Annotated in this window: 98 protein-coding genes and 1 riboswitch; of the genes, 49 read left to right on the top strand and 49 right to left on the bottom strand. The window is 58.0% G+C overall.

The features are described from left to right. Positions 1-33: 33 nt before the first annotated feature. The 5 genes from MGEO_RS10830 to MGEO_RS10810 form a co-directional block, all read right to left on the bottom strand. Entirely contained in the window at positions 34-1,059 is a 1,026-nt protein-coding gene (locus MGEO_RS10830; RefSeq protein WP_085637103.1) for an extracellular solute-binding protein, read from the bottom strand. A 211-nt stretch (positions 1,060-1,270) separates the two neighbouring features. Further along, on the bottom strand, positions 1,271-3,538 hold the full coding sequence (locus tag MGEO_RS10825) for a DUF4214 domain-containing protein (protein ID WP_085637100.1): 2,268 nt from the start codon (positions 3,536-3,538) through the stop codon (positions 1,271-1,273). 172 nt (positions 3,539-3,710) lie between these two features. Continuing rightward, positions 3,711-4,130: a universal stress protein gene (locus tag MGEO_RS10820; RefSeq protein WP_085637096.1), complete on the bottom strand. Its 420-nt coding sequence runs from the start codon at positions 4,128-4,130 to the stop codon at positions 3,711-3,713. A gap of 11 nt (positions 4,131-4,141) precedes the next feature. Then, positions 4,142-6,760: a TRAP transporter permease gene (locus MGEO_RS10815; protein ID WP_085637093.1), complete on the bottom strand. Its 2,619-nt coding sequence runs from the start codon at positions 6,758-6,760 to the stop codon at positions 4,142-4,144. A 99-nt stretch (positions 6,761-6,859) separates the two neighbouring features. Continuing rightward, on the bottom strand, positions 6,860-7,831 hold the full coding sequence (locus MGEO_RS10810; protein ID WP_085637091.1) for a TAXI family TRAP transporter solute-binding subunit: 972 nt from the start codon (positions 7,829-7,831) through the stop codon (positions 6,860-6,862). Positions 7,832-8,153: 322 nt separating this feature from the next. On the opposite strand from MGEO_RS10810, the gene MGEO_RS10805 reads away from it, so the two are divergent. The 3 genes from MGEO_RS10805 to MGEO_RS10795 all read left to right on the top strand — a co-directional run bounded on the left by MGEO_RS10805 (position 8,154) and on the right by MGEO_RS10795 (position 12,547). Next, the gene (locus tag MGEO_RS10805; protein ID WP_085637088.1) at positions 8,154-9,476 is read left to right on the top strand and encodes an aspartate aminotransferase family protein; all 1,323 of its coding nucleotides are present in this window, start codon (positions 8,154-8,156) and stop codon (positions 9,474-9,476) included. Between the two features lie 80 nt (positions 9,477-9,556). Further along, positions 9,557-9,762: riboswitch (cobalamin riboswitch) on the top strand. 131 nt (positions 9,763-9,893) lie between these two features. Beyond that, the gene (locus tag MGEO_RS10800; protein WP_158091008.1) at positions 9,894-11,726 is read left to right on the top strand and encodes a TonB-dependent receptor plug domain-containing protein; all 1,833 of its coding nucleotides are present in this window, start codon (positions 9,894-9,896) and stop codon (positions 11,724-11,726) included. Between the two features lie 2 nt (positions 11,727-11,728). Next, a complete protein-coding gene (locus MGEO_RS10795) occupies positions 11,729-12,547 on the top strand; it encodes an ABC transporter substrate-binding protein (RefSeq protein ID WP_106299177.1) in 819 nt (272 codons plus the stop codon). 7 nt (positions 12,548-12,554) lie between these two features. Here MGEO_RS10795 and nagA read toward each other — a convergent pair whose 3' ends face one another. Together nagA and MGEO_RS10785 are read right to left on the bottom strand one after the other, a co-directional pair. Continuing rightward, entirely contained in the window at positions 12,555-13,712 is a 1,158-nt protein-coding gene (gene nagA / locus MGEO_RS10790) for an N-acetylglucosamine-6-phosphate deacetylase (RefSeq protein ID WP_233139837.1), read from the bottom strand. Next, on the bottom strand, positions 13,694-14,584 hold the full coding sequence (locus MGEO_RS10785) for a BadF/BadG/BcrA/BcrD ATPase family protein (protein WP_085637082.1): 891 nt from the start codon (positions 14,582-14,584) through the stop codon (positions 13,694-13,696). The genes nagA and MGEO_RS10785 overlap by 19 nt, the downstream gene beginning before the upstream one ends. Positions 14,585-14,771: 187 nt before the next feature. On the opposite strand from MGEO_RS10785, the gene MGEO_RS10780 reads away from it, so the two are divergent. Continuing rightward, positions 14,772-16,535 carry a sugar phosphorylase gene (locus MGEO_RS10780; RefSeq protein ID WP_085637079.1) on the top strand — a complete coding sequence of 588 codons (1,764 nt, stop codon included), beginning with the start codon at positions 14,772-14,774 and terminating at the stop codon, positions 16,533-16,535. Here the strand turns inward: MGEO_RS10780 and MGEO_RS10775 are convergent. The 3 genes from MGEO_RS10775 to MGEO_RS10765 form a co-directional block, all read right to left on the bottom strand. Further along, on the bottom strand, positions 16,529-17,749 hold the full coding sequence (locus MGEO_RS10775; RefSeq protein WP_085637076.1) for a glycosyltransferase family protein: 1,221 nt from the start codon (positions 17,747-17,749) through the stop codon (positions 16,529-16,531). The two genes, MGEO_RS10780 and MGEO_RS10775, sit on opposite strands and share 7 nt — an antisense overlap. Further along, positions 17,742-18,542, bottom strand: coding sequence for an HAD-IIB family hydrolase (locus MGEO_RS10770; protein WP_085637073.1), 801 nt, complete (start codon positions 18,540-18,542; stop codon positions 17,742-17,744). Before MGEO_RS10770 ends, MGEO_RS10775 begins: the two co-directional genes overlap by 8 nt. A 265-nt stretch (positions 18,543-18,807) precedes the next feature. Beyond that, the gene (locus MGEO_RS10765) at positions 18,808-20,181 is read right to left on the bottom strand and encodes an aspartate aminotransferase family protein (protein WP_085637071.1); all 1,374 of its coding nucleotides are present in this window, start codon (positions 20,179-20,181) and stop codon (positions 18,808-18,810) included. 155 nt (positions 20,182-20,336) lie between these two features. Between MGEO_RS10765 and MGEO_RS10760 the strand changes: the two genes are divergently transcribed. The 3 genes from MGEO_RS10760 to MGEO_RS10750 are packed head-to-tail and all read left to right on the top strand — an operon-like array spanning position 20,337 to position 23,364. Then, positions 20,337-21,521, top strand: a complete 1,185-nt coding sequence (locus tag MGEO_RS10760) for a M24 family metallopeptidase (protein ID WP_085637068.1) — start codon at positions 20,337-20,339, stop codon at positions 21,519-21,521. Positions 21,522-21,532: 11 nt separating this feature from the next. Continuing rightward, on the top strand, positions 21,533-22,684 hold the full coding sequence (gene argE / locus MGEO_RS10755; protein ID WP_085637148.1) for an acetylornithine deacetylase: 1,152 nt from the start codon (positions 21,533-21,535) through the stop codon (positions 22,682-22,684). Then, complete coding sequence (locus MGEO_RS10750) at positions 22,642-23,364, top strand: GntR family transcriptional regulator (protein WP_233139828.1); 723 nt, start codon at positions 22,642-22,644, stop codon at positions 23,362-23,364. Before argE ends, MGEO_RS10750 begins: the two co-directional genes overlap by 43 nt. 41 nt (positions 23,365-23,405) lie before the next feature. On the opposite strand, the gene MGEO_RS10745 is transcribed toward MGEO_RS10750, so the two are convergent. The 7 genes from MGEO_RS10745 to MGEO_RS10715 form a co-directional block, all read right to left on the bottom strand. Then, complete coding sequence (locus MGEO_RS10745; protein ID WP_085637062.1) at positions 23,406-23,909, bottom strand: anthrone oxygenase family protein; 504 nt, start codon at positions 23,907-23,909, stop codon at positions 23,406-23,408. 60 nt (positions 23,910-23,969) lie between these two features. Further along, on the bottom strand, positions 23,970-25,019 hold the full coding sequence (locus tag MGEO_RS10740) for an MBL fold metallo-hydrolase (RefSeq protein WP_085637058.1): 1,050 nt from the start codon (positions 25,017-25,019) through the stop codon (positions 23,970-23,972). A gap of 107 nt (positions 25,020-25,126) precedes the next feature. Continuing rightward, on the bottom strand, positions 25,127-26,134 hold the full coding sequence (locus MGEO_RS10735; protein ID WP_085637055.1) for an AraC family transcriptional regulator: 1,008 nt from the start codon (positions 26,132-26,134) through the stop codon (positions 25,127-25,129). A gap of 100 nt (positions 26,135-26,234) precedes the next feature. After that, positions 26,235-26,957: an alpha/beta fold hydrolase gene (locus MGEO_RS10730; protein ID WP_085637052.1), complete on the bottom strand. Its 723-nt coding sequence runs from the start codon at positions 26,955-26,957 to the stop codon at positions 26,235-26,237. After that, complete coding sequence (locus MGEO_RS10725) at positions 26,954-28,495, bottom strand: ABC transporter permease (protein ID WP_085637049.1); 1,542 nt, start codon at positions 28,493-28,495, stop codon at positions 26,954-26,956. Before MGEO_RS10725 ends, MGEO_RS10730 begins: the two co-directional genes overlap by 4 nt. Beyond that, complete coding sequence (locus MGEO_RS10720; RefSeq protein ID WP_085637046.1) at positions 28,492-29,547, bottom strand: quaternary amine ABC transporter ATP-binding protein; 1,056 nt, start codon at positions 29,545-29,547, stop codon at positions 28,492-28,494. The genes MGEO_RS10725 and MGEO_RS10720 overlap by 4 nt, the downstream gene beginning before the upstream one ends. A gap of 74 nt (positions 29,548-29,621) precedes the next feature. Continuing rightward, positions 29,622-30,587 carry an ABC transporter substrate-binding protein gene (locus MGEO_RS10715; protein ID WP_085637043.1) on the bottom strand — a complete coding sequence of 322 codons (966 nt, stop codon included), beginning with the start codon at positions 30,585-30,587 and terminating at the stop codon, positions 29,622-29,624. A 270-nt stretch (positions 30,588-30,857) separates the two neighbouring features. On the opposite strand from MGEO_RS10715, the gene MGEO_RS10710 reads away from it, so the two are divergent. Beyond that, entirely contained in the window at positions 30,858-31,742 is an 885-nt protein-coding gene (locus MGEO_RS10710) for a LysR family transcriptional regulator (protein ID WP_085637040.1), read from the top strand. A 19-nt stretch (positions 31,743-31,761) separates the two neighbouring features. On the opposite strand, the gene MGEO_RS10705 is transcribed toward MGEO_RS10710, so the two are convergent. The 6 genes from MGEO_RS10705 to ppsA form a co-directional block, all read right to left on the bottom strand. Then, positions 31,762-32,691: a dihydrodipicolinate synthase family protein gene (locus MGEO_RS10705; RefSeq protein WP_085637037.1), complete on the bottom strand. Its 930-nt coding sequence runs from the start codon at positions 32,689-32,691 to the stop codon at positions 31,762-31,764. Then, the gene (locus MGEO_RS10700) at positions 32,681-33,364 is read right to left on the bottom strand and encodes an aspartate/glutamate racemase family protein (RefSeq protein WP_085637035.1); all 684 of its coding nucleotides are present in this window, start codon (positions 33,362-33,364) and stop codon (positions 32,681-32,683) included. Before MGEO_RS10700 ends, MGEO_RS10705 begins: the two co-directional genes overlap by 11 nt. Continuing rightward, positions 33,361-33,750: a VOC family protein gene (locus MGEO_RS10695; RefSeq protein WP_085637032.1), complete on the bottom strand. Its 390-nt coding sequence runs from the start codon at positions 33,748-33,750 to the stop codon at positions 33,361-33,363. Before MGEO_RS10695 ends, MGEO_RS10700 begins: the two co-directional genes overlap by 4 nt. After that, complete coding sequence (hydA, locus tag MGEO_RS10690; protein ID WP_085637146.1) at positions 33,747-35,180, bottom strand: dihydropyrimidinase; 1,434 nt, start codon at positions 35,178-35,180, stop codon at positions 33,747-33,749. Before hydA ends, MGEO_RS10695 begins: the two co-directional genes overlap by 4 nt. A 96-nt stretch (positions 35,181-35,276) precedes the next feature. Then, positions 35,277-37,913: a cation-translocating P-type ATPase gene (locus tag MGEO_RS10685; RefSeq protein ID WP_085637030.1), complete on the bottom strand. Its 2,637-nt coding sequence runs from the start codon at positions 37,911-37,913 to the stop codon at positions 35,277-35,279. A gap of 30 nt (positions 37,914-37,943) precedes the next feature. Next, complete coding sequence (gene ppsA / locus MGEO_RS10680; RefSeq protein ID WP_085637027.1) at positions 37,944-40,328, bottom strand: phosphoenolpyruvate synthase; 2,385 nt, start codon at positions 40,326-40,328, stop codon at positions 37,944-37,946. A 128-nt stretch (positions 40,329-40,456) separates the two neighbouring features. Between ppsA and MGEO_RS10675 the strand changes: the two genes are divergently transcribed. Next, on the top strand, positions 40,457-40,807 hold the full coding sequence (locus MGEO_RS10675) for a hypothetical protein (RefSeq protein ID WP_085637024.1): 351 nt from the start codon (positions 40,457-40,459) through the stop codon (positions 40,805-40,807). 66 nt (positions 40,808-40,873) lie between these two features. Further along, positions 40,874-41,827 carry a 1-phosphofructokinase family hexose kinase gene (locus MGEO_RS10670; protein ID WP_085637020.1) on the top strand — a complete coding sequence of 318 codons (954 nt, stop codon included), beginning with the start codon at positions 40,874-40,876 and terminating at the stop codon, positions 41,825-41,827. Between the two features lie 43 nt (positions 41,828-41,870). Here MGEO_RS10670 and MGEO_RS10665 read toward each other — a convergent pair whose 3' ends face one another. Both MGEO_RS10665 and MGEO_RS10660 read right to left on the bottom strand, forming a co-directional pair. Then, positions 41,871-42,146, bottom strand: coding sequence for a hypothetical protein (locus tag MGEO_RS10665; RefSeq protein WP_085637017.1), 276 nt, complete (start codon positions 42,144-42,146; stop codon positions 41,871-41,873). 36 nt (positions 42,147-42,182) lie between these two features. After that, positions 42,183-44,024: a Na/Pi cotransporter family protein gene (locus tag MGEO_RS10660; RefSeq protein ID WP_085637014.1), complete on the bottom strand. Its 1,842-nt coding sequence runs from the start codon at positions 44,022-44,024 to the stop codon at positions 42,183-42,185. Positions 44,025-44,248: 224 nt separating this feature from the next. Between MGEO_RS10660 and MGEO_RS10655 the strand changes: the two genes are divergently transcribed. After that, positions 44,249-45,814: an inorganic phosphate transporter gene (locus MGEO_RS10655; protein WP_233139823.1), complete on the top strand. Its 1,566-nt coding sequence runs from the start codon at positions 44,249-44,251 to the stop codon at positions 45,812-45,814. Positions 45,815-45,844: 30 nt separating this feature from the next. Here MGEO_RS10655 and MGEO_RS10650 read toward each other — a convergent pair whose 3' ends face one another. The 5 genes from MGEO_RS10650 to MGEO_RS10630 are packed head-to-tail and all read right to left on the bottom strand — an operon-like array spanning position 45,845 to position 50,352. Further along, on the bottom strand, positions 45,845-46,531 hold the full coding sequence (locus tag MGEO_RS10650) for an ABC transporter ATP-binding protein (protein WP_085637011.1): 687 nt from the start codon (positions 46,529-46,531) through the stop codon (positions 45,845-45,847). Then, positions 46,528-47,277 carry an ABC transporter ATP-binding protein gene (locus MGEO_RS10645; protein ID WP_085637008.1) on the bottom strand — a complete coding sequence of 250 codons (750 nt, stop codon included), beginning with the start codon at positions 47,275-47,277 and terminating at the stop codon, positions 46,528-46,530. The genes MGEO_RS10650 and MGEO_RS10645 overlap by 4 nt, the downstream gene beginning before the upstream one ends. Further along, positions 47,270-48,253: a branched-chain amino acid ABC transporter permease gene (locus tag MGEO_RS10640; RefSeq protein WP_085637005.1), complete on the bottom strand. Its 984-nt coding sequence runs from the start codon at positions 48,251-48,253 to the stop codon at positions 47,270-47,272. Before MGEO_RS10640 ends, MGEO_RS10645 begins: the two co-directional genes overlap by 8 nt. Continuing rightward, on the bottom strand, positions 48,250-49,170 hold the full coding sequence (locus MGEO_RS10635; protein ID WP_085637002.1) for a branched-chain amino acid ABC transporter permease: 921 nt from the start codon (positions 49,168-49,170) through the stop codon (positions 48,250-48,252). Before MGEO_RS10635 ends, MGEO_RS10640 begins: the two co-directional genes overlap by 4 nt. Before the next feature lie 51 nt (positions 49,171-49,221). Next, on the bottom strand, positions 49,222-50,352 hold the full coding sequence (locus MGEO_RS10630) for an ABC transporter substrate-binding protein (RefSeq protein WP_085637000.1): 1,131 nt from the start codon (positions 50,350-50,352) through the stop codon (positions 49,222-49,224). Between the two features lie 244 nt (positions 50,353-50,596). Here MGEO_RS10630 and MGEO_RS10625 point away from each other — a divergent pair, with 244 nt between their 5' ends. Continuing rightward, entirely contained in the window at positions 50,597-51,010 is a 414-nt protein-coding gene (locus MGEO_RS10625) for a c-type cytochrome (protein ID WP_085636997.1), read from the top strand. A 48-nt stretch (positions 51,011-51,058) separates the two neighbouring features. On the opposite strand, the gene MGEO_RS10620 is transcribed toward MGEO_RS10625, so the two are convergent. Further along, on the bottom strand, positions 51,059-51,802 hold the full coding sequence (locus MGEO_RS10620) for a sulfite exporter TauE/SafE family protein (RefSeq protein WP_085636994.1): 744 nt from the start codon (positions 51,800-51,802) through the stop codon (positions 51,059-51,061). Positions 51,803-52,128: 326 nt separating this feature from the next. Between MGEO_RS10620 and MGEO_RS10615 the strand changes: the two genes are divergently transcribed. Then, complete coding sequence (locus tag MGEO_RS10615; protein ID WP_085636991.1) at positions 52,129-53,271, top strand: NADH:flavin oxidoreductase/NADH oxidase; 1,143 nt, start codon at positions 52,129-52,131, stop codon at positions 53,269-53,271. Positions 53,272-53,313: 42 nt separating this feature from the next. Here MGEO_RS10615 and MGEO_RS10610 read toward each other — a convergent pair whose 3' ends face one another. The 3 genes from MGEO_RS10610 to MGEO_RS10600 form a co-directional block, all read right to left on the bottom strand. Beyond that, positions 53,314-56,526, bottom strand: a complete 3,213-nt coding sequence (locus MGEO_RS10610; RefSeq protein WP_085636987.1) for an efflux RND transporter permease subunit — start codon at positions 56,524-56,526, stop codon at positions 53,314-53,316. Beyond that, complete coding sequence (locus tag MGEO_RS10605; RefSeq protein WP_233139821.1) at positions 56,519-57,532, bottom strand: efflux RND transporter periplasmic adaptor subunit; 1,014 nt, start codon at positions 57,530-57,532, stop codon at positions 56,519-56,521. Before MGEO_RS10605 ends, MGEO_RS10610 begins: the two co-directional genes overlap by 8 nt. Positions 57,533-57,732: 200 nt before the next feature. Next, positions 57,733-58,389: a GntR family transcriptional regulator gene (locus MGEO_RS10600; protein WP_085637137.1), complete on the bottom strand. Its 657-nt coding sequence runs from the start codon at positions 58,387-58,389 to the stop codon at positions 57,733-57,735. 138 nt (positions 58,390-58,527) lie between these two features. Between MGEO_RS10600 and dctP the strand changes: the two genes are divergently transcribed. The 6 genes from dctP to MGEO_RS10570 all read left to right on the top strand — a co-directional run bounded on the left by dctP (position 58,528) and on the right by MGEO_RS10570 (position 66,077). Beyond that, positions 58,528-59,511: a TRAP transporter substrate-binding protein DctP gene (dctP, locus tag MGEO_RS10595; protein ID WP_085636984.1), complete on the top strand. Its 984-nt coding sequence runs from the start codon at positions 58,528-58,530 to the stop codon at positions 59,509-59,511. A gap of 68 nt (positions 59,512-59,579) precedes the next feature. Beyond that, positions 59,580-60,164: a TRAP transporter small permease subunit gene (locus MGEO_RS10590; RefSeq protein ID WP_085636980.1), complete on the top strand. Its 585-nt coding sequence runs from the start codon at positions 59,580-59,582 to the stop codon at positions 60,162-60,164. Continuing rightward, positions 60,164-61,480 (top strand): TRAP transporter large permease, encoded by a 1,317-nt coding sequence (locus tag MGEO_RS10585; protein WP_085636977.1) that lies wholly within the window; start codon positions 60,164-60,166, stop codon positions 61,478-61,480. The genes MGEO_RS10590 and MGEO_RS10585 overlap by 1 nt, the downstream gene beginning before the upstream one ends. Then, on the top strand, positions 61,477-62,718 hold the full coding sequence (locus tag MGEO_RS10580) for a malonyl-CoA decarboxylase (protein WP_085636974.1): 1,242 nt from the start codon (positions 61,477-61,479) through the stop codon (positions 62,716-62,718). The genes MGEO_RS10585 and MGEO_RS10580 overlap by 4 nt, the downstream gene beginning before the upstream one ends. Before the next feature lie 8 nt (positions 62,719-62,726). Further along, on the top strand, positions 62,727-64,247 hold the full coding sequence (locus tag MGEO_RS10575) for a malonate--CoA ligase (protein ID WP_085636971.1): 1,521 nt from the start codon (positions 62,727-62,729) through the stop codon (positions 64,245-64,247). Positions 64,248-64,388: 141 nt separating this feature from the next. After that, positions 64,389-66,077, top strand: coding sequence for an alpha/beta hydrolase (locus MGEO_RS10570; RefSeq protein ID WP_085636968.1), 1,689 nt, complete (start codon positions 64,389-64,391; stop codon positions 66,075-66,077). A 37-nt stretch (positions 66,078-66,114) separates the two neighbouring features. On the opposite strand, the gene MGEO_RS10565 is transcribed toward MGEO_RS10570, so the two are convergent. From MGEO_RS10565 to MGEO_RS10515, 11 genes are all read right to left on the bottom strand, one after another. Further along, positions 66,115-66,897 carry a YbaY family lipoprotein gene (locus tag MGEO_RS10565; protein ID WP_085636965.1) on the bottom strand — a complete coding sequence of 261 codons (783 nt, stop codon included), beginning with the start codon at positions 66,895-66,897 and terminating at the stop codon, positions 66,115-66,117. Positions 66,898-66,988: 91 nt separating this feature from the next. Continuing rightward, on the bottom strand, positions 66,989-67,498 hold the full coding sequence (locus tag MGEO_RS10560; protein WP_085636962.1) for a hypothetical protein: 510 nt from the start codon (positions 67,496-67,498) through the stop codon (positions 66,989-66,991). An 80-nt stretch (positions 67,499-67,578) separates the two neighbouring features. Next, the gene (locus MGEO_RS10555) at positions 67,579-69,057 is read right to left on the bottom strand and encodes an alginate export family protein (RefSeq protein ID WP_233139819.1); all 1,479 of its coding nucleotides are present in this window, start codon (positions 69,055-69,057) and stop codon (positions 67,579-67,581) included. 275 nt (positions 69,058-69,332) lie between these two features. Further along, on the bottom strand, positions 69,333-70,430 hold the full coding sequence (locus MGEO_RS10550; protein ID WP_085636955.1) for an NAD(P)/FAD-dependent oxidoreductase: 1,098 nt from the start codon (positions 70,428-70,430) through the stop codon (positions 69,333-69,335). Further along, complete coding sequence (locus MGEO_RS10545; RefSeq protein WP_085636952.1) at positions 70,430-71,452, bottom strand: histone deacetylase family protein; 1,023 nt, start codon at positions 71,450-71,452, stop codon at positions 70,430-70,432. Before MGEO_RS10545 ends, MGEO_RS10550 begins: the two co-directional genes overlap by 1 nt. A 206-nt stretch (positions 71,453-71,658) precedes the next feature. Next, positions 71,659-72,579 carry an endonuclease/exonuclease/phosphatase family protein gene (locus MGEO_RS10540; RefSeq protein WP_085636949.1) on the bottom strand — a complete coding sequence of 307 codons (921 nt, stop codon included), beginning with the start codon at positions 72,577-72,579 and terminating at the stop codon, positions 71,659-71,661. 135 nt (positions 72,580-72,714) lie between these two features. Further along, a complete protein-coding gene (locus MGEO_RS10535) occupies positions 72,715-73,467 on the bottom strand; it encodes an ABC transporter permease (protein ID WP_085636946.1) in 753 nt (250 codons plus the stop codon). A 3-nt stretch (positions 73,468-73,470) separates the two neighbouring features. After that, positions 73,471-74,262 (bottom strand): ABC transporter ATP-binding protein, encoded by a 792-nt coding sequence (locus tag MGEO_RS10530; protein WP_233139817.1) that lies wholly within the window; start codon positions 74,260-74,262, stop codon positions 73,471-73,473. Continuing rightward, a complete protein-coding gene (locus MGEO_RS10525) occupies positions 74,249-75,010 on the bottom strand; it encodes an ABC transporter permease (protein ID WP_085636940.1) in 762 nt (253 codons plus the stop codon). The genes MGEO_RS10530 and MGEO_RS10525 overlap by 14 nt, the downstream gene beginning before the upstream one ends. A gap of 68 nt (positions 75,011-75,078) precedes the next feature. Further along, a complete protein-coding gene (locus MGEO_RS10520; protein WP_085636937.1) occupies positions 75,079-76,056 on the bottom strand; it encodes an ABC transporter substrate-binding protein in 978 nt (325 codons plus the stop codon). 61 nt (positions 76,057-76,117) lie between these two features. Continuing rightward, positions 76,118-76,819: a FadR/GntR family transcriptional regulator gene (locus tag MGEO_RS10515; protein WP_233139815.1), complete on the bottom strand. Its 702-nt coding sequence runs from the start codon at positions 76,817-76,819 to the stop codon at positions 76,118-76,120. A 140-nt stretch (positions 76,820-76,959) separates the two neighbouring features. On the opposite strand from MGEO_RS10515, the gene MGEO_RS10510 reads away from it, so the two are divergent. The 14 genes from MGEO_RS10510 to MGEO_RS10445 all read left to right on the top strand — a co-directional run bounded on the left by MGEO_RS10510 (position 76,960) and on the right by MGEO_RS10445 (position 92,848). Next, positions 76,960-77,658, top strand: a complete 699-nt coding sequence (locus tag MGEO_RS10510; protein ID WP_085636934.1) for a fumarylacetoacetate hydrolase family protein — start codon at positions 76,960-76,962, stop codon at positions 77,656-77,658. Positions 77,659-77,664: 6 nt separating this feature from the next. Further along, a complete protein-coding gene (locus MGEO_RS10505; protein ID WP_085636931.1) occupies positions 77,665-78,705 on the top strand; it encodes a substrate-binding domain-containing protein in 1,041 nt (346 codons plus the stop codon). A 106-nt stretch (positions 78,706-78,811) separates the two neighbouring features. Beyond that, entirely contained in the window at positions 78,812-79,807 is a 996-nt protein-coding gene (locus MGEO_RS10500) for a Bug family tripartite tricarboxylate transporter substrate binding protein (protein WP_085636928.1), read from the top strand. A gap of 64 nt (positions 79,808-79,871) precedes the next feature. Beyond that, a complete protein-coding gene (locus MGEO_RS10495; protein ID WP_085636925.1) occupies positions 79,872-80,384 on the top strand; it encodes a tripartite tricarboxylate transporter TctB family protein in 513 nt (170 codons plus the stop codon). After that, a complete protein-coding gene (locus MGEO_RS10490; RefSeq protein WP_085636921.1) occupies positions 80,377-81,891 on the top strand; it encodes a tripartite tricarboxylate transporter permease in 1,515 nt (504 codons plus the stop codon). The genes MGEO_RS10495 and MGEO_RS10490 overlap by 8 nt, the downstream gene beginning before the upstream one ends. Then, on the top strand, positions 81,888-83,147 hold the full coding sequence (locus MGEO_RS10485; protein ID WP_085636918.1) for an LVIVD repeat-containing protein: 1,260 nt from the start codon (positions 81,888-81,890) through the stop codon (positions 83,145-83,147). The genes MGEO_RS10490 and MGEO_RS10485 overlap by 4 nt, the downstream gene beginning before the upstream one ends. Beyond that, positions 83,144-83,620, top strand: a complete 477-nt coding sequence (locus tag MGEO_RS10480; protein WP_085636915.1) for an OsmC family protein — start codon at positions 83,144-83,146, stop codon at positions 83,618-83,620. The genes MGEO_RS10485 and MGEO_RS10480 overlap by 4 nt, the downstream gene beginning before the upstream one ends. After that, on the top strand, positions 83,617-84,075 hold the full coding sequence (locus tag MGEO_RS10475) for a (2Fe-2S)-binding protein (RefSeq protein WP_085636912.1): 459 nt from the start codon (positions 83,617-83,619) through the stop codon (positions 84,073-84,075). The genes MGEO_RS10480 and MGEO_RS10475 overlap by 4 nt, the downstream gene beginning before the upstream one ends. After that, a complete protein-coding gene (locus MGEO_RS10470) occupies positions 84,072-86,183 on the top strand; it encodes a molybdopterin cofactor-binding domain-containing protein (protein ID WP_085636909.1) in 2,112 nt (703 codons plus the stop codon). Before MGEO_RS10475 ends, MGEO_RS10470 begins: the two co-directional genes overlap by 4 nt. A 339-nt stretch (positions 86,184-86,522) precedes the next feature. Continuing rightward, positions 86,523-87,476: an NAD(P)-dependent alcohol dehydrogenase gene (locus MGEO_RS10465; RefSeq protein ID WP_085636906.1), complete on the top strand. Its 954-nt coding sequence runs from the start codon at positions 86,523-86,525 to the stop codon at positions 87,474-87,476. 207 nt (positions 87,477-87,683) lie between these two features. Beyond that, on the top strand, positions 87,684-89,432 hold the full coding sequence (gene acsA / locus MGEO_RS10460; protein ID WP_085636903.1) for an acetate--CoA ligase: 1,749 nt from the start codon (positions 87,684-87,686) through the stop codon (positions 89,430-89,432). Next, on the top strand, positions 89,429-91,423 hold the full coding sequence (gene pdhA, locus MGEO_RS10455; protein WP_085636900.1) for a pyruvate dehydrogenase (acetyl-transferring) E1 component subunit alpha: 1,995 nt from the start codon (positions 89,429-89,431) through the stop codon (positions 91,421-91,423). The genes acsA and pdhA overlap by 4 nt, the downstream gene beginning before the upstream one ends. A gap of 1 nt (position 91,424) precedes the next feature. After that, positions 91,425-92,609 (top strand): dihydrolipoamide acetyltransferase family protein, encoded by a 1,185-nt coding sequence (locus MGEO_RS10450; RefSeq protein ID WP_085636896.1) that lies wholly within the window; start codon positions 91,425-91,427, stop codon positions 92,607-92,609. Then, entirely contained in the window at positions 92,606-92,848 is a 243-nt protein-coding gene (locus MGEO_RS10445) for an acyl carrier protein (RefSeq protein ID WP_085636893.1), read from the top strand. Before MGEO_RS10450 ends, MGEO_RS10445 begins: the two co-directional genes overlap by 4 nt. Positions 92,849-93,017: 169 nt before the next feature. Here the strand turns inward: MGEO_RS10445 and MGEO_RS10440 are convergent, their stop codons facing one another. Further along, the gene (locus MGEO_RS10440) at positions 93,018-93,911 is read right to left on the bottom strand and encodes a DNA-binding response regulator (RefSeq protein WP_085636890.1); all 894 of its coding nucleotides are present in this window, start codon (positions 93,909-93,911) and stop codon (positions 93,018-93,020) included. Beyond that, complete coding sequence (locus tag MGEO_RS10435) at positions 93,898-97,242, bottom strand: hybrid sensor histidine kinase/response regulator (RefSeq protein WP_085636887.1); 3,345 nt, start codon at positions 97,240-97,242, stop codon at positions 93,898-93,900. Before MGEO_RS10435 ends, MGEO_RS10440 begins: the two co-directional genes overlap by 14 nt. 212 nt (positions 97,243-97,454) lie before the next feature. Here MGEO_RS10435 and urtA point away from each other — a divergent pair, with 212 nt between their 5' ends. From urtA to MGEO_RS10350, 16 genes are all read left to right on the top strand, one after another. Next, complete coding sequence (gene urtA / locus MGEO_RS10430; RefSeq protein WP_085636884.1) at positions 97,455-98,726, top strand: urea ABC transporter substrate-binding protein; 1,272 nt, start codon at positions 97,455-97,457, stop codon at positions 98,724-98,726. A gap of 75 nt (positions 98,727-98,801) precedes the next feature. Continuing rightward, a complete protein-coding gene (gene urtB, locus MGEO_RS10425; protein WP_085636881.1) occupies positions 98,802-99,728 on the top strand; it encodes an urea ABC transporter permease subunit UrtB in 927 nt (308 codons plus the stop codon). 12 nt (positions 99,729-99,740) lie between these two features. Further along, entirely contained in the window at positions 99,741-100,865 is a 1,125-nt protein-coding gene (gene urtC, locus MGEO_RS10420) for an urea ABC transporter permease subunit UrtC (RefSeq protein ID WP_085636878.1), read from the top strand. A gap of 5 nt (positions 100,866-100,870) precedes the next feature. Then, positions 100,871-101,611, top strand: coding sequence for an urea ABC transporter ATP-binding protein UrtD (gene urtD / locus MGEO_RS10415; RefSeq protein ID WP_085636874.1), 741 nt, complete (start codon positions 100,871-100,873; stop codon positions 101,609-101,611). A gap of 12 nt (positions 101,612-101,623) precedes the next feature. Further along, the gene (urtE, locus tag MGEO_RS10410; protein WP_085636871.1) at positions 101,624-102,313 is read left to right on the top strand and encodes an urea ABC transporter ATP-binding subunit UrtE; all 690 of its coding nucleotides are present in this window, start codon (positions 101,624-101,626) and stop codon (positions 102,311-102,313) included. 21 nt (positions 102,314-102,334) lie between these two features. After that, the gene (fmdA, locus tag MGEO_RS10405) at positions 102,335-103,564 is read left to right on the top strand and encodes a formamidase (protein WP_085636868.1); all 1,230 of its coding nucleotides are present in this window, start codon (positions 102,335-102,337) and stop codon (positions 103,562-103,564) included. Positions 103,565-103,622: 58 nt separating this feature from the next. Next, positions 103,623-103,955, top strand: coding sequence for an FmdB family zinc ribbon protein (locus MGEO_RS10400; protein ID WP_085636865.1), 333 nt, complete (start codon positions 103,623-103,625; stop codon positions 103,953-103,955). Between the two features lie 291 nt (positions 103,956-104,246). Further along, positions 104,247-105,065 carry a DUF2189 domain-containing protein gene (locus MGEO_RS10395; RefSeq protein WP_085636862.1) on the top strand — a complete coding sequence of 273 codons (819 nt, stop codon included), beginning with the start codon at positions 104,247-104,249 and terminating at the stop codon, positions 105,063-105,065. 404 nt (positions 105,066-105,469) lie between these two features. Further along, positions 105,470-106,603, top strand: a complete 1,134-nt coding sequence (locus tag MGEO_RS10390) for an MHYT domain-containing protein (protein ID WP_085636859.1) — start codon at positions 105,470-105,472, stop codon at positions 106,601-106,603. 134 nt (positions 106,604-106,737) lie between these two features. Next, positions 106,738-107,592, top strand: coding sequence for an FAD binding domain-containing protein (locus MGEO_RS10385; RefSeq protein ID WP_085636856.1), 855 nt, complete (start codon positions 106,738-106,740; stop codon positions 107,590-107,592). A 14-nt stretch (positions 107,593-107,606) separates the two neighbouring features. Then, the gene (locus tag MGEO_RS10380) at positions 107,607-108,101 is read left to right on the top strand and encodes a (2Fe-2S)-binding protein (RefSeq protein ID WP_085636853.1); all 495 of its coding nucleotides are present in this window, start codon (positions 107,607-107,609) and stop codon (positions 108,099-108,101) included. Next, positions 108,098-110,524, top strand: coding sequence for an aerobic carbon-monoxide dehydrogenase large subunit (locus MGEO_RS10375; protein WP_085636850.1), 2,427 nt, complete (start codon positions 108,098-108,100; stop codon positions 110,522-110,524). Before MGEO_RS10380 ends, MGEO_RS10375 begins: the two co-directional genes overlap by 4 nt. A 66-nt stretch (positions 110,525-110,590) precedes the next feature. Continuing rightward, entirely contained in the window at positions 110,591-111,466 is an 876-nt protein-coding gene (locus tag MGEO_RS10370) for an AAA family ATPase (protein ID WP_085636847.1), read from the top strand. Next, entirely contained in the window at positions 111,463-112,650 is a 1,188-nt protein-coding gene (locus tag MGEO_RS10365) for a vWA domain-containing protein (RefSeq protein ID WP_085636844.1), read from the top strand. The genes MGEO_RS10370 and MGEO_RS10365 overlap by 4 nt, the downstream gene beginning before the upstream one ends. Next, on the top strand, positions 112,647-113,432 hold the full coding sequence (locus tag MGEO_RS10360; RefSeq protein ID WP_085636841.1) for an XdhC family protein: 786 nt from the start codon (positions 112,647-112,649) through the stop codon (positions 113,430-113,432). The genes MGEO_RS10365 and MGEO_RS10360 overlap by 4 nt, the downstream gene beginning before the upstream one ends. A gap of 235 nt (positions 113,433-113,667) precedes the next feature. Next, positions 113,668-114,120, top strand: a complete 453-nt coding sequence (locus MGEO_RS10350) for a CoxG family protein (RefSeq protein WP_085636836.1) — start codon at positions 113,668-113,670, stop codon at positions 114,118-114,120. Positions 114,121-114,335: 215 nt separating this feature from the next. Here MGEO_RS10350 and MGEO_RS10345 read toward each other — a convergent pair whose 3' ends face one another. Together MGEO_RS10345 and MGEO_RS10340 are read right to left on the bottom strand one after the other, a co-directional pair. Beyond that, entirely contained in the window at positions 114,336-114,725 is a 390-nt protein-coding gene (locus tag MGEO_RS10345; protein ID WP_085636833.1) for a hypothetical protein, read from the bottom strand. Positions 114,726-114,865: 140 nt separating this feature from the next. After that, positions 114,866-115,343: DUF6639 family protein (locus MGEO_RS10340; RefSeq protein WP_085636830.1), on the bottom strand; the 478-nt coding region annotated here is incomplete at its 5' end.

The raw sequence follows: 115,343 nt of genomic DNA, 5'->3' as shown, positions 1-115,343 counted from the left end.
GCGCCCTCTGAGTGTCACGTTCGGATCCGAACTTTACTTCCAGCCAACCTCGTTGAAGATGCGTTGCGCTGTCGGCACGTTCTGTGCAACCTCGGACAGGTCTACATCGTCGGGGCGGAACATGCCCAATGCCGCAACTGACGGCGAGAGCCCCACGCCGGGAACCGCCGGGTACTCGTCGTTGCCAGCCGAGAAATACTGCTGCGCCTGATCGGACGACAGGTACTCGAGGAACTTGATCGCATTTTCACGGTTCGGCGCGTGTGCCGCAACACCACCGCCTGAGAGGTTCATATGGGCGCCTTCTGCGTTCTGCGCGGGGAAGACCCATCCGATATTCGCGCGATCTGCTTCGGTCAGCCCTTCGACCTCGGTGCGCAGCGCGCGGGCATAATAGTAGGTGTTGGAGATCGAGATATCGCATTCGCCTGAAACCAGGCCACGAAGCTGATCCGTGTCCCCACCCTGCGGAGCTCGGGCGAAGTTGTCGACCACCCCCTGCGCCCAGGCACGGGCCGCGTCTTCGCCATGGTTTTCGATGACGGCACTCAGCAGAGTCTGCGAGTACACGTTTGTCGACGAGCGGTGGCAGACCATGCCCTTGTATTGAGGGTCGGCGAGTGCGACGTAATCCAACGGCGGGTTTTCCACATCGTTCTTGTCGTAGAAAATGATCCGCGCACGCTGGCTGAAGCCAAACCATTGATTGTCGTCATCCTGCAGGCTGTCCGGGATGCGGGCCTCAAGAACGTCACTTTCAATGGATTGAAGCACCCCGGCAGCTTTTGCGCGTTCAAGGCGTGACGTGTCCACGGTCAACAGAATGTCTGCCGGAGAGTTGGCGCCTTCGGCCTGCATCCGGGCAATAAGTTCATCCGCATTGCCTTCGATGCGGTTGATGGTGATCCCGGTTGCATCGGTGAAGTCGGAATAGAGGCGCTCATCGGTATCGTAATGGCGCGACGAGTAGAGATTCACCTCGCCTTCGGCCAGTGCAACGGAGCTGAGTGCAGTGCTGGCGACAAGCGCCAGTGTCGAAGTTGTCCATAGGACACGCATGGGAGTCATTCCTCTTGGTTAAATCTTACAAAAAAAGTCAGTTACACGATTCCGAGGGGCGTTCAATACATTCTGACAAATTTTGTCGGAAATCATTTCGAAAAGTTGATTTTTCATTAGATCTTTTCCAGTAGAACCGAAAAACGCCAGCCGGAGTGATCGGCTGGCGTTTGGGATGTGGTCTGAGCCGGGGGTCTGGCCCGTGGGGGTGTCAGACGGCGAAGGGGTTGTCGAGCACACCCACCAGCGGCATCAGGAAGTCGCCGTTGATCGGGTCCGTGGCCGCCGTGTAGAGCGTCTCGATGGCTTCGACCGCCGTGTCCAGGCTGGCCGCGCTGCCGTCGAACAGCGCCAGCACCTGCGCCGCGTCATCGACATTCGACATGCCGCGATGCACCGCAAAGAGCGCGCCCAGATCGGTCTTCTGTTCGAGGTACAGCTGATCGGCCAGCTGACGGTCGATGAAGGCCTGCGAGGCGTCCGCCGGAGCCGGCGCCTTCACCCCGCGCAGCACTTCGAGGATGAACTCGCCCCGGGTCACCGCACCGTCGTCCAGCGCGTTGGTCCAGAACCGCAGCCCGTCGATGTCCGGCGACCGGCCCAGCACGTTCTCGTAGACATCGGCGGCGAAGCGGATGTTGCTGGTATCCGCCGGATAGGTCGCCAGTGTCTCGGGCTGGGTGGCGAACTCGTTCGCGATCTGCTCCAGCGACATGCCGTTGGCATAGGCGGTGGCCCAGAAGGACAGGCCGATGGCATCGGGCGCGCGGTTGAAATAGGCGATATACATCTCGACGAAGCTTTCGAACGCCGCCTCGTCCAGACCGGTCTGGCCCCCGAAGAGGCGCAGATCCATCGGGCCGCCGAACTGCGGCAGGTCGGTGCCGAAGTCGATCAGCTCCACATTGTCGAGCGCAATCGTGCCAAGCCCGCCCTCGGTGCGGTCCGTCACGCTGACGCCGCTCGGGCCGAAAGTCACGGTAAAGTCAGACTGGTCGCCCGCGAACACTGCCGTGTCCACACCGCCCAGACCGTCGATCCGCTCCAGTGCCGCCGTCGCAACAAGGTTCCCGTCGTCCCCGGCCGTCCCCTGCAAAAGACCACCCGTGCGATTACCCCCAATCAGTTCCGGTGGGTTGTTTGGTTCACCTTGCTCGGAAACCGGATCGACCAAGACAGGAGGGGCGTTCTCTTCGTTGGCGGGCGTTTCGGCATCCTTTGACACGGTATCGCTTTGAACGAGTTTGAAATGCGCTGCCGTGAGCGGTGAACCGGACTGGGGGCTGTGGAAGACGTCAATACTTGTGCCGTCGAACAGCGTCACGCGTGAGACGTTGCTGAACGGCTTTGTGACCGCACTGGCGGCGTCGGCCTCGGATCGAAAACCGCTGTCGACGAGCATGAAGGTCTCAGAGGTCAAATCGAAATCGGAAATCGTGTTCAGACCGTCGCCCGGTCCAATGACAAACACATCGGTTCCGTCCTGACCGAAATACCTGTCCGCGCCTGCGCCGCCGCGCAGTTCGTCATTGCCGCTTCCGCCATCGAGATAATCATCGCCATCGCCCCCGATGAGGGTGTCATGGCCGGACTGTCCAAAAAGATCATCGTCACCCGTGTTGCCGAGCAAGGTGTCATCACCACTGTCGCCCTGCAGCGTATCGTTTCCGGCCAGACCGTCGATGTTGTCAGCGACCTCGCGTCCGAAGACACGTTCTGATCCATTCGTTGCAAGCGGAGGAGTGACGCCCTGTTTCGTAAAGCCGTCAATCTCGTATCCGATGTCGGCGAGAATGGCGGCGTCGTAGTCGCTGATCAAAACCCGCGTGCCTGTCACCAGCGTCGGGTCGAGTGCAACGCTGTCGCCGGCGAAGCCGTCTTCGACGTGAGAAAGATCATGGTCGATGGGGACCGGGCGACCACCATTCACGGCGATGGCATTCGGCCCGGTAAACCAATAATCGACAATCCAGCTGTCGAACGCCCCGGAGGTGCCAATGCCCAGGACATGCCCAAGTTCGTGCACCGCAACTGAAAGAAAATCGTTCTGACCGGTCGGTGGTGCATCGGTCCCGAAATACCAGTTTTCAGAGCTGTTAAAGGATATACTGCCTGCCCAGGGGTCAAAATCCGTCACTGGCCCGGCCCCACGGAAATCCGGACTGATGCGGGCCGTAAACGCATCTCCAGGCGCATTGCCGCCATCCGGACCTGCAATGGCCAGAGTTGACGCCGGAAGGGTCCGCGCCCCGACAAAAATGATCAGGTCGTCTACCGAATGGGAAAGAGTAACGGTCTCGGTCGCTTGGGTCGTGGGGTTTCTGATCTCGAATGACGTGCCTTCCGGCACTTCGTCAAAGTCATCGAGAATGATCGCTTCCCATTGCGCCGCGGCCAACTCAAGCGCGGATCGGCGTTCTGGGTCGTTAAAGAACCCGCTACTGTCGAAGCGGTAGTCAAAAGTGATCGAAAATGCCACGTGCCAGTTCCCCTGCGCGTGCAGGGGAAAGGCGCTCCAATCCTCACACGCGATTACGCTACTCGGTCGAGCGCAATCTCATGTGCAAATGCGGCACCAGCGTGGTCGGGATGGGGCCGAACACTCGGGGAATAGTTGGGATTTATGTCGTTTTTTCTGGATCGAGAGTGCGTCAGTCACGCAGGACCAGCACCGATTTTGCAGAATGGCGCACGAGCCTCGCGGCATTTGAACCGAGCAGATAATCCTTGAGGTCCGGCTGGTGCGCACCGATCAGGATCAGATCGACACCAAGCGAGTTCGCGAGGGCGATAACCCGGTCATACACTGTCCCGACAAGAACGTGGCGGCCCCCGTGAAGGTCCGCAATTTCCATCTGACGCGCCAACTCTGCTTCGGTCTCGGACTTTGCCGACTTTTCGAAGTCTTCAGTCATGTATGAACCGACAATCGGCATTCCGACGGTCGGTATCACGGACACCACATCCACTTCGCTACCCCACTGTTCGGCAAGGGTTTTGGCATGATGCAATAGTTTTTGCGTGTCGGTGGTCAGCGAAACATCGACCGGTACGAGGATCTTCTTGAACATGGCGCTTCTCCTCAGAACGCGGGTTGGGTCATGCGACGGCTTTGCAGGCCAATGATGATGAGCAGAAGAATGAAGGCGGGGATGAAGAAGATCTCCTTTGGCATGCGGTCATTTTCAATCTGCACGGCCTCGATCTGTGCCGGCGCATCACCGTAGAAGTCGTATTCGTTGGCCAGCGTTTCGAAGAACGGAGTTCCCGGGAACGGTTCCTCCAAAAGAAGCATGTCGCCCTCTTCCATGACGGTCAGCCCGACGGCTTGCAGCCGATCGATACCGGAACCTTCGGCATCCGGCGTGACGACAATTGTGGTTGATCCGACGATCCCGGTGTCGAAGTCGGGAGCCGAGACCGTGACGCGCGCATCGGTGCCGACGGGAATGTTCCCCATCGCCTCTATCGCCGCCGGGCCTGAATAGCTGGTGTACGGTTCCTGCCAGCGATCCAGGAAAAAACCGGGCCGGAACAACAGGAAAACGACCAGCATCATCACCACCGCTTCCCATGCCCGGTTCTTCGCAAAGAAGTAACCCTGCGTGACCGCGGCAAACACCAGCATCGCGACCAGAGACACGAAGAACACAAACACGGCTTTCAGAGGACCGACATCGATCAGGAGAAGGTCCGTGTTGAAGATGAACATGAAAGGCAGAAGCGCCGTGCGGATGTCATAAGCAAAACCCTGCACACCGGTCTTGATCGGATCGCCTCGCGAAATCGCAGCGGCGGCATAGGCCGCAAGTCCGACGGGTGGTGTGTCATCCGCGAGAATACCGAAATAGAAGACGAACATGTGCACAGCGATGAGCGGCACGATCAGGCCGGACTGCGCGCCGACCGACACGATGACCGGTGCCATCAGGGATGACACCACGATATAATTGGCTGTGGTCGGGAGTCCCATCCCGAGGATCAGGGACAGCACGGCGACCAGAACCAGCAGGATGATCAGGTTGCCGCCCGAGATGGTTTCGATCACCTGACCGATGATCTGATGCGCACCTGTCAGCGAGATGGTGCCCACGATGATCCCGGCGGCACCGGTCGCGACACCGATCCCGATCATGTTGCGCGCACCACTGACCAGGCCATCGACGAAATCCTGGAAGCCGGCCACGGTCTGATTTGCGATCTCGGATTCTCCACGGAATATCGCTTTCAACGGGCGATGGGTCAGTGCGACGATGATCATCGCTATTGTCGCCCAGAAGGCGGACAGCGCAGGCGACAGGCGGTCGAGGTGCTCGGTCCGGACCATCAGATTCCAGACCAGTACGAAAATCGGCAGCGCGAAGTAGGCGCCGCCAAGGAAGGTCGGGGTGAGGCGCGGGGCGGAGACGGCCTTGGCGTTCGGATCATCGACCTTGAGGTCGGGAAAGCGCGAGGCAAGGTATACCAACGCGAGATAAGCTATGCCCAGAAGCACCAGTGTCGGATATACCGTCGCTCCCGGCATCATCGGCTCGAGCGCGGCGCGGAACATAACAACAAGGAACGTGATCGCCGCCATGGCGATGAAGCCGGTCAGGAACAGGATCAGGATCAGCAGAATGCCGATGTGGCGGCCGGGCTTTTGCAGTCCCTCAAGACGCAGTTTCAGGCTTTCCAGATGCACGATGTAAAGCAGGGCGATGTAAGAAATCACCGCCGGGAGAAAGGCGTGCTTGATGACTTCAATGTAAGGGATGTTCACGTACTCGACCATCAGGAAGGCGGCCGCGCCCATCACAGGTGGGGTTAACTGGCCGTTGGTCGAGGAGGCGACTTCGACCGCCCCTGCCTTTTCGGGACTGAAGCCGATCCGCTTCATCAATGGGATCGTGAAGGTGCCGGTTGTGACTGTGTTTGCGATCGATGAGCCGGAGATCATTCCGGTCATCATCGAAGAGAGAACCGCCGCCTTGGCCGGACCGCCTCGGAGAGTCCCCAGCAGAGAGATCGCCACCTTGATGAACCAGTTGCCGCCGCCAGCCTTTTCGAGAAGTGCGCCGAACAGAACGAACAGAAAGATCATGGTGGTCGAGACGCCAAGCGCGACGCCAAACACACCCTCGGTCTGCATCCAGTAGTGGCCCATCGCCTTTGAGAACGACGATCCGCCGTAGTTCGTAATGCTGCCGATCCATTCCGAATAGCCACCGAAGAAGGCGAGTGCGAGGAACAGTGATGCGATAATCACCAGCGGCAGACCGAGCGACCGGTAGACCGCGATCATCAATACGACCATGCCGATGGCGGACATGACGATGTCGGTTGTGCTCCAAAGACCGGGACGCGAAGCGATTTCGAAGCGGAAGATCACAAGGTAAAGACAGGCGGCTATCCCGGCAAAAAACAGCACCCAGTCATAGAGGGGAATCCGATCCCTGTGACCGAATATCGGGAAGGCCAGCGTGGCCAGTGCGAGCGCAAACGCGAGATGCACGAAGCGGGCCTGAGCCACGATATTGGCAAACATGCTGACGCCGGTGGTCTGGGCCAGAACCCCTGGCAGTTTTGATGCGATGTAGAGTTGGAACAGCGACCACGTGATGCACAGAGCGAAGATCAGTGTATTGGCAAAAGCACCGGCCTGCCGTGCGCCGGTATCAGCCTCTGCCACCATGTCTTCGGCGGTTTTCGTGTCTGTCATCGTCGATGTCCCCCAGTTGCGCAGTTTCTGCGTCAATTAAAAACGCCGGCACAGCTCGGGGCTGCGCCGGCGCTCGGTTCTTGTTTCAGGTGGCAGGCATCATTCCAGCAGGCCGAGTTCTTTGTAGGCGCGCTCTGCACCGGGGTGCAGCGGTGCGGAAAGACCGTCTTTGACCATCTGTGCCGCGTCGAGGTTTGCGAATGCCGGGTGCAGACCACGGAAGTCGTCGAGGTTGGACATCACGGCCTTGGCGACGATATAGGCGGTTTCCTCGGGGATGTCCGCGCTGGTCACGAAGGTTGCACCAACACCAAAGGTTGTGATCTCGTCGTCATTGCCGGCGTACATGCCGCCCGGAATGGTCGCGACGCGATAGAACGGGTTATCGGCAACAAGCTTGTCGATCGGCTCACCTACCACAGAAACGAGCTTCACATCACAGGTTGTGGTGGCTTCCTGAATGGCGGCGGCAGGGTGGCCCACTGTGTAGATCATTGCGTCGATGTTGTCGTCGCAGATCTGCTTGGCCATCTCGGAGCCTTTGTATTCCGTCGCAAGTGCGAGGTCGTCCATGGTGATGCCGAACGCATCCATCACGACTTCCATTGTGGCGCGTTGTCCAGAGCCGGGGTTGCCGACATTGACGCGCTTGCCCTTGATCCCTTCGAACGAAGTGATGCCGCTGTCACCGCGGACCAGAAGCGTAAAGGGTTCCGGGTGGACCGAGAACATCGCCCGGATCTCAGGGAACGGGTTGTCTGCGAACTGCGAGGTTCCGTTATACGCGTGATACTGCCAGTCCGACTGGGCGACACCGAATTCAAGCTCACCTGCCTTGATGGTGTTGATGTTGTAGACAGATCCCCCCGTGGATTCGACTGCGCAACGAATGCCATGTTCCTTGCGGTCGCGGTTCACCAGACGGCAGATCGCACCGCCGGTCGGGTAATACACACCTGTGACACCGCCAGTGCCGATTGAGATGAATTGCTGATCCTGCGCCATGGCCGATCCGCCAAGCGCAATGGATGCAGCGGCGACAAGCCCGGCGGCGAAGGTTTTATATGACATGTTTGTCTCCCAATTGGTTTATGGGTCTGTGCCCAAGGTTATCGAAACGTCGCCAATGAGTGCTCAATGGCCCGCGCCTTTTCGGTAAGGCGCAGAAATTTTCGTTTTCGTTCCTATAGCTATAAAACGTGATTCGGACGCGTTGGGCCAGCCCGACAAATCCGGGTGAGGGAACAACCGAAGATAACCGCGGTCCAAAACGGCGCTTTCCGCCTTTGACACGCCGCGGCATCGCCTTCTGTCAATTGCCTGGATGCGGTATGGTTGATCAAACCGGAGCGTGCGAATTCCTTTGCTCCCGGATGACCCAGAGGACCCGAAGATGAGCCATGTATTCCCCCGCCATAACCTTTCTGCTCCGCCCAAGGCGGTCCGTGGCGAAGGGTGCTATCTTTATGACGAAGCGGGAAAGCAGTATTTCGACGGTTCGGGCGGCGCGGCGGTGTCCTGTCTTGGACACGGTGATCCCGAGATCATCCAGGCTATTCAGGATCAGGCGGCCCAGCTCGCCTACGCGCATACGGGGTTCTTCACCAGTGCTCCGGCCGAGGAACTGGCCGACCTGTTGATCAGTGAGGCTCCCGGCGATCTGGACAGAGTCTACTTTGTGTCCGGCGGATCCGAGGCGGTTGAATCCGCGCTCAAACTTGCGCGTCAGTATTTCCTTGAAATCGGTCAACCGCAGCGACGCCACATTATCGCGCGCCGCCAAAGCTACCACGGAAATACGCTCGGCGCTTTGGCGACCGGTGGCAATGCATGGCGCCGCGCGCAGTTCGAACCGATCCTAATGGATGTGTCACACGTTGCGCCGTGCTACGAATATGTTGACCGGCGTTCCGATGAATCCCCGTTCGACTATGGGCAGCGTGTTGCGCAGGAACTGGAGGACGAGATCCTGCGGTTGGGCGAGGACAGCGTCATCGCCTTTGTCGCAGAGCCGGTGGTGGGTGCCACCATGGGCGCAGTTCCTGCGGTAGATGGATATTTCAAGCGGATCCGCGAAATCTGCGACCGCTACGGTGTTCTCCTGATCCTGGATGAGGTCATGTGTGGCATGGGCCGGGTCGGACACCTTTTCGCCTGCGATGCTGAGGGGGTGGCGCCCGACATTCTGTGTATCGCCAAGGGATTGGGCGCTGGCTACCAGCCGATTGGGGCGATGCTTTGCAGCAGTCGCATTTACGATGCCATTTCTGCCGGTTCGGGTTTCTTCCAGCACGGGCATACCTATCTCGGTCATCCCGTCGCCTGCGCCACATCACTCGCTGTTCTGAAGGCACTCAAGGACCGCAATTTGATACCGCGGGTTCGGGAGCAGGGAGAGAAGCTCGACATGGCGTTGCGCGACCGTTTCGGTCAACACCCGCATATCGGCGACATTCGCGGTCGCGGATTGTTTCGGGGAATGGAGTTTGTCCGGGACCGCGACGGAAAAACACCGTTTGCCCCATCCGACAACGTCGCAGCGCGGTTCAAGAAGGCTGCGTTCGAGGCTGGGCTTGTCTGCTATCCGATGAGTGGTACTCGGGACGGCAACCTTGGTGATCACGTCCTGCTTGCGCCTCCGTTCATCATCTCGGACGATCAGATCGAAGAGGTTGTCGACAAGCTGGAAACGGCGGTGCAGGCGGTTGTTGCCTGAGAAAAGCACACGACCAGCTGCGACCAAGGGTCCTTCACTTCGGATGTAAACGCAGCTTGACGCGGCCAGAGCACCGGGTGCAGATGAAGATGTTTACGGTCCGGGCGTGTCAAAGCGTTCGGTGAAAAGGGAACGCGGTGCTTCGAAAGAAAAATCCGCGACTGCCCCCGCAACTGTGAGCGGTGAGCGACGCTGAGAGTGCCACTGGTGTTCCGATGGGACGTTGGGAAGGCCAGCAGAGCAGAGACCCGCAAGTCAGGAGACCTGCCGTAAGCCAACACCCAGTTCGGTCGCGGGGTGCGGCGGGACGGCGGCATCGTCCGCAGTGGTGTCCATCACCGTCTGCGGATGCGATTGCATTCCAGATATTTGTTACCATTCCGGCGATTTGCGCCGGGCCAGGCCGGGATTTTGACCATGGCACGCCTCACAGCAAAACTACTTCTCTGTTCTACCCTCGTTGCGCCGTCTTTTGTGGCAGCGCAGGATCTGGGTGGTTCGGTTATCGAACTTGAAGACATCGTCGTTTTCGGCGGTCTTCTTCCGACCAATCTCGACACAACCGGCGCCACGATCGATATCGCCGACAGCGACGACATCCAACGCGAAGGTCTGGGTGCCGCCGCCGCGCTCGATACGCTTCCTGGTGTTGCCGTAAGCGCAAACGGTGGGCTCGGTGGCAGCGCAACGGTACGTATTCGCGGGCTCAGCGGACCTTACGTTGGTGTGCGGGTTGATGGCATCGACGTCACCGACCCGTCAGGTCCACAGACGGCCTTCAACTTTGGAACACTCACAACGGGATCGCTTGACCGCCTTGCCGTTGTCAAAGGCACGCAATCGGCGATCTATGGCTCCGAAGCGATTGCAGGTGTTGTCGAGGTGGAAAGCTGGCGGCCTGAGGTTTCTGGCTTCTCAGGCAAGGCACAGGCCGAACTGGGCAGTTTCGAAACACGCGGTGCCAACCTCAGTTTCGGCTATCTAGATGACCGTGCGGAACTCGCGGTCAGCCTCGGGCGCGTGACCTCCGAAGGGTTCTCGGCGCGGAAATCAGACGATGAAAACGATGGGTTCGAACAGAGCATGGTGAACCTGTTCGCCGCCTACCAGATCAGCGATGCGATCCGTGTCGGAGTGAACGGATTCTGGTCCGATGGCTCTGCCGAATTCGATCGGTCCGATTTTGACCCGTCCGGTGAGATCGACGAAACCCGTCGCGGTATGCGTTTGTTCGGCGAAGTCCAGACCGGAGCATGGTCACATGAGCTGTCGTTCAGCCGGTACGAAATCGACCGGTTCGATGCGGGTGGTTTCACCCGCGATTTCCTTGGCGAGCGCGATACGGTTGCGTATCTGGCGCAAGGTGATGTTTCCTCGACTGTTTCGCTGGCCTTTGGCGCGGACTGGAATGAAGAACGCGCGGAACTGGATGGTCAGTCCTATGATGCGTCCAATTCGGCTGCGTTTGCCGAGATCAAGGCAACCCCCAACGATGCCGTCGAGCTGTCGCTGACGCTGCGCTACGACGACTATTCGGATTTTGATGGCCAGTTTTCGGGCCGCGCCGCGCTGTCTTACCAGTTGAACGATGCGACGACGATCCGCGCCTCGCTGGGCACCGGGTATCGCGCTCCGTCGCTCTATGAACGTTTTGGCCCCTATGCAGGCTCGACTCCGCTGGACCCGGAGGAAAGCCTGAGTTTCGATCTTGGCATCGAACACAGCTATGGTGATCGTGGTTCGGTCAAGGCGACTCTGTTCTGGGCCGAAATCGACAACCTGATCGGCTTTGGGTCCGGGCCCAACTGTCTGCCGTCGCAGGCATTTGGCTGCTACATCCAGACCGATGGCAAGACCGAAACGCGGGGTCTTGAACTCAGCGGGTCCTACGCCCTCACTGACCGAGTACGTCTATCGGGCGCTTATACACTGACCAACACTGAAAATGACGGGAACCGCGTTGTCCGCGTCCCGCGTCATGATCTGTCATTGGCGCTCGAAGCCGACATCACCGACCGTTTGGAGGTTGGTGTGAACATGACCCGTGTGGCCGATACGCTTGACGGGTTCGGCACACTGACTGCGCTGGATGACTACACGGTTTGGGATGTCTCAGCCCGCTATGCCATCACCGACTCCGCGTCGATTTACGGGGCGATCGATAACGTCGGTGATGTGTCCTATGAAACAGTCAGCGGTTTCAACGCGCCAGAGCGAACCATTCGCTTTGGTGTTGAAACCTCGTTCTGACTATGTGGCGTCTGCTGACGCTGCTAACCATTGCACTGGCCCCTGCATGGGCCAGTGCATCCGACCTGCCTCGGATTGTCTCCATCAATGTCTGTACCGATCAATTGACGATGCTTCTGGCCGAGCCAGAACAGATCGTGTCACTCAGCGATTTGTCCGATGATCCACGCAGTTCTTTCCTCGCCGAGTCCGCCCGCAACTTTCCCAAGAACAATGGCCAGGCCGAGGTTATTGCAGTTCAAGACCCCGATATCGTTCTTGCAGGGGCTTATAATGACCCGGCGCTAATGGCGTTGTTGCGATCCATCGGTATTGAGGTCGTTCAGGTGCCGATCACCACGTCGCTGTCTGACATACCGACAGAAATCCGAAATATGGGCCTTGTTCTTGGCCAGGAAGAAAAAGCGGAACGCATGGCATCGCGTCTGGAGGCCGATCTCGCCAAGCTGTCATACGGGGGGGAAGGTGATCCGCTGGCGGCATTCTTTCTGCCGAATGGTTATGCGCTCGGCGCGGGAACGCTGAGCCACGACATTCTTGTTGCCGGTGGTGCGCGCAATCTGTCGGTTGAACTTGGGTTCAAGGGAAACGGCACCCTGTCACTGGAACAGGTCATTCTTCACCAGCCCGACTTTTTGATCGGCGCACAGCCCTACGACGGGTTTTCCCTCTCTGAGGAGATGGCCACGCATCCTTCACTGGCCGGGTTTCCGAGGATGCACAGTTCGGTCGCATGGGTGTGTGGGACACCCTATGTCATGCAGGCCATCGAAAGCGTCGCCCGTCAGGTGGCCGATCTGAAAAACAAAGCGCGCGACTGACGGCCCGCTAAAGCGCTTCGTTTGCCTCGGTGGTGTAGCGTATGGCCGGATCCAGGTGGATGCCATGCCATGCGTGTCCCTTGACGAAGGTTCCGTACCCACAGGTATCCTTCAAGACGGTGGCCGGGTGAGTGGTTGCCATGCGAAGAGCGGCTACAGGGGATACGCCGACCTCTTGGATCATCACTGAGAGCGCGGTCGGCAAATCAAGATCGGCGCCGGCCAAAGTTCCATCCTCAAGCGTCAGTCTTCCGTCCCGGCGCAGGACACGGCGGTTGTTGAGGCGGAACTCCGTGATGTCCGATCCGACGGTGGCCATCGCATCTGTTACGAGGAACAGTTTGCCCAGTCCCGTCTTGGCAGCAGTCGCCGTGCGCAGACTGGCCGCGTGGACGTGGATCCCGTCTGCGATCAAGCCTGCACTCAAGGTGTCGCTGCTCAGTGTCGCGCCAACCAGCCCGGGTTCTCGACTGCCAAGTTGGCTCATCGCGTTGAACAGATGCGTCACACAACGCGCTCCGGCAGCGACGGCTTCGTTTGCCTGTTCGAACGTGCAATCCGAGTGGCCAAGGGAAACGATGACACCCGCCTGCGACAGGCGCGCAATCTGGCCGGAAGATACCATTTCAGGTGCAACGGTTATCATCAGGTTTGGCAAAGCCGCCGCTGCCGCACAGAGCAAGGTCTCGTCTTCGTCGGTCATGGGCCGGATCAGCGCTTGAGAATGGGCACCCTTACGCGCAGGCGCGATGTGCGGGCCTTCCAGGTGAAGCCCGATGACGCCCGGTATTTTCTCGTCGATCGCCCGAGGTATGGCCTCTATCGCCGCGCGTGTCTTTTCCGGCGTGTCGGTAATCAGAGTCGGCAGAAACGCGCGCGTTCCCGTTTTGGCATGCGCTTTGGCGATGGTGGCAAGGCATTGGGGCGAAGGATCGTCATTGAACAAAACGCCGCCACCGCCATTCACCTGAACATCCACAAAACCGGGTAACAAAGTACCGCTGGGAACGTTTTGCAGGATGTACCCGTCGGGTACTTCCGCTTTCGAACACAGACCAAGAAATACGTCCCCGTCCAGCAACACCGCGTGGTTTCGGTGAAGGCGGTGTCCGTCGAATACTTCGGCTCCGATCAACGCACGCCGGGTCATGAGTTGCACTTCCATTCCTTGTACTTCTCCCGAGCCAGCCATATCGCCCCGTCGAGTGCAGTGCCTGCTGGGGGGACTATCTCTGCCTGTGTCCGGGGTCTGAGCCACGCAGCAAAGCGCGGGCCAAGCCCACCGGTGAGACAAATGATGTCGTCTTTCGCGAGAGATATTCGATCCAAACATACCTCAAGATATGCGAGGGCATCCTGAACCACGTGACGCCCATTAATGTCACCTGCATCCGCCGCGTCCAGAACGTCAGGCGCAAGGGCTGCGAAATCGGAGGCGCTAGCGTTGCGTGCAAAAGCGATCACGTCGCGCGGTTTGGGGCCAAGCCGGGACATTAGACGGTTCGTCAGGTCTGATGGTTCAACAAGCCCGTCCTGTGCCAGTGCGCAGCGTTGAAGGGCGGCCCGTCCGAGCCAGGCTCCGGATGCCTGATCCCCCAGTTGCAGCCCCCATCCACCGATGAAGCGAGTGCCTTCATTCGTTGCAAACGCAACAAATGATCCGGTTCCGATAGAGATCACCACTCCGGTCCGACCGCCCAATGCTCCGGCTACCGTCGTGACCTGATCATCGGTTACGGTGCAGCTGTGAAAAGGCAGAGCGTGCGCAATCGCTTCAGCGTCTGAGGTGCTCAGCACACCGGCAACCCCTGCATGGACAGATGCACGCATCAGATCGTCGGAACCAAGACCCGCCTTTGCCGCGGCTTCGTGAACAGCCAGTGTGATATTGCGCTTCGTGGAGACCGGGTCGGAGGTGAAATTAGCAGCGCCACCACGGGCTGCACCGAGCACGCGTCCGTCCGCATCCACAATTGAGACGCGGCAGCCTGTTCCGCCGCCGTCTATCCCAATCACTATTTCCGAAACAGAAGTCATAAGGCGCAGTTAACACAGCCTTTTAGGGAATGTGCACATATATCGTGAGCACCTGTCGTGAGGAAATCCCAAAAGACCGATGGTCACAACTGCCTGAAATTCAGGCACTTCGCCCGGTTTCGCTGCGAATTGCGAGACTTGCAATCGAAGGATTTGAAACCTCGATGGCACCGTGATTGTTTAACGCATGGCCCAAGACGTTCTGAGCAAAGAAAAAACGCCTGCCCTGAGCCGTGCAATCGCGACACGGGTCAGCCAGATTTACCCTGATCTGGATCCGGATATCCTGACGACCAAGATCATTGAAGCATTCTGGCCCGAGGGAACCCACCGTCGCAAACGCGGTCGCAAACCGGGCAACGCTCTGTGGTCCCAGACAGACGCGTTGCTGATCACATATGGCAACTCAATCGTGGACGGCGTGCATAAGCCGCTCGATCTTTTGAATGACTTCCTGCGCCGCTATCTGAAAGGCGTGGTCGACGGTGTGCATATCCTGCCGTTCTTTCCTTTCACGTCGGACGATGGGTTTGCGGTCACGGACTACATGGCGGTAAATCCGCAGCTTGGCGATTGGCCAGACATCAACCGGATTGCCAGCCAGTTCAAATTGATGTCCGATCTCGTGCTGAACCATGTGTCAAGCCAGGGGACATGGTTCAACGCCTACCGGCAGGGTCAGGCACCATATGATCGCTTCTTCTTCGAAGCCGATCCGTCCGATGATCTGAGCATGGTGGTTCGCCCCCGGACGACGCCGCTTTTGCAAAAAGTCGATACGAAAGACGGTCCGCGCCATGTCTGGTGCACGTTCAGCCATGACCAGATCGATCTGGATTTTCGAAATCCCGAGGTCTTGCTCGAGTTTCTGCGGATCATCAGAACGCATATCGACAACGGCGTTCAGATCATCCGGCTCGATGCAGTCGCCTTCCTGTGGAAAGAGGTGGGGTCTCCGTCGATCCATTTGCCGCAGACGCATGCAATCGTGAAACTGATCCGGCTGCTGTGTGATTATGCCATTGAACCGATTGTGCTCCTGACTGAAACCAATGTCCCCAAAGCCGAGAACCTGAGCTACTTTGGCAAGCGTGACGAAGCGCATGTGATCTACAACTTCCCGCTGCCGCCGCTCATCCTGCACGCACTCTTGTCCGGCAGCGCGGAGTACCTCGATAAGTGGCAGCGATCCATGCCACCTGCGCCGCTCGGTTGCGCCTATCTGAATTTCACTGCCAGCCATGACGGGATTGGCATGCGCCCTGCCGAAGGGTTGCTGTCGTCCGAGGATCAGGCCGCGATGATCCGGGCCGTTGAGTCCGCTGGCGGGCTGGTGTCGATGCGCGCGCTGCCGGATGGTGGCGAGGCACCTTACGAACTGAACACAACCTATTTCGCCGCACTGGGCCAGACCTTCGATGGCCCGGATGAATACCACCTCGAAAGGTTCCTGTGTTCGCAGACGATCGTCATGTCGCTTGAGGGGATTCCGGCGTTTTACATCCATTCGATGCTGGCCACGCCGAACGTTTCAGAGGCGGTCGTAAGACGGGGAATGAACAGGGCGATCAACCGCCACCGTTGGGATTACGGAGCGTTGCAAGCTCTGCTGGCGGACGACAGCACGGTGCATTCCAAAGTGCTCAACGGCCTTAAGCAGCGATTGACGATCCGGCAGAAGCAATCCGCCTTTCACCCGAACGCCACGCAGTTCACGGTGAATACGGGCGATGCGCGGGTCTTTGGTATCTGGCGTCAGAGCCTTGACCGGAACCAATCCATCTTTGCGCTGCACAATGTCAGCAAGGACACTGTGACGCTTCCTGTCAGCACGCTCAACATCATCGCGGACGAAGACTGGCGTGACCTTCTGTCAGGCGACGTCATCCCGGACGATGACATTGTGCTTGGCCCCTATCAGTGCCGCTGGATCAGCAACGCAGGTCATTGATAGTCCTTCGCGTCCGCCAGCGCGGCCGCCTGCATGTCGCGCAGGAAATCAGGGTCGGCGGCGTGGACACGGTTCCACGTAGCGATGAAGGGAATCTCCTGCGGATTATCCAGGAATGTTTGCCCTGCACGCACGATATTCTCGGCGAACAGTTCGATTGACGCTTCTTCGGCGTGACGGTCTACCGTCAGGCCATTCATCTGAGCGTCGCTGTAATACGCATCCAGCAGGTCAAGAGCGCTGCGATAGTAGGTGGCTTTCAGCGTCCGGAATACGTTCGTTGTGAAGATCGTTCCGTCAGCTGCCAGTTTCCGGAAGATCGCCTTGCAGATATCGGTCGACATCCGATTGAGGCCAGTCGCAGCATCTTCCGGACTCAGAGACTGATGTTTGTGATCATAGGAATCCGCGATCTCGACCTGGCAGACTGCTTTCGGAGCGAGGTTGCGCCAGGCCTCGGACAGGACACCGATTTCCAGCCCCCAGTCGGAAGGGATGCGGAGATCCGGAAGAATGTTCGTTCGCATCGCGAATTCGCCGGAAAGCGGATAGCGGAAGCTGCGAAGGTAATCGAGGTAATCGCGGTCACCCACGACCCGTTTGAGCGCGATCAGAAGCGGGCTGACCAAGAGGCGTGTCACACGTCCGTTGAGTTTGTCGTTGCCGATGCGGGCGTAATAGCCCTTCGCGACTTGATAGGGGAAAGTGGGGTTGGCGACCGGATAGATCAGGCGCGCAAGAAGTTCGTTCGTATAGGTGAGGATGTCGCAGTCATGGATGGCCATGACGGCGCTGTCCTGACAGCCGATCAGGTAGCCAATCGAGGACCAGACATTTTTCCCTTTGCCCTGTTCGGCAGGGGCGAGGCCCATACGTGTCAGACGCTCGCCGAGTTCAAGCATCCGAGGACTGTCGTTCCAGATCACGATGTGGTTCTGGTTCAGCCCCTCAAAGAATTGCCGCGCGTGGCGAAACTGTTCTTCGTTTGCTCGGTCGAGTCCGACGATCACGCGATGGAGATAGGTGACCTTTGAAAGTTCGGACAGGATTTTTGGCATCGCCTCGGTTTCGAGTTCTGAATAGAGGCAGGGCAGGATCAACGACATCTTGCGAGTCTGTGCGAAGGTTTCCAGTTCGTAGGTCATTTCCTGAAGCGAACGGGTGCGCAGGTTGTGAAGGGTGGCAATATTCCCGTTTTGATGAAAATCAACCATGATTGTTCGCTCCTTCAGAATAATCGAGCCCGTCGAGCAGCGCGTTGATTGCCTCGTTCCAGCCTTTCGGTCCGGGCTTTCTTGTGCGGATGATGTGTCCTTCGGCTTCGCCCTCGAGGGGCGGAAGCACAGGTCGGTGCGGATTGGCGACGATAACGCCCTGATCCGCGGCTTGCAGCATGGTGATGTCGTTCGGCGCATCGCCAAGCGCAACGGTCCGAGTGGCCGCAAGAGCAGATGAAACGACATGCATCGCGTCGGCTTTCGTCCGGCCAAAGGACAGTGTCAGGAACCGACCGCCGTGCTGCGCCACGATACCCTGATCTGCAAGCGCAGACCGGAAGTCTGCCAGAGTGTCGTCTGATCCTGACCAAATGCCCGGTTCGGAAAACGCCCGGTCCTGCGCACGCTTCGCGGCGTCCGGGGACAGTCCGGTGTGCAGAGCGACCTCTTGGGTCGTCATGTCACCGAAGCCTATGAAGTGGCTTCGTAGATGATCGGGAAGTTCGTCGAGTTGCATGCGCAGCTGGGAATAGGTGCTGTTGTCGGCTTGACCCGGCAAACCGACAATGCCTGATCCGTTCTCAACGATTGCGGGCTGATCCATCAGCCCCATCTCCTCTTGGAGCAGAACGATCTCGGCGGCGGTTTTGCTGCTCGTCAGAACGACCGGTATTCCCCGTGCGGCTAAACGGGCCAGTGCTGGTTGTGCGTCTGCCCAGCTGTAGGTGTCGTGATCCAAAAGCGTGCCATCGAGATCGGAAAAGACAGCGAGCTTTGGTGGATTCTGCATGGACTGAGTTTCCGGCGCTGGGCCAGAAGGCTCAAGTCCAAAACGGCTTTCTGCGACAACCTAGGTCGCCCCAAGGCCGATCTGCCTGATCAGTGGCCGAAAAACTGCGGGTTCTCCCCGGAAAGGCCGGCAGCCACCATTGCGTCGAGTTTATTCGACCTCGCACGCGTTGTCGGCGTTCTGCCCGGGTTAAAAGGCTGGCAGGCAAGAATAAGGCTGCCGGACAGGTGTTCCCGCAGCCTCTTAAAGGCACATTGTGCCAGTCTTAACCAAGCACTGATTTGACGGCGCGTACCGTACCGGCAACGACCTGATCAGCCTCGTCGCGGGTGAGGCAGAAGGGCGGTGCAAAGCCCAGAATATCGCCCTGCGGCATGGCGCGAGCGATGATCTTGTCCTGTTCCAGAAGTTTGGCGGAAATCTGCGGGCCGATTTTGTCGGCTGCGTCGAAGAATATGCGGTCGTCCTTATCCTTCACGAACTCGACTGCGCATATCATGCCCTCGCCGCGCACTTCGCCGACATTTGGGTGATCCGCCAACGCGTCCGCCATCCTGGAATTCAGGTATGCGCCGACCTCACCCGCGTTTCCAATCAGGTTCAGAGACTCGAGCAGGTTCAGGTTGGCAACACCCGCGGCCGCGCCAATGGGGTGGGCGGAGTAGGTCCAGCCATGACCGATGGGACCATTTTCGTCTGTTCCCTTCTCAAGAACTTCCCAGACCTTGTCAGATACGATTGATCCCGAGAGCGGCGCGTAAGCCGATGTCAGACCCTTGGCGATGGTGATGATGTCTGGCTTCAGGCCGTAATGCTCGGACCCGAACATTGTCCCCAGGCGGCCAAATCCGGTGACGACCTCGTCAGCGATCAGCAGGATATCGTGCTTATGCAGCACCTTCTGAATTGCAGCCCAATACCCGGCGGGTGGCGGCACGATGCCCCCGGTCCCCAGAAGTGGCTCTCCGATGAAGGCCGCGATGGAGTCAGCCCCTTCGCGTTCGATTAATGACTCGAGATCTGCCACGCATTGGGCGACGAACTCTTCCTCCGATTGATCGAGGTTTTCGCGACGATAATAGTATGGAGCGGTGGTGTGGATCACCTGTTCCACCGGCAGGTCAAATTTCCTGTGAAACAGCTCGAGTCCTGTCAGGGAACCGGTGACCAGTCCTGAGCCGTGATACCCCCGCCAGCGTGATATGATCTTTTTCTTTTCCGGGCGCCCCAGAATATTGTTGTAGTACCAGACCAGTTTGACGTTGGTTTCGTTGGCGTCAGACCCGCCCAGCCCGAAATACACTTTCGACATATGGGAAGGCGCGCGGTCGAGGATCATCTTTGATAGGGTGATCGACGCTTCGGTCCCGTGTCCGACATAGGAATGGTAATAGGCGAGTTCGCGGGCCTGTTCCGCGATGGCATCTGCAATTTCCATTCGGCCATAGCCGACATTCACGCAGTAAAGCCCGGCAAAGGCATCCAGAAGGCGGTTTCCGTCCCGATCTTCGATGAAAACGCCGGCGGCTGTCTTGACCACACGGTTCGGGCTTTCGCCGCGCGCGTGCTGGGCAAGGTGAGTCGACGGGTGGAAGAAGTTGTCACGGTCCCACTGGTCGAGTTGATCATTTCGCAGCATGTCGTTTTCCAGTCATGAAATGTGGTAAATCGTTGTGCACATCAGTCGATAATTCTTGATCCTGTCAAGAAAAGCACGAAGGATTTATTGCACGGTTTGACGGATTAGTCGTCAAGTTGTGTACATCATACAGAATAAACGGCTGAGGACCAACCATGCCCGAGGGAAATGCCCCGTTCAGTCCTGCGGAATACGAGCGCCGGATCGCGCTGACCCGCGTCGCGATGGAAAAAGCCGGGCTTGATGCCCTGTTCATTACTGATCCATCGAATCAGGCTTGGCTGACCGGCTATGACGGTTGGTCGTTTTACGTGCACCAAGGGGTGTTGCTGCGTCTGGACGGTGAGCCGATGTGGTGGGGCCGGTATATGGACTCGATCGGTGCGCTGCGGACATGCTGGATGTCGGCGGACAGCATCTTTGGCTACGCAGACAGCTATGTTCAGTCGACTGTCCGCCACCCGATGCAGGAGCTTGCCGCACGGATGCGAGAGATGGGTCTCGACGTGGCACGGATCGGTGTCGAGATGGAGAATTACTACTACTCCGCCAAAGCACATGAGGTTTTGTGTGCGGAACTCCCCAACGCTCAGATTTCAGACGCGACCGCGCTCGTGAACTGGCAGCGATTGGTTAAGTCCCAGGAAGAGATTGCCTTTATCCGCAAAGCAGCCCGGATTTCCGAAAAGGTCATCGAAACCGCCATTGACCGCGCCGCACCCGGAGTTCGCAAGAACGAGCTTGTCGCAGATATCTTCCATGCGGGCATAAGCGGTGTCGATGACATCTGGGGAGATTACCCTGCGATCGTGCCGCTCACGCCGTCCGGGCTCGATGCGACGGCAGCGCATTTAACGTGGAACGGTGACCCGATGAAGGCAGGTGAAGCCACCTTCTTTGAATTGTCGGGCTGTTATCGACGTTACCACGCTCCACTCTGTCGGACGGTGTTTCTTGGAACGCCGCCGAAGGAAATGCTGGACGCGGAAAAGGCCCAGCTTGAAGGAATCGAGGCTGCGCTGAACGTGGCAAAGGCGGGCAACCGGACCTGCGATATCGCCAATACATTCATTGCGGTTCTGCAAAAACACGGCATCTACCGCGAGGGCCGGTGCGGGTATCCGATCGGTCTGAGCTACCCACCGGACTGGGGCGAGCGCACCGCGTCGATCCGCGCAGAGGACGAAACGGTTCTGAAACCGGGCATGACCTTCCATTTCATGCCGGCACTTTGGATGGATACATGGGGGCTCGAAACCACTGAAACCATTCTGATCAAGGAGGAAGGTCCGGCTGAAACCCTTTGCAACGTTGAACGCAAGTTGTTCGTCAAAGGGTGACGCCCGTGAGCCTGTTGCAGCGAAGCACAGAGATCCTGAGAGACCTGATCGCCTTTCCGACGATTTCGGCTGACAGCAATTTCGAGATGATCCTCTATATGGCTGGTCTATTGGAAGAGGCCGGCGCACGTTGTGAGGTCATGTCATCCGCCTGTGGAACCAAAGCCAACCTGTTTGCGACTTTGGGGCCGGATAGGAATGGCGGCATCCTGCTTTCGGGACACAGCGATGTGGTGCCGGTTGCGGATCAGGCATGGACGCACGACCCTTTCGAGATGATCGAGCGGGACGGTCTGCTATATGGCCGCGGCACCTGTGACATGAAGGGTTTCATCGCAGCGGCGCTTGCCATGGCTCCGCATTTCGCCAAGCGGATCGCAGAGCGCCCGATGCACTTTGCCTTCACCTATGACGAGGAGGTGGGATGTCTCGGTGCGCGCCAATTGGCGGATGACCTTTCTGCACGCGGTTTGGTCCCGGGTATCGCGATCATCGGTGAACCTACCGAGATGCGGATCATCGACGGACACAAAGGGTGCAATGAGTATTCCACCCATTTCAACGGTCTTGCCGGACATGGCTCGCTTCCGGATCATGGTGTGAACGCCGTGGAATACGCGGTGCGATATTTGAACCATTTGTTGGGGTTGAAGGACGCCCTGCGTGCCAGAGCACCGAAGAACAGCCCCTTCGATCCGCCTTGGACGACCGTCAATGTCGGTGCTCTTACCGGTGGAGTCGCGCATAACGTCATCGCGCCCTCGGCTCAGGTCGACTGGGAGATGCGGCCCGTTCAGACGGGAGATGCGGAGTTTGTGAAGGAGAGCCTGCAGACATACTGCGAAACGGTTCTTCTTCCCAAAATGAAAGAGGTTCATCCGGGCGCCATGATCACCACCGAGGTGATCGGAGAGGTCGTCGGCCTGATGCCAACCGAGGACAACGAAGCGCGACGCATCGTTTCGGAACTCACTGGCGCGAACAGTTGCGATGTGGTGGCCTTTGGAACCGAGGCGGGGCTTTTCCAGGCGCTGGGCACGGATGTCGTGGTCTGTGGACCGGGCTCTATCGAGCAGGCCCATAAAGCGGATGAGTTTCTTGCTTTGGAACAGTTATCCCAATGTCTGACAATGCTGGAACGGCTCGGGGCGCGCCTGGGATGAGTCGTGGTCAGGCAGACGACGTTCCGCTGACGGTCAAGGATCGCCACGCGGCGATCCATACGGAAATTCGTCAGCGCATCTGCCTTTTGGATTATCCGCCCGGTGCGCAATTGTCGGAAGTTACCCTTGCAGAGGAATTCGGAACCAGCCGCACCCCGATCCGGCGTGTTCTGGCACGGTTGGAAGAAGAGGGGCTTGTGCAGTCCGTTCACGGTGTAGGCACCCTCGTAACGGATGCCGACATCACGGAATTGCAGCAGGAATACCGCTTACGCGTAGAACTGACGGCGTTGACCGGGCGGCTTGATCCGGTGATGCCGGGGGAGGCGTTTCTTGATCGACTTCAATCGCTGATTGACCGGGCAACAGAGATGACGCGGACGGGTACGCCGCGCAGTTTCACCGAGTTGGATATGGATGTGTTTCAGACCCTGCTGGACCTGACGGAAAATGACCCTCTACGCCAGATCCTCGAACGCCTTTACTACAAAACCAAACGCCTTTGGCTGGTGCGCGCAATCAAGGCCGAGTTGGACTTGAAAGAAGAGTACCGCATTTTTCTGCACGAATTGGAGGCGATCCAGATCGCACTGCACTCCGGCGATCTTGAAGCAGTCGCACAGCTTCAGCGGGCGCATATCTCGATGAGCTTCAACCGGTTGTTGCGGCATCGCGACTAGGAGCGACGGCCGGCGCCGAAAGCGCCGCCCGTGCGGGTCGACTATGTTACGGGATTGCTGTTCAGCCAGAGTACGCCGCTCAGAAGCAGGGCCGCTGAAATCGTGCAGGCCAGTGTTCGTACGGAATTCCAGAACGTCCAGCGCGGCAGGTAGATTGAAGTCCAGTATTCTGCCGCTTCCGATCCGCCCGTTTCCAACCGGGCAAGGGCTTCGTTCATCGGGACATTGCGTACGATGGTCACGCCGAAACATCCCAACAGGTAGACTGCGCCGGACGCCGCGATGAGCAATGCGGATGGCCCTGACAGGGACACATAACTGTAAAGGATCAGGGCGACGGAAACAGGTGCGAGACCCAGGAACAGCGTCATGAATATCCATCGGAAGACTTCACGATTGATGACCTGCATCGCTTCGACGCCACCGCGTCCACTTATTTGCTTCAGAGAGCGCATGATGAAGTCGGAGAACGCGAGGAATACACCGCCGACAAGCGCATAGGCGATCAGCGTGGATTGGGTGAGGAAATAGAACCAAAATGACATTGGAGTGGCCTTTCAATTGAGCAGTTCGGGTGAAGGGCGCTCGAAGAGCGCCCAGTTGGCTCAGTGCATGATCTGGAAAAGAACCAGCGTTTCGCAGTGGCTGTCGGCCCAGAGATCAACAACAGACAGCTCGTCCTGCCAGCGGTCGACGATTTCCGCAGCGCAGGTGTCGCGGATGCGTTCCATTGCATATCGGTAGGCGAGATTTGCGTTTTGGAATTCGACCGCACTTAGCCCATCCATCACATGAGCATCGAACGAAGGCATCAGGCCAAGCACGGTGTCCCGAACGTCGAACGCATAGTCGCGTGTCGTGAGAACGTCTTGACGGGTTCCCAGAACCGAAACATGACCGGAAAGGAAATGGTCGAAGTCGTAGGCCAGGAAAGTGTCAAAGCTTTCGAGGTAGCCGGTGATGTCTGTCGTCGCGCCGAAGTTCATGAAAGGCACTTCGCCCGGAGTGATGGTGTCGATGGCCATCAGGAATTTTTGGGCCGGAAGATAGATCAATACGTCAGTGTCTTCGGCATGGAAGGTCGTTGTCCGGAGACTGATCGGAACCCCACCGATGTCGAGTTCCAAAGCATCTTCAAAAGTCCGGGTCGGGTTGGGCACACCTTTCAGAGGATGTCTGTCCAGAGTTTCGGCCACTTGGCGCGCTGCGAGAATTTCAAGGTTGGCAATGTCTGCGAACATGTGTCCGCCGCCGTTATGATCGCTGTGTCCATGCGACATGATCAGGTGGGTGATTGGCTTGTTAGGTGCGGCGATCTGGATGGCTTTGCGCAATCCTTCACCGAAACTCGGAGGCGCGTCGAACACGACAACGCCTGCATCCGTGACCAGAAACGCCGACTGGTAGACGAGATCGGTCACGAAAAAGAGGCCTTTTTCAATCTCGCTTACATGCAGTCCGAAGTCCGTGTTGATTTGTGCGGCGCGCTCCCGCATCTTTGGGAGCTCTGCGGAAAAATGACGGAAGCTGTCAGGATGGTTTTCGTCAAGAGAAATGGCGTTTGCTGTGTTGTGTGGCTGATCCGCTTGCGCCAGTCCGGCGGTGGAGAGCGCGGCAAGAAGTGAAATTGTGGTCGCTGTAAGTTTGATAGGCATCTCGTGTCCCTTTCATTGCTGATGTGTCAGCGGGATACGGGACAACAGGGGCTTGGGTATTGGCCGAGGCTGCCAGTGATTTGACTGCGGCGGCCATACAGATGCGATCAGCCGGTTTGCGCGTTCCTTCGATATCGCGCCGGGGTTTCTCCTGCCCATCGCTTGAAGGCGCGATTGAAAGAGCTTTGTTCGGAGAAGCCCGTCAGAAAGGCCACTTCGGAAATCGAGTACCGCTCGTCCCTCAGCAGACCTTCCGCCAGTTCGCGTTGTGTTTCTTTAGTCAATGTTTGGAAAGTCAACCCGTCATCGGCGAGCCGACGATGGAGCGACCTAACACTGAGTCCGAGGCGGCGCGCGACGTCTTCCATCTTTGGCAAACCGTCGCTCAGCGCGCGGGCGATGACATCCTTGGCCTGATCGCTGAGTTTTTTCTTCCCGGCGATATTCGACAGCTCGGCATCGAGATGTCGAAGCAGGAACTGGGTGATCCCCTTGTCTCCAAGGCGGTTTGTCTTTTCCAGATCCGTCTGGGCAATCAGTAGCGCGTCACGGTCGGATCCAAAGACGACCGGGCATCCGAAATACGCCTCGTGATGCTGCAACGTTGCAGGGGGTGGGTGCTGGATATGGACTTCACGCGGATGAAAGCGGTTCGTCGGAGAGACTTCGCGGGCGAGGGCTGTTGCGCTGGCCAGTGTCGCTTCGTTGGATATGCGAAGGCCAAGCCGACGCGTGCCGGTCCTGTGAAGAATGAACCATGTGTTGTCCCCTTCGGCGCGCAATTCGTATTCGACGACGCTTGTCCAAAGACGGGCATATCCCGCAACCCGCGTATAGGAACCGGCCAGAGTGGGCGCTGACTTGAATGCCAGTCCAAGCGCGCCGTAATCGTTGCACCGCATCGAAGCACCTGTCCGCAAGGGAAGGGCGGTTGCGTCGATCTGCCGAGAGATGCGCTCGATCAGATCGTAATACGCCTCGGCGGATATCATTGCGGTGGGGTCTGCGGGCGCATCGGGATCAAGCCCGACAGACCGCAATAGCTCCGCTTGGTCTACGTCACTGCCTGCGGCCGCCACGATCTTCCGAACAAAAAGAGAGGTGACAGCTCGCATGAAAAAACGCTGGTGACGGCAAATGGTTCTGCCAACAGACTACATGTTCCTTCGGTGCCTTTCCAGACTGGGGGTCTTTCTGGTGTCCTGGTTCCGGGGGTCACGACGCGAGAAAGTCTTCTACGATCCCGTTGAACAGTTCCGGTTTCTCAAGATGAGCGGCGTGCGCACAGTTCGGAATGACGGCAAGGCTGGCATCCCCGATAGTGCGCCAAAGCTGTTCTGTCTGTGACCAGGGATAGGTGCGGTCATGATCGCCCCAGATCACCAGGGTCTTTGCCTTTATCCCCGATAGCCGGGTTACGCCACTCCAGTCCTGCATTGCATCAAGCCCTGCAACGATTGCCTGAAGCCGCGTGCGCTCAGCAAGAGATGCACATCCTTCATAGGCCGGCGCGTCTTCACGGGCGAGAAACCAAGTTGCCGCGATGCGACGGGCAGTCGCCCGTGCGCCTTCTTCCTGTGCCCGACGTTTCGACGTGTCGATCGGTTCAAACCGACCGGGGAGGATTCCCGTTGCTCCGGTCCCGTAAAGAACAAGCCGGTCTACGCGTTCGGGCGCCAACGCGATCATCTCCTGCACGATCATTCCGCCCATGGAGTGTCCGAGCAGATGAAACCTGTCGATGCCCTGTGCCTGCAACGTATCAAGAACCCAGTTCGCGAAACATGCGATTTTGTTCGGGGCATCCAGATGCGCGCTTTCGCCAAAGCCCGGAAGGTCGACGGTGTGAACGCATACCTGGCGTTCAAGCGCCTTGCGCTGTGTTTGCCACTGCTGACTCCCGCCCATGAACCCATGGACAAAAACGAGTGGGGTCATTTGCGGGCACCCTGAACGATACGGTCGAGGATCATCGCGCAGAACAGGATCGCGAAACCGGCCAGAATACCTTGTCCGACATTGGCATATTGCAGCGCTTCAAGAACGTCTTCGCCAAGACCCTTGGCGCCAATCAGCGACGCCACGACCACCATCGCCAGTGACAACATGATAGTCTGATTGATCCCGGCGCGAATGGACGGGCTGGCAAGCGGGAGGTCGACCTTTGTCAAGAGATACCATTTGTTTGCCCCGAAACTGATCGCGGCCTCGCGGACGCTCTCAGGAACGCCGCGCAGACCAAGAACAGTCAGGCGCACAACCGGGGTGCCGCCAAAGATCATGGTCGTGACCACGGCAGCGGGTTTGCCAGTTCCGAAAAATGCGATCACGGGGATCATGAAAACAAACGCAGGCATGGTCTGCATGAAGTCCATGATCGGTTGGATAAAGGCATAGAACCGGGGGCGGCGAGCGGCGAACATGCCAAGCGGTATTCCGATCAGGATCGACAGACAGGCAGCTGTCCCCAGCAAAGCCAGAGTTGTCATCGCCTTTTCCCAAAATCCGAGCAGGCCCATATATGCAAGAAACGCGCCAGAATAGATGGCCATGCGGACGCCTGCTGTCAGCCATGTCAGCAGAATGATAAGACTGGCAATCACGATCCAGGGGGTGCTGACAAACACCAGTTCGAGTGCATCCAACACCAGCCGGATGAAATAGGTGATGGCGTCAAAGAAGGCCTCGCCGTTCAAAACGGCCCAGTTGAAAAACGCTTCAACCCAGCCAATGCTGGTGAGCCGGATGTCCGGGTCTGTAGGGAAATCGCTCAACAGGGCATATTTGCCAGGGAAGCTGTAATGCAGCATGGCGGCGGCCACGATCAGTGCCATGAAGATGGCGCTGAACACGACCTGCTGAAGCGGCATCCCGGAGCGGATCGACCTGTCCGAAAGCCAGTCTGAAAAGCGCGCTTCCAAGGCCCAGTTGGCTACGACCGCCTGTGCCAGTTTTGCCAACACAAGAATCCCGAGACCGGCCAGCGCGATCGTAGGGCCCTCGGCAGCGAGGGCTTCGGCCTCTGCCCGGATTCCACCGATGTTCGCCTCCAGCGACTCGACCGTTCTTCTGTAGACATCGACCTTGTCGGAACCACTTTCAATCGCGGCGGCCAACTGCTGGCGGCGCAATTCAAGCGTGCCCTCAATCGACTCAATGCGGGCCATCGCGTCGGCGGCGAGATCTCCGAACAGCCCGCGCGTGATCTGCACAAACGCAAGTGTTTCGAGGATGAGAAAAGGCAGCGCCCAAGACCAAAGTCCGCGTGCGCCAAACCAGACCGGTCCAAGAAGACCGGCAATCAGGTTGAACGTGGGCGTGAACTTTGAGGACGCACCGATCTTGTCAAAATTCCGGATGTAGTAATCGGGGCTGGTCTCTACGAAAGCCCGGATGTTTTCTTTGCGCTCTTCACTGTAGGCGCGGGCCGCCGCGCTTTCTGTATCGTCGAGGGGATTCTGATCTGACTGGCTCATGAGACTTCGGTCCCCTCGATAACTGTGCGGAGCAGATCGGCACGGGTGATGACGCCAACATCTATCTCGCCATCCTGAACAAGGATCGCGCTGCTATCCTCGATGGCGAGGTTGATAAGGTTGCTGAGTGTTTCGCTTTCGTGGACCCGCGGCGCGTCGGCAGGGATCGGGCCGTATTTTGCGATATGGGCGTCGATGGGCTGCATGACCGCGTGGGCATGAACGACTTTCAGGCGGGAAATTCCGGCCACGAAATCGGCGACGTAATCGTCCGCCGGATGCATGACGATGTCTTCGGCAGTTCCGATCTGTACCATTTTGCCATCGCGCATGATGGCGATGCGGTCACCGATGCGCACGGCTTCGTCCAGATCGTGGGTGATGAAGATCGTCGTTTTCTTGAGGATTATGCTGAGCCGAATGAATTCGTCCTGCAATTGCCGCCGTATCAGCGGGTCGAGGGCCGAAAAGGGTTCATCCATGAGGAGAACATCGGGGTTGGCCGCCAGGGCGCGCGCCAGCCCGACACGCTGTTGCATGCCGCCTGAAAGCTCATGAGCGAATTTGGAGCCCCACGCGCCCAGTTCGACGATATCGAGGATCGCAGCCGCTTGGCGCATACGTTCGTTTTTGGCGACCTCGCGGATTTCCAACGGCATCGCCACGTTGTCCAGAACCGAGCGATGCGGCATCAGCGCGAAGTTCTGGAACACCATGCCGATCTTACGATTGCGGAATGTTTGAAGATCCTTCGGGGCAAGCGCCATGACGTCGGTGCCCTCGATCTCGATCCGTCCTGCGGTGGGTTCCAAAAGACGATTGAAATGTCGAACGAGGGTCGATTTCCCGCTGCCGGAAAGCCCCATGATGCAGAAGATTTCACCGCGATTGACAGAGAAGCTGACATCCGCAACCCCGACCACTGCGTTGAATTTGGACAAGACCTCGGCCTTGCTCAGACCTTCATCGAGGATGGCCTTTAACGCCAATTCGGGTTTTGCCCCGAAAATCTTCCAGACATTCGAAACTTCTATGACGACGTCGTCATTCATTCCGCTTCAACCTCGTTCAGCAAGAGTGTCGGTGGCATCGGGTTTCCCCGATGCCATTGGGTTTGAAGCGCGGATTACAGACCCAGCCAGGAGTCTACACGCTCGGGGTTGGCTTCTACCCACTCGCGGGCGACTTCCGCCGGATCACGGCCTTTGCCGCTGATCTCATAGGCAAAGCTGCTGACATCATCGGCGTTCAGTTCGAACCGCTGGAAGAATTCATAGATCGCGGGGGACCGCTCTTCGAGCGAGTTGGACCAAGCGATCTGAACCTGCTTCAGCGCGTCCTTGGTTGCGACGTTGGATTTGGTGAACCAATCGGGATCGTCGGAGGGTTGAACCATCACGTACTTCGCCGGGTCATAGGTCGGCTCTGTGAGCATCATCACGTCGAACATGTACCAGACCGCGTGGGGGGTATAGCAGTAGAACGCGTAGCCTTCGCTCTTTGCGATCGAGTCCTTGATGCGTGCCGTCTTGACGGCTTCTTCAGCGCGGATCGGTTCGATGAAGTCCATCAAGCCGTAGTCGCGCACTTTGACTTCGTTCACGTTGGCCGATGCCCAGCCCGGAGCGCCAATCCACATTTCACCTTTGCCATTGCCATCGCTGTCCATCAGCGCAGCTACGTCAGGGCGCCCCAGATCGGCAATGTCCGTGATGTTGTTCGCTTCGCCAAAGTCCTTGGATACGCAGAAGCCCTGATTGCCTTCGTAGGCATTGGACGACAGCGTGACGGTGCCGGCTTCATCCACATATTTCTTGGTAAAGCTTTCCTGGTTCGGCAGCCAGACATCGGGGTGCACGTCGATGTCGCCTTCCCCTTGATCCATCGCCTGGAAGATCGTGGCATTCGTTCCGGGAACGTATTCGACCTGACCTCCGATACGCATTTCGACAACCGCGCCAAGCAAATGCGCGATGGCTTGCGCGCCGGTCCAGGACGGAACACCGATCTTGACTTCTTCCGCCGCGACGGCGGGCAGCGCGAGGACGCTGACGGCAGCCGCCAGTCCGAGGCCCTTCAATTTGGTTTTCATGACAGTCTCCTCTGTTGATTGTTTTCCGCATGGTTGCGGTAGTTATGGGTGTTGGTCATTGGGTTGATACTTTGTGCAATTGCGGCGCACGAGTTCGGACAGGGTTGATCTGCCGAAGCGCGAGGATTCGAAGTGGCGTGCGGTCGCTGCATGAAGAAATTCTAGGAGCAGGCTTTTCTTCGACTCCAATTCGAACAATTCATCAAACTATTCGAATTTTGCATAACTTGGGGTACAATCCCGAAAATCCCTTTGGTTTCAGGAGGAAACATGGATCTCAACTGGCTGCGGGATTTTGAGTGTCTGGCGCGCACGCAGAATTTTACACGGGCTGCTGATGAAAGAAACATCACTCAATCGGCGTTTAGCCGAAGAATTAAGGCTTTGGAGAGCTGGGTTGGCCTGCCATTGATCAACCGTGCGACCTATCCGGTACAGCTTACCGATTCTGGTCAGAGCTTTCTTCCGGTCGCCATTTCAGCGATCTCTCGCCTCTCCGAGGCACGGCAAATTCTTCGGGATGAAGACCGGCAGGAAAACAGGTTTATCCGGTTCTCTGTGCTGCACACGATTTCCGTGCATTTCCTCGCTAACCGACTGGATGCGCTGCAGGCCGAACTTCCTGAACTTCGGACCCGCGTGATTTCCGACTCGCTGAGCACCTGCTGCGAACTGTTGATCGAGGGAGCCGTCGATATCATGCTGTGCTACTGGCATAAGGCGGTACCACTCGAAATTGACGAGGCAGTGTTCGAGAGGAAGGACCTGTTGATCGACCGGCTGATCCCGGTGGCACCTGCCAGTCAGGTGGACGGTTATGGGTGGGATCTGGACGCACAGGGGAAAAAGCGGATCCCGTATCTTGCTTACGAGCGCTCAACCTTTCTCGGTTTGGTTGTCGAAAACACAATCGACAGAAAATCCCTGAACGCAGAGATCATATATGTCGATGGCCTTGTTGAAGCGATCAAGCGTCGTCTTCTTGCAGGGTGTGGCTTCGCATGGTTGCCAGAGACCTCAATCGCCGCAGAACTTGCCGAAGGCACAATCGTGCCGATCGGAGGTGAAGCGTGGTTTGCCAGCCTGTCGGTTTCAGCGTTTTCAAATACGTCCTCACTCGAAAAACCGGCAATGGATCTTTGGAGCCGCCTTTAAGGCTTCGTCGGACAATTGCCTAGGAGAAAGGCTTCAATCCAAGGTCCTCAAGCCGTCGTTCCTGGCGTGCTGCAATGGCATCGATTTCGGAAATACTCTCGGCGGACAATGCCGCTCCCGGCTTTCGCAACGTGGGATGCGCGATCACGCCTTGTTTGGCCAGCGTGTATTTCCGGATGGCAAGACCCAGACCCGGCTGGGCCTCATAGCGCACCATCGGCATGTAGGCGTCAAAAATATCGCGCGCCCGATTCAGATCGCCTGCCGTAAACGCGTCTATCACGCGCGCCATCATTTCAGGATAGCCGAACCCGGTCATGGCACCATCTGCGCCGCGCAGCATTTCTTCCAACAGATACATTCCGCCATTCCCGCACAGGATCGAAATCCGACGTGATCCGGCGTCAGACGCTCTGCGGAGAGCCGTGATCTTTTCGAGTCCTGGCCAGTCCTCGTGTTTCAGCATCACGCAGGTTGGGCAGTCCTCTACGATCTTCAGGATCACGGAAGGGGAAATCTGGACGCTGGTCGCAAGCGGAAAGTCTTGCAAGACAAAGGGGATGTCACCCAGGAACTCTGCAGTGTTCTGGAAGTAAGCGATGATCTGAGCGTCTGTTCTGAGATTGCCCGGCGGTGCCACCATGACGCCGGCAGCACCTGCATCCATCGACTGTTTGGCAAGTGCCGTCATCGCGGCGAAACCGGGCGAGGAGACGCCGACCACAACGGGAACCCTACTGCGGGAAATCACTTTCCGTACGACTGCGATGGATTCGTCGGCTTCGAGCTTACCGGCTTCGCCCATCATCCCGAGTATCGTCAGGCCAGTCGCGCCACGCTCGATATAGGCATCGACCATGCGGTCCAGACTGTCAAAATCAAGCGCGCCATCGGGCAGAAATGGCGTGGCAGCAATTGTGAACACACCTTTCGCTTTCTTATCCAGCATCATCACCTCCTCGAATGCTGTGTGACAGGTTTAGCGCGATACGACCAAGCGCCATGCTCACTCCCGCCTGACACGGCTCAACCACGGGCAACCCGGTCGCGTCCTGCAAGGGTTCGCGGTAGCTGGCCATCCCTGCACATCCCATGATCAAGACGTTCGCTCCGTCTGTGTCGCGGAGCTTCTTGCCGGTCTCGATCATCGCCGCAAGTGTCTTGTCCCGATCAAGAAGCTCTTTCACGCCAAGTCCGAGCGCGCGGTCCCCGGCCAATCTGTCAAGCACGCCCATGGCACCGAAAGCCCTCAGATGCCGCGGGATGGAAGGTTGCAGGATGGCGATCACTCCAAAGCGTTGCCCAAGTGTCAGAGCGGTGAATACCGACGCCTCTTGTATCCCGATTACTGGCAGCTTGGTTTGGTCTCGCAATGCATACAGTCCCGGATCCCCGAAACAGGCGATGACGTAACCTGCGGCATCGGTCTGAGACCTTGCAAGGTCAAGCATTGGTGCAATGGTCAAGTCTGCCTGAAGCTGGCTTTCAATGCCTGGCGGTCCTTCAGGAAGCGTCAGGCACCGGATCGGAATTCCGAAGCTACGCAAAGGCTCTATTGACGCGTCAATGCCGTCGGTCACGGCTTGCGACGAATTGGGATTGATGACGATCAGGCTCTTCATGCGCCGGGACGTGTCGCTGACTGGATTTCTATCTGATAGCCCTCGGGATCGTTGAACACAAAGGCGCGAATACCGATTTCCTCGTTCGCGAACAGCTCTGACAGATTTTCCAGCGGAATCGCTTTCGCATAGGCGTACCATGCATCGACATCGGGGACACGAATGCACAATTGCACCGGTTTGGTCGCAGCCCACTTGTTCATTCCGCGGGTTTCATCGACCAGCCCCACATGCGCACCGGGGCAAATTTCGTAGATCTTGCACCATCCCTGGTCAATGGCGAGCTTGAGCCCAAGCACCTCTTCGTAGAACCGCATCGCAGCGGGAAGGTCCCGGTAGTAGAAGAAGGTAATGGCAAGTTGGTTGGCGCGCTTGGGACGGGTCATGACGGAGACGCTGTCGGAGGGGTATCGACTCTTGGCTGCGTTGCCAGAGCCGGACGGTTGATCCAACATCCGTCGCCCGGGGAGCCAAAAAACGCGCCATCCTTCATGATGGTCTTCCCGCGAAGGATAACCTGTTCAGGCCATCCAGTTACGGCTGTACCTTCCCATGGGTTGTAGCCAACGTTGTCATGCAGATCATTGGCCCCGTATGTCACTGTTTTCGAGGGGTCCCAGATCACGATATCTGCATCCATGCCTTCGGCGATCATGCCTTTGCCTGGAAGCCCATATGTCCGAGCCGGAACGGTAGATGTGATCTTCACAAATTCTTCTGCACCGCCCCATCCATTGGTCACCATCGCGTCGAACAATAAGGGCAAGCGGGTTTCCAGTCCGGGCAGGCCGTTTGCAATCTGGTGGAACCCGGCATTCGATCCAGCGGACAGCTTTCCGCTTTCGTCGTATCGATAAGGCGCGTGATCGGAAGACACGAGGCAGATCGTGCCATCCCGAAGTGCGCCCCAAAGTGCGTCCTGGTCAGGAACCGTCCTTTGCGGTGGCGAACACATCCACTTCGCACCCTCCAGCCCCGGTTTGTCGAGCACGTCTTCAGTCATGAACAGATAATGGGTGCAGGTCTCAGCCCAGACAGGTGCGCCACGTGCCTGTGCCCTGCGTACCGCCTCCACACCTTCCACGGTCGAAATGTGGAACAGCATGACAGGTTGGTTGAGGTATTCGGAAAACCGGCAGATCCGTTCGACCGCCTCGATTTCGGCCATGCGGGGATGCGATGCAGCGTGATATTTGGGCGCTGTGCAACCGCTTGCGATCAGGGATGCTTTGGCCTGAGAGATGATTGCATCGTTTTCAGCATGGACACACACCAAGGCGCCGAACCGCCGCGCCATATCAAAGATCGTCAGCAGTTCGGTGTCGTTGAGTTGAATATTATAAGTCGTAAATACCTTGAGCGACCTATGACCATCGCCAATCAATCGCTCGAGATCGGCTTCGAAATTGGGAACGCCGATATCGGTCAATGTCATATGAAAGGCATGGTCGATCATCGCGCCCCGGCGCGCACGTTCTTCGTAGTCAGCAACAGTCTCTGAAAGCTTCTGACCATGAGCCTGTGCCGCGAATGAAATCACACTCGTCGTTCCACCCATGGCCGCGGATTTGGTTGCCGTCTCAAAAGTATCGGCATTCCAGAGACCCATTCCGGACATCTGTTCGATATGGGCGTGCGGATCGACGCCACCGGGCATGATCCATTTTCCGTCCGCTTCAATCACGGACTTCGCCATGTCGACTCTCGCACCGACCGACAGGATTGACCGCCCCGAGATGGCCAGATCCCCCTCGACAATACCGCTTGGGGTTACAATCCGCCCACCACGGATAACGAGATCTGCTTCGACGGTCATCAACACAGCCTTATTTGCCATTCGGGTATGTCACCACTGTGCCGTGAAATTCCGGTTTTGCAATGGGCGCTGGACGGTTGGCAAAGGGAACCGTCGTCAGATACGTGATCGGGCCAGCAGCACCTGACCGAACAGTAAGGGGCACAGGCTTGCTGCAAAGGCCAGGGCAAAACCATCAACCCCGGGGGATGGCAGTTTGAAAACCTGGGACAACGGCGCAAACCATATCGCGGTGAACACCAGCACAAGGCAAACGGCAAACGCCAGCCACACATAGCTGTTGCGCGACACCTCGTTCAACAGCAGTCCACCGTTTCGATCCCGGACGTTGAACACATTCCACAATTGCGCCAGCGCGATGGTCAGAAATGCCACCGTGATTGCCTTGTCCGATCCGATCTGGAGATGGAACAGCGCCGTCGCGAACGCTCCAAGCGTGGAAAAGGCGATTGCAAGGCCAAGCCATGTGATCCGAAACCACAAGGCTCGGGTTACGATGGGTTCGGTCGGATCACGTGGCGATGCGCGCATGACGCTGTCGTCACCTCGGCTGAGGCCAAGGGCAAAGGCCGGGAATACATCGGTAACGAGGTTCAGAAAAAGGATCTGCAAGGGCAGCAAAGGTGTGGGCATACCCAACCCCAGCGCCAGGCCGACCACCATGACTTCGCTTACGTTACACGACATGAGGTAAACGACGAATTTCCGGATGTTTGCAAAGATGATGCGCCCCTGCGCGATTGCCGCGACTATCGTGTCGAACGCGTCGTCAAGCAGAACGATATCCGACGCATCGCGCGCGACCTGCGTTCCCCGCTTGCCCATCGCGACACCGATATCGGCTTTCTTGAGGGCCGGGGCGTCGTTCACCCCGTCACCTGTCATGGCGATGATCCGGCCCTGCAACTGATGATATGTCACAATATCAAGCTTGTTGGCAGGAGAGACCCTGGCAAAGACATGCGCTTTGCCTATTCGGTCCGCCATGTCGTTGTCCGTGCTTTCAGGATCGAATCCACGCAGGTCCCGCCCGGTGATAACAGTGGAATCCGGTCCTGCAATTCCGGCCTCGCGGGCGATGGCGGCGGCGGTTTCCGGATGATCTCCGGTGATCATGACAACGTCTATTCCGGCGTCCCGGCAGGCTGCAATGGCTTTGGGAACTTCCTCCCTTATGGGATCGGCAAGACAGACCAACCCGACGAGATGCAGGTCGGTATAAGGGTCGGACTCTGCACTGTCTGGCTCCTTGACGGCCAATGCCAGGCACCGCAATCCTTTTGCAGTTTCCGAACCGAGCAGATCGAGCCAGCGGTCATGTTCTTTGGTGTCGAATGGCACCGGATGGTTCTTTGAATGGATTTGGGTGCAAGCGCCAAACACCGCTTCAGGCGCCCCCTTGACGAGGGTCACGACGCCCGTTCGCGTTTTGTGGATGGTCGCCATCATCAGTCGTTTCGGGTCAAACGGGTGGACAATCGCATCACCGGTAAAGCCGCAATCGGAGTGGGCATCGAAGCCGGCGGATTGCGCCACCTGCAACATTGCGAGTTCCATCGGATCGCCGTTTGGCGCAGAATTCGCCGATGAAGACGTGTCTGCCGAATTGCAGCAGGCACTGACGCACAACGCCCAGTTCAGACTGTCGGATTCGCTTTTGTTGGCTGGGGCAAGATCGCTCGTTTCGACCGGACCATCCGAAAGGATGTAACGCACGACCTCCATTCGGTTCTCCGTCAGAGTTCCGGTCTTGTCCGTCAGGATCATCGTGGTCGATCCAAGGGTCTCGACTGACGACAGCCGATTGACCAAAGCGTTTCGCCGCGCCATGCGCAGCATGCCCCTTGCAAGACACAAAGTTGCGACGATGGGTAACCCTTCTGGGATGGCAGCAACGGCAAGGGCGACACCGGTCTGGATCATGATCGCCATATCCTGATCCCGGAACAGGCCGAGAATGACCGTGGCGAACACCAGACCCAGCGTCAGTCCGACAAGACGGTGGCCCAACTTGTCCAACCTGCGTTCCAGTGGCAGCGCGTCGTCCTCTGCGGTGTGGATCATATGGGTGATCTGACCGATCTCGGTTTCCATCCCGATTGACGACACAATAGCTTCGCCGGCGCCCTGCGTGACCGAAGTGCCCTTGAACACCATCGACGTGCGCTCGCCGAGCAGCGCGTCGTCTGCAACGGGCTCCGGTGATTTGGACACCGGAACGGATTCCCCTGTCATCGTGGATTCATCGCAATGCAGGTTGGTGCACGATGAAATCCGCATGTCGGCTGAAGCGATGTCCCCCGGTTCCAGCAAGACGATATCGCCGGGCACGAGATCCCGTGCATGGATCTCCAGAATCTTGCCGGACCGTCTTACCCGTGCCGAGACCTCGGAAATGGCATAGAGCGCCTCCATCGATCGGGCCGCGCGGAGCTCGGTTACAAAACCGATCAACGCGTTGATCAGAAGGACCAGAACAATCGCGAAGGCCTCGATGTAGTCTCCCAGAAAACCGGAGAACACAGCGGCACCGCCCAAGAGCCAGACGATGATACCTTTGAACTGGTGAAGCAGGATTGCCAGACTGCTTTTGGTCTTCTGGCGTTGCAAAAGGTTCGGGCCGAATGACTTCTGACGCGCGGTTGCGTCCTGTTCGGTCAATCCAGTACGGGGGTCGACCTGCAGGCGCGCAGCGACGTCATCCGCTGTTTGGGAATGCGGATTTTCAACTATCGGTGCTATCGCAACACCCCTGCTCGTCCGTTATCCGCGTTCGGCATCCGCCACGTGGGTTTTAACCCTGAAGAAGCTGTCCGGCGTGACGGAAATTGAATCAATCCCGAACTCGACAAGAGTGCGGGCAAAGTCAGGGTAATTCGACGGAGCCTGTCCGCACAACCCAACCTTTGCGCCGGACGCGTGGGCCTTTTCGATAACGGTTCGGATCATCCATTGTACCGCTGGATGCCGTTCATCGAACAACGGGGCGAGTTTTTCGCTGTCGCGGTCGATGCCAAGCGTCAACTGGGTCAGGTCATTTGAACCGATGGAGAACCCGCTGAACCGTTTGGCGAATTCCTCAGCAAGGATCACGTTCGACGGAATTTCGCACATCACATAGATTTCGAGGCCGTTCTCTCCCATGGAAAGCCCTTCCTCGGCCATAACCTCAAGCACTCGGTCGGCCTCTTCAGGGGTCCGGCAGAACGGGACCATCACGAGCACATTGTTGAACCCGATGGTTTCGCGCAGTCGGTGGATCGCCTTGCATTCCAGTCTGAAACCGTCGCTGTAAGCTGGATCATAGTACCGCGAGGCACCGCGCCATCCGATCATCGGGTTCGACTCGTCCGGTTCGAACTGCTGTCCCCCGAGCAGATCGGCATATTCGTTTGTCTTGAAGTCGCTCAACCGCAGGATCATCGGATGCGGGTGCGCAACTGCAGCAATGCGGGACAGCCCAAGCGCCAGTCGATCCACGAAATATTCCGCCTTGTCGTCATAGCCTTTGGTCAGGGCCTCGATTTCCTGCTTTGCGGTTTCGTCTTTCAAGGCGTCGAAATGCAGAAGCGCCTCGGGGTGTATCTTTATGCTGTTCGAGATCACGAATTCCATGCGCGCAAGGCCAACCCCATCGGCCGGCAAGCGCCACCACCGTGCAGCAATGGCGGGGTTGGCAAGGTTGAGCATCACCTTGGTTCGGGTTTCCGGCAATTCGTCGAGGTTCAGATCCTCGATTGAGAAGTCCGCGTAGCCGTCATAGACCAAGCCCTCATCCCCTTCGGCACAGCAGACGGTGACTTCCTGCTGATCGTGCAGAACATGCGTGGCGTCTCCGCAACCTACGATGGCAGGGACGCCAAGTTCACGGCTCACGATCGCAGCGTGGCTGGTGCGTCCACCGTGGTCGGTCACGATGGCCGAGGCGCGTTTCATGACCGGAACCCAATCGGGATCGGTGGTCGATGTCACAAGGACCGACCCATCCACGAAATTGTCGATGTCCTTGACGCTTTCAATCAGGCACACACGCCCGGTCGCGACTTGCTCACCGACCGATAACCCGGTTGTCATTGTTGGTCCGTGCTGGCCGATGGAATAGCTTCTCAGAGATCCGGCCGCCGCACGGGACTGCACGGTTTCCGGCCGGGCCTGAACGATATAAAGCCGTCCGGTCACCCCATCCTTGGCCCATTCCATATCCATCGGCTGGCCATAATGGTCTTCGATGGTGGCAGCCTGCCGGGCCAGATCCAGCACCTCGTCGTCGGTCAGGACAAAGCGGCCGCGTTCGGCTTTGGACGTGGGTACGTTTCTCACCGGTTCAGGGGCATCGGCCCCGGCATAGATCATCTTGATCTCTTTGGCGCCAAGCTTCTTTTCGATGATCGGCCGTACGCCATCGCGGGACAGAAAGGGTTTGAAGACTTGGAATTCGTCGGGTGTGACAGCGCCTTGAACAACGTTTTCACCCAAACCCCAGGCAGCGTTGATCAGGATGATTTTGTCAAATCCCGACTCTGTATCGATCGAGAACATGACGCCGGAACCACCGATGTCGGATCGGACCATTTGCTGGACGCCGACAGAAAGGGCGACCTCGAGGTGATCGAACCCTTTGACCTTGCGATAGGTGATGGCACGGTCAGTAAAGAGCGAGGCATAGCACTTGCGACAGGCCGCAAGCAGATCGTCCTCGCCCGACACATTCAGGTAGGTTTCCTGCTGTCCCGCAAAGCTCGCATCCGGCAGGTCCTCGGCTGTAGCACTTGACCTGACCGCAACGGACACGTTCGGTTGTCCTGCGCGCTCGGACAGGGCGCGATAGGCCTCGCGAATTGCAGCCTCAGTTGATGCGGGCCAGTCGCCCGCGACGATTGCGGCTCGTATCGTCTCACCTGCCTTGTGGAGCGTGATCTTTCCGCTTTCTTCATCTGCGAGAACGTCCGCGATCATCGCTTTGAGATCGTTTTCCGCAATATATGTGCGGAAGGCATCCGAAGTTGTTGCAAATCCCGGGGGAACCTCAATTCCCTTCGCGCCAAGCTCCTGCACCATTTCCCCAAGTGACGAGTTCTTACCACCTACAAGCGGCACGTCCTTGCGGCGCAGTTCATCAAAAAAGATAACGTCATCCTGGGCTGCCATGGTGGTCTCCTCGGGTTTGTCTCCTCCGGGTCATGGTACCTGAGGCGCATGAAGCAACCTTGATCTCGGTCAACGCCCCTGGCTTGTCCGCGCGGCATCCTGCCCGTCAGACAAGAAAGGAGATTGTCATGGACATGGGACTCGCTGCGTTGGCGGAAGAGGTGGAAGCTGCACTGGTTCTGGAAGCGGATTTGGCGGACCGCGCACTTTCCGTGATCAACGGAATTTCTGCGGACCTTCTGCTCTCGCGCGAAGATCTGGATTCAACGGACAAGGTGCTTTCCGTGATTTATGCCGTGCGACCCGGATGGAGCGTGACGATAAAAGGCAATGCCACCCGTCCCAACGGACATTGGAGATGCACGCTGCGCAAGTCCTCGGATCGGGACAATGACGAATACCTTGGCATCGGTCGTGGGCCGACGCTTCCGCACTCTTTGTTGGCATCGCTGTTGAAAGCTCTCAGCTTTACGAAATAGACTCGGAGTGTTGAGGATCTTCAGCCGCACGTCGGCTGGCCTTGTTACGCGTCAAAGAGAGGTCCTATGCAGCCCGTTCTGACCATCACGACCAACCCGGCTGTCGACATGGCGACCTCGGTCGAAAAGGTGGTCGCGGGTCCGAAGCTGCGATGCGGGTCTCCGCGCTGGGATCCCGGCGGTGGAGGAATCAACGTTGCGCGCGCGATCCGCAAACTGGGTGGCGACGCGACCGCGCTCGTGGCTGTCGGCGGCACGATGGCGGAACGCTTGCTGTCGCTTCTGGAAGTCGAGGGCGTCCCCTTTATTCCCGTTCCGGTTGGTGCCGAGACACGTATCAGCTTTGCGGTGACCGACGAAACTACCGGAGAGCAGTATCGCTTTGGCGTTCCCGGAGAGCCTGTGACGGATCAGGAGTGCCAATCACTGAAAGAAAGCATCGCGATCGCAGCGAAGGGTTTGCCTATTGCAGTGTTCAGCGGCAGCGTCGCACCCGGCCTGCCAATTGGTTTCGTATCAGATCTGAACCGCGCATTGCATCCAACGGGCACCCGGCTGATTGTCGATACGTCTGCGGCGGCTTTGGACGATCTGCTTGCAAGACCCGTTGGCGTATTTGTCCTGCGCCTCGATCAGAAAGAGTCCGAGATCGCTGCAAACAGGTCCCTCGATACGCTCGAGGACGCCCGGAACTTTGCCGCAGAACTGGTTCGCAAGGGCGTGGCTGACGTGGTTGTGATGGGGCGCGGTGCCGAAGGGTCCGTTCTTGTATCCAAGGAACTTGAGGTTCACGCATGGGGGCCAACGGTCAAGGTTCGCAGCAAGATTGGTGCCGGTGACACATTTGTAGGTGCATTTGCGCTTAGCCTCGCTCGGGGTGAAGGGCTTGAGATTGCGCTGAAACGCGGTGTGGCAGGTGCGGCTGCGACCGTAGGCACAGAGGGCACGGCCCTTTGCCGACAGGAAGACGCCGACGCACTCTTTGAGCAGTGCAAGAGCGAGAAACTAAATGCGGGATAAAGACGGCGAATGCCATCGGTTCGCTGACGTCCACGCTTCAATCTCAGGATGACGGAGCGGGTTCGGGTTCCGTATGGATTTCGTTCAAAAGCCATTCGGCCCGCGCGACCTGCTCAATCGCAACGGACAACTTTCGGATCAAACGCTCTTTCTTGTCAGGATCGTCTTCCTCTGAGATGTCTGCTTCCAGTTCTGTCACCTTACTGCGCAGCTTTTTCAGAACCTTCTCGACATGGTTCGGCTTGATTTCCTGCGTTTGGCCCAAGTCCAATCGCTCTTTGTAATCCGCCAGTTTTTCGGCAAGTTTTTTCAGTCCCATCCGAACACTCCTGGCTTGACCTCTGGCACTGCACTCTTACTCGTTTTCGACGACACTTTTGTGACCCTCCGGACTTGGTGCGTTTGCGGGATGCGGGTCGATCAATTCATCTTCATCAAGTGACAAGAGTTTTTCGACTTCCGCAATCGCAGGGTCTCTTTCGATGTAATAGGTACGTGCGGCCTCGATGAGTTTACGCATCGCGCCATACGCATAATCCGAGTCGTTCAGAAAAGAGGTCGCGGCGTTTGGGGTCAGTTGGTTCTTTCGGATCAGTGCTTCCACCCGCCGCGCAGCATTGCGCGCATCCTCCTCGACCTGGGAGCGTTCATGGTCAAGCCACAGCGCGGTCCGCTCCTCGGGATCTTCCTGTTCGAGTTTTCTGATCTCGACCGCAATCCGCGCGATTTCGACGCGCAGGCTGTCGTAGAGCTCAGTGACGCTTCCCTGGGTCCGCAAGGTATACCGGAGGATGTTTTTCCGCAGATGCTTGGCGGATTTCACCGCCTGCACGATGTCGCCCGCAACATCCCGAAGAGCATAGATTCTATCTGCCACGTCTGCATCGATGGACCGCTCTCCGACGCGCGTCGAAAATTCGATGATCGCGGAATAGAGCGACTTGATCCGCCGTTCATAGTTTTCCTCGATGTCCAGGTCATACGGGGCGCGGCTTTGGCGGACGACCGTCTCTATGCTGTCGGACGCATAGACTTCGTGCTGGTGCAGGTTCAGACTGTGAAAGATCAGCTCCATGGCGTTGTCATAAAGGTGCATGACCTCTTTCCGCAGCGCAGATTCCAAGGTCTGCGGGAACGCATCCACGGCTTCGGTCAGGTAGCGCGGCTGACTGACATCCGGGACCGGTTCCGCGATGCGGGTTTCCAGGAAGCGGATCAGTCGGTGCAGCATTGGGAGCATCAGCGCCACTCCCAAGACATTGAACACGGTGTGGAACACGGCAAGCTTCAAGGCATAGTCCGTGTCCGCGATACCGACAGAGGCGCTGATAAGGTCGACGACCTCCCGCAACGGCGTGATGAACACCAACGCGACAGCAGCCGTGGCAACATTGAAGATCAAATGCGCCAGGGCCAGTCGTTTGCCCTGAAAATTGGCACTCAACGACCCTATGATCGCCGTGATCGTAGTGCCGATATTCGCACCGATGGCCAGCGCAAGCGCGTTTTCATAGCTGATCTGTGCCGCCGCAAGCGCTGTCAGGATCAGCACCATCGTCGCGTGGCTGGATTGCATGATGACGGTCGCCACCATTCCAATCAGGCAATATACGATCAGCCCCAAAAGACCGGGCAGCGCGTAGCGGAGCAGGTCGATCTCGTCCTTGAAGGCGTCGAAGCCAACCTTCATGTGGTGAATGCCGAGAAACAGGAACCCCAGTCCTCCAAGAGCATAACCGATCCCGCGCAGGCGCTTCGATTTCTGAAAGACAAGGAGAATGGCAACAGCGATCATCGGCATCGCATAGGCTGCGATCTCTACCTTGAGACCCAGACCAGCCACCAGCCATGCGCCCGTGGTTGTCCCGATATTTGCGCCGAAGATGATCCCGACCCCGCCAATAAGCGAAATCAGTCCGGCGCTGAGAAACGAGATGGTGATCACTGAGACAAGAGAGCTGGATTGCAGAACGGTGGTCGACAGGATGCCGAACATCAACGACCTGATTGTTGACCCTGTCGCTTTTTCGAGCATTCGTTCCAGTGCGCCGCCGCCGAGAAGTTTGAACCCGTCTTCCAGCATGAGCATCCCGAAGAGAAAAATGGCGACACCGGCAGCAATTTCCTGAATGTCGGAATTATACCAAAAGGTAAAAAACAGAACGCCAATGGCGACGGGCAGGTAAAACCTCGTCATTCAAGGCGCTCTGCTTGAACAAGGCTGGTCCGCCAGGTTGGCTTTCTTTGTATTACGAAAGTCATATGAGATGCGCGTTTTCGCATCGCTGGCCGTTCTCCCCGACGCCGCTGGCTTTCTGTTCTACCCAGCAAACAAATCGGGCTCATTGATTCAGGTCATGGTGAGACTGGTCAGAATGAAGAGGGTGGCAGGACTTCCTTTTTCAAAACGCGGGAATTGCCGTGCTCAAAACAGAGAATGTCGAAAACGCCGTTCGACTGAACCGTGAAGAACTGTTCCGCTTCGGAACCGCTCTGCTTTTCATCGTCGGCATCATGCTCGTCGCAATGGCGCGGAGCGATGGAGGCGTGGACGGTGTGCTGCTCATAGCGGCTGCGATGATTGGCGGGTACATGGCCATGAACATCGGGGCCAATGACGTTGCCAACAATGTCGGCCCCGCTGTCGGTTCGCACGCAATCAGCCTGACCGGCGCGATACTGATTGCCGCTTTTTTCGAAGCGGGTGGCGCGATGATCGCAGGTGGTGACGTGGTGGGCACTATCAAGAAAGGGATCATCGATCCCGACCTTGTGGCAAACAGGGATACCTTCATCTGGTTGATGATTGCCGCCCTGTTGGCGGCCGCCGTCTGGTTGAACTTTGCCACGGCCATCGGCGCGCCCGTCTCGACAACCCATTCCATTGTCGGTGGTGTCTTGGGTGCTGGTATTGCCGCCGCTGGTTGGAGCATTGCGAACTGGTACCAGGTCGGCATGATCGCTGCGAGCTGGGTCATCTCACCCGTTCTGGGCGGCGTTATCGCCGCGACGTTTCTTTACGTGATCAAGAGGACGATCACATACAAGTCCGACGTTTTGGCGGCGGCCAACCGGATGGTGCCGCTTCTGGTTGCGCTTATGGCTTGGGCGTTTGGCACGTATCTGATGCTCAAGGGGGTGTCCAAGCTGATCAAGGTTGGGTTCCCGGTCGCAGTGCTTCTTGGTTTCGGCCTTGCCGTCGCGGTCTTTGTTCTCATGCGCCCATATGTGGCGAAAACGACAAGCCGTCTGGCGAACACCAAATCGAGCGTGAATGACCTGTTCACGATTCCTCTGATCTTTGCTGCTGCCTTGCTCAGTTTTGCACATGGCGCGAATGACGTTGCAAACGCGGTTGGCCCTCTGGCAGGGATTAACGAAGCGATCACCGCCGGTGCTGTTGCAGCAAAGGCATCCATCCCGATCTGGGTCATGGCCGTCGGTGCAGCGGGAATTGCGCTTGGTCTTGCGCTTTACGGTCCGAAACTCATCCGCACCGTCGGAAGCGAAATCACCGAACTCGACAAGATGCGGGCGTATTGCATTGCCATGGCTGCAGCGATCACGGTTATCATTGCATCGCAACTCGGGCTGCCGGTCAGCTCCACCCACATCGCTGTCGGCGGTGTGTTTGGCGTTGGGTTCCTGCGGGAATACATCAAGTCAAGCTATGCTCGGATGCTCGACGACATCAGAGATCATCATGCAGATTCGGATCCCGAGGCGGTCGATGCCTTCCTCGCTGAGTTCGAGGCTGCGGATGTGACGACCAAGGGTGAAATGCTTCGGGCAATGAAAGCTCAGGCGTCTGCGGACCGGCTGTTGGGCAAGAACGAACGCAAGGGTCTGGGACGGGTACACCGGATCGAGCTCGTTAAGCGCAACCTGTTGTTCCGTATCGCGGCAGCATGGGTCATCACGGTACCGCTGGCGGCACTACTTGCAGCGATGTTCTTTTTCATGATCCGGGGGATGCTGCTGCCGTGATCCGGGCAACATGACTCAGATTGAGGCGCATCAAACACCGATATAGCGTTCGGAGATGTCCGCAGACATTTCCCCGAACGCGCCTGACCACACGGTCTGTCCCCGGGCGAGAATGACTGCCCGATCCGCGACTTGCGAAAGCTCTCTGACAGACTTGTCGATCAGGAGGATGGCGGTCCCTGTCTCTTGTTTCAGACGGGCAACTGCCGCCCAGATCTCCTGTCGGATGATTGGAGCGAGCCCCTCCGTTGCCTCATCGAGGATCAGCAGTCGCGGGTTGGTCATCAGGGCCCGACCGATCGCGAGCATCTGCTGTTCGCCGCCTGACAGGGATCCGGCCAGTTGGTTCTTTCGTTCTGCGAGACGCGGGAAAAGGTCACCGATGGAGGTCGAAGTCCAATCTCCGGTTCGGGCGGCGGCGATCAGGTTCTCCTCTACGGTGAGGTCGCGAAAACAGCGCCGTCCTTCCGGCGCAAGACCGATGCCAAGACGCGCGGCTTTGTGGCTTGGCAAGGGGTGCAGATCGACGCCTCCGAGGCGGAGTGTGCCACTGGACGCAATCATTCGGCAGATGGCCTTGACCGTGGTTGTCTTGCCCATGCCATTGCGTCCCATGAGCGCCACGACCTCGCCTTCGGCGATATCCAGAGTCACGCCAAACAACGCCTGTGCAACGCCGTAGCTGGCGGTCAGATCGCGGACTTCCAGCAAGTTCATGCGTCTTCCCCGAGGTAGGCACTTCGGACCTCCGGGCTGGAACGGATCTCATCAACCGTTCCGGTTGCAATGACCTTGCCGTAGACCAATACGCTGATCCTGTCGGCCAGCGCTAAGACCGCATCCATGTCATGTTCCACCAGAAGGATCGGCGCTTCCGTGCGCAATTGATCGAGAAACCCTGTCAGGAGTTTTGACCCTTCTGCCCCAAGTCCGGCCATTGGTTCATCCATGACAAAGGCTTTGGGCTCGAGCGTCAGCGCCACCGCGACCTCCAGCTGTCTGCGCTGCCCATGGGAGAGGGAGCCGCAGCGCGTATCGCGGAGGTCTGAAAGACCGACCCGTTCGAGCGCAGCTTCTGCTCTCTCTCTTAAGGTTCGATCCCCCAGCGCCGCTTGCCAGAACCGCCATGGCCTGCCGGACGCTCCTAGCGAACCGAGGATGGCGTTCTCGAGAACGGTGTCTTCCATTGCGAGCGCCGAAATCTGAAAAGTTCGCCCGAGACCAGCCTGCGCCCGCGCCTGTGTGCTGTCCGAGGTCACGTCGCGCCCGAGAAGATGGACGCTTCCGCTGTCTGGTCGCAATCCGCCGCAGATCTGGGCGATCAGAGTGGATTTGCCTGCTCCGTTGGGGCCGATGATCGCGTGGATTTCTCCTTCGTTCAGATCAATTGAGATGTCATCCGTCGCCGTGAGGGCGCCGAACGCTTTTCGGAGGTTGTGAGTGGCAAGGATGGGGTCAGACATGTGTCCCTTCCTTTCCGGTCAGAAGCCCCATGATGCCCCCGCGCGCAAACAGTACGATGGCCAAAAGGATCAGACCAAGAAAGACGTGCCAAAAATCGGTCAGGCCGCCGAGCCAGTGTTCAAGGGTAACGAAAAGGCACGCGCCGATAACGGGTCCGAACAGGCGCCCGACACCCCCGATAATTATCAGGACAATCAGTTCGCCGGACAGTTGCCAGCTGAACATGGTAGGCGAGACAAACCGGTTGAGATCGGCAAACAGCGCTCCTGCCAGACCTGTGATTGCGCCGGAAACCACAAAGGCCACGAGCTTGAGGCGCATTGGATTCAACCCGACGGTTTCAACACGTGCCGGCACCTGGCGTGCGGCGTTCAGCGCCAGACCAAAAGGGGAGGCCTGCAGTCGTGCGTTCAGGAAAAGCACAACACTGAGGATGATGAAGCTCAGGCCAAAGAACTGGATCGGGATGAGAGTGTTCAGCCCGGGAAAGCCGTTGCGCACATAGATCGACAGGCCGTCTTCGCCGCCATAGGTGCTCCAGGAAATGGCGAAGTAGAAGAACATCTGACCAAAGGCGAGGGTGATCATGATGAAATAAACGCCGGACGTGCGCAGGCTGAGCAGACCGATGATCCATGCAACAAAGGCAGATATTGCGGTCGCAGCAAGCCAGATCAGCGGCATGGACTTGGTACCCGCTATCGTCAAAGGGCCAAGGTTGAGCGGCGTGTATGTCTGGGCGTGAAACGCGAGGACGCCCATTGCATAGCCGCCCAGCCCAAAGAAAACGGCATGTCCAAGACTGACCAATCCGCCAATGCCAAGTGCGATGTTCAGTCCGACCGCAGCGATGGCGAGGATCACGGCGCGTGTCACCAGTGTGATGGTAAAGGGCTCGTCTGCGACAAGCGCACAGAGTGGAACTGCAATGAGACCCGCAAAGAGAATTGCATTGACCAGACGTTCCGGAATCATGCGCGTGCTCCGAAGAGGCCGGTTGGTCGCCAGATGAGCACGAGGCTCATCAGAATGTAGATCGCCATGGATGCCAGCGCCGAGCCGGTCTGGGTGGCGGCTCCGGGCTCCATGAACAGCTTGAAGAGTTCAGGCAGGAAGATCCCGCCCAGCGTATCGGTCAAACCAACCAGAAGGGCTCCGATGAACGCGCCCTTGATCGACCCGATCCCACCGATCACGATCACAACGAAGGCGAGGATCAAGACAGGCTCGCCCATGCCGACCTGGACCGACTGAATGGCTCCGACAAGCGCTCCGGCGAGGCCTGCCAGAGCGGCGCCGATGGCGAAGACCAGCGTGTAAAGACGCGTGATGTCGATCCCGAGAGCGGCGATCATCTCGCGGTCGTTTTCACCGGCGCGGATCTGGATGCCGACGCGGGTGCGCTCGATCAGGAACCATAGTCCCAACCCAACCAGAAGCCCGGCTGCGATCAACGTCAGACGGTAGAACGGGTACTGGATGCCGCCCGGAAGTGTAACCGGGCCAGAGAGGTAGTCGGGGATGTCGAGGAAAAGCGGAAATGACCCGAAAACCCAGCGTGTTCCTTCCGAGAAAATGAGGATCAGGGCAAACGTGGCGAGCACCTGATCCAAGTGGGCTTTGCCGTAGAGTCTCCGGATCACTGTGATTTCAATCAACGCTCCTGCGATCGCAGCGGCAGCAAGTGCAGCCCCCAGTGCAAGAATGAACGACCCGGTGGCACCGGCAACGGCGGCAGCCGCGAAGGCTCCGATCATGTAGAGCGATCCGTGGGCAAGGTTGATCAGCCCCATGACGCCGAAGATCAGCGTCAGGCCTGCCGCCATCAGAAACAGCATAACGCCGAATTGCAGCCCGTTCAGGACCTGCTCGATAATCAGTAGTGCTGACATGACCCGCCCGGATCTGGCGCGCCAAGACCATGTCCCGGCGCGCCGGTTGGCTTACATTTTGCAGTCGGCGGCGTAAGCGTCTGCGTGGTCTTCGAGTGCAACGCCAATGATCTTGTTGGTGTAAACGTCGCCTTCCTTGATAACTTCGCGTGCGTAGATTGTCTGAATCGGGTGATGGTTTGGACCGAACTTGAATGCACCTCGTGTGCTCGAGAAATCCGCAGCGCGGAGAGCATCGCGGAATGCATCTGCATCCGACACTTCTGCCTTGTCGAGAGCGGACAGGATCAGGTTGGCAGTGTCAAAGCCCTGGCTGGCATAGAGAGAGGGCAGCCGACCGTATTCAGTCTGGAATGTTTCAACAAACGCGTTGTTTGTCGGATTGTCGATGTCCTTGTTCCACTGACTTGTGTTTACCACGCCAAGCGCAGCATCGCCGACCGCCTGCAGAATACCCTGATCAAAGCTGAACGCCGGGCCGATCACCGGGAGTTCGACGCCGCTGTCTGCGTACTGCTTGAGGAAGGAAATCCCCATGCCTCCGGGCAGGAAGAAGAACACGCTGTCAGCGCCGGATGCCCGGATCTGCGCAATTTCAGCCGCGTAATCGGTTTGGCCCAGCTGAGTGTAGACTTCACCTGCAAGTTCACCGCCGAACATGCGCTTGTATCCGGTCAGAGCATCCTGACCAGCAGGATAGTTCGGTGCGAGGATAAAGCTGTTCTTGTAACCGGCCTCAGCTGCGTATGCGCCTGCCGCTTCGTGCAGGTTGTCGTTCTGCCACGCGACATTGAAATAATTCTGATGGCAGCCCTGACCAGCCAGTGCCGAGGGGCCAGCGTTCGGGGACAGGTAGAATTTTCCCTGTGCCGTGACACTTGGGATGACGGCCATCGCGAGGTTCGACCAGATGATGCCTGTCAGGATATCAACCCGCTCTGACTGAACCATCTTGTCCGCCAGCTGAACCGCGATATCCGGTTTGCGCTGGTCGTCTTCAATGACAACTTCAATATCATCCCGGCCCGATTGCTTGATGGCAAGCATGAAGCCATCGCGCACGTCGATGCCAAGTCCGGCGCCTCCACCGGACAGTGTCGTGATCATTCCGATCTTCGTTTCCGCCAAGGCGGTTGTCGCGCCGAGCGCCAGTGCCGCTGTGGCCATCAGAAGCTTTTTCATCAAGTTGTCTCCCCGTTCGACTGTCGTCGGATTTGTTGGACCTCACCAAGGCCGGAATATCGGCCATGCTGGCGGGTCGGTCTGTTTACCCGTGAATTTGTTGAACAATGCACCACGAAACACAAGAGAGGGAGACAGATTCTTGCAGACGGCCGATCCTGTGAGACAATCGATATTGACGCGGATCAAGACGGCGTATTCCATATCAGGCTAGATCGGAGGGACTTGCGAGGGAGGGCTTTGCATGAAACGCGCTGTTGTCGTGGCTCTGATGGTGGCTCAGGCCTGCACACCTCAGTCTTCGGATTCAGGACGCACGGTCTACAATGACAAATGTGCTGTGTGCCACGGGTTTAACGGACGCGGCGACGGTGACCTTGCGGACGGGTTGGATCCGCGTCCTGCCGATCTCACGCAGATCGCGGCGCGACGCGATGGGGTTTGGCCGATGCTTGAGGTCATGGCGATCATTGATGGCTATACGAAACGATACCTGCCCGGCAGCGATATGCCGATCTATGACGAATTCCTCGAAGGCGATCTTGTGACATTCGATACCGGGAACGGAATTCGGCAAAAGGCGCCGGCCAACCTTCTTTCCATCGCGCGGTACCTGGAAACGCTGCAGGACCCAAAGCCGGAGCGCAGCGTTCCCTGAGGCCTGTTCGCAAAGGCAGTCCTGCGCCTTTAAACTTGCCTGGCAGCCCTAAAGTGCGGTTACGCCGCTCCAGATCAAACGCAGCGAGATGAGCAAGAGGATTGCATCAAGTGCGAGACCGAACCGCGCGTCGGTGATCCGATTGAGAACAAGCTTTCCCGAAAAGGTTCCGATCAGGCCAACCACAATCAAAGCTGTAATCACCGGCAACCATGCTCCGAAAGTGAACCCCAGGAAACCGAACACCATGACTTTCAGTCCGTGTTGGACGGTCATCAGGGCCGCGTGGGTCGCAACATGATCATGCCGCGGAAGTTGGTGAGACTTTGTGAAGCTCGCGACGAACAGCCCTGTTGCGCCGAAGAACATGGTCAGAAAGCTTGAGATGAACCCGGTCACTGCAGGCCACTGACTGAACCATCTCGGAGCTCGGGCGAGGATCGTGTAGATGACAAATAACCCGATCCCGATTTGGACCCATTGCGGTGGCAGTTCGACGACAACCACACCACCCAAAGCAGCGCCAAGAATAGATCCGACCGTGAACCAGGGGAGGGCCGGCCAGAATACGGAGCGAAGCAGCATGCCCAGGCGACCGATATTCGATCCGAGTTGAACAACGCCGTGAACCGGGATCAGCGCGGCGGGCGGCATCACGCTTGCCATGATTGCCAAAAGAAGCGCTCCTCCTCCGATCCCGAAGGCGGCGGTGATGAAGGAGCCGATGAAGCTTCCGAATAAAATGGTCCAGAACGCTACGAGCGACAGACCATCCGGAAGAAGCTCTTGCATACTTTAATCCTTGGCCAATCCGGGAATGTCCCCGCGTAAGCGTCAAGGCCTTCTTTGGAAACCTTCACGTTTGTGGAATTGCGCCCCTGCATTCTATCCGATGTTCGGGGACTTCACAGCCTTCACAAAATGTATACCACAGTATGCGGCCATGAATTCCATTGTCCAGACGTATGACTGCGCGGAGAAGCTCTGTCAGGTGGTTCATGGGACCGAGTTCCGCGCCTTGAGTTCTTGTTCGGTCGATACGGTATAGACAACGCCAAATCTGATTGGCATGTCGGACGACGCCACTCTGAAACGCAGTGAATAAGGAAATTACTGACATGACCGATGCACCCCGCTTGTTCACACCTTTGCAGCTGCGCGGGATCGAGACCCGCAATCGCGTCGTGATTTCGCCTATGTGCCAATACTCTGCTCATGAAGGGCATATGGATGATTGGCATCTCGTTCATCTCGGGCGTTTTGCCATCGGTGGTGCAGGAATTGTCTTTGCCGAGGCAACGGCAGTTCAGAAATGCGGGCGTATTACACATGGGTGCCCGGGCCTTTGGTCGGATAGCCAGATTCCGGGCCACGCAAGGGTGGCTCAGTTCGTATCCCGCAATGGCGCCATTCCTGCCGTGCAATTGGGGCATGCGGGTCGAAAGGCCGGGATGCAGCGACCTTGGTACGGCAACGGGCCACTGAACGAAGATGACTTTGCGCGCGGGGATATGCCGTGGACGCCGGTCGGAGCATCGGCGGTTCCCGTGTCAGACGGTTGGCCAGTGCCACATGAGCTGACCGTTCCGGAAATCCAGCAGCTGATCGAAGACTATGTCTCGGCGGCTCGCCGCGCGCTGGAAGCCGGATACAAGATCGCCGAAGTTCATGGCGCGCACGGATATCTGGTTCACAGTTTCCTGTCTCCGATTTCGAACAGGCGTACGGACGAATATGGTGGTGACCTCCAGGGACGGATGCGCCTGGCGCTCGAGATCACCGAAGCGGTACGTTCTGTCTGGCCTGACGACCTGCCGGTCTTTTTCCGAACCTCCGCCGTCGATGGCATGGAGGGGGGCTGGACCTTGGACGACACTGTGGTCTTGGCACGATCTCTGAAGGTATTGGGGGTCGACGTCGTTGATTGCTCGTCCAGTGGTATTGCAGGCGCGGCAACGGCGGGAAAGGGACAGAAACGGCAACCCGGCTTTCAGGTTCCTTACGCCGCACGGGTGCGCAGCGAAGCCGACATTAAGACTATGGCAGTTGGATTGATCACGCATCCGGTTCAGGCAGAGTCGATCTTGGAAGCGGGAAGCGCGGATCTGATTGCGATTGCGCGTGAGGCGCTTTTCAATCCGATGTGGGCGCTTCATGCGGCACGTGATCTTGGGGCTGATACTGATTTCCGTACCTGGCCGGAGCAGTCGGGATGGTGGTTGGCCGGTCGGGAAAAGACCTCGGATTTCTATCAACCGTGATCGCGCGGCAGGTATCCAACCCCGCCGCGCGAACCGGTGCCGTCAGGTTCGGAAGACCCGGTAGATGGCCGGGATTACCAGAACCGTCAGAAGTGTAGAGCTCAGCAAACCGAACAGAAGTGACAGGGCGAGACCCTGAAAGATCGGATCGGTCAGGATCACAGCCGCCCCGATCATCGCCGCAACGGCGGTCAGCAGAATGGGTTTGAACCGAATGGCTCCAGCCTCGATAAGGGTTTCGGTCTTGTCCTTGTCCGGATCAGCATGGCGGATGAAATCGACCAAGAGGATCGAGTTCCGCACGATGATCCCGGCAAGGGCAATGAACCCGATCATCGACGGTGCCGAGAACGGCGCATTGAAAAGCCAGTGACCTGCAATGATCCCTAGGAACGTGAGTGGGATCGGTGTCAGGATCACAAGCGGCAGTTTGAATGAGCCGAACTGGCCGACCACCAGAATGTAGATCGCCAGAAGGGCAATCGCGAAGGCCGCCCCCATATCCCTGAACGTGATCCAGGTGACTTCCCATTCCCCATCCCAGAGCAGAGTGACAGCACTTTCGTCTTCGGGCTGTCCGTTCAAGCGGATTTCGGGCTTGGTGCCGTCCTCCCATTCCATCGCATCCAGTGCGTCTGCAACGGCCAGCATGCCGTAGAGAGGTGCTTCGAAGTCGCCCGCCAGTTCGGCCATGACCATTTCAGCTTCGCGCCCATTGTGGCGGAAGATCGGAAATGACGCGTATTCTTCGCGGACTTGAATGACGTCGCCCAGCTCCACCACACCGCGCGCTCCAGGTAGCACGTTTGCGGGTATTGGTGTTGAGAGAAACCGCTCGTCCACCACCCTGTCCGACCTATCACGTTCCACCGTGATCGGGATCGGGTAGCGTCCCTCGCCTCTGTGAGAATATCCGACAGTTGTTCCGGCGTTGAGTATTCCCAGCGTCGTGAAGACGTCTTGTTCCTGCACACCGAAGAATTCCAACTGGTCTGTGGAGATCGTCGCCCTGAGACGGCGCGGCTGGACGCCGAAGCTGTCATCGACATCGACGATGAAGGGTACGCTTTCGAAAGCCTCGCGGATCTTTGCTGCGGCCTCGCGCCGGGTTTCACCATCGGGCCCGTACACCTCGGCCAAGAGCGTGGCGATGACCGGTGGTCCGGGCGGTGGTTCGACCGTCTTGAGGCTGGTGCCTGCCGGCACATCGATGTTCGCAATCATTTCGCGCAGCTCAAGAGCGATCTCGTGACTCGTGCGATCCCGATGGGCTTTGTGGTCAAGATTGATCTGAACATCGCCCATTTCCGGTCGGGCACGCAGATAGTAGTGACGCACCAATCCGTTGAAGTTGAACGGCGCTGCGTCTCCCGCATGGGTCTGAACGGACAGAACCTCTGGCATCTCAAGCGCTATTCGGGCGATCTCTTGGGCTACGGCGTCTGTTGCTTCAACCGATGACCCTTCCGGCAGATCGATGACAACGGACAGTTCCGACTTGTTGTCGAATGGCAGAAGCTTGACCGTCACATCCTTTGTATAAAGCGCGCCAAGTGACCCGAAGGACAGTGCGGCCGCCGCCAAGAGGAACAACAGACTGCCGCTCTTCGTGCGCAGCAGTGGGCGTGCAACTGCAGTATAAATGCGCCCCAGAGCGCCGCCGTGATGCGCTTCTCCAGCATGATCGTGCGCGTGCGCGGGAGCACGACCCGCGACTTTCATCATCAGCCATGGTGTGATGATCACCGCAACGAAGAAGGAAAAGATCATGGCTGCCGAAGCGTTGGCGGGGATCGGACTCATGTACGGGCCCATCAGGCCGGAGACGAAGAGCATCGGCAGCAAAGCCGCGACCACGGTGAGCGTCGCAACGATGGTCGGATTTCCGACCTCGGCCACGGCGCGGATGGCTTTCTGCGTGCGGCTGGCCCCATCCGGCATCGCCCAATGGCGAGCTATGTTTTCGATCACAACGATTGCGTCATCGACAAGGATGCCGATCGAAAAGATCAGCGCAAACAGTGACACACGGTTCAGGGTGTACCCCATGATCCAAGCGGCAAAGAGCGTGAGCAGGATCGTCACCGGGATGACCACAGCAACCACTATGGCCTCGCGCCAGCCAATCGAGAACAGCACCAGCGCAACGATTGACACCGTGGCAAGGCCGAGGTGGAACAGAAGCTCGTTGGCTTTTTCGTCGGCCGTCTCACCATAGTCGCGGGTGACATCCACATGGATCGTCTCTGGGATGAGGTCACCTTCCAGGAGATGCGTGCGGTGCAGGATTTCCTCGGCCACAACCACGGCGTTTGCACCGGCGCGTTTGGCGATGGCCAATGTGACCGCTGGCGTGCGAACGATCTCTCCGTTCTCGCCACGGGTGACATTTGCCACGATCCGGTCCGATGTGTTCGGGACAAAACTCACATCGGCCACGTCGCGGACATAGACCGGACGGTTGTCGCGGGTGGTCAGAAGAAGGTTTGCCACATCTGCTGGAGCTTTCAGCGTTTCCCCCGCGACGAGTGCGATCTGTTCGCCACCGTCGCGCACCAGGCCCGTCGAGAAGGATCGGTTTGCGCCTTCGACCTTTCCCGCAAGCTGTTGGAGCGTGACGCCGTACAGCGCGAGGCGCTCGGGGGCCGGCGCGATACGGATTGCTTCAGGGGCGTCACCGACGAGGTAGGTCAACCCAACATTGCTGATCTTTGCGAGTTCGACCTGGAGTTCGCGGGCAACGCGGGTCAGATCGTTTGCGGTCAGATTGCTGTCCGGCGATTTTGGCGAGAGCGTAAGCGCAACGATCGCAACATCATCAATGCCACGCCCGACGATGAGAGGCTGATCGATGCCGACCGGAATGCGATCAAGGTTGGCGCGCACCTTTTCATGCACTCTCAGAATTGCGGAATCCGCAGATGTCCCGACGATGAAACGTGCAGTGACCATCGCCTGATCATCAGAGGTTTGCGAATAAACGTGTTCGACACCGTTGATGCCCTGAACGATGGTCTCCATCGGTTCGGTCACCAGTTTGACGGCGTCCTCGGACTTGAGGCCCGGTGCTTGAATGTGGATGTCTACGAGTGGGACCGAGATTTGCGGTTCCTCTTCGCGGGGCAGGCTGACAAGCGCCACAAGACCAACGGCCAATGCGGCAAGGATCATCAGTGGCGTCAGTGCAGAATGAATGAACGCCTTGGTCAGGCCACCGGCAATTCCCAGCGGTGTGTTGGACGGATTGTCACTCATGGCCCGCCACCAGTTTTTCACTGCCCTGAAGGCCGGACAGAATTTCAATCAGGCGTTCGCCATCGACACTGTGCTCGGAGCCGACGACAACCGTGCGTGGCGTGCGCGTTCCGTCTGATCCTTCAACGGTTACGAAATCCAGCCCCATTCGGGATGTAACGGCACGTGCGGGAACGACGATTGCGGTGGACGTCGCCACCGGGAGCCGCACAAGAACGCGGGCATCCACGAAATCGGTCTGAAGACCTGGAACCTCGACATCGGCCACGACGCGCCCATTCTGGATCTGGGGGTAAATCTTCGCCAGACGTCCAGCCTGTTCGCCTTCGGGCCCTTCGATGCGGATTGTGTCTCCTTCATTGAGATACATCGCGTGCCGCTCTGGTACAGCAAGACGAAGAAAGAATCCGCCACCGCCGATTTCAGCGATGACCTCACCCGGCATTACGACCGATCCGGCGGTTACCGGCACAGTGAGTACCGTTCCTTCGATCGGTGCCAGAACGGCGCCTTCTGCTTCACGCTGTTCCAGAACGTTACGTTCTGCTTCCGTCGCTCCGATCCGCCCCCGGATCACATCGACCTCGGTGCGCAATGAGTCCAGTCTTTGGGCTGTAGTGACCCCGCGTTCCAGAAGATTCTCACCGCGCGCAAGTTCGGCTTCGGCGTTTTCCAACTGTGACTTCAGAGATTGCAGAGTCGCATCCACGGCATTCAGCTGCAAAGCCAGTTTCTCGTCGGTAACCCGTCCGATCTCCTGACCCGCAACGACTTTGGAGCCTTCGACCACGGTGACATCGACCAGAGTCCCTCCGAGGCGGGATCGGGCCGGGATCTGATCACGGGCTTCGATCCGACCAAAGACTGCTTTCCAGTCTGTCAGATCTACCGTTCGAGCGGTCAGGTTTTCCTGCGCCCAGGCCAGCGTTGGCAGCAAAGCGAGCAGTGTTCCGATAAGCAGGCGCTTGGGCATGGTCAGTTCTCCATCAAGAGCGGTCCACAACATATGCACATTAATGAATGTGTTTCAAGATGGCGCGAAACAGTTTGAAAGGCCGGCGCAGGGCCAACGACCTTCGCTGACGTCGAAACGCAACCAACGGTAAACACACCCCTCACGACGCGAGACTGCATCGAAAACGCGTTGTGCTGCATTGATGCACGTCAATGCTCTGTAGGAGAGAGAACTCTCGGTGGAAGTCCTGATTATTCAGCCGCTGACTTGAGTGACGCGATGAGGTGATGAAACTTTTCGCCCTGAACCGCGACGTGGTTGCGAACGGCTTCAGCCGCGGCTGTTCCATCTCCGTCTTCCAAAGCGGCCAGAATGGCTTCGTGCTCGCTCATAGACTGGCGCAGGCGTCCGCGCAGGCGTAACTGCATACGTCGGAACGGGTGCAGACGCTTGTGCAGGCGTAGGCATTCCTGTTCGAGAAACGCATTGCCCGACTCGTGATAGAGTATCGCGTGAAACCGCCTGTTTTCACGGTAGTAGACATCGGTCTCCCGCGCTTCGACGGCTGCTTTGCAGCGATCGTTGGTCGCGTGCATTTCCTCGAGCGCAGCATCCGATATCCGTGTTGCGGCCAGACGCGCGCAGACGGCTTCCAGTTCAGCCATGACTTCGAACATCTGCAGGAGTTCGACGGGGCCAGGCTGTCTCACAAAGACGCCCCGGCGAGGAATCTGTTCGACCAACCCGGAAAGGGTCAATCGTTGAAAAGCTTCTCGGAGCGGCGTTCGGGATACGTCGAATCTCTGTGCAAGCTGCTGCTCATCCAGCCGTTCCCCATCGGCAAATGTGCCGTCGAGAATGAGCGACTCAAGCGCGTCAGCGATTAGATCCGACCGTTTTCTTTCCATCTTTTTTGTATACATGGGTATTCCTTAAAGAACAATGAAAGAGTTCTTGTATACAAAAGGTTGACCCGTGCGTTTTATCCTGCGACACTCCTTGCCATTGCATGGCGAGAAAACCGCCATGAAAGGGAGGAAAACAGAATGAAGTTTACATCAATCGCCGCTGCTGCGGCGCTGTCCGTTTTTGCATTCGGAGCTCAGGCACAGCAGGAACTGCGTGTCTCGCACCAATGGTCCGAGGGGGACGTCCGGCACAAGGTCGCCCAGATCGTCGCCGACGAAGTGGCCGCTGCCGATGTGGGCCTCGATATCAAGATTTTCCCGAGCCAGTCTCTCTTCAAGGCGCGTGAACAGTATAAGCCGCTGTCGCGCGGTCAGGTCGACATGATCGTGTTTCCGCTGTCCTATGCTGGTGGTTTGCGGAACGCCTACAACCTGACGCTGATGCCGGGACTCGTAAAAAACCATGATCACGCCGCGCGACTGAACGAAAGCGCGTTCATGGAAGAGATCGAAAAGATCATGGCCGAAGACGATGTAATGGTCTTGGTGCATGGGTACCTGGCCGGCGGTTTCGCGGGCAAAGAGAAGTGCATCACCGCACCGGAGGATGTTCAGGGCCTTCAGACCCGCGCGGCGGGCAAAGCGTTCGAGCAGATGCTTGCGGGTGCTGGCGCGTCGATCGCCTCGATGTCGTCCGCCGAGATCTACAACGCGATGCAGACTGGCGTTCTGGACGCAGCGAACACATCTTCGTCGTCCTTTGTCAGCTATCGGATTTACGAACAGGTGGCGTGCTTTACACCCGCCGGCGACTACGCCCTTTGGTTCATGTATCAGCCGATGCTGATGAATAAATCTACGTTCGATGGCCTTTCCGAAGAGCAGCAGAATGCACTGATGGCGGCGGCAGCCAAGGCAGAAGCCTTCTATCTTGAAGAAGCCAAGAAAGAAGACGGCGCAGCCCGCGAGACCTTTGCCAAAAATGGGGTCGAAATCGCTGAGATGACGGCCGAGGAGTTCGACGCGTGGCGCGCGATTGCGCAAGAGACAGCTTACAAGGCGTTCCTTGAAGGCTCGCCTGAAGGTCAGAAGCTTCTCGATCTGGCTCTTGCAGTAGAGTGACGAATAGGCCGGGCGGTCAACGCAGCTGCCCGGCCAGCACATACATCATCCAAGAGAAAGAGGCCGTCATGTCCGGCTCGTCCCATACACATGTGACCGCCCCTCATGGCGGCAACCCCGTGCTGCGCGCCATAGGATGGCTCAGCCACCTGTCAGGTATCATCGCAGCCCTGCTCATACTCGCGTCGGTGGGCATCACCTGCCAGATGATCTTCATTCGGTTCATTCTGAACGGCTCGACCATATGGCAGACAGAAGGTGTGACTTACATGATGATCGCCGCAACAATGCTGGGCCTGCCTTACGTCCAGTACCTTCGCGGTCACGTGAACGTAGATCTGCTTCCGTTGATGCTCCCGGTCGGAGCGCGGAAACTCTTGGCCTTTCTGGTACTGCTGCTGACGATCGCGGTCGCCGGTGGGATGCTCTGGCACGGGTATCATTTCTGGTATGAAGCATGGGATTGGGGCGAGACATCGAACACGCCCTGGAACCCGAAACTCTGGGTGCCCTACCTTGCCCTTCCGCTGGGCTTTGGCCTTTACGCGCTGCAATTGGCTGCGGATTTCGTGGCGATGATGCTGCGGATCGAAGAACCGTTCGGCCTGGGAGCCGAAGCGACACTGACTGATATTGCGGAAAGGGCAGACTGATGGATCCGTTGACGCTTGGCTCTATCGTTGCAATCGTAACGGTTGGCGTACTCTTCTCGGGTATCTCGGTTGCTGCGGGCCTGCTGGTGGTCTCCGGTGGGTTCCTGATCGTGTTCGAAGGCTTCTCGGCGCTGAGTCTGATGCCTGAGATCTTCTTCGGCAAGCTGAACAACTTCGCTCTTTTATCGATCCCGATGTTCATCATCATGGGTGCCGCGATCGCGTCTACACGCGCCGGCGCGGACCTTTACGAAGCACTGGAACGCTGGCTGACACGGGTGCCCGGTGGTCTGGTCGTGTCCAACCTTGGGGCCTGCGCCCTGTTCTCGGCCATGTCCGGGTCAAGTCCTGCTACCTGCGCGGCGATTGGGAAAATGGGCATCCCAGAAATGCGGAAACGCGGATATCCGGATGCTGTTGCGGCCGGTTCGATCGCGGCAGGGGGAACACTGGGGATTCTGATCCCACCCTCGGTCACGATGATCGTATACGGTATCGCAACCGAAACCTCGATCGGACGCCTTTTCCTTGCAGGCGTTGTTCCGGGGCTGATGCTGGTCGGCCTGTTCATGTTGTGGTCGCTGTATTCAACGTGGAAGTCAGGCGATGCAAACGTGCTGCGCGCAACCACCTATTCGTGGCGCGAAAGGTTCGAAATCCTTCCACGCGTAATTCCTTTCATCGCGATCATCCTTGGGGTGCTCTATGCGATGTATGGGGGCATCGCGACCCCATCCGAAACTGCGGCAGTCGGGGCATTGCTTTGCCTCGTGATCGCGATGGTAATCTACAAACTCTGGAGCCCGACAAAGATCTGGGAAGTGCTGCGCGACAGCACCAAAGAGTCGGTGATGATCCTGTTCATTATCGGAGCCGCAGGCGTCTTCAGCTACATGTTGTCTTCGCTCTTCATCACGCAGTCCATTGCGGAATGGATTGGATCGCTCGACGTGAACCGCTGGGTTCTTATGGCGATGGTCAACCTGTTTCTGTTGGTGGCCGGGTTTTTCCTGCCTCCTGTCGCTGTGATCCTGATGGCCGCGCCGATCCTGTTGCCAATCATCATTACCGCCGGGTTCGATCCGATTTGGTTCGCCGTGGTTCTGACAATCAACATGGAGATCGGACTTATCTCGCCGCCGGTTGGGTTGAACCTGTATGTCATCAACGGGATCGCGCCAGACATCAAACTCAAGACGATCCTCGTCGGCTCACTTCCATACGTGGCCTGCATGGTGGTGGCTATCATTCTCCTCTGCCTCTTCCCCGGACTGGCACTGTGGCTGCCCGACATGGTCATGGGACCGGAACTGTGACTCTGTTTGCGGACCTTCTCTCGACCGTTTTTGAACGACGGTACGAGCGCTGGACCCGCAAGGGCGTCACGGATACGCGTCCTTTTGAGGAACTGACCGTCGATCTGATGGGAGCAGCGGGCGAGGTCTCGGGCGTGGCTGTCGCCCGCACCATACTGGAGCGGTTTGCTTCGGCGGATGATGCGGAAAAGCTGGCTTTCTTCCGCCACCTTGCGGAAAACATGACGATCACACCCACTGCGGTGCGCAGCGCGTTGGACGCATATGAAACCGGCCAGACGAAGAGCAGTTATCGGGCGTTCATGGCAGCGGCCGAACCGCCGCGGCAAGAAATGATCAGACGGCTCAATCAGGTCCCGGGCGCGACAAGGGCGCTTGTTGCCATGCGTGCGGACTTGCTGAGGCTTGGACGGGGTGAGGCGTCGCTTGAAGCGCTAGATCTCGACTTTCGTCATCTTTTCGCAAGCTGGTTCAATCGCGGCTTTCTTGTTCTGCGGCCGATCAACTGGGAAAGCCCCGCGCATATTCTTGAAAAGATCATCGCCTATGAGGCGGTTCATGCAATCGACAGCTGGAATGACTTGCGGCGGCGTCTGGAGCCGGCTGATCGACGGTGCTTTGCCTTTTTCCATCCTGCGATGCCGGATGAACCTCTGATTTTTGTGGAAGTTGCGCTGACAAATGGCGTGCCGGGGTCAATTCAATCGCTCCTGGCCGAGGATCGGGCCCCATTGATGGCCGAGGATGCCGATACTGCAACGTTCTATTCAATTTCCAACTGTCAGGCCGGACTTGCGAGCATTTCGTTCGGCAATTCACTTATCAAGCAGGTCGCCGCAGACCTCGCGCTTGAACTTGGTGGCCTGAAGACCTTTGTCACCTTGTCTCCAATTCCCGGATTGGCGAAGTGGCTGCAGGCTGGGCACGATTTCAATGATCCGGAGAAGCTGAGGGCTCTGGCGGCGTCTTACCTGACGGCGGCAAAACGACCTGATGGTCTGCCGCTTGATCCTGTGGCTCGGTTTCACCTTGGCAATGGTGCAGAGGTTTTCAGAATTCACGCAGATGCAGATCTGTCTGAAAAGGGGCTGAAGCAGTCCAAGGGAGTCATGGTCAATTACCTCTACGATTTGGAACGCGTGTCGCGAAACCATGAACGTTTTGCGACATCCCACGAGATCGCCATGTCATCCGAGATCCGGTCCCTCAGTGCGTCTGCGGAAAAACTCGGGATATAGGAGGAACCATGTCAAACCCACTTTTTGACAGCCTGTTCGGGGTGCATGCAGGAAAAAGAGAAACCTTCCTGTTCCTGCCGGATGGATCGGAGTGGTGTTACGATTCCTTTCTGCGCAAAGTCGCTCAATATGCACATGCCATTGCACAAATGGGTCTCTCTGCGGGCGACAGGCTTGCCGCGCAGGTCGAGAAATCACCAGAAGCACTGGCGATATACGGGGCCTGTGTCCAATCCGGTGTCGTATTTCTTCCGCTCAACACAGCTTACACTACGGATGAACTGACCTATTTCATCGATAACAGCGGTGCCAAGCTTGTGCTGTGCGACGGTGCAAAGGCAGAGGCTCTGGCTCCTGTCGCGTCGACGTTCGGAGCACGCATCGCGACCTTGAACGCAGATGGGTCAGGATCTCTCAGTGACGCAGCAGATGACATGCCTGAGGCCTTTGATACCGTTCCTCGAGACGAGGCCGATCTTGCGGCATTTCTCTATACGTCCGGGACAACGGGACGCTCAAAGGCTGCGATGCTTTCGCAGGGCAATCTGTTGTCGAATGCCCTTACTCTGATGGAAACGTGGCGGTTTACCGACCAAGACGTCCTCTTGCACGCTTTGCCGATTTTTCACACCCACGGACTCTTTGTGGCGACCAACGTGACGCTGGCAGCAGGCGGCTCGATGATCTTCCTGCCCAAATTCGATCTGGATACAATGATCGGACGCCTTCCCGATGCCACCGCGATGATGGGCGTGCCCACGTTCTATTCACGCCTGCTTGGGGATGACCGGTTCACGCGCGATCTGGTTTCGCACATGAGACTGTTCGTGTCGGGGAGTGCGCCGCTTCTGGCAGAAACGCATGTCGCCTTTGAAGAGCGCACGGGGCATCGCATCCTGGAAAGATACGGGATGACCGAAACGAACATGAACACGTCCAACCCCTATGACGGAGAGCGCCGTGCCGGGACGGTCGGGTTTCCTCTGCCAGGGATCGAGGTCAAGATCACAGATCCCGCCTCCGGTGAGGTCTTGCCTCAGGGCAGCATCGGCCAAATCGAAGTTCGTGGGCCGAACGTTTTCCAAGGCTATTGGCAGATGCCGGAAAAAACGGCAGCTGAATTGCGAAGCGACGGCTTTTTTATCACGGGGGATCTCGGGAAGTTCGACGGGGATGGGTATCTGCACATCGTCGGGCGTGACAAGGATCTTATTATCTCCGGTGGTTACAATATCTATCCCAAGGAAATTGAGCTCATCCTGGATTCTCAGCCCGGTGTTCTCGAGAGCGCGGTGGTTGGAGTTCCGCACCCCGATTTCGGCGAAACCGTTCTCGGATTGATCGTCCCGGAAAACGGTGCCAGCCCCGATCTGGACGCCATTGCAGCCGAAGCAGCAAAGCAGCTGGCGCGCTTCAAGCACCCGCGGAAACTGCTTCTGATTGACAGTCTTCCTCGAAACACGATGGGAAAGGTGCAAAAGAACGTCCTGCGTGACACCTATTCGGACATGTTCGAAGCGGCGACGTGAACTCCACTCGGCGACCGCAAACATCGACAACGCGGTCTTTGGGCATTACCCCTTAGTGCATAATTGAAGCGGCTTGGTCGCGCTGCGTGTGCGTCGGACCGCTATGGGTGCAGGCAATAAAGACAGGGCGTTCGGCTGGCCATGGATCGACGTAGCGTTGGGCAAATCATTTCGCGAATAACCGGTCCGTTCTCGATCCCTTTCCTTTTGCTTGGTCTCGTCTTTTTTGCTGCATCCCTGACGCCGTCGCTCATCCCGCGGGTACCGGCGGTTCAGGGCATTCTTGGCGGTCTGGTTACAGCGCTGGGGTATCTGACTGGGCGGGTGGTCTCATTGCTGTGGCGCGCCTTGGACATGCCTGTACTCACGGGGCGGCCCGCGCGCGCGCTGACCGGAATTGCTGCAGTCATCGTTATGGGTTTCTTCCTGTGGGTCTTCGGGTCGAGCCTGACGTGGCAGAATGACCTGCGAATGAAAATGTCGATGGAACCTGCGGACGGCCTGCACCTCTCCACGATCCTCTTTTTTGCGGTGGTGACGTTTGCTTTGTCTTACCTGATCGGGCGGGTTGTTGCGTCACTCTTCCGACTGATCCGGGCATGGTTCTATCGCGTCATGCCGCCGCGACGGGCCAATGTCCTTGGTGCGACCGCCGTTGTCTTGATCCTTCTTGTCGTCACCCGCGACGGGATTCTGGATCGGGTCGTTGCGGGTTTGGATGCAAGCTATGAAGCCGCCCAGGCTCTTTTCGAGAATGCACCGCCGCGCCCCGAGCATTCACGTATGACTGGCAGCGCGGAGTCGTTCGTCGATTGGAGCGCGATCGGGAAACCCGGACGTGATTTCATCCTGTCCGGCCCGGATGCCGAAGCGATTTCCGCGTTCACGGGAAAACCCGCTCTTGACCCTATCCGTGTCTATGTTGGCCGTGCCAACGGGGACACGCCTCAGGAGCGCGCGGAACTGGCGCTGAAAGAACTCAAGCGGCTCGGCGCGTTTGAGCGCGAGGTCCTGATCGTTGCCAGTCCGACCGGTACCGGATGGATGGACCCCGGTTCCCATGATCCTGTCGAATACATGCACAATGGCGATATCGCGACGGTTGCCGCACAGTATTCGTATCTCCAGTCACCTCTTGCGCTGATCCTCGAAACCCAAACCGGGCTCGAGCAGGCCACGGCGCTGCAGGACGTAGTACATGCCTATTGGAAAACGCTTCCAGAGGAGACGCGCCCGCGTCTTTACGCTCATGGCCTTAGTCTCGGGGCGTGGTCTTCGATGTATGCGACCAATCTCTTTCGGCTGCTTGACGATCCAATAGACGGTGCGTTTTGGGCTGGTCCGCCGTTTCCGTCAGCCTTTTGGAACTACGTCCAAAACCAAAGAAAGCCCGGCAGCCCATGGGTATTGCCTGTCGTCGGTGACGGGTCACTTGTGCGCTATGCATCCCATACCGCTGACGCTTCTGAAGCAGTCGGGGAGTGGGGCGCGATGCGGATTGCGTTTCTGCAGTATTCAAGCGACCCAATCGTGTTCTACGATCCGGCATCGCTGTGGCGTGCACCACCTTGGATGCGCGACCCCCCTGCAGACGACATGTCAGAGCATTTCGTCTTCATGCCTATTGTGACGCAGTTTCAGCTGGCTTTGGATATGGCGCTTTCATTCGGTTCTCCACCGGATCACGGGCACGCATATTTCGCGCAGGACTATATCTCTCCGTGGGTCGAGGTGACCGCGCCTTCTGGCTGGACCGAAGAGGATACGGAACGCTTAAAGACGCATTGCGACAATGGATTCCAAGCAGGATGTTCGAACGAGTTGCGCTGATCGCGTGCACCTCGCCATCATGTGAAGCGCGGACCGATCATTCTGGTCGCTCAACAAAGTGCAGAAGTGCTACATCGTGCTCGTCCAGAAAGACCAGCCCACCACCGAAACGGACGTAGCGCATGGCAGAGCGCAAGGCTTCCAGTAAGCTCCTTTCGGCGGTTTCAATTTCATCTGGGCACGCCATCAGGGTCCCGGCAAATTGCTCGGGGAAGGTGATGCGACTGTCGAATGCTTCGACTGATCCGATGAACCTGTTGCAGCCTCCGAAAAGCGAAAATCTCATTTCGCCATCGATTGCGAGCGTCGCCGGATCATCATTCGGCCACGGCACGCCGGCAACTTCGGCCACGGCCCACGAGACACCTGTGATCGAACGGTTGGGTTGCGTATCTTCCGTTCCGGTCATCACCCGCATCAAGACAATATCGAGTTCAGGTGTTTCCCCGCCCAAAGCGGGAAGAGTGGTTGTTGCCTGAAACATCTTTTTGTCTTCGGTCCAAATTTCCGCCCGAACAGCATAACGTGCGCGATCTTCGATCATGGCTGCGTCGTAGTTCAATTGAACGCTCGTCGGCACTCCGATCATCGAGAAACGCTGTGCTGACAGGAGCTTGGCACGGGCATCGGCGCGCGAGATGTCGAGCAATTGAACATCCAGTTCCGCGTCCGGCGGCAATGCCATGCGTTCCCGGTAGGACACGGTCACATTGAGCACGCCGTCATCCGCTTCGGCCCTGTCAGGGAATCCGAATGCAGACAGAACCAGTATCACTGCCAAGATCAGAGTATGCATGATGTTGACCTCATCGGTTGCCATAATGTGTCGTCTTGCGCTTTGGTTGCCTGTCTCAGGAGCAAACAAACGTGCAAGGTTCGACGAAGAGTTCCCGCAGCTTCGGCGTCTTTTCTCAGTGTATCACAAACTTCATCAATGCCAGTGCAAGCCCAACACCACCTGCGAACAACGCCCCCAGTGCTGCAGACAGATAGGCGTTGTCCAAGCGCCATCCAACCCGCGCGCCGACAAGCATCAAAAGAAGAACGCAGTAAAACTGCGAGAGCGTAACTGCCGTATGAACAGTCCAGAGTTCGAATTCTGCCGCGACGAAAAACAGTGTTGGCAGGTTCGCCGCGACCAGGGTCGTGCGTGCATGGTCCCAAGAGTGGGAAAACGACTGTCTTGTGATCCGTTCACCTTTATCGATGGCGTTGGTCATCACTTCGGCAAAGGCTTTGGCCAGGGAAATCGCCAATACCGATCCGAACAATATGGCTGCCGATGGAAGAGGCGCATCAGGATGCGCGCCCATGGCCATGAGGATCCCGAGCACGGTCACCGAGCCATAGATCATGCCGAACGAGGCCATGTCGACCCGCTGCCAAAGCCCGGTGGGTTTCGTCGCATGTCCGGCTGCCATGTGTTCCTCTCAGCGAATGTTCGGGGGAGCGAGCAGATCGGCTTTCACCTGATCTGCGCTCTGGAAGTTCTGTTATGTCCTCAGAAATTGATGACCAGGTTCACGAAACCCCCTGTCCAGTTCGGATCCGATTCAGGAGTGACGTCCTTGATACCTTGACCAGGAAAGGAAACAGAAACACCGGCGGTCAGATACGTGTTTCGATTGATAACCCGATTGTATTCAAGGAAGAGATCATCGGCGAGATGTGCATTGGTGACGCCGGTTACGACATTTGCAGTTGCACCGCTCGTATCAACGCGGGTGGCCTGTCCGAATTGAACAGGACTGCGCAACTCGTTTACGCGGATGTGCGAATACCGAAGGGTAAACGTATCCTGAACCGTCGGTTTGACCCGCAGGGCCAGCGAATGTGCGTTCACATTCGAGTTGATAAAGGTCGATGCGGACTTCGAACCGGTCGCCCAGGCGCTCGGGCTGCCCTCGTAGTATAGGGGGTCGAACCTTTCGAGTGCGGCTGTGTCCGGATCATCGCCCGAAAACGTCTGGTACCCATAGGTCAGGGTTGGCGACCACGGCAGGTTCTTGAACGCGTAGCTTGCAGTGATCCGTCCGGCCCAAGCGTCCAGATCGATCTCGTCGTTCCATTCGTAGGCAAGGTCACCCGTGAAGGTCCAATTCTCCATGGCACCTGCAAATGGGTTTGTCTTGGCGTAGAGACTGAGCGCGTTCGTGCCTTCGCGTGCGCCCGGGGTGATTGTTGGCGGCCCGTTTCCACCTGGCGCTGCCTGCGGGTAAGGTGTCTCTGAGTTCAGGACTTTGAGGTACGTCGCCCCCAGATATCCGCCGCGCGGGTCGTCATATCGGACATCAAGGCCGGCAAGTTCGTTCTTGCCGTCTGACGAAGAAAGCTCATTCGGGTCGAGGTAGAACGCCGTTCCGGTGATCCCATTGCCAGAGAGGCGTGCGATCGCGGCCATTTCCCATGCTTTTCTCGGTCCCAACTTCAATGCGCCCCGCTCGAATCCGCTGGATGCGCCATTGGCGATGAGCATACCGGTGCCGAGTTTCAGTTCTCTGGGACCGAGTGACAGATCATAGGACAACTGGCCGGCATTGCCGCGCACCGCAAGATACGCCTCTTCGAGTGTGGTCTCGCCGGTGTCTCCCGTGTCATACGCGTCTGTACCTGCTGTGTACGAGGCGACCGCAGACAGCTTGCCGTAGACAGTGGCACCCGCATCCAGCGAATACTCGAAACTGATGCCCGGCTTGACATACAGTTCCAGCCAGTTGGTATCGGGGTCATAGCCGCTTCCGGGTGCCGCAGTCTCTGCGAGGTTCCAGAACAGTTTGCGCTCAGCAACAGCGTTTATTCCGGCCTGAAGATGCCATCGCAGGGTCAGATCGCCATTTCTGTAGAAGGCTGTCGGGTCCGAGTCCTGAGCCAAGGCCGGCATGGATGTGAAACCGAATGCCAATGTGGCTGCCGTAACAAATGTGGCTGCCGTAACATACGCTGCACGGGTCGGCTTTCTCGCGATGTGTCTCTTCTTCAATGGCCTCTCCCAAGTTCTGTATTGCAGTTGCGCAAGGCAGACTGACATCCAATTTCTCGATGTACCGAGTAACCTGGTGGGCGGATTGTGAACTTTGCGAAGGCACACAAGTACGCAAACCCGAAATCCGACCAGCCGAAAAACCATTTACCGTTGGATCAATAGTTAAACGCCGGGCAGTATTTGGGAATACTGAATGTGCCCAATTTGAGCGGAAAGCCATAAAAGTGGACCCTGCCGGTACTGCTGCCAGTTTCCAAGGCGCGGCGGGTGGACTACCGAAACCTGTCTGGACTCAGGGAGGCAAGCAGATCGCGTGGCAGGTCATGTGCGCTTCCAGTGCAAACGGCACACGTGACGTCCGCCAAAGCCGGCGCAGTCTGGACCCCGTAACCGCCTTGTCCGGCCAACCAGAAGAATCCTTTTGCCAAAGGATCAAGCCCGCAGACAGGCGTTCGGTCAGAAACGAAGCTGCGCAGACCGGCCCAGCTGTGGGTCGGCCTGGTGATGGGTATATCCATCATCTCTCCGAACCGGTGAAGGCCTTCTGCAATCACCATGTCGTCCGGCCATGCATCCTGTGCATCGATCGGGTCTTCGTCTGCAGGAGAGATCATCAATCCGGTCGCCTCGGGTTTTGCGTACCAATCTTCGGCTGCGGAGGCGATCAGCGGCCAGTCCCTGTAGCTGAATTGCCTGGCATCCACGGGCATGATCACCGCCGACCGCCGCATCGGTTGAACGCCGATCGGCGGCAACCCGGCGCGCTTGGCAATGTCATCGGCCCAGGCCCCTGCGGCATTGACAACCAGCTTTGCATTTATGTCGACGTTTTGAGTGCGCACGATCCAATCAACCCCGTGCTGTTCGAGCGATTTTACGCGCGCGTCTGTCCGGATTTCGCCTCCCGTTAATTTCAGCTTTCGGACATAGCCTTGTACCAATCGGTCCACATCGATCTCGAGAGCCTGCTCCTCGTAACAGGCGGCAACGATGCGGTCCCGACGCAGGGCTGGCACTCTTTCAACCGCCTCATCGACAGAGAGGCGTACAAGACCATCGGATCCATCCAGATAGGCTTCCAACGCGGGAAGTTCAGCTTCGCCCGCTACCAGCATCTCCCCGCGCGGTGCGAGTACGCTTTCCCCTGACACCCCTCCGTTCAACGCAGGAAGCGACATCGCATTCAGTGTCCGGAGCATGGCATTGCCATAGTTGAGGATGAACACGGCTGCAGAACGCCCGGTTGAATGATAGGCAAGCTGTTTTTCCTGTTCGAGAACCGTCACACTTGCCTGATCGGACAGAGCGGCTGCGGCGCTCAATCCGGCAATCCCGCCTCCGATAACAACAATGTCTCTGGTTTCCCGCATCACGGACCCTGCGTTCCAGTAAGGAAACTTGTCAGGTTATGCTGGAGTGCATCGGACAGGTAGCCGCCTTCCTGAACATATAGCGTTGGCAGATTGAGTGAGGCTATCGCGGCGCCAATCCGGGCAAAGCCCGGCGTGGTGATGGCCAAACCCTGAAACGGATCATCTTCATGCGCGTCGAGGCCTAGCGCCACAACAAGGGCGGTGCAGCCGAAAGCGCTAATTCTTTCCAGGGCAAGATCCAGACTGGCCAAATAAGCGTCGTCCCCGGTGCCCCGTTCTAGCGGCAGGTTCAGGTTGCTGCCTGTGCCTTCGCCCGCACCCCGTTCCTGCGTGTGCCCCCAAAAGAAAGGGTAGAAGTTCTCGGGATCGGCATGGATCGATATCGTCAGGATATCAGCACGATCATAGAAGATGCCCTGGGTTCCGTTACCGTGATGCACGTCCACATCAAGGATAGCGGGACGATGACCCGCAGCACGCAAACGTTCCGCGGCAATGGCAGAGTTGTTGAGAAAGCAGAATCCGCCTGCCAAATCGGAAAAAGCGTGATGGCCGGGTGGTCGACTGAGAACGTAGGCGGCAGGCGTCCCGTCGCCGAGAGCATCGGCTCCGCTGATCGCGGATTGCGCTGACCAATACGCGGCTTCCCAAGTATGTTCGGCAATAGGGCAGGCGGCATCTGCCTGATGATATCCTGCCTGTCCTCCCGCAGATTTGGGGTAGCTGTCGAACCGGTTCGCCGGGTGGACATTCGGGATGACTTCGGCACCCGCTCCTTCGATACGTCGCCAACGGATGAAGATGTTCTTCAGAAAAGTCAGGTATTCTGCTGTGTGGATTGCGGCGATCGGGCCAATGCCTGCATCGATGGGGGATGAAAACTGACATCCGGCGGCCTCTGCGCCAGCCATGAGGCGCGCAATGCGTTCAGGCTGTTCCGGGCTTGGCTTGATTGCGCCGGCGGCCATGAAATGCTTCGGATCGTGTTTCCATTGTCTGTCGTCGAAGAAAGCTTTCATAGGTGCAATCCATTGAGCCGCGTTTTTTTGGTGTTTATCCACTTGTTCGCCGCTTTTCGGAGCAAAGCCAAGTTGTGTCTGGGAATCGTCGATGCTTGCTCGCCGGGTTTCGCTCCGATGTTTTGTTTTTCTCATTGAGACTTCGGAGGCAAAGAACTTCTGTTTTGCCGGGCATTGGCTGTAAGCTGGGCGGAGGCTGTCCGAGATCAAATGCCGGGGAGCTCGACATAGACAGCCGCGTGGTCGCTGGCATGCGGCCTGTGTTGGCCGACTCCCGGAAAATGCTCGGCCATCCGTCCGGTTGCTTCGAGCCCTAGACCTTTTCGTACGACAGTGGGTACGGCTTCCGGCCACCGTCTAGCCAAAGCAGGTGAGGCGAGCAAAGCATCCGGGCAATGATGGAAGCCAGAATGGGGATCGAAATAGGTCCAGCGGTTTGAGGCAGGAAGGCGATCCAAAAGGTTCACCGAGAACCCACCGGTAAGTGGAGAAATCGCAGACTTGTCGGGGTCTCTGTTCTCAGAGCCTTCGTTGAGATCACCCGCGATCAGCCACAGGTCCTCGTTTGGATTGGCGCAATTCTGGTCGACAATTTGTCTTGTCGCCAAGGCTTCACACCGACGTGTGATCCAGGAGAGTGCCGGGTTCGGGTAAGGTGATTTGAAATGGCAGGCGAAGATTTTAACTCCGGTGATTGTTACCAGAAGGCAGTCCCTTCGAAAGACCGGCACATCCGGTTTCACGCCTTCCATGCTCGGCAGGTTGAGATCTCTTGGCGTTAACTCCGCGTGACTTTTCACACCCTCCGCTGCGATGCGGGACAGCACAGCAACGTCCAATCCACGCCCATCGTTGCCGGGTATGCAGATCCGGTGTGGATAAGGTTTCATCCCTGCTGGCACGAGGAACCTGTCGTGAAAAAAGTTGAGCGTTTCCAGATCGAAAACCTCCTGCAAAACGAACACGTCCGCATTGACCTCGGCCATCAGTTGCGCGGTCAATCGTCGGTCAATGACGTCAAAAACCGCTGTCTCAGGGTCGTCAGAATCCCAAGCCCCGCGCAAATGCTTGGCGGGGAGGTCGTGCAATAGACGCAGGTTTTGAACGTTCAGTGTCGCGATGCGCATTGTGATCGAGCATCGCACCTCATTCGCAAGAGCGGAAGAGATGATGGAGATGCGATGTGAGACATGAAACGTCTCACCCAAGAAGAAATGCGGGGCCGTTATCCCGGCCCCGCATCTTTGCCTGTTCCCAAGTTGTCAGCGCTTTGCCGCGTAGTAGGAGACACGTCTCTCAAGGTAGGCAAGAAACTCCGAGATCGAGAACGCCAGCGCGAAGAGCACGATCAGTACGGCCCAGAAGTGCGCCATCAGGAAGTTTGCTGAATAGAGTTCAAAGAGTGCGCCGAAGCCGACGATTGAGATCAGAAGCTGCCCGATGATCACGCCTTTGACTGCCCGGATCACGCCAATTCTGACGCCGCCAAGGATTTCAGGTAGTGCGGCCCAGAAGTAGATCTTGAAGAAGGCGTCCATCGGAGATGCCCCGAAGCTGTGCGCCATCTCAAGGAGCGAGCGGTTGATCTGTTTCACCCCCGCGCGGGAATTGAGGATTATGATCCAGATGCCGAACAGGGTGGTCGTTATGATGATGGATTTCATCCCGAACCCGAACAAGACCATCAACACAGGCACAAGGGCCGTCAGTGGGGCGCTCAGAAAGACGTTGACCCATGGCAGAAGCATTTCGTCGAGCAGGCGGTTCTTTCCCATGAGGATGCCAACCGGGATGCCGATCACGATGGCGAAGAACACGCCGGCAATGAAAGCGTAAGCCGTCTCAGCCAGGGCTTTTTGAAACGCTGATGTTCCGATTACGCCGAACAGGGTAGCCACCACCTCTGAGAGGGGCGGGACAAAAAAGGTCAATCCACTTTGCCCGACGATCTCCCAAAGCAGCCCCCAAACGATCAGCGACGACATGCCGGGAAGGCGATATCCGAAAAGGGTCATGGCCTACTCCACATATGTCCGAAGCGACGCCCAGATCTCGTCGACGATATCGAGGTACTCGGGATCCCGGCGAATGTTGTCCACTCCTTTGGAACGGAAGTTCGACGGGCGAATGATCTCGTGTACCCGGCTTGGACGCGGCAGCAGGATCGCGATCTGGTCGGAAACATACACCGCTTCTTCGATTGAATGGGTCACGAAAATGAAGGTCTTGTTCTCGTGCTGCACGAGCGAAAGCAGGTCCTCCTGGAACTTGCGGCGGGTTTGCTCGTCGACCGCAGAAAACGGTTCATCCATCAGCAGAACTTCTGCGTCCACCGAAAGAGCACGAGCAAGGCCCACACGCTGACGCATCCCACCGGACAACTCGTGCGGGTAGCTCTGTTCGAACCCCGCCAACCCCACTTCCTTGATATACTTCTCGGCGATTGCTTCGCGTTCAGACTTGGCGACACCGCGCATTTCCAAGCCGAACGCGACATTGCGGAGCACCGTGGCCCAAGGAAGCAACGCGAAGTCCTGAAAGACGAAAGCACGGTCGGGGCCGGGGCCTTTGACGGTTTGGCCGTTGACCTCGACGGTGCCCGACGTCGGTTCGAGCAAACCTGCAATGATCTTCAGCAATGTCGTCTTTCCGCATCCGGACGGACCGAGAAGTGAAGTCAGTTGCCCACGGGGAAATTCCAGCGACAGGTTCTTCAGCGCCTCGACGTCACCGTAGTTCTTCGAGATGTTGCGGGTCGAGACCGCGCTCTCTGGCAGCGTGTTGTCGACAACCTGTTTAATCTGAGACATAGCCACGTTCATTTCCTTTGAATAGCAGGGTTTCGGTGCGTTCCAGCAGGTTGAGGAACAGAACCGCGAGCAGAATGATCGAGAAGATCGCTGCGTACATGCTGGGGTAGTCGGCGATGGACCGACTGTAGGTGATGATATCGCCGACACCGGTCGGCGTGATTTTCAGTTCGGCGAGGATCGCGCCAATAAATCCTGCGGAAATACCCAACCGCAGACCCGCGAATATTACGGGCGAGGCCGCGGGAATGATGATCCGCAGAATGATGGACGGCTCCGATGCCAAAAACGCCCGTCCCATCTCTTTGAGGGACTCCGGTGTGTTTCGTACGGCGCCGGCGGTGTTCAGCACGATGACAGGCATCGCCATGATGCAAACAACAAGAACCTTGGATGTGAGTCCAATCCCGTATGCCAGAACCAGAAGCGGGATCAGCGCTGCCAGCGGAGCGGCCTGCATGACGATGAAGATCGGGGAAAACAGCCAGTCGAAGAAGTTACTCAGGCCAATCCACAGTCCTATGGCAATCCCGAGAACCGCCGAGATTGCAACGCCGACGACAAGCGGGCGCAGGGTTTCGGCATAGGCGTCAATCATCGTGCCGTCAGCGATCATTCGGAACATGGCCGACATCGACTCAAGAAAGGTCGGGAACGCATAGCTGATCGGGATGTGACCAGCGATTTCCCACGCGCCGAAAAGGATGACGGCGGAAAGCAGTTTTAGCAGAAGCGCACGGTCAGGCATGAACTCTGTGTCCTGTGATTGGAGCGGTCGGCCACCGCGCTTTCAGAACGCGCGGTGGCCAATCGCGATCAGTTCATCGCTGCGTCGAGCGGTGCGAGGTACCAGAAATCCTCGATATTCAATTCGGACGCGTCACCGTCGAGCTGACCCGCGGCCGAGTACCATTCCATGTCGGCCTGCGCGGCTTTGCGCCCGCCACCGTTTGGATCGTACAGCCCGCCCTCGACAGCATCGGCATAGAACCCGTCCAACTGGTCGAGAATTTCCTGTGGGAGTTGGCCGATCGGGCCATCCGGGTTCGTCTCACGGCGGATGATGGTTGGATCTTCAGCCATATCCTGCCACACGCTGACCAGCGCCTTCACGAAGGTGTTCACATCTTCTTCGTTTTCCTGGATCCAGTTCAGGTTTGCGAACAGGGCTTCGTCACTGGCTTCGACTTCGAACATTTCAAGCACATTGAAATTTTCGCCGGCTTCGCTGCGCATCAGTTTGTTCTTGTTCGACAGGTCGATGATTGTCGCATCCGCCCGGCCCCCGAGCAGCGCGGCAACGCGGTTGGATGAGCCAGGGACGTAAGAGCGTTCTCCAAACTCGATGCCAAGCCGATCTTCGATTACATTTGCAATCGAGTCGGTGCCGCCGCCCCGAGAGTGAAGCAGGATCGGTTCACCGTTGAGGTCCTCCAGAGAGCTGTATTTCTTCGTCGTCACCGGGAAGAATTTCAACTTGGAGAGCTGAAAGACGATTCGGAGCGGCGCTTTGGAGCGCTGCATGGCGGCATAGGGCGTGCCAAAGCCGATATCCATCTGGCCACTGAGAACTGCCTGGATGGCCAGTTCTTCATCCGAGAAGGCGGTCCATTCGTAGTCAAGCCCGTTTGCCTTGGCCCGCTCCAGTGCCACGAAGAACGCAGCGAGCTCATCCGAGGGCGTTTCGGCAAGTGCGATGCGGATTGTGTCCGCTTGGACCGACGCCGTGCTCAGGCCAATGGCCAGCGGAATGGCCAACGCCGTGGCCGCGACTTTTTTCAAGAATTGTCTCATCTCGTTCCTCCCTAAAGATGATGTTCGCCCGGTCTCATCCGGGTCTTGTTGGTTCCTGGCGTCAGATCTCCCCGAAAAGACGTGCGGAAACGGAGCCGAGATGCTCGCGCATTGCGGCGTGCGCCTCGGTTGGATTGCGGGCGGCGATCGCAGCCGTGATGCGGTCATGCTCGGCAAAGCTCAAATGATCCCGGGGCGGGCGCTGCGACGTGCGGACGACTGACTCCCATGCGACGGCGCGGCGGACCTGGTTCAGCTGGTCGAACAGTTCCAGCAGCAGGATGTTGCCTGTGGCCTCTGCGATGGTGCGGTGCAGGGCATCGTCCTTTGCCTCATAGGTATCCCAATCCGGCGCATCTTTTGCGGCATCGCGCGCTGCCATAATTCTGTTCACCGCGTCCTCCGACGCATTGATCGCGGCTTCGCGGGCAATCGCAGGCTCAAGCGACAGACGCGCCCGCATCATCTGAAAGGGTGTGACTTTCCCGCTGATTTCAGCGAGTCTGCCAGGACGGGCGCTGCCGGATTGCGAGGCGATGAAAGTGCCTTTGCCGACATGACGCCAGATGCGACCTTCGTGTTCCAGCTTGTCGAGCGCTTTCCGAAGTGCCGTACGCGACAGCCCCAGGCTGACCATCAGTTCCCGCTCCGGGGGCAATCGGTCACCCGGAGCAAAGTTGCCGGCGCCAATGAAATCGACCAAGGCTTCATTGGCATCCGTTTGGTCTGCAGTTTCGGGCTTCGTAAGCACCCAGTCCCCCATTGGTCGATCATTTTGGTTGCATTGGTTCAATAAGTGGGTAGAGTGCGACAAAATGCAACAAAAATCGCACAACTTGGCGTAATTGGTTGGATCAATCCGGAAAATTGGCCCATCGCGCTGAGAATAGGGGGGGAACCTGAATGAAAGATTCGTCGCAGCAATACGCCATTGATTGTCCGCCCGTCGTGGCCCTGCCGGTTCAGGGGAGCGACGCGCTCTTTCCTGTGCGTCGCGTCTATTGCATCGGGCGCAACTACGCGGCTCACGCGATCGAAATGGGGCACGACCCCGACCGCGAAGATCCTTTTTTCTTTCAAAAGAATCCCGATAACCTCGACACCTCGGGCGAGTTTCCCTATCCGCCCAAGACACAGGATGTGCATCACGAAGCGGAAATCGCCGTGATGCTGAAATCGGGGGGGCGGAATATCCCTGTCGATCAGGCTCTGGAGCACGTTTTCGGTTATGCGCTGGCGCTCGACATGACGCGCCGCGACTTGCAGGGCATCCAGAAGAAGCTCGGACGCCCTTGGGAAATCGGCAAAGCGTTCGAAGCCTCGGCGCCGGTTGGTCCGATTCTCTCGGCTGAGGAAATCGGTCATCCGGATCAGGGCCGCATCACACTGACAGTGAACGGGGAATTGCGGCAGGATGGCAATCTCAACCAGATGATCTGGAAAGTGCCGGAACAGATTGCGTACCTTTCGGAATACTACGAACTCGCCCCTGGAGACGTCATTCTGTCGGGCACGCCATCCGGTGTCGCGGCTGTCGAGAAGGGCGATGAAATGGTGGTCGAGGTCGAGGGCATGGGCTCGTTGACCGTCAAGGTGGTCTGATCCGGCATGTCGGAGGTGGCGACATCCACCAAAGCGCCGCCGACTTCAGGTGGCGGTGACCAGCGATCCCTTACCTTTGCCAGCTGGGATCACGACAGGGTCATGGCATTGCACGAAGGTCGCGTCACCATCCCGGGTGTCGAGTTGGACAGTGTGCTTGCGCCAACGGCGAAGTTGTTTCCGTTGGCGGTAAGCGATGCACCCTATGACATCACAGAGATGTCGATTTCCAGCTACATCCTTCAGATCTCGCGAGGGGAGGGAGAATATACCGCAATCCCGGCGTTTGTCAGCCGTGCCTTCCGCCACTCTGGGTATTTCGCGCGGAAAGGTTCGGGAATAGAAAGCCCGGCGGATTTTGCCGGTCGCCGCATAGGTGTCCCGGAATATCAAATGACGGCGGCTTTATGGATGCGGGGCATACTGTCGGATGAATACGGGGTCGATGCCCGCAGCGTTCATTGGCGGACAGGTGCGCTTGATCAGGGAGTGCGCCGTGAGCGCCTTGAACTTGATCTGCCCGAAGGCATGATCGTTGAACCGATTTCCGAAGGGGAAACGCTGCAGGACCTTTTGATCCGGGGTGAGATCGACGGGATGTTGGCGCCAAAGCCGCCGCAGGCATTCTTGGATGGCGACGATAGGTTTGTCCGGCTGTTCCCTGACTATGAGGCCGCTGAACAGGAATATCACGCGAAAACCGGGTTCTTCCCGATCATGCACCTGATCGGGGTCCGTAAGTCGCTTGTGCTCGAGAACCCTGACTTACCCCGGTTGTTATACGAGGGCTTTGTCGCGTCTCGCGATGCCGCAATCGAGCGCCTGCGAAAGGTGTGGCTGGGAAATGCCAATCGTCTTTCGCTGCCATGGCTGAATGCGAGCATGGAGCGCACGTTGCGTGCCCTTGGGACTGATTATTGGAGCTATGGCTTCAAAACCAATCGCGCGGAGCTAGAGGCGGTCTGCCGATTTTCGGTGGAGCAGTATCTCGCCGAGCGCATTGTGGCTCCGGAAGAGCTGTTCCCCGCAACCATGCTGGAGACCTAGGAGAAGTCCCAGAATCCGTTGCGGAACAACAGACCGGTGAGGTTGTCGAGTGAACGAAAAAGAGAAGGAAAGACCCGAGTACCAAGACTGATAGGAGGAGGAGACCATGAAGACACTAGATCGCAGAGGCTTTCTAAAGACCAGCGCGGGTGCAGGTGTAATGACGCTGGCAGCACCGACCATCGTGCGCGCTGCCGATTTCCCTGAACGCAACATCAAAGTCATCATCCCGACCCGGGAAGGCGGCGGCGCAGACCGCAATTTCCGTGCATTTGCCGAAGTGTGGAAAGACAAACTCGGCACTGATTTCGAACCCGGCTTCTTTCCGGGGGCATCGGGCCGCGTTGGGTACGAGGTGTACATGGGCAAGGAAGAGCCCGATTGCTACAGCCTTATCTTCGGCAATATGGGACCTGAGGTTCTGAACTGGGCGATGCAGGAACCATCGAACTTTTCGGTTGATGACTACTTCTACTTCGGTCGGGTGGACGTCGACCCGGGATGTCTGTTCGTCGGTGCCGAGAGCGGATTGCAGACGATGGACGACATCATCGCAGCCGGCAAAGAGCGTAAACTGAACGTCGGCACAAGCCGAATGGCGCATCCGGCCTCGATCGGTCTGCTTGCACTGGGTGAAGCGACAGGTGCGCAATTCAACCTGATCCCGCTTTCAGGCGGCAAGAACACGGTTGCTGGCGCGGTGACGGGCGAAGTCGATTTCTCGGTACTGACATCTGGGTCGGTGATTGCTGCTGGCGATGCGGTGAAAACCCTGCTCGTGTTCGGTGAAAACCGCGTTGGCGAGGCGCTCGACAATGCGCCAAGCATGAACGATGCGTTTGGCACCAATCTGCCTGAGATGCTCTCAAGCCGGGCCTTCGCTATCCATCGCAAGGCGGCTGAGGACTATCCTGATCGGTTCGCCAAACTGCAGGAGTCATTCAAGGCGACGTTCGAGGACCCGCGCCTGCTGGAGTCCTATGTCAGCCTTGGCGGCACCCCTGAATACCTCAGCTACGGCGGTGTCGAAGAATGTGCAGAGTTCATGCAGGCGATGCTTGAACTCGGAGCCAAATACAAGCCGCTTCTGACCGGCGCGTAAGGCAGCACATATCGGCCGGCGTTCTGAGGGGTGCGCCGGCCACCTTCAAGCAAATGGATTGTCGATGAAACCGCAAAAGGTTGAAAAGAGCCGTCAGCTCGGCGCTGAGCTGGTCATTCCTGTAATGGCCATAGCTTTCACGCTGTATTACTTCAGCACGATCTGGAATTCTCCATGGACTGCGCAGGTAAGCGCCTTTCTCGTAGGGGGAATCCTGCTTCTCGTCTGCGGGATCTTCATCCTGAACTGTGTACGGATGTTGGCGAACCGGGAAGGCTCACTTGGCTTTTCCACTCTCGTGAACAGGGATGACATTCGAACCGGGCGCATCGGATTTCTGGGGGCGACGCTCGGCTTTTGTGTTCTGATCGATCACCTCGGCTTCACGCTTACAACCTTTCTGTTTCTGCTTGTAAGCATGGCGATCCTTGGCAAGGGCCGACGGTTGGCCATGATTACGGGATTGGCCGCCGTGATTTCAGTCGCTGGTTGGGCTTTGTTCATCTGGGCATTCGACACAAGGTTCCCGCGCGGATGGTTCGAAATCACGATGGAGGCTCTGTTGTCCAATGGGTGAGACCGCAACCATCCTTACGGAAGTCTTCTTCGAAACGATTGCCTATTGGTGGGTGATCGTTCCCACGATCTTTCTTGGCCTGATCGTTGGCGGTATTCCAGGCTTCTCGGCGGCGAACACGATCATCATTCTGATGCCGCTCACCCTCGCAATGGATCTTGAGACCGGGATCGTCTTCATGGTGTCGCTCTATTGTGCGGCGCGGATGGGCGCTGGAATTCCGGCCATCCTAGTCAATATTCCCGGAACAGCCGGGGCGGCAGCGACACCGCTTGACGGATATCCAATGGCCAAAGCGGGCAAAGGCCAGCAGGCTTTATCGATTTCCTTCGTTGCGTCCTGTATCGGTGGCCTGCTGACCACAATCATTGCGCTTGCAACGATGCCAATCCTCGCACGGGTCGGGTTCTACATGCACTCGGTCGAAATGATCGTTGTGATGCTATTCGGCATCTCGCTCATCGCATCCATTGCCGCACAGGATTTGCTCAAAGGGCTGATCGCAGGCTTTTTCGGACTGATGATCGGGTCGATCGGAACGGATGTCGTCTACGCGACCCCCCGTGGGACCATGGGCTTTTTGGAGTTGTATGACGGTGTGCCGTTGATCCCCGCGCTGGTCGGCTTGTTCGCTGTAAGCGAGGCGTTCATCATCATCGAAAAGCGTGTGATCATCAGCGAAGATGCCGAGCCCAAACATCCAAACTGGCACGATACGATTGAAGGCGTCGGCATTGCGCTCAAGCGTTGGTGGCACATTGTATGGACGTCGGTGATCGGGCTGGCGATTGGTGTTGTGCCTGGCGCAGGCGCGTCGATTGCCAGCTTTGTAGCCTATCAGCAGTCGCGGACGTATTCAAAGACTCCCGAGAAATACGGCACCGGCCACCCGGAAGGTCTGATCGCGCCGGAAAGCGCGAACAATGGTGTGACCTCAGGAACGCTTGTGCCGCTGTTGGTGCTTGGCATTCCCGGCGGTGCGACAGCAGCAATCATGCTTGTCGTGATGCAATTCCACGGCGTGAGCTTTGGCCCGGCCCTTTTCGAAAACCAGCCCAAAGTCGGCTATGGAATGTTCATGGCGATGGCGGTCAGCTACCTCATCATGTTCCTCACAATCCTGCCGCTGTCGCGCTACATGAGCCACGTCACGACAATCCCGACGATATATCTCGCGCCGCTCATTATCTCCTTCACACTCGTGGGTGGTTTTGTTCCCCGCGAGTACATGTTCGATATGTACCTTGCACTTTGCTTTGGTGTGCTGGGCTATATCGCGCGCCGCACCGGCTACCATGTGGCGGCCATCTTGATTGGCGTCATCCTGGGGCCGCTTCTCGAACGGTACTTCCTGCTGGCCCTCAAGAAATCGGATGGCGATGTCTTCGTCCTGTTCTCTTCGACGCTCGGCAACATTCTCTGGGTGTCACTGTTCCTGTCATTGATGCTGCCCATCATTCTGAAATGGCGCAGGGCGCGTCGCAACGAAGAGGTGCCAGCGGAATGAAACGGGAAATCGAATACGAATTGTCGCGTAACATTCGCCGTCTCGGTGGCCTCGATATCGAGGGTGGCGGCCAGGTTGTGGTTCAGGACGGCTATGCCTTTGTTGGGCACATGAAACCCCCCAAGGGAACATCCATCATAGATGTCCGTGATCCGACCAACCCGACGGTTGTTGCGCACGTCGCGCCGCCTGACGAATGGTCACATACTCATAAGGTGCGTGTCGCAGGCGACATCATGATCACGAATGTCGAAATGGACCGCCGTCATTTTCTGCGAAAGGGCGACCGCATTGCGGGTCTGCGTGCTGCGGGTCTGGAAGATGCCGCCATCGCAGCGGAACTCGGTGTCGAACTCGCGGATATTCCGGTGCTCGAAGACGCGTTGGAACGGGGGTATCACTCCGGTGGTTTCCGCGTCTGGGATATTTCCGACAAATCCAATCCGAAACTTCTTTCCTACGTCAGAACCCATGGGTTTGGTGTGCATCGTTTCGACATGGACGAAAACTATGCCTACATCTCCACCGAGATGGAGGGGTATGTCGGCAACATCCTCGTGATCTATGATTTGTCCGATCCAACGAACCCGACCGAGGTCTCGCGATGGCACATGCCTGGTCAGCATGTCGCCGCTGGGGAAACCCCAACGGGCAAAGGCTACAGTCACAGACTTCATCACGCGATGCGGGTCGGGGATGAGCTTTGGGCAGCGGTCTGGCATGCAGGAATGAGGGTTCTCGACGCCAGCGATATCACCGCGCCGAAACTGAAGGCCAGTTATGTCTGGCCTGCGGCGATCCCGGAGCCGACACATACGGTCATGCCTCTGTCGAAAGAAATCGATGATCGCCGCTACGCGGTAGCCATCGACGAAGAACACGACCACAAACCTGGCCGTTTGCACGGGTTCATCTGGGTTTTGGATGTGACCGACATGGACCGGATTGAACCGGTGACCGCTTGGGACCTTTCCGAGCGCGCCAGTCCCTGGGTCGGAGAGCCGGGTGTCAGGTTTGGTGCGCATCAGTTCCGTGAAAAGCTGGATTCGACGTTGGTCTATGCAACATGGTTTGCCGGCGGGTTACGAGTTCTTGATCTTTCTGATCCGCTGCTGCCTGTCGAAGTGGCGCATTACATGCCCGAATACCCCGATGGGCGCGCGCCGCAGTCAAATGACGTCGATGTGGACGACCAGGGTTTGATTTACCTTCTCGACCGCAATCGGGGGCTCGAAATCCTGGAGATGACGCTATGACGGACGATCTTCTTCCGCCTAGCGTTGATCCGGACACAAAGGCGCTGGGCATCCGCAGGGTTGTCGCCCGCAACGAAGCGTCCACGCGAACTGTCATGATGGTACGAGATCATGTGCTCGTTTCGGACGAAAAAGAAACGAACACCGGGCCGACGCCGCTTGAAATGTGTCTGTCATCTCTATTGGGGTGCGAGGGGGTCATCATCAACCGATGCGCCGAGGCGATGCGGTTTGATTACTCCGGCGTGGATATCGAAGCTGATGGCGAAGTCGACCAGCGCGGATCGAGGGGAGTACAGGGCGTGCGGCCCTATTTCAACTGGGTGCGCCTAAAGATCCGTGTCCACACCAATGAACCGCAGGACAGGCTGGATCGTCTGGCGCGAAATGTCGAACACCGGTGCCCGGTGATGAACCTGTTCCGCTCTGCGGATGTCGTGCTTGATGTGACATGGGAGAAGGTCGCCACATGAGTCTGACTCTTCGCATAAACGGTGAGGACTGTGTAATCGCCTCTGATCCCGAAACTCCGCTGCTGTTTGTGCTGCGGGACGAGCTCAAGCTGAAGGGCGCGAAGCTGGGTTGCGGGCTTGAACAATGCGGGGCCTGTGCGGTGCTGGTTGACGGTGAAGCGACGCTGTCCTGCGTCGCACCCGCTGCGACATTTGAGGGGCGAGAAATCGTCACTGTCGAAGGCGTTGCGGACATTGCAGAAGGCCGTCGGGTTCAGGATGCGTTCGTCGCTGCAAATGCCGCGCAATGCGGATACTGCACGTCAGGGCTTGTGGTGGCGGCTACGGCGCTTGCCCTTGTGGGAAGACCCGTCTCCCGCGAAGAGGCAAAGGCGGCTCTTGAACCGCATCTCTGCCGTTGCGGAGCACACCCCCGGGTCCTTGAGGCCGTAGAGATCGCGACCAGTACGCCATGAGTCTGAAAGACTATCCGCTACTGTCCGACTGGCTGACGCTCAAAGACGGGCGACTTTATGTGCGGACCGGGAAGGTCGATATCGGCCAACGGATATCAACCGCGCTTGTTGGGATCGTGCGTCAGGAACTGACCCTGCCGAGCGATGCGATTGAGGTCGAAACCGTGCGTACGGATCGTAGCCCCGACGAAGGCATGACCTCTGGCAGTAATTCGATCGAACAGTCTGGATATGCGCTGAGACTTGCAGCGGCGACCTTGCGGAAGGCGGCTACGAATATGGCGCTCGCGCGTATCGGTGGAAGGCCTGAAGACCTTCGGTTGGAAGATGGCGCCTTTCAAGCTCCTGGCAGCAACCTTCCTCTTTCGATCCTCGATCTCGCAGTTGAGGTGGACTTCAGGCAGCCCGTGGACGAGAGCGCTCCTCTGATGCCACAAACCGACGGTGTTGGTTTTCCGATGCGCGGACTGACCGAACTCGTGCGTGGAACCTACCGGTTTCTGCACGATCTTGATGTTCCGAATATGCTTCACGCGCGTGTCCCCCGGCCGCCCCATGCCCGCGCATGGCTTGAAGACGTGGACACCAAAACTGTTGAGGCTCTGGAAAGCTCCGGGATCAAAGTGATCCGGGACGGCAGTTTTCTCGCCGTCGCAGGGCCACGGGAATGGCCGGTCATTCGTGCGGCACAGCGGCTGTCAGGAGCATGTCGTTGGAACGTCACGGAAAGCTTGCCCGAAGGCGATGTGTTCAATCTGCTCACCCGCGAGAATGCGACACGTCTGGCCGTGATCGACGGCAGCCCGCGAACCGATGCTCCCGTACCGGAACCGTTGCGGGTTGTGGATGTTTGCGCACGGTATGAACGCCCATTCACAATGCACGGCGCACTTGGGCCATCGGCGGCAATGGCTGTCTGGGACGGGACTAAGCTTGAAATCACGAGCCATTCGCAAGGCATTTACATTCTGCGGGAAAGCATTGCGGAAAGTCTGGACCTCGCGCCGGAAAATGTGGTGATCAGCTATATGCCGGGGTCCGGTTGCTACGGTCACAACGGTGCCGACGACGCTGCGTATGAAGCCGCGCTTCTGGCGATGGTGTTGCAGGGCTCACCCGTGTTGCTCAAATGGACACGCGATGACGAACACGCATGGGAGCCTTATGGGCCGGCAAGCGCTGTAGAACTGTCGGCGAAACTTGGCACTGATGGGCGACTGGCAGCGTTTTCGGCTGAGGCAATCGGCGGTACGTTTCGCGGACGTCCCCGGTCAGGCCCTGACAGGGCTGGCCCGGCCAAGCTGTTGGCTAATCACTACCGAGAGGCTTCTGTCGGGCCGCAGCCCGGTGCGCCGAACATGAACCGGCAGGGCGGATTGCATCGGAATCTCAACCCGATTTACGACATCCCCGAAACCCGTTTCGTCAAGAGCCTTGTGACCCAGATGCCTCTGCGCACCTCGGCACTGCGGTGCTTGGGGGCGGCTCTGAACGTGTTCGGTATCGAAAGTTTTATCGATGAAATCGCGCAACTGTCAGGACAAGACGCCTTTGACTATCGGCGGTTTCATCTGACCGATCCGCGGGCGCTCTCACTTCTGGACAGGTTGGAAGCGGCCCTTTCCAGACATCCGAAAGCAGAGGGATGTGGCCGCGGCATTGCATATGGTCAATACAAGAACGCCATGACCCGGGTTGCTGTCGCGGTCGATCTGACAGTCAATGATGCCGCTGAAATCAAGCTTCAAACGGCATGGATTGCAGCCGACGCCGGGAGGATCGTAGACCGGGACGGTTTAATTGCTCAGTTGGAAGGTGGCTTCCTGCAGGCGGCAAGTTGGGCGCTGCACGAAGCCGTAACGTGGGATCGCGATGGTGTCACATCACGCGACTGGGACAGCTATCGGGTTCTGCGATTTCCGGAGGTTCCGGCCATCCATACAGACCTGATCGAACGCCCCGGCGACCCGTCTGTAGGTGCGGGCGAAGCCTCCCCCGGCCCAACCCTCGCTGCGATTGCCAATGCCGTATATGACGCAACCGGACTTCGCATGCGGCGTCTGCCCTTCACACCCGACGCCCTGACCGCCGCTGCCCTCGCAACCTAACGGGGTGGTTGCTCGGGGGCCGAAGTGTTCGACCACGCGAGGGTGATTTGCGAACCACTTGGTCTGCAGGTCTTCTATCCACTTCGATAATGTTGTGGCACAGGTCGCGCTAAGATACGGGAACGTTCGCACTACCCAAAGCGAGAATGCCCAAGATCTCTCCAGAGCGTATCCCAATACCCTTTGCCGAGACACTGCATCGACCTCGCCGCGACAAGGGCGCCTTGACCTTGCTCAAGGCAAACAAAAGAGGCTTCGTTCATAATTCACTATTGCCGGGGGAGTGCCGTCCTGAGTGCGTTCATTGTCCCAAGATCATTCGAACAAAAGGGGAGTTTCATGAAAGCTATCGTTCAAGACAGGTATGGAGGCCCCGAACACCTGCGCTTGGCTGACATACCGATCCCCGAGCCGCGCGCATCCGAAATCCGTGTCAGAGTTCTTGCCTGTGGCGTGAACCTGTCCGACTGGGAATATCTTGTCGGTGATCCGTTCTACGCGCGGCTTGTCGGTGGGCTTTTCCGTCCGAAAAACCCAGTTCTGGGCTCCGATATCGTCGGCATTGTCGATAAGCTGGGCTCGGAAACATCCATGTTCAAAATTGGTGACAGGGTAATGGGTGATGTCGTTATGGTTCGCGGAGGTTTCGCGGAATTCGCCTGCGTGTCCGAAGCTGAAATGATCCACGCCCCTGAGGAACTGACAGACGATATCGCCGCGTGTTTGCCTCAGGCAGGGGCGATTGCGGTGTCTGGTACCGACGGTCTGAATCCGGGCGATACGCTCCTTATCAACGGGGCCGGGGGTGGTTCCGGAACCATGGCGTTGCAATTGGCCAAGGCGAAAGGTGCGCACGTCACAACTGTCGATAACGCAGGCAAGATCGTGTGGCTCAGGGAACTTGGTGCTGATGAGACGATCGATTATGGAGCGCAGGATTTCGCCAGCTTGGGAAGAAAGTGGAACAGAATTCTCGACATGGTGGCGACCCGAGGCCCCGCCCGAATTGCCGGGTGCCTGACAACGGGCGGCGTTTATCAAGCGCTGGGCGGCAGGGTCAGCGTTCTCCTATCCCTCGTGTTCGGCGGAGTAGCCTATCGCCTTGCAAGGAAATCGATCGGAATGTTGATGGTTCCGAGCGGTCGGGACCTGACAGAGCGGGTCGCGCGAGCAGCTGTCGAGGGGAAGATCTCTCCACATCTTGAAGGGGTCCTGCCGTTATCGTCGGTGCCGGAGGCGCTTCGCCGCACCGGACTGGGCGAAGTGAAAGGCAAATTGGTCATCAAGCCGTAGAGCGCGGAACCTTCGCTCAACAAGAAAGTAGATGCCGTTTCTGTCCCCCGGCCTGGTGTTGGATCGCTTTGGATTGTTCCCTTCCGCGGGGTTGACATGAAAGGATTTCCAGCTCGATGACACCCGGCATTTCCAGAATTCCGATTTGACCTGAGTCATTTCCAAGTCCTCAGCCTGCACGCAAACTGCGCTTGGGAGGAGAGTCTAATGACCCAGGATCGCGTTTCACTCGCGTCTGGTGTCGGTGCAGTTTCCGACGCCAGTGGTTTACCTAATACATTGACTGAAGGTGATGACCCATGGGGCCATGCGCGAAGTCTGATCGATGGATGGAAGGGCGGCATCAACATCGCGCATGAAGCGCTAGACCGTCATGTCGCCGATGGCCACGGAGCGCAGATCGCGATCAAATGGCTTGGCAAGGACGGAAGCACGCAGGACCTGACCTATACCGATCTGACGGAGTTGGCATCGCGATTTGCCAATGTCCTTGTCGATCACGGGCTAAGAAAAGGCGACAGTGTCTTCGCTCTTATGGGCCGTGTGCCCGAGCTTTACGCTGCTGCACTTGGCGCTCTTAAGGCGGGGTTGATCTTTACACCGTTGTTCTCGGCGTTCGGACCGGAGCCCATCCGCACTCGGATGGAAATCGGCAAGGCAAACGTTCTCGTTACCACCGCTTCGATCTACAAACGTAAGATTTCCAAGTGGCGGGATGAAATTCCGACTTTGAAACTCGTCCTGATCGTAGGAGATGATGCGCCCGAAGACTGCATCGCTCTTGGGCCATCAATGGCGTCCGCTGCGACTGCGTTTGAAACGGTCAGGACCGCGCCAGAGGATCCCGCACTGATCCATTTCACGTCCGGCACGACCGGGAAGCCCAAGGGTGCGGTTCATGTCCATAACGCCGTCATCTACCACGCGTTCTCGGGCAACTATGCACTTCGCCTGTCGCCGGGCACGATCTATTGGTGCACCGCTGATCCGGGTTGGGTTACCGGCACGACCTACGGAATCATATCACCATTGGTGAACCGTGTGACGATGCTGGTCGACGAGGCAGAGTTCGACATCGACCGATGGTACGGCACGATTGAGAAAGAGCGTGTCGAGGTCTGGTACTCAGCGCCTACAGCCATTCGGATGATGATGCGTGCGGGAAATGCAACTGCCGCGAAGTATGATTTCTCGTCCTTGGTTTTCCTTGCCAGCGTTGGAGAACCTCTCAACCCAGAGGCTGTCATCTGGAGTAAGGAAGTCTTTGGACAGCCATTCCACGACAATTGGTGGCAGACAGAGACCGGCGGAATCATGATTGCCAATTGTCCCGGAGCCGAGGTGCGCCCCGGATCAATGGGGCGACCCTTGCCGGGGATCGAAGCGGCCATCGTCACGCAAGCCAATGATGGTATGGTCGAACTTGGCGATGGTGAGATTGGGGAACTCGCGTTGCGGCCTGGATGGCCTTCCATGATGCGGGCCTATCTGAATGAAGAGGCCAGATATCAGAAGTGTTTCAGGGATGGTTGGTATCTCTCCGGCGATCTCGCGATGCGAGACAAAGATGGGTATTTCTGGTTCGTAGGACGTGCTGATGATCTCATCAAAACGTCCGGGCATCTGATCGGGCCATTCGAAGTCGAAAGCGCGTTGATCGAACACGAAGCGGTGGCTGAAGCAGGTGTCATCGGAGTTCCCGACGAAACCGCCGGGGAACTGGTCAAAGCCTATGTCACGCTTAATCCGGGCTTTCAGCCGGATGATGACCTCGAGCAATCCATCCGAGGACATGCGCGCAAGAAACTTGGGCCGGCAGTTGCGCCACGTGAGATCGTCTTCCGCAAGACACTGCCGAAAACGCGATCCGGAAAAATCATGCGGCGGCTTCTGAAGGCGCGCGAGTTAGGGCTTCCCGAAGGCGACATTTCCACACTGGAGACTGATGAGACATGACCGTTATCGAAAAACCGCATCTCAATCGGGCTCACGTTCTGGAACTGCTGGCCCACATGATCCGGATCCGCAAATTCGAGGACAAATGTGCTGAATTGTATACTCAGCAGAAGATCCGAGGGTTCCTGCATCTCTATGACGGCGAAGAAGCAATCGCGGCGGGTGTCATTCCCGTTCTGCGCGATACAGATCGAATTGTCGCTACATATCGAGAACATGGCCATGCCCTGGTGCGCGGCGTTTCGATGTCGAGTGTCATGGCGGAAATGTACGGAAAGGCTGAAGGCTGTTCGGGGGGGCGCGGTGGTTCGATGCACCTTTTCGATGCCAAGACCGAGTTTTTCGGCGGCAATGCTATTGTCGGGGGTGGTCTTCCGCTTGCGGGAGGGCTTGCGCTTGCGGACAAGATGACCGGGGACGATAGGGTGACGGTGTGCTTCTTCGGTGACGGCGCTGTTGCAGAGGGCGAATTTCACGAAACCCTCAACCTTGCGGAACTGTGGGACTTGCCGGTTCTGTTCGTCTGCGAAAACAACGGGTACGCGATGGGTACCGCGTTGGCGCGCTATGAATCCCAGACCGATATTCGCGCCAAGGCCGCCTCCTATAACATCGTCTCGGAAACGGTGGATGGCATGGATGTCGTCGCGGTAGAAGCCGCAACCCGCAGGGCCTTGGCCACCATTCGGGACACCGGGCGCCCCTACTTTCTTGAATGCACCACCTACCGGTTCCGGGCACATTCAATGTTCGATGCGCAGCTTTATCGGGAAAAGTCCGAGATCGAGTTGTGGCGCGAAAAAGGGCCCATCGTCAGGTTCCAAACCTGGCTGCTTGAAAATGACCTGATCCACGAAAACGATGTCTCTGACATTGACGCCCGGATCGATGCTGAGATAGCAGAGGCGGTCGCTTTCGCTGAAGCCGGTACTTGGGAACCAGTCGAAGACCTCGAGGAACATGTGCTTGGGCCGCAGGCGCCCGAAATTGTGCCGAAAGAACCGTCGGGGCAAACGGTCGAGATGACATATCGGGAAGCGGTCAAGCAAGCCATTCGTGAGGCGATGGCCCAGGATGATCGCGTGTTTCTGATGGGCGAAGACGTGGGGGCCTACGGTGGATGCTATGCCGTGACCAAAGGCTTGATGGAGGAGTTCGGAGAGAACCGCATCCGGGACACACCTCTGTCGGAATCCGGTTTCACCGGGGCAGGCATTGGAGCGGCTGCCGCCGGGCTTCGCCCTATCGTCGAGCTGATGACCGTGAACTTCTCTTTGTTGGCTCTTGATCAGATCATGAACACCGCGGCAACGATCCGGCATATGTCGGGCGGACAGTTCAGTGTTCCCTTGGTCATTCGGATGGCCACCGGTGCCGGCAAACAGTTGGCCGCTCAGCACTCGCACAGTCTGGAAGGTTGGTATGCGCATATCCCCGGTTTGAAGGTGCTCGCGCCAGCCACAATCGAGGATGCGCGTGGCATGCTTTGGACAGCAATCGAGGATCCCGACCCGGTGCTGATCTTCGAAAACGTCATGCTCTACAATCGCACGGGATCAATCGATACGGCTGCTGGAGCCGTGGATATTTCACGTGCAATTGTGCGTCGCGAAGGAAGTGACGTCAGTTTGATCACCTACGGTGGATCCCTCTTCAAGACGCTTGAAGCCGCCGATGTTCTGGCGTCCTCGGGAATAAACGCTGAAGTCATCGACTTGAGAACGCTGCGCCCTCTCGATGACGCGACGATCATGGCGTCAGTCGCCAAGACGCGGCGCGCAGTGATTATTGACGAAGGTTGGCGCAGCGGGTCTCTTTCGGCTGAAATCTCGGCGCGGATCATGGAGCAATGCCTATGGTCGCTCGATGCACCTGTAGAAAGAGTCTGCGCACGGGAAGTCCCCATTCCGTATCCGAAGCATCTTGAGGATGCATCGATCCCTCAGGTTGCGTCGATTGTTGCGACCGTCAAAGCTCAAATGGGGGTCTGAGATGGGCATTTTCACGATGCCATCCTTGGGCGCCGACATGGAGGCAGGAAAGCTTGTCGAATGGACGGTCAAGCCCGGCGATACCGTAAAGCGCGGTGACATCGTCGCGGTTGTCGAGACGCAGAAAGGGGCGATAGAGATCGAGACTTTCGATGAAGGCACCGTGACCGAACTGACTGCTGAACTCGGTCGTGAGTTGCCGGTCGGTGCACCGTTAGCAGTGATCCTCAAACCCGGCGAAGATATGCGGCGAGATCCAATAGAAGCGGAGGCGATACCACCTGCGCGTCCTGTCTCGACGCCGCAGCCGGTGCCGGATCCGATCCCGAGGTCAGCTCCGGCCACTGGAACCGCAGTCATGGCGTCTCCGGCCGCACGTGTTCGCGCTCATGAGCTGGGACTTGATCTCCGAGATATTCGCGGCACCGGCCCTGGTGGGGTTGTTGTCCTTGGTGACGTGGACGGATTGAGTGCGGCTGTGCCGCGATCGACTCCCACGCCCACATCGGACGGAACCCGGCTTGGCGAAATGCGAAAGGCAATCGCCGCGGCAATGACGCGGGCCAAGCAGACAATTCCCCATTTTTATCTGTCCGAGACGATAGACGTCGATCCTGCAATTCGGTTTCTCGAGGAGCGGAACGCCTCCCTCTCGCCTGACAAACGTATTCTCTTGGGCGCGCTGTTCGTGCGCGCAACGACGCTTGCTGCTGGCAAGGTGCCCGTGATGAACGGACATTTCAACGAACCCGATGGCTTCCAGCCCTCCGAGGTTATCAATCCCGGAGTTGCTGTTGCGCTTCGCGGGGGCGGATTGGTGGCGCCTGCATTGATGGATGCCATGTCCATGACACTTGAGGAAACCATGGAGGGCATGCGCGACCTCGTGGCCAGAGCCCGGGCCGGGCGGCTTCGCAGCTCCGAGATGACAAAAGGTACGATTACCGTCTCAAGTCTGGGCGAGACCGGAGCCGAGGAGATGACCGGCGTTATATTCCCGCCCCAGGTCGCGCTGGTGGGCCTTGGTGCTCCGCATCTCAGGCCATGGGTTGTTGATGGCGAAATTGTCCCAAGGCACGTCGTGACTCTCACGGTGTCGGCAGATCACCGAGTAAGCGATGGTCGACAGGTCGCGCGTTTCATCAGCGCATTTGAAAAGTTGGTACAATCACCGGAGGAGCTATGACTGAAACTGACTACCAGGCAATCTTCCTCGAGGAGTTGGTACGAGTAGCACCTGATATTGACGCGGACGATGTCGGTCCCGACGATCATATTCAGGACGATCTTGAACTGGATTCCATGGACGTTCTGAACCTCGTGACGGCTCTTCATCAGCGGCTGGGAATCGACATTCCCGAGAAAGACTACACGGAAATATCTACTCCGGCTCGTGCGGCCGCGTATCTCGCGCGATCTGCTTGAGGGCCAAAGGGTCACGAGCTTTGGAAGATCACATTTTGGGATTCGCCCGTTGGTGCCCCGTTCACGTCTTGACATCGCAGATGTACGATCCATCACAGTCGGTCGGTGCAGAAGGGTCTGCGACGGCCGTAATGTGAAACTTCGCCTGAGCCGATCCTGCACCCTGACGCTATAGTGCGTTCAGAACCCGGTCGGCTTTCACCGCTGCTGATGTGCGGTTGTCGATGCCCATCTTCTGAAATACCTGTTCAAGGTGCTTGTTCACCGTGCGCGCGCTCAGACCGAGAATGATGCTGATGTCGCGATTGGTTTTTCCAAGGGTCAACCAATACAGCACTTCAGCTTCCCGCGGTGTGAGATGGAATGCGCTTGCGAGGACACTGTCTTTGCTGTCTGTCATGCTGCGCATCGGCTTGATCAGGATTTCTGCAGCCGCCGTCATTCCAACAAACTGAAACGTCAGTTCACGCGTCTCGAAGGGTTGAACCGATGAGACAGGCCGGTTCGCGCAGTTTGCAACCCATGCGGTCCAGGATGAGTCAAACACAGCATCTGACTCGCGAAGGACAGCCAGCGCGTTCTGGGATCCCCATAAAACCTTGCCATTTCTGTCGCACGCCAGCACGGATCGACCGGATGTATCCAGCGCATCGCGGGCACTTTGAAGCAGTCGAGAATTGACGATATGCGTGCTGAGCCGGGCAAGGAGTTCTTCGACAATCACCGGTTTCGTGATGTAGTCGACACCGCCTGAAGCAAGACCTTCCAGAAGGTGCTCTTTTTCAGTCAGTCCTGTCATAAAGACAATCGGTGTTGTTACCGGCTCGCTCCCGAATTTGAGCTCACGGCAGGTTTCAAACCCTGACATGCCAGGCATGACCGCGTCCATGAGGATCACATCCGGTTCGACCTTGCGCGTCAGTTCTATTGCGGATGGCCCGTTGGTGGCGACAAGCACTGTGATGCCGCTGTCCTCAAGCGCACTCGAAACCATTCCCAGTGTGTCGGGCGTATCATCCACCACCAAAGCGATGCATTTCGGGCCAAAATCATTCAACGCCATTTTTTGTTGCCTCCAAGGCTTCGACGATTCCTCCCATGTCAAAACGGTCCAGTCGCTTCTCGAGCAGGTCGAGAAGGCTGGGCGCCCCCCTTTTTGCAGAGCGCAGTTCCTCGAGGAGCGTGCGCACGCCAGCCGCATGGCCGAGCTCCGCGCTTTCGCACAGCGCGTCGAGATCGTGGTCCGTCAAATCATCAACGACCGCTTGTTCGGCCTCGTCTTCCGAACTCAGAATGAGAGTCACCTTCAACAACTCTGCGATCTGCATCAGGAGTTCGTCGAGGTTGAACGGTTTCGCGAGAAACGCATCGTGCAGCGCCACCCGTGAACCTGGAACACCCTCCTCGTCAGCATGGCCTGAAATGACAATGATCGGTACGTTCGGCCAGTCTCCGGAACGCAACTCCTGTGCAAACGACCAGCCATCCCGCTCGGGCATGTCAATGTCCAACACCATCAGATCGGGCATGGCTTCGCTCAGCAACTCCTCGGCCAGATCTACCGAGCAAGCGACCAGAACGACGAAACCCAGATTCGAAAGAAATCGTTCGGTGAGTGTCAGGTGATTGACGTCGTCATCGACGACGAGGATCGTCTTGCGTGCCCCCCTGTAACCAACAAATGTCGGTTGATGGGCTGATTTGTTCAAATCCTGAGCGTCAAATATGCTCGTCGAAATCGCCGGGAGCATCATCTTCACAGAGAAGGTGCTGCCCAAGCCGGGTGTGCTCTTGAGGTCGATTTCGCCTCCCATGATCTCGACCAACAATTTCGTAATCGTCAAACCAAGACCGGAGCCTTGCCGGTCAGACCGGCCAGCACGCTCGAAAGGACGCCAGATGCGCGTGAGGTTTTCTGGTGCGATACCGATGCCGGTATCCTTTACGGTGATGACGGCAACTTCGTTGCGGTAACTCAGGTCAAGTTCGACACGCCCTTCATCCGTATAGCGCAATGCGTTCGACAGCAGGTTGATGATAACTTGGCGCAAACGCTTTTCATCTGTGCCGACCAGCGCCGGGATGCGCCCGTGGGTCGACCACTTGAAAGTGATGCCTTTGTCCTTGGCCTCGGCTTCGAAAATCGAAGCGGTCTGGCGGAGCAGTGCGTGCAGATTGACCTTGTCGCGCGCGATCTCGAGCCTGCCGGCCTCAATCCGAGAGATATCGAGCAAACCGTTGATCAGTCCCGCGAGATGCTCAGAAGACCGTCGGATACTTGTGATCGAGACCCGCCAAGGGGCCAGGTCGGGATCTTTTTCAAGCAACTGAGCAAAACCGTATATCGCATTCAAAGGCGTGCGCAGCTCATGGCTGAGCCCTGACATATACCGTGTCTTGGCAAGGTTGGCCGCTTCGGCTTTTTCCTTTGCCTCCTGCAAGGCAAGGTCCGTGCGTTCGTGTGCTCTGATTTCCTTGAGGAGCAACTGAGTCTGGCGCTCTGTTTCCTCCAACGCATTTTTCTGGCTTTCACCGACCAGCACAAACATCCAGACGGCAATGCCGATGACGATCAGGACGGTACAGAAAATGATCGTGAGAACGGCGTCCAATGTGTCTTCGTTTGCGAAGGCGCGGATCACCAACAGCAAGGCACCAAAGCAAAGCGACAAGAACGCCGTTGTCAGAATGTAGCGTGACAGTCGCGAGACCATGGCATGTGCAATCGGCGCGGGAAGCGCCGCAAGGAACGCTTCGCGCAGCGATGCATCGAGCCTTCCATGAGGCTTGCAAAGGTCGTGACACGCCGTATCGAGGCTGCAACACAGGGAACAGATACGCCCGAAATGGAATGGGCAATCGCTCATGTCCTCGGCGTCGAACCGGTACTCGCAAACAGTACAGGTGTGCATGGACGCCGCCGCAGTCGGCTCTGGATCGACGCGTGCCAGGTAGTACCTGCCATTGGTCGCCCAAGCCAATATCGGTGCCAGGATGAAAGCAGTGAGCAGCGCGACAAACGACGAAAAGGCCTGTGCTATCGTCCCGAGCACTCCAGCAAAGGCAAGAAGCGACACGAGACAGGCGATAAGCATCGCGCCAATCCCGACCGGATTTACGTCGTACAGATGAGACCGCCGGAATTCTATTCCCTTAGGACTGAGACCCAATGGCTTGTTCACCACAAGATCAGCCACAAGCGCGCCGATCCACGCGACGGCAACGTGCGAATACAGGCTCAGGACGTGCTCCAGACCGGTGAAGACGCCCAATTCCATCAGCATCACGGCGATGGCAACATTGAACACCAGCCAGACCACGCGACCCGGGTGGCTCTTGGTCAGCCGGGAAAAGAAATTCGACCACGCAATCGAGCCGGCATAAGCGTTGGTGACATTGATTTTGAGTTGGGACAACACGACGAAAGCGGCCGTCAACGCCAAGACCAGAAATGGCGAAGAAAGCATCTGTTCGAATGCTGTATAGTAGAGACGTGTTGGGTCCGTTGCTTCTTCCGGTGGAACGTTTTCCCGAATGGCGAGCGTGACCAGATAAGACCCGGCCAGCATCTTGAGCATCCCGAGAACCGACCAGCCCGGTCCTGCGCAGATCAAGGCGAGCCACCATTTGCGCCTTTCTGCCGTAGAACGCGGTTCTGGCAGAAACCTCAGAAAGTCGATTTGCTCGCCAATCTGAGCAACCAGTGAAAACACTACGCCGGACGCTGCACCCAGCATCAAGAGTTCCGCGCCGTCGGGAACCTCGGTGCTGCCTTTGAACCCGGTCCACGTATCAATGTCATATCCGACAAACCCGAGTATCAGGAACGGAAGGACATGCAGGAGGACCCAAAGAGGTTGGGTCCACGCCTGGAACGCTGAAATCTTGGAGAAGCCGTGAATGACCAGAGGTATGACGACCAGAGAACTCGCGACATAGCCGATGAAGAGCGGCACCCCCAGGGTGAATTCCAAAGCGAGAGCCAGGATAGCGGCTTCCAGAGCAAAGAAGATGAAGGTGAACGACGCGTAGATCAGGGATGTGATCGTCGAGCCAAGATACCCGAAACCCGCGCCTCGGGTCATGAGATCAATATCGAGCCCATATTTTGCTGCGTAATACGAAATCGGCAGGCCGGTCAGAAACAGGATCGCACCGACCAGCATGATTGCGATGATCGCCGTGTCAAAGCCGTAGGTGATCGTGATGGTCGCGCCGATCGCTTCGAGGGCCAGAAACGAGATCGACCCGATCGCGGTATTCGCGACACGGCTGTAGCTCCACCGTCGCGCCCGGCGTGCGGTGAACCGCAGGGCAAAGTCTTCCATCGTCTCGTTGGCGACCCAACGATTGTATGTCCGCTTCTCGCGGGTGGCAGTCAGTCGTGCAACCATACTGTTGTCCGCAGAAAAGGCTGTCCGCGCCGACATGACTGAGTCGAAAGCGGAGTCGCCCGTGTCCAGTGATCCGCAGAAACCCTAAGTGCACAAAACGCGCACCGGTATACGTCATTTGACGTATTCTGCGCCGCAGCATTTGTCGCGATCCTTTCTTCAGCGGGTGATGGTGAATCGCCCATTTTCTGAGCAAGTTAAAAGGAGGCGATATGTCTGACCAAAATTCTGAAAGTGAAAACAATCACCTAAGCCGTCGAGCGGTTCTTGCCGGTGGCACGGCTCTGACCGCATCCCTGTTCCTGCCAAAGAACCTGCGGGCAGCCGATTTCCCCACCGCCGAGGTGAACACGACAGGGCTGGCGGTGACGGATGACACCGTGACCATCGGCATCCTGCACTCGGTCACGGGCACGATGGCAATCTCTGAAACCGGGTCGGTTCAGGCCGAGAAACTGGCCATCGAGCAGATCAACGCCCAGGGCGGTATCCTTGGCCGCAAGATCGAATACATCCAGGAAGACGGCGCGTCGGACTGGCCTACATTTGCGGAAAAGGCCCGCAAGCTTCTGGTCAACGACAAGGTGGCCTCGGTCATGGGCTGCTGGACCTCGGCCAGCCGCAAGGCGGTTCTGCCGGTATTCGAACAGCACAACGGCTTCCTCTACTACCCCACCTTCTACGAAGGCCTCGAGGAAAGCCCGAACGTGATCTACACCGGGCAGGAAGCCACGCAGCAGATCATCGCGGGCCTTGACTGGGTGAACCAGACCAAGGGTGCAAAGAGCTTCTACCTCTTGGGGTCGGACTACATCTGGCCGCGCACCTCGAACAAGATCGCGCGCAAGCATATCGAGAACTTCATGGAGGGCTGCGAGGTCGTCGGTGAAGAGTACTATCCGCTTGGTCACACGCAGTTCAACTCGGTCATCAACAAGATCCGCTTGCGCAAGCCGGATGTCATCTATGCGATCGTCGTGGGTGGCTCGAACGTGGCCTTCTACAAGCAGCTGATCGCGGCGGGTATCGACCCGGCGGCGGAAAAGCCCATCGTTCTGACCATCTCGGTGACAGAGGACGAAATCCGCGGGATCGGCGGCGAAAACATCGCCGGATCCTACGCCTGCATGAAGTATTTCCAGTCGCTGGAAAACGAGAACAACCTCGCCTTCGTCAAGGCGTTCAAGGAAATGTGGGGCGACGACATCGTGATCGGCGACGTGACGCAGGCGGCCTATCTTGGCCCGTGGCTGTGGAAGGCTGCGGTCGAAAAAGCCGGCAGCTTCGATGTCGATAAGGTGCGCGAGGCAAGCCCTGGCATCGAACTGACAACAGCCCCCGAAGGCTATGTCAAAGTGCATGAGAACCATCACCTGTGGTCCAAGACCCGCGTAGGACGGGCGCTGGCCGACGGACAGTACGAGGTGGTGTTCGAGACCGCCGAACTGGTTGAGCCAGATCCTTTCCCGGAAGGTTACCAGTAAGTCTCGAAATCAAGCGCGGCCCGGCGGCAGTCCCGGGTCGCGTGACCCTTTCCCCCTTTCAGCGTCGGAGGTCCCATGTTCGCCGATTATTCCATGTCCGAGTTGGGCGCCATTTTCGCCATGCAGGGCTTTGCCGGCCTGATCCTGTTTTCCGTCTTCGTCCTTATGGCGCTGGGTCTGGCGATCATCTTTGGCCAGATGGGCGTCATCAACATGGCGCATGGCGAATTCATGATCCTTGGCGCCTACGTGACTTACCTCACGTCCAATTTGTTCGGAGACTACATGCCAGCGCTGTTCGGCACGTATTTCTTCGTGGCGATGTTTCTGGCCTTTCTGGCGTCAGGGGCGCTAGGGCTCTTCGTCGAATGGGCACTGATCCGACATCTCTACAAACGCCCGCTTGATACGCTTCTGGCGACCTGGGGTCTGAGCCTGATCCTCCAGCAAATCTATCGCAGCGTCTTTGGTGCCCGCGAGGTGGGTGTAACGATCCCTGATTGGATGATGGGGTCGCTGCCGCTGACCGATCTGATCGAAGTGCCGATCAATGGTATTTTCGTCATGGTCCTCGCGGTCAGCATTTCCATCGCCGTCTACGTGATGATGTTCCGCTCGACCTGGGGCAAACAGGTGCGCGCGATCAACCAGAACCGCGTCATGGCAGGCGCGGTTGGCATCAACACAGAATGGACCGACCGGCTGACCTTTGGCATCGGCTGCGGCGTGGCCGGAGTGGCGGGGTCCGCCTTTACGATGATCGGCTCCACCGGGCCGACGGCGGGGCAGCTTTATATCGTGGACACCTTCCTTGTCGTGGTCTTTGGCGGCGCGGGATCGCTTCTTGGCACCATCGCCAGCGCGTTTTCGATCAGCCAGGCACAGTCGATCATGGAGTTCTTCCTCTCCGGCTCGATGGCCAAGGTCCTGACCCTGCTTGTGGTGGTCGGCATCCTGATGATCCGCCCGCAAGGCCTCTTCTCCCTCAAGTTGCGCAAGTAAGGAGCACAGCAGATGCAATCCTCTGCCTTCATGTCCCGCAAAGAGATCATCGGGTTTGTCATCCTCGCCGCGCTGATCTTCGTCATCTTCCCGGCGGTGCTGGACAACTTCCGCCTCAACCTCTTCGGCAAGTACCTGACCTATGCGTTTGTGGCTGTCGGCCTTGCGCTCTGCTGGGGGGCAGGGGGCATCCTGAGCCTCGGCCAGGGAGTGTTCTTCGGACTGGGCGGCTACTGCATGGCGATGTTCCTCAAGCTCGAGGCATCGACGCCCGAGAACACCGCGATCCAGTCCACCCCGGGCATTCCTGATTTCATGGATTGGAACCAGCTGACCGAACTGCCCTGGTGGTGGGAGCCGTTCTATTCCCTTCCCATCGCGCTGATCGCTGTGGTCGCGGTGCCGGTCATGTTCGCCTTCATCATCGGTGTGGCCATGTTCACAAGGCGGGTGGGCGGCGTCTACTTTGCCATCATCACCCAGGCCTTTGCCGCGATCATGACGATCCTGATCATCGGACAGCAGGGTTATACCGGCGGCGTCAACGGGATCACCGACCTGCGCACGCTGCTGGGCTGGGACATCCGCACAGACGAGGCCAAGACGGTGCTCTACTTCGTCAACGGCGTGCTGCTTTTCGCGGTGCTGCTTGTCGCGCAATATGTCCGCAAGTCCAAGCTGGGCCGCCTTCTGATCGCCATGCGCGACCAGGAAGACCGCGTGCGTTTTTCGGGTTACAACGTCGCCAACTTCAAGATCTTCATCTTCTGCCTTGGCGCGGCCTTTGCCGGGATCGGCGGGGCGATGTTTACCCTGCAGGTTGGTTTCATGTCACCGACCCTGGTCGGGATCGTGCCCTCCATCGAGATGGTGATCTTCTGCGCCGTCGGCGGTCGCCTGTCGATCCTCGGCGCGGTCTACGGCGCGCTGCTCGTGAACTGGGCCAAGACCTCGCTTTCGGAAAGTTTCCCCGAACTGTGGCTGCTGGGCCTTGGCGGCCTCTTCATCGCGGTCGTCATGGTCTTCCCAAACGGTCTGGCCGGCGTCTGGTCCGAAAAGATCGAACCGCGCCTGCTCGAGATCATGGGCAAGAAGAAATCTGTAGCACCCGCGCCTGATGGCGCCCCGGCGGAGTGATCGGTATGGACGAGCGTTTCATTCTCAAGGTCGAAGACCTCACCGTGTCCTTCGACGGCTTCAAGGCGGTGGATCACCTCAGCTTCTACGTCGAACCCAACGAGTGCCGGGTCATCATCGGCCCGAACGGCGCTGGCAAGACCACCGTGCTTGACCTGATCTGCGGGCGGACCAAGGCCACCGAAGGATCGGTTGTGTTCAAGGGCAAAGAGCTTCTGGCGATGCGCGAAGACCAGATCGTGCATGCCGGGGTGGGTCGCAAGTTTCAGACGCCCTCTGTCTACGAAGACCTGACCGTGTTCGAGAACCTCGAACTCAGCTACCCCAAGGGGCATGGCGTGTTTGGTGCGCTGGCGTTCAAGCGCGACGAAACCGTCCGCGCCCGGATCAAGGAAATCGCGCAGACGATCTTCCTCGACGGGCAGCTTGACGAAAAAGCCGCCTTCCTCAGCCACGGGCAGAAGCAGTGGCTCGAGATCGGGATGCTGCTGATCCAGGACCCCGAACTTCTGATGCTCGACGAACCGGTTGCGGGCATGTCCGTGGCCGAGCGCAAGAAAATCGCCGAATTGCTCAACCGGATCATTCAGGACCGGTCGGTGATCGTGATCGAACATGACATGGGCTTTGTTGCCGACATCGCGACCCGCGTCACGGTCCTGCACCAAGGCAAAACCCTGTCCGAAGGCACGATGGACCGGGTGCAGAACGATCCGAAGGTCGTCGAAGTCTACCTCGGTCATTGAAGGAGCCCAGACATGCTGAACGTGAAATCCCTGACCGCAGCCTACGGCCAAAGTGAAGTTCTGCACGGGCTCGACCTGAACGTCGCGCCCGGAGAGATCGTCGCCATCATGGGCCGCAACGGCATGGGCAAGACGACGCTGATGAAAACGCTCATGGGCATCGTTCCCGAAAAATCCGGCGACGTCGCGGTGGGTGATCAGGCGCTGACGGGGCTGAAATCGCACGAGCGCGTTGCCCGTGGCATCGCCTATGTCCCGCAGGGCCGGATGATCTTTTCCGCGATGACGGTGCAGGAAAACGTGGAAACCGGGCTGACCGTGACCGGTCAGTCCAAGGTGCCGAATGACATATTCGAACTCTTCCCGGTGCTTCTGGAGATGAAGGACCGGCGCGGCGGCAACCTGTCGGGCGGTCAGCAGCAGCAATTGGCCATCGCCCGCGCGCTGGCCTCGAACCCAAAGGTTCTGCTGCTCGATGAACCGACCGAAGGCATCCAACCCTCGATCATCCGCGACATGGCCCGGACGCTGCGCAAAATCCGCGATGAAAAGGGCCTGAGCATCGTGGTTTCCGAACAGGTGCTCAGCTTTGCGCTCGACGTCGCCGACCGGGTGATGGTTATCGAGAACGGCAACTTTGTGCATGACAGCCCGCGCGCGGGCATCGACGAGGCCAAGGTCTCGAAATTCCTTTCCGTATGACCAGCAGACCAGGAGGTAGACATGGCTGAGACATTGATTTCCGTAGAGCTGAGCGAAAGCCCGCACACCAACGAGAACGTGCACAACCGCTGGCACCCGGACATTCCGATCAACGTGTGGGTGGAGCCGGGTGACGATTTTCGCATCGAGACCTATGACTGGACCGGTGGTCAGATCAAGAACAATGACGACGCCGCAGATGTGCGCGACGTGGAGCTTGAGCAGGTGCACTACCTGTCTGGCCCGATTGGCGTCAAAGGCGCGGAACCGGGCGACCTGCTGGTGGTCGAGATCCTCGACATCGGCGCGAAAGAGGACATGCTTTGGGGTTTCAACGGCTTCTTTTCCAAGCAGAATGGCGGCGGTTTCCTGACCGAGCATTTCCCCGAGGCGCAGAAGTCGATCTGGGACATCGATGGGATGTTCACCAAGTCGCGCCATGTGCCCGGGGTGAAATACGCGGGTCTGATCCATCCCGGCCTGATCGGCTGTCTGCCGGATCGCAAGATGCTGGACATGTGGAACGCGCGCGAAACCGCACTTTTCAACACCGATCCGCAGCGCGTCCCGCCGCTTGCCGCCCTGCCGAACACCCAAAGCGCGCATATGGGCGCGATGAAGGGCGAGGCGCGCGATGCCGCCGCCGCCGAGGCCGCCCGCACCGTTCCGCCGCGCGAACATGGCGGCAACTGCGATATCAAGGACCTGAGCCGTGGGTCGGTCTGTTATTTCCCGGTCTACGTAGAGGGCGCGGGCCTTTCGATGGGCGACCTGCACTTCAGCCAGGGCGATGGCGAGATCACCTTCTGCGGGGCCATCGAAATGGCGGGCTGGCTGCACCTCAAGGTGTCGCTGATCAAGGAGGGCATGTCGAAATACGGGATCCGCAACCCGATATTCAAACCGTCGCCGATCACGCCGAAATACGACGACTACCTGATCTTTGAAGGCATCTCGGTCGATGAAAAGGGCGAACAGCACTACCTCGACGTGCATATCGCCTATCGTCAGGCCTGCCTTAACGCGATCGAGTACCTCAAGAAGTTCGGCTATTCCGGCGCGCAGGCCTATGCGATCCTCGGCACGGCCCCGGTGCAGGGGCACATCTCGGGTGTGGTCGACATTCCGAACGCCTGTGCGACGCTCTGGCTGCCCAACGACATTTTCGAGTGGGACATGATGCCCAACGCCGACGGTCCGAAAAAGTACCTCGACGGAAGTGTCGACGTGCCGCTGGCCCCCGATCTGTGATGTCCCTGACCGGCGTGACCCTCGTGGCCGCGCCGGTTCCCTGTCCTGGAGACCCACTATGCCCGTCTATGAATACAAATGCTCCGAGTGCGGCATCTTTGAAAACATGGCCCCGATGCAGGCCTTTGCCGATCCCTGCGACTGCCCCGAGTGCGGCCAGTCGGCGCCGCGCGTCCTGTTTAGCGTTCCGCATATCTCGGGCCTGAGCAGCAACACCCGGCGCGCGCATGAGACCAACGAACGCTCTGCCGACAGTCCGAAACGGACCAGCACCCACGGCCCCGGTTGCGGGTGTTGCAGCGGTGGCGCGAAGAAGAACAGCAAGACGCTGTATCGTCCCGACGGATCGAAGAGCTTTCCGTCCAAGCGCCCCTGGATGATTTCGCATTGAACTGAGCGCGAATGTACTTTTGCCGGTGGTGGCTTAGCTGCAAGGCCTCATGAGCGGCCACCGGTTTCAAGACAGTCTCCATCAATGAACTTTCGGATGTGAAGGTCTGCGGCATGTCGGAATCGCCAATTGCTGCATTCCCGTCAAAGGTCCCAAGCGTCCAACGCATGCGGTTCTTCTTGCTCCAAAGCCTTTGCTGGGGGATGCTGCCATGGAGGAGAGGCCGTTGCTGCCATCGCTTGGCGTGCTGGCGAGCCAAGCGGCGAAATGCCATGCTTTGGGAGGACTGTCATGACATCCGAGACAACAGGCTCCAAATCAACGGACGATCTGTCTCCGCAGCGCGCAAGCGCGCCCAAGGTCAACAAGGTGACGGCGGATGATATCAAAGCCTCGTTGAACGCAGGGTTTTCCGACTTTCTGGCGCGCCCGTTCATGAGCGGCTTTTTTGGTCTTTTCTACGCAGTTTTCGGGATTGTGTTTGTTTGGTGTCTGGTCTGGCTCGGGAAGATCTGGATGGTCATACCGGCAGCGATCTGTTTTCCATTGATTGCGCCTTTCGCGGCCGCGGGGCTGTATGAGATGTCTCGTAGGCTTCAGAACGGAGAAGCGTTCGGCTGGTATGACATTCTCACCGTTATGGCCGATCAAAGAAAACGCGAGATGGGTTGGATGGCCTTTGTCACGCTGTTCCTTTTGTGGATCTGGTTCTACCAGTTTCGGACGCTGCTTGTGATCATCCTTCAGGATTCAGCCTTTTCGGATTTGGACGGGTTTTTCCAAACAGTATTCTTCACACCGGAGGGGTGGACATTCTTGGCCGTTGGCACCTGCGTGGGTGCATTTCTGTCCGCAGTATTGTTCTCTGTAACCGTGGTCGCCATGCCCATGCTGCTCGACCGGGACATGGATTTCATTTCGGCAATGCTCACATCCCTTCGCGTGGTTCAGGAGAATCCCGTTGTCATGCTCGGCTGGGCGGCGATCATCTCGGCCACAATGCTCTTGTCACTTGTTCCAGCGTTTATGGGTCTGATCTTTACATTGCCGATCCTTGGTCACACCACGTGGCACCTCTACAAGCGAGCCGTGTCCCCCGCAGAGGTGTGACCCGTCCTCCAGTCATCCGGTCATGCAGAGGGGGCGATTGCCTTGGGCACAGACCTGCCGTTTGCGGATTTCTCGCTGGACCGCGTCTGCACATACAGTTTTTCACGAGGCAAAGGCCGGGCGATAGAGGCCTACAAGACGGCCGTCTGCCTTGCTCGGGTACCCGAGAACTGATGCCTGATCTCCCAATGTCCCAGAGTCTCGCGGCAACCAGCCGCCGATAGCAGGTGTGCTTTGGGAGCCTTGTGTGCTGGTTCCATCCAATAGCTGCTGTTTTCACTACGACTTGAAATCTGGCCTTCTGTTAAGATCTCCGATGCAGGTATTGGAGGCTGTTTTGAATTCCTGCCAAGCTGGAACATCGACCTTTGCTTGGCCGATAGGATTGCCTACAAGGCTGTCTCATGGAGTTCCTCGAAGTCGGGTATAATCCATGGCTGGTGGCCATGTCCCTTGTTATCGCGCTGGTCGCGGGAGCAACCGGCTTGACGTTGACCAAGGACCTTTCAAAGAAATCCGTGACACAGCGCAAACTGGCTGTCGCCCTGGCCTCGGTCGCGCTGGGCGGGGGGATATGGTCGATGCATTTTCTGGCCATGCTTGGTCTGCAAATGCCAATCCTTTTCTACTACGATGCCGCGGTCACGTTGGTGTCTGCGCTGATCGCGATCCTTATGGTCGCCTTGGCATTGGTGCTGTTGCATTTCACCAGACGCAGTAACCGAATCATCGTTGCGGCCGGCGCCATTGTCGGCCTTGGCATTCTTGCGATGCACTACGTCGGGATGGCCGGGATGCAGTTATGCCAGCCGGTCTACACAACGCTCGGTGTGTTTGCCTCGTCGGTGCTGGCTGTCGTGCTGTGCGTCCTTGCTTTCAGTGTCGCTTACCAGACCCGCAGCACACGGAACATCGTGATCGGTACACTGTGTTTCGGCTGCGCCGTGGTTGCGGTGCATTTCCTTGCAATGGCGGGGACGAACTTCATCGCATTGCCCGAGACCGACGAACTTGGGCCGCTCATCAGCAACGAGACACTTGCCCTAGGCGTGATCCTGTCGAGCTTTGTGATTTTCGGCACCTTTCTCTGGGTCGGCTCCACCTATCTTATCCCACCGCAGTATGAACCCGTCCCAGCGGGTGTGGCGGCAATACCGGATGTCGGCCCTATAGACGACGTGCAGGCGGTCAAACCCCGGCCGTCACCGGACTTCGTGAGCATTCCGTGCGAACGTGACGGGAGCAAGGTTTTCATTTCCGCAGCGGACGTGGCCTTCGTCCGGGCGGACGGGCATTACAGCCAAGTCTACACGATGAAGGATCGCTACTTCTGTGTCTGGCCGATCACCAAGGCCGCAACCAAGTTGCTGCCTGCCGGATACATGCAGGTGCACCGCAGCTACCTTGTGAACCCGTCCATGGTCGCAACCTTCGAGCGCACCAAGGACAAGGGTCGGCTCACCTTCTCGGGTAGCAACCTGCCTCCGGTGCCCGTAAGCCGCTCCCGTCTCAAAGACGCACAGACAGCGTTCTGCTGAAGCCGCGCGCCGTTCGTGCGAGACACGGCGCATTTCGTGCAAAAAGTGCGAAAATTGAGCGTTTTCAGAAGTGATTGCACGAACCCTGTGCACCCTTCCGCGCAGCGAGAGAAATTGCTTAGGGAGGAGTGGCAATGATTCCAGCTGCCTTTGAGTACCATCGTCCAAAGGACATGGCAGGGGTACTGGCCGTATTGGTAGAGCATGGCGATGAAGCGCGTGTTCTTGCCGGTGGGCACAGTTTGATTCCGATGATGAAACTGCGCATGGCGGATGTCCCGCACCTGATCGACCTGCAAGATGTCGACGGGTTGTCGGGCATCACTGTCGATGGCGGGCGCATTCGTATCGGGGCAATGACCACGCAATCCGACATCATCGGCCATGCGGCGCTCGCGGAGGCCGCGCCGATCATGCGCGAGGCGTCTCTTCAGATCGCAGATCCGCAGGTACGGTATATGGGCACCGTTGGTGGGAACGTAGCGAATGGCGATCCGGGCAATGACATGCCGGGATTGATGCAGTGCCTCGACGCGACCTTCATCCTTGTTGGCCCGGACGGTGAACGCGAGGTTCAGGCCCGCGATTTCTACGAAGCCGCCTACATGACCGACCGCGAAGATGACGAGGTTCTGGTCGCCGTGGCCTTTGACGCGCCGTCGGGCGGCTACGCCTACGAAAAACAGAAGCGCAAGATCGGCGACTACGCGACCGCTGCGGCGGCTGTGCTGCTGGTGAAAGACGGGGACACCTGTAGCTCTGCGTCCATCGCGATGACCAACCTCAGCGATACACCGGTCTGGTCTGAAGCTGCCGGTGACGCTCTTGTTGGGACTTCGGTTGACGCAGCCGCCATCGACGCGGCCGTTGCGGCCATGTTGGGCGATATCGACCCGACCCAGGACAACCGCGGGCCGATCGAATTCAAACGCCATGCAGCCGCCATGATCCTGCGCCGCGCCATCGCGCGCGCCTGGGATCGGGCGTGAGGGAGGAACACATCATGGCAAAGAAGATGCATATCCAGATGACCGTCAACGGCGAGGAGCAGGAATTCCTGGCTGAGCCGCGTGAGCTTCTGATCCACACCCTGCGGGAGCGCCTGAACATCACAGGTCCGCATATCGGTTGCGAAACGTCCCATTGCGGGGCCTGCACCGTGACCATCAACGGCAAGTCAGTGAAGTCCTGCACCATGTTCGTGGCTCAGGCCAATGGCGCGGAAGTGACCACCATTGAGGGTCTCGGATCGCCCGACAGCCTGCATGTGCTGCAAGAGGCGTTCAAGGAACATCACGGTCTTCAGTGCGGGTTCTGCACGCCGGGCATGATCACCCGCGCGTCCAAGCTGCTTGAGGAGATCCCAAACCCGACCGAGGAAGAGGTCCGCTTTGGCATGGCAGGCAATATCTGCCGCTGCACAGGCTACCAGAACATCGTGAAATCCATCCTCGCCGCAGCGGCAGAGATGAGTGCAGCCAAGGAGGCAGCAGAATGAACAAGGAACTGTCTCGTCAGGAACGCGCGGATGCGCTGGGCGGCATGGGCTGCAAGCGCAAGCGCGTGGAAGATGCCCGGTTCACCCAGGGCAAAGGCAATTACGTCGACGACATCAAACTGCCGGGTATGTTGTTTGGTGACTTCGTCCGCTCGCCCTATGCGCATGCGCGGATCAAATCGATCAATACAGACGCCGCCATGGCGCTGGATGGAGTTGTGGCGGTTCTGACCGCTGCGGATCTGGCCCCGCTTGGACTGCACTGGATGCCGACACTGGCTGGCGACAAGCAGATGGTGCTCGCCGATGGGAAGGTGCTCTTCCAAGGTCAGGAAGTGGCCTATGTGGTCGCCAAGGATCGCTATATCGCGGCGGATGCTGTGGAATTGGTCGAGGTCGAGTACGAAGAACTCGAAGTGATCATCGATCCGTTCGCGTCGCTGAAGTCCGACGTTGTGCTGCGCGAAGACCTCGTGGCCGAAGATGGGTCTCTTCCGGACGGTGCACATGGCCCGCGCAAGCATCACAACCACATCTTCACATGGGAAGTCGGGGACAAGGAAACCACCGAGCAGGTGATCGGCGAGGCCGAGGTCGTGGCCGAGGATATGTTCTACTATCACCGGACGCATCCCTGCCCGCTGGAAACCTGCGGCTGTGTCGCCTCGATGGACAAGGTTAACGGTAAGCTGACGCTCTACGGGACGTTCCAGGCGCCGCACGCGATCCGTACCGTGGTCAGCCTGATTTCCGGCATCGAAGAGCACAACATCCGCGTCATCAGCCCCGACATCGGCGGCGGCTTCGGCAACAAGGTTGGTGCTTATCCGGGGTATGTCTGTTCGGTCGTGGCCTCCATCGTCACCGGTGTCCCGGTGAAGTGGGTCGAAGACCGCATGGAAAATCTGATGACCACTGCGTTCGCGCGTGACTATTGGATGAAGGGCAAGATCGCCGCGACCAAGGAAGGCAAGATCACGGGTCTCTGGTGTCACACAACAGCAGACCACGGTGGCTTTGACGCCTGCGCTGATCCGACGAAGTTCCCTGCGGGCTTCATGAACATCTGCACCGGCTCGTACGACATCCCGGTCGCCTATCTGGCGGTTGACGGGGTTTACACCAACAAGGCCCCCGGCGGTGTCTCCTATCGGTGCTCATTCCGTGTGACCGAGGCGGTGTACTTCATCGAACGTATGATCGAAGTTCTGGCCATCGAGCTGAATATGGATCCGGCCGAACTGCGCCGCATCAACTTCATCAAGAAAGAGCAGTTCCCGTACCAGTCTGCGCTGGGTTGGGAATACGACTCCGGTGATTACCACACGGCGTGGGACAAGGCGCTGGAGGCCGTCGACTACAAAGGGCTGCGTGCCGAGCAGGCACAGCGGGTCGAGGACTTCAAAGCAGGCAAGACGCGGTCTCTGATGGGCATCGGCTTGACGTTCTTCACCGAGATCGTCGGGGCCGGTCCGGTCAAGAACTGCGATATCCTTGGGCTTGGCATGTTCGACAGCTGCGAAATCCGTATCCATCCCACGGGTTCTGCCATCGCGCGGCTTGGCACGATCAGCCAGGGTCAGGGTCACGCCACGACCTTTGCGCAGATCCTCGCGACCGAGATTGGCCTGCCGGCAGACTCGATCACCATCGAGGAAGGCGACACCGACACAGCACCTTATGGCCTGGGCACCTACGGTTCCCGTTCCACTCCGGTGGCCGGTGCGGCGACAGCGATGGCGGGTCGGAAAATCCGTGCCAAGGCGCAGATGATCGCGGCGTACCTTCTCGAAGTGCATGACGACGATGTCGAATTCGACGTGGATCGTTTTGTGGTCAAAGGTGCGCCCGAGAAGTTCAAGACCATGAAAGAGATCGCCTTTGCAGCCTACAATCAGGCGATCCCGGGGATCGAACCGGGTCTGGAAGCGGTCAGCTACTATGACCCGCCGAACATGACCTACCCATTCGGGGCCTATGTCTGCGTGATGGACATCGACGTTGATACAGGTGTCACGGACATCCGCCGCTTCTACGCGCTGGATGACTGCGGCACACGCATCAACCCGATGATCATTGAGGGACAGATCCACGGTGGTCTGACAGAAGCGCTGGCCGTCGCTCTCGGGCAGGAGATTGCCTATGACGACATGGGTAACGTCAAGACCGGAACCCTGATGGACTTCTTCCTGCCGACCGCATGGGAAGTGCCCAACTACGAAACCGATCATACCGTGACCCCCAGCCCGCACCATCCGATCGGTGCCAAGGGTGTTGGCGAAAGCCCGCATGTCGGTGGTGTGCCCTGTTTCTCGAACGCCGTGAACGATGCGTTCAAGGCATTCGGCCTGCGTCACACGCACATGCCACATGACCATTGGCGCATCTGGCAGACGGCGAACAAGCTGGGCCTGCACGGCTGATAACCAAGAACCGCCGCGCCTCTTTGCTGGGGCGCGGCGACCTTGCAGCTACTTTCGGAGAACATAATGACCTGGAACGATCTGCAGACTGCCCTGGCGGCAGAGGGCTACGTTGCCAATGAGGACATGGCCGTGGCGCTGCACCTCGCATTGTCGCTGCAACGCCCGCTCTTGCTTGAAGGCGCGGCTGGGGTCGGGAAAACCGAAGTGGCCCGTGTGCTGGCCGCAGCGCGCAACACCTCTCTCATTCGTTTGCAATGTTATGAAGGCCTGGATGCCGCACAGGCGATCTACGAATGGAATTACCAACGGCAACTGCTGGCGATCCGCGCCGCATCGGATGCGGGCGAGACCGGACGCGCGGTCGAGGAGCGTATCTTCTCTCGTGAGTACCTTCTGGAACGCCCGCTGTTGAAAGCAATCACGCAGGATGAGCCTCCTGTGCTCCTGATCGACGAGATTGACCGCGCCGATGAAGAGTTCGAAGCGTTTCTTCTGGAAATGCTGGCCGATTACCAGATCACGGTGCCGGAACTGGGTACGATCACGGCGACCTCGATCCCGATCGTTATCCTGACCTCGAACGGCACGCGCGATCTGTCGGACGCGCTGCGCCGTCGCTGCCTGTTCACTTATGTCGATTACCCCGACCGCGACACCGAATTGGAGATCCTGAATACTCGCTGCAAAGGCATCGAAGCCCGATTGGCGCATCAGGTCATTGGCTTTGTTCAGGCCTTGCGGAAGGAAGAGCTGGAGAAGGTTCCGGGCATTGCCGAGACACTCGATTTCGCCGCGGCTCTGATGGGGCTTGGGATCAACGATCTGACCCGCGACCCTGCGGCGTTGCAGGCGACGCTGACGACGCTTCTGAAAACGCAGGCCGACCGTGGGCAGATCACCACAGAGGTCTCGCAACGCCTTGCCGGGAAGGCCGCGTGAGCAGGATCACCAAATTCGCTGGCCGGGATCCCGGTCCGACAGCCCGCATGTCGGGCTTTCTCGCACATCTGCGCGAGAATGGGTTGCGTCTTGGTGCCGAGGAAACGCGCACCGCGCTGGATGCGCTGACCCATGTGAATGCAGCCGACCCCAACCGCGCCCGCGCTGCGCTCAAGGCCGTTTGCACCGGGTCCAAGGATGAGGCGCTTCGGTTCGACGACCTGTTCAATTCCTATTGGATGGATATGGGTAGGGTCCGCCAGAAAGTGGTGCCGAAAAAGCCTGTCCGATCGAACAACGGGTCCGTCCACTCTTCGCGCGACGCCGCAGGCCAGGACTCGGAGGGTGGGGCTGGGCAATCGACCGCGCCGGATGGTGCCGATGGTGAGGCCGAGAGCGATGGCGAAGGTAAGCTGATTGCAGTTGAGATGACGAACCTTGCCAAGCGTGACCTCCGTGATCTGGTGCGCCCCGAAGAGGTCGCCGAAGCCGAAGCCGTTGCGCGCCGCCTTGGCGCTGCTTTGCGCTACAGACGGTCGCGCCGCCGGATCGCGGCACGCAAGGGTGTCGGCTTGCACTTCCGAAAGACCATTCGGCGGAGCCTCTCGACTGGCGGCGAACCGATCCGGCTGATCCGTCGTACGCGCCCGGACCGCGAGGTAAAGATCGTGGCGCTGTGCGATGTTTCCGGCTCCATGAGCGTCTATGCGCAGGTCTTCGTGGCGTTCCTTGCAGGTCTTCTGCGTGGTGATACGAATTCCGATGGGTATCTTTTCCACACGCGCCTTGTTCGCATAACGGACGCGCTGCGCGACAAGGATGCGATGCGGGCAATCGGGCGACTGTCGCTCATGGCCGATGGCTTTGGTGGCGGGTCCAAGATTGGCGAATGCCTGATGCGCTTTGCCGACACCTACGCAAAGCGTTTTGTCGATGGTCGTTCGGTTGTGATCATCTTGTCCGACGGCTACGACACATCGCCCCCCGAGTTGATCGACGCGGCCCTTACAAAGCTCCGCAAGCGGGGCTGTCGGATCATCTGGCTCAACCCGTTGAAGGGCTGGAAGGACTATGCCCCTGTCGCGGCTGGAATGGCCGCAGCCCTGCCGCATCTCGACCTTTTCTCTTCCGCCAACACGCTCGGCGATATCGCCGCGCTGGAACAGGAGTTGGTACGCCTATGACCCCCGCCGAGATCATGTCGTCCGACCTTGCGGGCTTGGCTCAGGATTTGCGAGCCCGCGAAGAGCCGTTCGCTTTTGCCACGATCATCCGCACAGCCGGAACCACGGCGGCCAAGCCGGGGTCCAAGGCGTTGATCCGCGCAGACGGATCCATTGCTCAGGGCTTTCTCGGTGGTGGATGCACGCGCGGTGCGGTGAAGCGTGCGGCGCTTCAGGCGATCGCAACCGGCGCGCCGCAGCTGATTTCCGTCGCGCCCGAAGAGCTGCTGTCTGAAAAGGGTGTGACAGCGGGCGCTGAGGCGGATGGTGTCACCTATGCGCGCAATGGCTGCCCGTCGCGCGGCACCGTTGATATCTTCATCGAACCCTGTCTGCCGATGCCGGAACTGACGGTTCTCGGAGCGTCGCCCGTTGCCGACATGTTGGTGAAGCTGGCTCCGCAGTTTCATTGGGCCGTGGTTCGTGAGCAGCGCAACGTGCCTGCGGGCGGGCGCTTGCGTGCAACCGTGATTGCCACGCAAGGGCAGGGCGATCTTGATGCCCTGAAAGCCGCTTTGGGGTCTTCTGCTGCGCATGTGGCGTTTGTCGGCAGCACCAAGAAGTTCGCCGCCCTGTCAGCCAAGCTGGAGCAGGCCGGACTTGCCCCCGAGGACATCGCGAAAGTGTCGGCCCCCGCCGGTCTCAATATCGGCGCCGTGACGCCGGAGGAAATCGCTCTTTCGATCATGGCCGAGCTGACCCAGCTGCGACGCCAAACTCTACCGCGAGGTGAGGATGCCTGAGGTCGAAACACTTGATGTGGCATGTCACGAGATCGGGTCGTTCAAACACCGCGTCACAGCGGAATCAGAGTTGGTGACACCAATTCCTTGCCTTTCACCTTTGCAAGGCGCGTCAGACGAAAACCGATCGAAAGTGCCGCTCAAACGGCTCTTCAGACGTTTTGCCCTGACGCGCGATCAGGCTGACCGCCTTGCGCAAATCAAATTTCCCTGTTGCTAAAAGAGGATAACATCCATGGAACTCTCTGATGAAATCCGCATCGCGGCCCCGAAAGACGTGGTCTATGCGGCGCTCAACGATCCGGAGGTGCTCAAACAGTGCATTCCCGGCTGCGAAGAGTTGATCAAGCATTCCGATACCGAGCTTGAGGCCAAGGTCGTGCTCAAGGTTGGGCCCGTTAAGGCAAAGTTCAGCGGCAATGTCGAACTCGACACCGCAGGCGCGCCGGATCAATTTTCGCTGGTCGGGCAGGGCAATGGTGGCCCAGCTGGACATGCCAAAGGCGGCGCAGATGTGACGCTCATCGCGGATGGGAACGAGACCATCCTGCGCTACGAGGCCAAGGCCGAGATTGGCGGCAAACTGGCGCAGTTGGGCAGCCGATTGATCCAGAGCACGGCGAAAAAGCTCGCCGCAAAGTTCTTTTCGTCCTTTGCTGAGGTCATGGAGGCCGAGACCGTCGCATAAGGCAGACATCTAAACTGAGAATGTCACCGGCAGTGCTTCCGAGTTGGATCACTGGTTCCCGTGTCTCCAAGGCACGGGAACATCATTTCAGGTGTCCGCATTGGCGAATGCATGGTTGGGCGGTTCAACTGCGTACCTTGGTTCCAGACCGAGGCAGAACCTGAGGTCTGGCAATGATCCCACAATACCGCATGGCAATCCAGGCAACAGCTGGATCACTCCGGATCAACGCAATTCACAAACGGATACACCTTGGACCGATGAACGGATGGGGCGTCTTCACCCGCCTTGTACATTGCCCATGTTGAAACGTATTCATTGCGATCCCTTGGAAGATATATGTGCCGAAAGACTTCCGAGGTTGACCCGTCGGCAGCTTCGATCTGTTCTCGATTGAGACAGGACCGACCTGTGCAGAAAAACCTTGTCGTGACAGGTCCAGCAGTTGTTCTTCGATCAAGTTCCAGGCTTTCGCCATTCTTTCGGACCACACCGCAATCGAATTTGTTGAGATCAACTGCCATGTCTTCCGCCGCGACTGCGGTCGCAAGCAACGCTCCGGTAAGACTATGAAAGACAACTACGCGTAAATTCAGATGCGCCATTTTGGATTTCCTCTCTGCGTTCGGCGAACGAGTGGATAAAATGTGCGGAATGATGAATGTGATGCTTTGAGGCAGATCAATGTCTTAGGCGCGGATAGGGAATAGCGATCTCTGGCGTCGCGAATGTCGCGGCACTTGCTTTACTCCAAGTCCGGTAATGCCAATGTGACATTGCCATTGATCAGTTCATTAATGAAGCGACAGCCATTGTCCGGACTGGAGAAATGAGACCAAGCCAAGACGCCAAACATGTCGGGTGAAAAGCCAAGCACAAAATCATTCAGTTTCTGCTCTGGTACCGGCCGTTTCACTTCTCGAAAAGAAAGCACCGTCTCACGATCGGAATGGGGAAGGCTTTCTATCTGAAGTGCGTAGGCGATGTACTCACTGTCTGCCGAACACTTCAGCGCGTTTGCGTTTCGCTGTTCTGTAAAGGCGTGCGCGAGCTCGTGAACGAGCAGACTGTCAAAGAAGACGTCAGCTTCGAGTGTGGAGAAGGCACTGTCCAGAGGCATCATACCGCTCACCAGTGACGGTGCTACCAAGGCGACATGGTTGGTTCCCGGGAAGTATACACCTGCGCAGTGATCGGAAACCCCTACAATCTTGTCTCTAGGG

This window comes from Marivita geojedonensis (assembly GCF_002115805.1).
GTDB classification, from domain to species: Bacteria; Pseudomonadota; Alphaproteobacteria; order Rhodobacterales; family Rhodobacteraceae; genus Marivita; species Marivita geojedonensis.
Note: the sequence above shows the minus strand (reverse complement) of the source record. Positions and strands in the feature narration are given on the sequence as shown.

Coding starts and splice junctions, on each gene's coding strand:
- MGEO_RS10820 (WP_085637096.1), bottom strand. CDS start 4,130: ATGTTCAAGAAGATCCTCGTACCGGTCGATGTTTCGCTGACCACCGAC.
- MGEO_RS10475 (WP_085636912.1), top strand. CDS start 83,617: ATGAGTCTGACTCTTCGCATAAACGGTGAGGACTGTGTAATCGCCTCT.
- MGEO_RS10715 (WP_085637043.1), bottom strand. CDS start 30,587: ATGAAAACCAAATTGAAGGGCCTCGGACTGGCGGCTGCCGTCAGCGTC.
- MGEO_RS10630 (WP_085637000.1), bottom strand. CDS start 50,352: ATGAAAAAGCTTCTGATGGCCACAGCGGCACTGGCGCTCGGCGCGACA.
- MGEO_RS10445 (WP_085636893.1), top strand. CDS start 92,606: ATGACTGAAACTGACTACCAGGCAATCTTCCTCGAGGAGTTGGTACGA.
- MGEO_RS10495 (WP_085636925.1), top strand. CDS start 79,872: ATGAAACCGCAAAAGGTTGAAAAGAGCCGTCAGCTCGGCGCTGAGCTG.
- MGEO_RS10695 (WP_085637032.1), bottom strand. CDS start 33,750: ATGACCCGTCCCAAGCGCGCCAACCAACTTGCCATTACCTTCTTCTAC.
- MGEO_RS10640 (WP_085637005.1), bottom strand. CDS start 48,253: ATGATTCCGGAACGTCTGGTCAATGCAATTCTCTTTGCGGGTCTCATT.
- MGEO_RS10720 (WP_085637046.1), bottom strand. CDS start 29,547: ATGAATGACGACGTCGTCATAGAAGTTTCGAATGTCTGGAAGATTTTC.
- pdhA (WP_085636900.1), top strand. CDS start 89,429: ATGACCGTTATCGAAAAACCGCATCTCAATCGGGCTCACGTTCTGGAA.
- MGEO_RS10565 (WP_085636965.1), bottom strand. CDS start 66,897: ATGGCAACCGATGAGGTCAACATCATGCATACTCTGATCTTGGCAGTG.
- MGEO_RS10815 (WP_085637093.1), bottom strand. CDS start 6,760: ATGACAGACACGAAAACCGCCGAAGACATGGTGGCAGAGGCTGATACC.
- MGEO_RS10570 (WP_085636968.1), top strand. CDS start 64,389: ATGGATCGACGTAGCGTTGGGCAAATCATTTCGCGAATAACCGGTCCG.
- MGEO_RS10385 (WP_085636856.1), top strand. CDS start 106,738: ATGATTCCAGCTGCCTTTGAGTACCATCGTCCAAAGGACATGGCAGGG.
- MGEO_RS10620 (WP_085636994.1), bottom strand. CDS start 51,802: ATGCAAGAGCTTCTTCCGGATGGTCTGTCGCTCGTAGCGTTCTGGACC.
- MGEO_RS10785 (WP_085637082.1), bottom strand. CDS start 14,584: ATGACTTCTGTTTCGGAAATAGTGATTGGGATAGACGGCGGCGGAACA.
- MGEO_RS10450 (WP_085636896.1), top strand. CDS start 91,425: ATGGGCATTTTCACGATGCCATCCTTGGGCGCCGACATGGAGGCAGGA.
- dctP (WP_085636984.1), top strand. CDS start 58,528: ATGAAGTTTACATCAATCGCCGCTGCTGCGGCGCTGTCCGTTTTTGCA.
- MGEO_RS10805 (WP_085637088.1), top strand. CDS start 8,154: ATGAGCCATGTATTCCCCCGCCATAACCTTTCTGCTCCGCCCAAGGCG.
- MGEO_RS10670 (WP_085637020.1), top strand. CDS start 40,874: ATGCAGCCCGTTCTGACCATCACGACCAACCCGGCTGTCGACATGGCG.
- urtC (WP_085636878.1), top strand. CDS start 99,741: ATGCAATCCTCTGCCTTCATGTCCCGCAAAGAGATCATCGGGTTTGTC.
- MGEO_RS10545 (WP_085636952.1), bottom strand. CDS start 71,452: ATGAAAGCTTTCTTCGACGACAGACAATGGAAACACGATCCGAAGCAT.
- MGEO_RS10610 (WP_085636987.1), bottom strand. CDS start 56,526: ATGAGTGACAATCCGTCCAACACACCGCTGGGAATTGCCGGTGGCCTG.
- MGEO_RS10600 (WP_085637137.1), bottom strand. CDS start 58,389: ATGGAAAGAAAACGGTCGGATCTAATCGCTGACGCGCTTGAGTCGCTC.
- MGEO_RS10480 (WP_085636915.1), top strand. CDS start 83,144: ATGACGGACGATCTTCTTCCGCCTAGCGTTGATCCGGACACAAAGGCG.
- MGEO_RS10470 (WP_085636909.1), top strand. CDS start 84,072: ATGAGTCTGAAAGACTATCCGCTACTGTCCGACTGGCTGACGCTCAAA.
- MGEO_RS10830 (WP_085637103.1), bottom strand. CDS start 1,059: ATGCGTGTCCTATGGACAACTTCGACACTGGCGCTTGTCGCCAGCACT.
- MGEO_RS10500 (WP_085636928.1), top strand. CDS start 78,812: ATGAAGACACTAGATCGCAGAGGCTTTCTAAAGACCAGCGCGGGTGCA.
- MGEO_RS10745 (WP_085637062.1), bottom strand. CDS start 23,909: ATGTCATTTTGGTTCTATTTCCTCACCCAATCCACGCTGATCGCCTAT.
- ppsA (WP_085637027.1), bottom strand. CDS start 40,328: ATGGCAGCCCAGGATGACGTTATCTTTTTTGATGAACTGCGCCGCAAG.
- MGEO_RS10795 (WP_106299177.1), top strand. CDS start 11,729: ATGTGGCGTCTGCTGACGCTGCTAACCATTGCACTGGCCCCTGCATGG.
- MGEO_RS10360 (WP_085636841.1), top strand. CDS start 112,647: ATGACCCCCGCCGAGATCATGTCGTCCGACCTTGCGGGCTTGGCTCAG.
- MGEO_RS10490 (WP_085636921.1), top strand. CDS start 80,377: ATGGGTGAGACCGCAACCATCCTTACGGAAGTCTTCTTCGAAACGATT.
- MGEO_RS10350 (WP_085636836.1), top strand. CDS start 113,668: ATGGAACTCTCTGATGAAATCCGCATCGCGGCCCCGAAAGACGTGGTC.
- fmdA (WP_085636868.1), top strand. CDS start 102,335: ATGGCTGAGACATTGATTTCCGTAGAGCTGAGCGAAAGCCCGCACACC.
- MGEO_RS10625 (WP_085636997.1), top strand. CDS start 50,597: ATGAAACGCGCTGTTGTCGTGGCTCTGATGGTGGCTCAGGCCTGCACA.
- MGEO_RS10775 (WP_085637076.1), bottom strand. CDS start 17,749: ATGGTTGATTTTCATCAAAACGGGAATATTGCCACCCTTCACAACCTG.
- MGEO_RS10645 (WP_085637008.1), bottom strand. CDS start 47,277: ATGTCTGACCCCATCCTTGCCACTCACAACCTCCGAAAAGCGTTCGGC.
- MGEO_RS10465 (WP_085636906.1), top strand. CDS start 86,523: ATGAAAGCTATCGTTCAAGACAGGTATGGAGGCCCCGAACACCTGCGC.
- MGEO_RS10530 (WP_233139817.1), bottom strand. CDS start 74,262: ATGTCTCAGATTAAACAGGTTGTCGACAACACGCTGCCAGAGAGCGCG.
- MGEO_RS10590 (WP_085636980.1), top strand. CDS start 59,580: ATGTCCGGCTCGTCCCATACACATGTGACCGCCCCTCATGGCGGCAAC.
- MGEO_RS10735 (WP_085637055.1), bottom strand. CDS start 26,134: ATGCGAGCTGTCACCTCTCTTTTTGTTCGGAAGATCGTGGCGGCCGCA.
- MGEO_RS10370 (WP_085636847.1), top strand. CDS start 110,591: ATGACCTGGAACGATCTGCAGACTGCCCTGGCGGCAGAGGGCTACGTT.
- MGEO_RS10440 (WP_085636890.1), bottom strand. CDS start 93,911: ATGGCGTTGAATGATTTTGGCCCGAAATGCATCGCTTTGGTGGTGGAT.
- MGEO_RS10535 (WP_085636946.1), bottom strand. CDS start 73,467: ATGACCCTTTTCGGATATCGCCTTCCCGGCATGTCGTCGCTGATCGTT.
- MGEO_RS10760 (WP_085637068.1), top strand. CDS start 20,337: ATGCCCGAGGGAAATGCCCCGTTCAGTCCTGCGGAATACGAGCGCCGG.
- MGEO_RS10525 (WP_085636940.1), bottom strand. CDS start 75,010: ATGCCTGACCGTGCGCTTCTGCTAAAACTGCTTTCCGCCGTCATCCTT.
- MGEO_RS10740 (WP_085637058.1), bottom strand. CDS start 25,019: ATGCCTATCAAACTTACAGCGACCACAATTTCACTTCTTGCCGCGCTC.
- MGEO_RS10730 (WP_085637052.1), bottom strand. CDS start 26,957: ATGACCCCACTCGTTTTTGTCCATGGGTTCATGGGCGGGAGTCAGCAG.
- MGEO_RS10515 (WP_233139815.1), bottom strand. CDS start 76,819: ATGGGGGACTGGGTGCTTACGAAGCCCGAAACTGCAGACCAAACGGAT.
- MGEO_RS10585 (WP_085636977.1), top strand. CDS start 60,164: ATGGATCCGTTGACGCTTGGCTCTATCGTTGCAATCGTAACGGTTGGC.
- MGEO_RS10540 (WP_085636949.1), bottom strand. CDS start 72,579: ATGCGCATCGCGACACTGAACGTTCAAAACCTGCGTCTATTGCACGAC.
- MGEO_RS10550 (WP_085636955.1), bottom strand. CDS start 70,430: ATGCGGGAAACCAGAGACATTGTTGTTATCGGAGGCGGGATTGCCGGA.
- urtB (WP_085636881.1), top strand. CDS start 98,802: ATGTTCGCCGATTATTCCATGTCCGAGTTGGGCGCCATTTTCGCCATG.
- acsA (WP_085636903.1), top strand. CDS start 87,684: ATGACCCAGGATCGCGTTTCACTCGCGTCTGGTGTCGGTGCAGTTTCC.
- MGEO_RS10710 (WP_085637040.1), top strand. CDS start 30,858: ATGGATCTCAACTGGCTGCGGGATTTTGAGTGTCTGGCGCGCACGCAG.
- MGEO_RS10575 (WP_085636971.1), top strand. CDS start 62,727: ATGTCAAACCCACTTTTTGACAGCCTGTTCGGGGTGCATGCAGGAAAA.
- urtD (WP_085636874.1), top strand. CDS start 100,871: ATGGACGAGCGTTTCATTCTCAAGGTCGAAGACCTCACCGTGTCCTTC.
- MGEO_RS10560 (WP_085636962.1), bottom strand. CDS start 67,498: ATGGCAGCCGGACATGCGACGAAACCCACCGGGCTTTGGCAGCGGGTC.
- MGEO_RS10750 (WP_233139828.1), top strand. CDS start 22,642: ATGTCTGACAATGCTGGAACGGCTCGGGGCGCGCCTGGGATGAGTCGT.
- MGEO_RS10400 (WP_085636865.1), top strand. CDS start 103,623: ATGCCCGTCTATGAATACAAATGCTCCGAGTGCGGCATCTTTGAAAAC.
- MGEO_RS10650 (WP_085637011.1), bottom strand. CDS start 46,531: ATGAACTTGCTGGAAGTCCGCGATCTGACCGCCAGCTACGGCGTTGCA.
- MGEO_RS10345 (WP_085636833.1), bottom strand. CDS start 114,725: ATGGCGCATCTGAATTTACGCGTAGTTGTCTTTCATAGTCTTACCGGA.
- MGEO_RS10770 (WP_085637073.1), bottom strand. CDS start 18,542: ATGCAGAATCCACCAAAGCTCGCTGTCTTTTCCGATCTCGATGGCACG.
- MGEO_RS10395 (WP_085636862.1), top strand. CDS start 104,247: ATGACATCCGAGACAACAGGCTCCAAATCAACGGACGATCTGTCTCCG.
- MGEO_RS10705 (WP_085637037.1), bottom strand. CDS start 32,691: ATGCTGGATAAGAAAGCGAAAGGTGTGTTCACAATTGCTGCCACGCCA.
- MGEO_RS10810 (WP_085637091.1), bottom strand. CDS start 7,831: ATGTCATATAAAACCTTCGCCGCCGGGCTTGTCGCCGCTGCATCCATT.
- MGEO_RS10505 (WP_085636931.1), top strand. CDS start 77,665: ATGTCGGAGGTGGCGACATCCACCAAAGCGCCGCCGACTTCAGGTGGC.
- MGEO_RS10390 (WP_085636859.1), top strand. CDS start 105,470: ATGGAGTTCCTCGAAGTCGGGTATAATCCATGGCTGGTGGCCATGTCC.
- MGEO_RS10780 (WP_085637079.1), top strand. CDS start 14,772: ATGGCCCAAGACGTTCTGAGCAAAGAAAAAACGCCTGCCCTGAGCCGT.
- MGEO_RS10380 (WP_085636853.1), top strand. CDS start 107,607: ATGGCAAAGAAGATGCATATCCAGATGACCGTCAACGGCGAGGAGCAG.
- MGEO_RS10605 (WP_233139821.1), bottom strand. CDS start 57,532: ATGTTGTGGACCGCTCTTGATGGAGAACTGACCATGCCCAAGCGCCTG.
- urtA (WP_085636884.1), top strand. CDS start 97,455: ATGTCTGACCAAAATTCTGAAAGTGAAAACAATCACCTAAGCCGTCGA.
- MGEO_RS10485 (WP_085636918.1), top strand. CDS start 81,888: ATGAAACGGGAAATCGAATACGAATTGTCGCGTAACATTCGCCGTCTC.
- MGEO_RS10510 (WP_085636934.1), top strand. CDS start 76,960: ATGAAAGATTCGTCGCAGCAATACGCCATTGATTGTCCGCCCGTCGTG.
- MGEO_RS10725 (WP_085637049.1), bottom strand. CDS start 28,495: ATGAGCCAGTCAGATCAGAATCCCCTCGACGATACAGAAAGCGCGGCG.
- nagA (WP_233139837.1), bottom strand. CDS start 13,712: ATGGAAGTGCAACTCATGACCCGGCGTGCGTTGATCGGAGCCGAAGTA.
- MGEO_RS10665 (WP_085637017.1), bottom strand. CDS start 42,146: ATGGGACTGAAAAAACTTGCCGAAAAACTGGCGGATTACAAAGAGCGA.
- urtE (WP_085636871.1), top strand. CDS start 101,624: ATGCTGAACGTGAAATCCCTGACCGCAGCCTACGGCCAAAGTGAAGTT.
- MGEO_RS10435 (WP_085636887.1), bottom strand. CDS start 97,242: ATGGTTGCACGACTGACTGCCACCCGCGAGAAGCGGACATACAATCGT.
- MGEO_RS10700 (WP_085637035.1), bottom strand. CDS start 33,364: ATGAAGAGCCTGATCGTCATCAATCCCAATTCGTCGCAAGCCGTGACC.
- MGEO_RS10675 (WP_085637024.1), top strand. CDS start 40,457: ATGGACATGGGACTCGCTGCGTTGGCGGAAGAGGTGGAAGCTGCACTG.
- hydA (WP_085637146.1), bottom strand. CDS start 35,180: ATGACCGTCGAAGCAGATCTCGTTATCCGTGGTGGGCGGATTGTAACC.
- MGEO_RS10800 (WP_158091008.1), top strand. CDS start 9,894: ATGGCACGCCTCACAGCAAAACTACTTCTCTGTTCTACCCTCGTTGCG.
- MGEO_RS10615 (WP_085636991.1), top strand. CDS start 52,129: ATGACCGATGCACCCCGCTTGTTCACACCTTTGCAGCTGCGCGGGATC.
- MGEO_RS10375 (WP_085636850.1), top strand. CDS start 108,098: ATGAACAAGGAACTGTCTCGTCAGGAACGCGCGGATGCGCTGGGCGGC.
- MGEO_RS10520 (WP_085636937.1), bottom strand. CDS start 76,056: ATGAGACAATTCTTGAAAAAAGTCGCGGCCACGGCGTTGGCCATTCCG.
- MGEO_RS10660 (WP_085637014.1), bottom strand. CDS start 44,024: ATGACGAGGTTTTACCTGCCCGTCGCCATTGGCGTTCTGTTTTTTACC.
- MGEO_RS10765 (WP_085637071.1), bottom strand. CDS start 20,181: ATGCTGCGAAATGATCAACTCGACCAGTGGGACCGTGACAACTTCTTC.
- MGEO_RS10635 (WP_085637002.1), bottom strand. CDS start 49,170: ATGTCAGCACTACTGATTATCGAGCAGGTCCTGAACGGGCTGCAATTC.